The sequence below is a fragment of the Providencia sp. genome, assembly GCF_040396775.1.
Taxonomy (GTDB): Bacteria; Pseudomonadota; Gammaproteobacteria; order Enterobacterales; family Enterobacteriaceae; genus Providencia.
Genome location: NZ_JBEBNT010000002.1, coordinates 230,687 through 346,029, shown reverse-complemented (window position 1 = coordinate 346,029; position 115,343 = coordinate 230,687). Strand labels below are relative to the sequence as shown.

The window sequence follows — 115,343 nt, the reverse complement described above, 5'->3', positions numbered from 1 at the left end:
TTATATTATCGAGTAATGTAATTAATCATTATGATAATTATTATTAGCATAATATTTTCATCTGTTATTTCATCTATCATCTCCACTGACTTACTCTTTAATGCTGATATGGTAGAAATTTATTCTCTTCTACTGTTTCACTATTTCTCTTGCAACCTAATCTGCTATCTACGTCTATCAATGACCAACTAAAAAATTACGGACAAAAAACACACACTACTATCTATATTCATAGTTAAAATGATTAATAGTATGAATGCACACAAAACAATCTGTTCAATACTTGTACAATTTGTATATTAAAAACCATAAAGTTTATTGTGTTTATTAAATTCAAAATTAACCTTTGAATTAAAATTTTGGTTTATTTACACCCAGAATTATATTTTATATAGAAAAATTGAATCAAATCAAACAAAAAAACCATCTATGTAAAACAAAAAACTAAAATAAAAAAAACCTTAATTATTTATATTAAAGGATTAGATTTATTTAATATTTTAAAGATTACCTTTCTATTTCAATACTTAAGGTGAATACCAAACAATCACTTGTATCTAAATTATTGAATATGGTAGAGTCGAAAAATACCTACAAATATAGGTATTCTGCATATTAAACTTTCACACTACAGTGAAGTTATATATTGAATCATTAAATTCGGTTAAGTTAACTTGAGACATAAGAAAATAATGAAGAGGATAAAAAATACTTACAAAAATTATTAATTTATTTCAATTAGATAATTACAGTTAAGTTTTTTATCTAGCACTGCACATATTTATTTCATTTAAAGAAAAATGAAGTTTTTTATATTGCACTTATTCTGACCTGTATTTTCAGATGTAATAACTCACGTAGAACACAATAAAAATACTCACATTAACGACAAACACAATATTAGGAACCCATTATGACTAATCATTTTTTAGTGCACGAACCTGCCATGCTAAAACTGCTGGAACAGGTCGTCAATATCGAATCAGGCTCTTATGACAAGGCTGGCGTCGATAACCATGCCGCTGTGTGGCGTGAAAAATACCAAGCAATGGGGTTCGAAGTTGAAATCATTGAAAATGAGTCATTAGGCAACAACTACCGCATTTATTACCCATCCGTTAAGGCCGATATCTTAATTTTACTACACTTAGATACTGTTTTCCCTAAAGGCACTGTTGCAGAGCGCCCATTTAGCATTGAAGGTGACAGAGCTTACGGCCCTGGTGTGATTGACATGAAAGGCAGTCATGTCATGGTGTACCAAGTCATCAAGCAACTGTATGACAACCAAGACGCACGCTATAAAAATATCGAAATCCTACTCAATTGCGATGAAGAAATTGGTTCTATTTCATCCCGTGGCGTGATTGAAAAGTGCGCATTAGGTAAGCGTTATGCCCTTGTCATGGAACCTGCTCGTGCCAATGGAGCCATTGTCAGCGCACGCCGTGGTGTGGGTACTTATCTGCTAAACATCGAAGGGAAGGCTTCTCACTCGGGTATTGCCCCTGAAGCAGGCATCAGTGCTATTCAAGAATTATCCCACAAAATTCAAAGCTTACATGCACTCAGCGCCCATGACCAAGGCTTATCCGTTAACGTTGGCCTTATTTCAGGTGGGACATCCGTCAATACAGTTGCACCTAATGCACGAGCAGAAATCGATGTGCGAATTTCTTCTGAAGAACAAGGTGTAGAGATCGACAAAAAAGTCAGAGAAGTGTGCAGCAAACCTGTATTAGAAGGTATCAAACTAACCTTAACTGGCGGCATTAATCGCCCTCCAATGGCGAAAACAGATGAAAGTACCGTACTTATCGACATCATCAAGCAAGAAGCAGCGAACTTAAATATCGAGTTAATCGATGTTTCAACTGGTGGTGGTTCTGACGCATCCTTTACTGCGGGTGTAGGCACAGCCACTGTCGATGGTTTGGGCCCAATTGGTGGCTACCAACACAGCGATAAAGAATATTTAGAAATTCCATCTTTAACTGAGCGAGCACAGTTATTTTTCAATGTATTACAACGTATTACACAATAAATAATAATCCAACAGGATAATAATATGGCAACAACCTCAACAACCACACCAACACCAACAAAAAAACGATCGGAAGGTTTGAACCCTTACGTTTTATTGTTTTTCATTTTAGTGATCGCAGGAATTGCGACATGGATCGTTCCCGCAGGGCAATATGCATCAGAAACCAAAGTCATTACTATGGTTAAAGATGGTATTGAAACAAAAGTGTCTAGCTCTTACACCATACCGGGCAGTTATGAGCGTTTGCCGGAACAACACGGTATTTTACCGGGGCAAATTTTCACCTCTATTGCCGATGGTTTAGTTAAAGCTGCGCCAATTATCTTTTTAATTATTTTTACGGGTGGTGCGTTACACCTTCTTGAAGAAACGGGCGCTATCAAAAAAGTACTGAATAATATTTCGCGCAGTAAGAAGCTCAATGATTTCCTGTTAATTACGATTTTCTTTGTAGTGTTTTCTATTTTAGGCACCACAGGTATCGTCGTTAACTCAATCATTGCATTTGTTCCTATCGGGTTGCTCGTCGCAAAATCAGTCGGGATGGATGATAAGTTTGGTGCGGCATTGGTTTATGTTGCGGCCTACGCTGGCTTTAACGCCTCAATTATGGCACCGATGACCGTTGGTTTATCCCAAGGCTTAGCTGACGTTCCACTGCTATCTGGCCTTGGTTTTCGTATGGTAATTTATATCGCCTTCGTCATCGCGGGTATCTTGTTTTTAACCTTCTACACCAAAAAATGCCGTAAACAAGGCATGGTACGCCCAGAAATTGCTGCCGATGATGCTGATCACCAAACGTCAAAAATTTCGGCGCTGCACATCATCACCCTGTCATATAGTGCATTCTGCTTAGTTGCCTTTATTTTTGGTGCTGTCGAGTGGGGTTGGGGTGAAAAAGAGATGATGGCCATGTTTATCATCTTAGGCGTGGGTGTCGGTGTACTTAACCGCATGTCACCAAATAGCATTGCAACAGGCTTTTTAAAAGGCTGTGCGGGCATGGTTGGTGGTGCATTTATCGTTGGTATGGCACGCGCCATTGCGATTGTGTTATCTGATGGCATGATCTTAGACACCATCGTCAATGCCATTATTTCGATGATGGATGGCTTGCCAAAAACCCTTTCTGCACTCTCGATGTTTGCAACCGCTGCCATCATGCACTTCTTTATTTCTTCTGGTTCAGGTGAGGCCGCTGTATTAGTGCCAATCTTTACCCCGATGGGCGACCTATTAGAAATTACCCGCCAAACAACAGTACAAACGGTCCTGTTAGGTGAAGGTGTAGTGAACTGTATAAACCCTACATCTGGCATTTTAATGGCCGTACTGGCCACAGCAAAAATCCCGTATACCACGTGGGTTAAATTTATTTGGCCATTGGTATTCACATGGATTGTCATTTCTATTGTGGCTCTAGTTTATGCCGTCATGACCAATTTAGGGCCGATCTAACCCCTAAAGTTATTACCCAATAAACGGACTTAACACCACCCTTTGCGGTGGTGTTATTTTTTCAACATAACAAGGAGAAACGTACGATTACCATTAGGGTGTGATGCGCTAATATGATAGAACCCTCCATCATTTCTTAACCTTCCTGATGACCTCTTTCAAAAACACTAATTTAATTTTCTTTTTATTATCATCTAATTAGAAAATATTATTGTTGGTTAATAAACAAACAAATCAATAAAGAAAGCAGTTTAATTAAAGTAACACTTGTGCCATTTTGTGAATAAAGTGATAAACATCACAAATTTTTTCACATTTAAATGTGAAGTCATAAAATAAAAAAATAAAATATAACTAAATTAAAAACAATTAGTTAAAAAAACAAACCTGATTCATAAAAATAAAATTTATGTGATTGCCATCATTCGAATGTGAATTTTATCGTGTAATCATGTATCACAATAACAAAGATTCACAACATCAGGAGAGTACGATGAAATCGATTAATCATGTTGCCGTTATTGGACTCGGTTCAATGGGGATGGGTATTGCAAAGTCCCTGATTAGAAATAACGTACCAACCTACGGTTTTGACATTAACACCGCCGCATGCGACGAATTAAAAGCCTGCGGTGCAAAACAAGTCGGTAAAAACGCGGCTGAGTATGCCAATGAGATAGATGCTATTTTACTCGTGGTTGTTAATGGAAAACAAGTTGAGCAAATTTTATTTAATGGGGAAACCCCATTAGCCGCGGCGCTACGTCCGGGAACGATTGTGGTTTTACACAGCACACTCGCCGCCGAACAAGCCAAGCAAATTGAGAAAAAACTCGAACAATATCAAATTCAAATGCTGGATGCGCCAATCTCTGGCGGTGCAATTAAGGCCAACGACGGCAAGCTTACCGTGATGGCATCTGGAAAACCTGCGTTATTTACTGCGCTCAAGCCTGTTTTCGATGCAACTACAGAGCGCTTATACCAAGTTGGTGAAGACATCGGCATGGGCTCAACCGTGAAAACCATCCACCAGCTATTAGCCGGTGTTCACATTGCCGTTGCCGCTGAAAGTATGGCGCTCGCCGCAAAAGCGGGTATTGATTTAAACCTCATGTACGACGTTGTCACCCACGCAGCAGGCAATTCATGGATGTTTGAAAACCGCATGCAGCACGTGCTAGATGGCGACTATTCACCAAAATCCTCCGTGAATATTTTCGTTAAAGACCTTGGCCTTGTAATGGAAACAGCAAAAGCGTTGAATTTCCCACTTCCACTGGCCTCAACGGCACTGCAAATGTTTACCGCAGCAAGCAATGAAGGTTTTGGTGGTGAAGATGATAGCGCGGTGATCAAAACCTTTAAAGGCATTCAATTACCTGAAAAGGGGGATAAATGAGTATTCAACTCGGTGTAATTGCAGATGATTTTACAGGCGCAACAGACATCGCGGGGTTTATGGTGCAAAGCGGTTGGAAAGTAGTGCAATTACTCAATGAACCTGACGCAAATACCGTGATCCCGCAAGATGTTGACGCTATTGTCGTCAGCCTAAAAAGTCGTTCATGCCCTGTAGATGAAGCAATTAGCGCTTCACTAAACACCTGCCAGTGGCTCAAAAACCAAGCGGGTTGCCGTCAAATATTTTTTAAATATTGCTCAACCTTTGATTCGACAGAAAAAGGCAATATTGGCCCAGTGACCGATGCCCTTATGCAGGCACTTAAAGCGGAGATCACGGTAGTCACCCCTGCTCTACCTGTAAATGGCCGCACAGTCGTCCATGGCCACTTATTTGTGAATGGCAAATTGCTTAACGAAAGTGGAATGCAAGACCACCCTGTCACACCAATGACTGATGCCAATTTGTTGCGCGTGATGGAAAAGCAATCCCAAGGGCAAGCAGGGTTAGTCGATTTAGTCACGGTTTTGCAGGGCGCTGATGCGATTAAATCGCAGTTAAACACATTGCAAAACCAAGGCGTACGCTATGCCATTACCGATGCCATCACCATGGAAAACCTATTACCGATTGCCCAAGCTGCAAAAGATTTGCCGTTATTAACGGGGGGCTCTGGCCTAGGCGCCGCTATCGCAACCGTGCAAACAGGCATCGCTTGGCAGCGTGATACCGCATTAGGGGAAAAACCAGCAGCAACGCAGCGTAAGGCCGTTATTTTATCAGGTAGCTGTTCGCAAATGACTAATGCGCAAGTTAACACTTACGCTGCCATTGCACCAAGCCGTCAAGTAGATGTAGGCGAGTGTTTATCAAATCCAGATTACGCCAAAACGTTATCTGCATGGGTGGCTGAACACCAATCTAACCCGCTAGCACCTATGCTGTATGCCACATTGCCTGCGGACAAACTGAAACAAGTTCAGCAAAAGTACGGTATGCAACAATCCAGTGAAAGTGTAGAAAAACTGTTCGGTGAAGTTGTTTCACTGTTAAAACAGCAAGGCTTTAATACCTTCATTATTGCAGGGGGTGAAACCTCGGGAAAAGTCGTCCAAAGCCTTGGTACACAACAGCTTAGTATTGGTGCCCCAATTGTTCCCGGTGTGCCATGGGTAAAAGACCGTCTAAGTGGTGATTGGTTAGCGCTGAAATCAGGTAATTTTGGTCAAGAAAACTTCTTCCAAGAAGCGCAGGAGATGTATTTATGAGTGCAGAACAAGCACTGCGTGTTGAATTATGCGAATGGGCAAAATCGATGTTCATGCGGGGCTACAGCAGCGGCGGCGCAGGTAATATCAGCGCAAAACTGCCTGACGGCACAATCATTGTGACACCGACTAACTCCAGTTTCGGCGACCTTGTCCCTGAGCGTTTAAGCAAATTAGATGCAAAAGGCAATTGGATTGATGGCGACAAACCGACCAAAGAAGTCTCCATGCACATGGCAATGTATGAACAGCGCCCTGATTGCCAAGCGGTCGTTCATTTACATTCACCGTGGCTAACAGCGTTGTCTTGCTTAGAAAATGTAGATAAAACTAATTGCTTACCCCCTATCACCCCCTATTACGTGATGCGAGTTGGGCAGTTACCTTTAGTGGAATATTTACCGCCGGGCGACCCGAAAATTGGGGAAGAAATCGCCAAATTAGCCAAAACACACTCTGCCGTTTTGTTATCAAACCACGGCCCTGTTGTTGGCGGGAAGACCCTAAGACAAGCATTTTTTAATGCCGAAGAACTCGAAGATACGGCGCGTTTATATCTCACCCTATTACCACTTGGGTTTAAAACGCTGACCAATGCCGATGTACAAGAACTCAAAGACCGTTATCCACAAAAATAACGTTATAACGAGGAACATAGAATGGCAAAGTTTGCAGCAAATCTCAGTATGATGTTTAACGAAGTTCCGTTTATTGAACGTTTTGGACGTGCAGCCAACGCGGGGTTTCAAGGCGTCGAATATTTATTTCCCTATGAAGAACAACCCTCAGCGATTGTTGAGCAGCTCACTAAACATAACTTAACGCAAGTGCTGTTTAACATGCCAGCCGGTAATTGGGCTGAAGGCGAACGCGGTATGGCGTCAATACCAGGGCGCGAAAATGAGTTTCAACAAGGTGTTCACAAGGCGTTGGAATATGCCCTCGCACTGAACTGTAAACAAGTTCATGCGATGGCAGGAAAAACCAATAGCCAATTCACCCCTGAGCAACAAAAAGCGTGCTTTATTCAGAACATTCAGTACGCGGCGGATGTGATGGCAGAACATGGCATTAAAGTATTGATTGAACCTATCAATACTCGCGATATGCCAGGCTACTTTCTGACAACACAAAAACAAGCCGAAGCGCTGCTCCCAGAAATAAATCGTGATAATGTATTCATTCAGTTAGATCTCTATCACTGCCAAATCATGGAAGGTGATTTACTGAAAACGATTGAGCGGCTATGGGGTAAATTCAACCACATTCAAATTGCTTCTGTGCCATTTCGCCATGAACCCGATACTGGGGAAGTCAATTATCCATGGATTTTCGACAAGTTAGACGAAATGGGCTATCCGGGCTGGTTAGGGTGCGAATACATCCCCGCAGGAAAAACAGAAGATGGGCTGGCTTGGTTTAAGAAAATACAGGTTAAATAGGAATTAAGATGATCCCATCAGAGCGCAGAGACTTTATTTATCGTTATCTTCATGAATATCAAACTGTTTCCATAAGCAGTTTGGTGGAGCTAATGAACGTCTCACATATGACGGTTCGCCGTGATATCAGCGCTCTGGAGGAAGAAGGAAAAGTCGTCAGTATCAGTGGTGGCGTGAGGTTAAACAATGCCTTACACCAAGAATTACCGTGGAATGAAAAAGCGCGTCTTCATTACCAAAGTAAACGTGAAATTGGCCGTTTTGCTGCGTCTCTCGTGGAAGATGGCCAAGTTGTTTACCTTGATGCAGGCACGACAACATTCGAAATTGCCCGCGTGCTTGGGGAACGGTTTAATTTAACCATCGTGACCAATGATTTTTCTATCGTCCAGTATTTGATTAATAAGCCTCAATTGAATTTATTCCACACTGGAGGAAAAGTTGATAAGCGCAACCACTCCAGCGCCGGCAATATCGCCGTTATGATGCTAAAAAGTCTTAATATTGATGTAGCGTTTATCAGTACCAGTTCATGGGATTTCGAGCACGGTGTCTCTACCCCTCATGAAGAAAAAGTTCTGTTAAAACAAACATTATTAGAGATATCTCGCCGGAGTGTTTTAGTTTCAGACAGCAGTAAATTTGGTAAATATGGCATGTTTCGCGTATGTGCTTTGGAACAATTGGATGACATTATTTGTGACAACCATTTGCCAGAAAACATCATTAAAAAATTAGAAGAAACAAATATAAATTTCTATCCGATTGACGTGTAGAAAAATAAAATAGACCCTAGATAGAGAACACAATATGACAACTTTTTCTTTATTAATGATAGCATTAATAGGGATTCTTATACTCCTATTAATGATAATTAAATTTAAAATCCACCCTTTTGTTGCTTTATTAATTGTCAGTTTATTTGTTGCCATTGCGACCGGTATTCCATTAGATAGCGTTGTTAAAGCCGTAACTGATGGTCTCGGTGGTGTCCTTGGTTCTGTCGCTATTATTATTGGTCTGGGGGCGATGCTCGGGCAATTAATTGAACGCTCTGGCGGCGCAGAAAACTTAGCCATTAAAACTGGTAAATCCCTAGGGGCGAAAAAAACTATTGCCGCCTTAACGATTGCAGGTTTTATTTTAGGTATTCCCGTTTTCTTTGATGTTGGCTTTATTATTTTAGCGCCAATTATTTATGGCTTTGCAAAAGTCGCTAAAATATCACCATTAAAATACGGTTTACCTATTGCTGGAGTGATGTTAACCGTGCACGTGGCATTGCCACCACACCCAGGCCCTGTGGCCGCCGCGGGTATTTTGCACGCAGACGTGGGTTTATTAACATTAATTGGTTTTGTTATTTGTATTCCTGTTGCCATTATTGGTTATTATATTGCGAAATATATTAATAGAAAAAATTACCATTTATCTGTTGAGGTATTAGAGCAATTACAATTAGCCAAAGATGAACCAAGTAAAGGGGATATTGTTTATACGGATAGAGCTAATCCGCCAAAACCAAGTACTGTTATTGCGATGATTGTTATCCCAATTCTCATTATTATGTTGGGAACCGTTTCATCGACATTATTAGAAAAAGGCGATCCAATAAGAACGTTCTTTACCTTCATTGGTTCCCCAATTATTGCCTTATTAATTGCATTAATTCTGGCAGTCTATTTCTTAGCATTACGACGTAATTGGACCTTACAACATACTAACAATATTATTGGTGATGCTATTCCTGCGGCAGCTGTCGTTATTATGATCACTGGTGCGGGGGGCGTATTTGGTAAGGTCTTGGTAGAATCAGGCGTAGGAAAAGCCCTCTCCGATGCTTTAGCCATGATTGATATGCCAATTATTGTCGCTGCATTTATTATTTCACTGGTTTTACGTGCTTCGCAAGGCTCAGCAACCGTTGCCATTCTGACCACGGGTGGGTTATTAAGTGAAGCCGTTATGGGGTTAAGTGGCACACAGCTGGTATTAGTCACCCTCGCCTCCTGTTTCGGTGGCTTAGGTTTATCCCACGTGAATGACTCTGGCTTCTGGATTGTCACTCGCTACTTAGGGTTATCTGTTAGTGATGGCTTAAAAACATGGACCGTATTAACCACACTCTTAGGGTTACTCGGGTTCTTGTTTACAGGGTTAATTTGGATGATGGTGTAATCATTCAAACTCAAAGCTTCCTTTATCATAAAGGAAGCTTTTTATGACTCATTTTTCTATTTTTTCAATAAAACACATCACTTCATCCATCAATGGGAACAGCTGTTTCTCTATTTCAATAAATAAGGCATTTTTTTGGGTGAAATCAGGGTGAGAAATTAATTCGCTAGCCAGCACGCTATATTGTGGCATTTGCGTTAAATGTTTATTCCATTGACTATGTTGTAGTTTTTGCCAATAGGCTTTTTGAATCGTCACATTTTGCCCCATTAACCATAACTCTAAACAGAGTTTTTGGTGGTTAAGCACAATGCCAAACCGAAGCTTTCGCTTTTTCAAAAAGTTATTCACAATAGGGAAATAAGAGTAATCAAGATAACCAGGTGCAACGTTACCATATTCAAAACCGCGTTCTGGTTGTCTTACAAGGTATTGCTTTGTTTGCATCAACGTTTTAATTAAATATTCATAAACAACGTTGAGTTCACCCTCTTGTACTTGTCGTTGGTAATGATTGAGTCGCTGTTGTAAATTATCCATTTTATTGCTCTCCAGTATTGTTTGCATAAAATACTACCCGAAGCCTGCCTTTCTCACCTTAACTACGAATTAAAAACAGACAGCGCCATGTAGGGATAGTATCATTGGCGCCATTAGCTCCTTTTTATTATTTGAGATTTTATTGTGACTTCATTTGCTGACCTTAACGCGCTGAGCGCTGAACAACTGTCTAACCTACAAGAGTTAGGTTACCTCAGTATGACCCCGATCCAAGCAGCCGCCCTTCCTGCTATCCTTGCCGGGAAAGATGTTCGTGCGCAAGCCAAAACAGGCAGTGGCAAAACAGCTGCATTCGGTTTGGGTTTATTACAACGTATTGATGCCAAATTATTTAAAACCCAATCACTGGTTTTATGCCCGACTCGCGAACTCGCAGAGCAAGTCGCCAACGAATTGCGCCGCTTAGCCCGAGCAATTCCGAACCTTAAAATTCTCACCTTATGTGGTGGTGTGCCTTTTAGCGTGCAACGTGATTCCCTTGCTCACGCCGCCCATATTATTGTCGCAACGCCGGGTCGCTTACTTGACCACTTAAACCGTGAAACCGTTCAACTTGATGAGTTGCAAACGCTAGTGCTGGATGAAGCGGACAGAATGTTAGACATGGGCTTTATGCCTGACATTGAAACCGTAATGAATTATGCACCGATGAGCCGACAAACTTTACTGTTTTCCGCGACTTGGCCAGATGAAATCGCCCGTATTAGCCTGCAAATTCAGCACGAGCCGCAAACAATTGAAATCAATAGTGTTGATGAGTTACCTGCGGTTGAGCAGCAGTTTTATGAAGTTTCACGCCACGGTAAAATCGAATTATTACAAAAATTATTAAGCCGTGAACAACCCGCGTCTTGCGTGGTTTTCTGTAACACCAAAAAAGATTGCCAAGCGGTGTATGACGCACTGAGTGACAGCAAGCAAAGCGTTTTAGTATTGCATGGTGACTTAGAGCAACGTGACCGAGACCAAACCTTAGTGCGTTTTGCAAATGGTAGCAGCCGCGTGTTGGTTGCAACCGATGTCGCTTCACGCGGGTTAGATATTAAAGCCCTCGAAATGGTCATTAACTATGAATTATCATGGGATCCTGAAGTTCACGTGCACCGTATCGGCCGTACAGCTCGCGCAGGTGAAAGTGGTTTAGCCATTAGCTTATGCGCACCAGAAGAGGCACAACGCGCAAATGCCCTCGAAGAAATGCTGAACATGAAACTAAACTGGCAACCTGAGCCCGTAGGCCTTCGTATTACACCACTTGAAGCCACAATGGTGACGTTATGCCTTGATGGCGGCAAAAAAGCCAAAATACGCCCAGGTGATATTTTAGGGGCACTTACAGGGGATGTCGGCCTTAATGGAGCAGACATAGGTAAAATTGCTATTCACCCAACTCACGCTTATGTGGCAGTAAAACGCTCCGTCGCTCAACAAGCATGGAAACACCTGCAACAAGGTAAAATCAAAGGTAAATCCGTAAAAGCGCGATTACTGAAATAAAAACTTTGTTTTATTCCCTTTATTTTTCGATAAAGGGAATCTTTCCTAAAATTCAATTCCCCACTATTTTGAATATATAAATTATATATACATTTCATATATAAAGTTAGTTTCATTAAAAATAAAACAGAATATTATCACAATTTAATGGATTTCATTAAATTACCCTTTTTAATTAGAAAAATAAAAACTAACATAATGCAACTTAAGTAAAATAAAACTGAGAGGCAATATGGAAATCAAGTTTAATACAAAAATAGAAAACCCTGATGAGCTCGCTAACATTATCGGATGTGATACATCTGAATTAGGCGTGGAATTAGAAAAAATATGCTCTGCTAGCTTTAACGAATATATTGATATGTTTCAAGGAACTAAAGCATTCAAGCGTGGCAGTGATATTTTAGAATATCGATTATTCCTATTAATTAAATATTATTTTAATGGCCAAATTCCTGATGAACAGTCTATTAGCCGTTTATTTCAATCAACAGCATCAGAAAGCCGAGGATATCTAAGATCTATTATCTCAAAATATCAATACCAATTAAAATCAGCAATAAATGACACCATTAGAAATATTCTTTCAGAAGCTAAAATCACGCAAGACACAGGCCCTTATACAATCACATTAAATAACACCAACATCATCGAAGAGCTAAACAGGAAATTAGTGGATATTGATGGTACTTTAACATCTGTCGCTAAAAAACGTGGTAGTGTTTCTACATACGAAGTAACGAAATCTTCATATTTAAAACTCTGCGAAGATTTAAGCGTTACCCCCGTGGAATATGTAAAAAAATGAGTGATGAAATCGCAATCGCGAGTTTATTGATGGCCATATTAGCTATCATATATGGCACTTGGTACCCAGAAATCATGAAAGCAATAAATTTAAATGTTCCTGACCATGACAAAATGGAAAATTATAATATCGCAAAACAAACATTTCGCGGAAAATGTTTGCCCTTAACGGTAATATCCATTTTAGTTGTCATCATCTTCCTACCCACTATCATTCCTATCATTTCGCATTCTGTGAGTGTATTCATGCGAGATGGGATAAGCGCCTATAAAGGCTACAACACTGTAAAAATGGGAATTTTATTTGTCATAATAGTCAGTGTAATGATTTCTATTCAAATGCTACAACTCAGTTACGCCTTACGGAAAAAATGTAAAGCGCTAGAAACTGAAGAATAAATATTTTTCATCTATCGACTGTTTTTATCTTCACGTTAGAAGCTCTCTCTATCTAGGAGAGCTTCTTTATCTGTCATAAAGCACCTACCCAACTAGCTTCACATCAGAATAATTAAAAGTATTTAACAGTACACGAAAACGTTTGCTTTTTATTTTGATGGCTATAAAATGCGTCGGATTTTTTTGGTCTGAGAAAAATAACTGGAGACAATCGTGCCTGAAGATAAAAATTACAGCCATGGCCCCGTGCCCATATCCGCGCGAAAAGGCGGACTAGCATTAACCTTTGTGATGCTAGGTTTAACGTTCTTTTCAGCCAGTATGTGGACCGGAGGTGCTCTCGGTACCGGTCTTAGTTTTCATGATTTCTTCCTCGCAGTTCTTATTGGTAATCTTCTTCTTGGTATCTACACCGCATTTCTTGGTTTTATCGGTTCGAAAACTGGCTTAACAACTCACCTCCTCGCGCGTTACTCCTTCGGTATTAAAGGCTCATGGCTCCCTTCATTTTTACTTGGCGGCACACAAGTCGGCTGGTTTGGTGTGGGTGTAGCAATGTTTGCTATTCCCGTTGGTAAAGCCACAGGCTGGGACATTAACTGGTTGATTGGGATTTCAGGTATTTTAATGACCGTCACCGTATTTTTTGGTATTTCTGCGTTAACCGTCCTTTCTATCGTCGCCGTCCCTGCTATTGCCATATTAGGGAGTTACTCAGTCTACCTCGCGATCACCGATATGGGGGGTATGAGTGCGCTGCAAGCTGTTGTCCCAGCAAAACCGATTGATTTTAATTTGGCGCTTGCCATGGTGGTCGGCTCATTCGTCAGCGCGGGCACCTTAACCGCGGATTTTGTTCGCTTTGGCCGCAAACCAAAAGTCGCCGTTTTAGTCGCACTAGTGGCTTTTTTCCTTGGTAACTCACTGATGTTTATCTTTGGTGCCGCAGGCGCTGCTTCACTGGGAATGGCCGATATTTCAGATGTCATGATTGCTCAAGGTTTGTTATTACCTGCAATTATCGTTTTAGGCCTAAATATTTGGACGACTAATGACAATGCCCTTTACGCTTCTGGTTTAGGTTTTGCTAACATCACTGGGTTATCCAGCAAAACCTTATCCATTGTAAACGGGTTAGTCGGTACATTGTGTGCATTATGGCTGTACAACAACTTTGTCGGCTGGCTAACCTTCTTATCTGCCGCCATTCCACCGATAGGTGGGATAATCATTGCTGACTATTTGATGTATCGCCATCGTTATGAAACATTTGATCGCAGCAAAATGCGTGATGTGAATGTCAGTGCGTTAATCGCTGTTGCAGCGGGCGTGATTGCGGGGAATTGGTTACCTGGAATTGTCCCAGTTAATGCCGTCCTTGGTGGCGCTTTGTGTTACGCTGTCCTTAACCCTTTATTCAATCGCCGCCGTGCCACGGATTCGGAGCTAACTCGTGCATAATCAAACTATTAAACATATCCATAATGTCCGCTTACCTGAGCGTGATGGCTTATGGCGCATCGATATCGACAACCAAAAAATCACTGCAATTACCCCGCAAGTGGATGGCGAAATCTTGCCAGAAAGCTTAAACGGTGAAGGTGGGTTAGTTTCAGCGCCTTTTGTTGAACCGCACATTCATTTAGATACCACCCAAACTGCGGGACAACCTAGCTGGAATCAGTCTGGTACCTTATTCGAAGGGATTGAACGTTGGGCTGAGCGCAAAGCCATGCTCACGCACGATGATGTGAAAAACCGCGCATGGAAGACCTTGAAATGGCAAATTGCTAACGGAATTCAACACGTTCGTACCCATGTTGATGTGTCTGACCCCACGTTAACAGCATTGAAAGCGATGCTTGAAGTTAAGCAAGAAGTGGCACCATGGGTTGATTTGCAAATTGTCGCCTTTCCACAAGAAGGCATTATGTCTTACCCAAATGGTGAAGAACTCCTTGAAGAAGCACTGCGCCTTGGTGCTGACGTCGTTGGTGCAATCCCTCACTTTGAATTTACCCGTGAATACGGAGTGGAATCGCTCCATAAAACCTTTGCTCTAGCCGAAAAGTATGACCGCTTAATTGATGTTCACTGCGATGAAATTGATGACGAGCAATCGCGTTTTGTGGAAACCGTCGCTGCGTTAGCACACGCAAAAGGCATGGGCTCCCGTGTAACCGCAAGCCATACCACGGCGATGCACTCTTATAACGGTGCGTATACGTCCCGTTTGTTCCGCTTACTGAAAATGTCGAAAATTAACTTTGTCGCCAACCCGTTAGTGAACATTCACTTACAAGGCCGCTTCGATACCTATCCAAAGCGCCGTGGGATCACGCGTGTGAAAGAGATGCTGGCTGCGGATATTAATGTGTGCTTTGGGCACGATGACGTTTTCGACCCGTGGTACCCATTAGGTACAGCCAATATGCTGCAAGTCCTGCATATGGGGTTACATGTTTGCCAATTAATGGGTTATCAGCAAATCAACGATGGGCTGAAACTGATTAGCGAATACAGCGCACGTACCTTGAACTTGCAAGACTACGGTGTCAGCGAAGGTAAACGTGCAAGCCTGTTAATTTTGCCCGCAGAAAATGGTTTCGATGCAGTACGCCGTCAAGTGCCAGTGCGTTATTCTATTCGTGATGGTCGAGTGATTGCCAATACCCAGCCTGCGGTAACCCAAATTCACCTCGAAGAAACTGAAACTGTTCGTTACGGATATTCCCCGCTAGTTTAATTATCGATAATTAAACTGATTAATAGCGCTCAATAAATAACTGAGCGCTTTTTATCTATCATCGGAAACAGGTTATTCCCCATTTAACTCGAAACATCCGCAATCATCACATCAATGCCCAGTTTTTCTAGACCAGTTCGCATTACATCCGTAATTTGACTATCCGTGATCAGTACATCCACTTTTTCAGTGTCGATAATACGATGCAAGCTAACTTGGTTAAATTTGCTAGAATCCGCAACTGCAATAATTTTCTTCGAAACTTCACACATTCGGCGGTTCATACGCGCTTCATTTTCATGATGCGTCGTAATTCCTTGGGTTAAACTAAAACCATCTACACCGAGAAATACCATATCAAAATGGTAGTTTTCTAATGAAAGCTCAGCTTGAGAACCGTAAAATGACAATGAGCTGCGGCGTAAATGCCCCCCTGTTACAAGTAACTCAATTTGATTAGCACCCACTAATGCATTCGCCACATTCATCCCATTAGTCATGATAGTAATATCTTTCATTTCCTTGAGCTGTAAGGCAATTTCATACGTTGTGGTTCCTGAATCCAAAATAATCGTATTACCTGGTTTTATTAATGTGACAGCTAATTGCGCTATTTTTTGCTTAACTGCTAAATGCTCAGTTTGCTTCGTTTCAATGGTTCTTTCCGTTGTCATACTGGGAAAATCACTGAGTAATGCCCCACCGTATGTTCGGGTTGCAATACCCATTTTCTCGATAAATGTTAGATCACCTCGAATTGTCACTGTTGATACATTGAATAATTCAGCAAGATCAGTGACCTGAACAGCGCCTTGTTGTTTAAGCAACGAGATCGTTTTTTCTCGCCTCTCACTTGTACTACGAACACTTTTTTTCATTAACGTATCCACATAACCAACAATCAACGAGAAACACAAAAACCACATTGTGACTTTCACTTGAGTTTCAACGAATTTTTGCCTTTCATTTCCTTTATTCTAACAGTTTACTTTCGTTTCGATTTTTATTCACCTATCAACTTGCTTATTTTTAGCAAAAAACAGATCCGTTGTCACAAAATAAACCCTAACAACCTTTCGTTTTCTTTATTTCATTGATCTTATTTTTTCTTTCGATTAACGTAAAAAGGCGTTAATCAAACAAAGAAAGAAACAAAACGAAACAAAAGAGGTTACAATGAACGGTATATCAAAGCTTATTGAAAGACATAAGCAAGGTGAGCAAGTTGGGATTACGTCGGTTTGTTCCGCTCATCCTTTGGTATTGGAAGCCGCCATCAAACATGCCAAGGATAATGGAAGTTTGCTATTGGTCGAAGCAACCTCAAATCAGGTTGATCATGAAGGGGGTTATACAGGAATGACCCCGCAAGATTTTCGTAAATACGTTGATAACCTTGCGAACAATTTAGGTTTAAGCTTAGACAAATTAATCTTAGGGGGCGATCACTTAGGACCAAATCGTTGGCAGCATTTGCCTGCTGAATATGCGATGCAACAAGCAGAAACCGTTGTCATGCATTATGTTGCGGCAGGTTTTAGCAAAATTCATATTGATTGCAGCATGTCTTGTGCTGATGACCCTGCGATACTGTCCGATGAAGTGATCGCTAAACGAGCAGCAAGACTAGCCAAAGTTTGCGAAGAAACACGTCAAAAATATCATCCAGAACACGAAATTGTCTACATCATAGGAACGGAAGTCCCTGTGCCTGGCGGAGCAAATGAGTCCCTTGATGAGCTTGAAGTCACGTCTGAAAACGCAGCACAGAAGACCATTACCGCCCATAAAGAAGCCTTTGCCGCACAAGGTTTAACACCTATTTGGCCATTCGTTGTTGGGTTAGTGGTGCAACCTGGCGTCGAGTTTTCTCATGATAGTGTGGTCGACTACCAAGCTAAAAAAGCCATTTCATTAAGCAAATTTATTGAAAACTACCCAAATATGGTTTTTGAAGCGCATTCCACCGACTACCAACCTGCAATTGCCTACCATGAGCTTGTCCGCGACCACTTCGCTATTTTAAAAGTCGGTCCTGCTTTGACCTTCGCTCTACGTGAGGCGCTATACGCTTTGGAATTAATTGAAAAAGAGTTAGTTCCCACAGAAAAACTGAGTCAATTACGCCAAGTTTTAGAAGCGCAAATGTTAGCACATCCTGAAAGTTGGCAGCGTTATTACCATGGTGATACGCAGCAACAGCACCTTGCTCGTCACTTTAGTTACTCTGACAGACTACGCTATTACTGGCCAAATCAACAAGTTCAGCAAGCTGTTGAGCAATTATTTATCAACTTAGCGCAAGTGACTATCCCGCTTACATTAGTTAGTCAGTACTTACCTGCTCAGTACGATTTCGCACGCAATAGTGCACACAAAGTTTCTGCCCATGACTTCGCTATTGAGCACATTATTGATGTTTTACGTATCTACAATGCAGCTTGCCAGCCTGCGTCACTATAAGGAAATAGATTATGACTATGACACAAGCAATAACCGAATGTTGGACCGAAAAAGAAATTAGACAACAACCTGAGATGTGGCGGCAAACCCAAGCGTCAGTGAGCGCTTACCAAGCGAAAATAACAGCTTTTCTGCAACCGTTGCTTGCCCTCCCTGACCTGCGTATTTTACTCACAGGTGCAGGCTCTTCGGCCTTTATTGGTGATACAATCGCCCCCATACTCGCGAAAAAACTACAAGTTCCAATACTCTCTGTTTCAACGACAGACATGGTCAGCGACCCGGCAGGCTACTTACCAGAACACTGCCCGTTGTTGATTGTTTCTTTTGCTCGTTCAGGTTCAAGCCCCGAAAGCTTGGCTGCACTTACCATTGCTGAACAACGTAACCCTCGTTGTTTCCATTTAATAGTGACTTGCAACCCGCAAGGCGCACTATACCAACGCTATCATAACGAGGAAAACGCCCTAATTTTACCCATCCCAGCACAAACCTGTGACCGTGGATTCGCTATGACTAGCAGTATGAGTAGCATGATGCTTGGCTGTATAGCAGCTTTTGAATGTGAAGGAACCAACCGTGTTGCTGTCGATGATCTCGCTAACAGCGTTTCGTTACTCCTTGAGCAGCAAAAAGACATGCAATCATCACCTCTGCAAATTGCGGGTATTAAACGCATTATTTGGCTTGGAAGTGGCTGCTTGCAAGGTATTGCTCACGAAAGTGCCTTAAAGATTTTAGAATTAACAGCGGGGAAAACAGCCACGTTTTATGAATCACCAGTTGGTTTCCGTCATGGCCCTAAATCGTTGATTGATAATGAAACCCAAGTGATTATTTTGGTATCCAATCATCCTTACACCCGTGCTTATGACCTTGATTTATTAGCTGAATTACGTAATGACGCAATTGCCCGTAATGTCACTGCAATATCAGGGCAACAAGATACCACTATTGAGCAAGGCAATTATTTTTACTTGCCTAATGCTCAACATTTTTCAGACAGCCAGCTCGTTCTCGGCTTTTTAGTTTTTGCCCAAGTTTATGCGGTTGCCCAGTCGATTCATTTCTCTTTTGAACCCGATAACCCTTCACCACAGGGTTTTGTTAACCGCGTCGTTAAAGGTGTCAATATTTACCCTTGGCATACTGAACAATAGAGGTAAAAAATATGTCAATTATATCAACAAAATACTTATTACAACGTGCACGCCAACAAGGCTGGGCAGTACCTGCGTTTAATATCCACAACGCAGAAACTATTCAGGCGGTACTAGAGGTGTGTGCTGAGCGCCAGTCTCCTGCAATTTTAGCTGGTACACCAGGAACCTATAAACATATTGCATGTGAAGAAATGCTGGCACTGTGCCGAGCCTATTCCAAAAGCTACAACATGCCAACGATTTTACACCTTGACCATCACGAGCAGTTTGATGACATCGTTCATAAAGTCAATGCGGGTGTACGCAGTGCCATGATCGATGCTAGCCACTTTCCGTTTGAACAAAATGTTGATTTAGTGAGGCAAGTCGTCAATTTTTGCCATCGTTCGGATTGTAGTGTGGAAGCGGAATTAGGACAATTAGGCGGTCAAGAAGATGATAAAAATGTAGATGCTCAAAATGCCTTTTTAACAGACCCTCAGCAAGCCGTTGAGTTTGTACACCGTACAGGAATTGACAGTCTTGCCGTCGCAATTGGTACGGCTCACGGCATGTATACACAACCACCAAAAATTGATTTTGACCGTCTAGCTGTCATTGGAAAATTAGTTGATATCCCCCTGGTGTTACATGGAGGAAGTGGTGTACCCAACGATGATGTGACCCATGCCATTCGTTTAGGTGTTGCGAAGGTCAACGTAGGGACAGAATTAAAAATTGCCTTTGCAAATGCCGTAAAAGTGTATTTTGCAGAAAATCCGAATGCCAATGATCCTCGCTTTTACATGCGTACTGGTATGGATGCGATGAAACAAGTGGTCCATGAGAAGATCACGCTGTGTGGCTCTGAAGGTCGCCTATAACGAGGAGAATCACATGATTTTTTTGGGAGTCGATGGGGGCGGAACCAAAACAGCATTTGTTCTAATAACAGATACTGGAGAAGTGCTGGCACGTCATGAGTCAGCCACCAGCTACTACTTAAGTGTTGGGATGGATTCTGCCCGCAATGTTGTCATTAACGGTATCAATGAAATCTGTCGCCGCGCAAGCGTTCAACCTCACGAGATTGATTATACCTTCTTAGGGCTGCCCGCTTACGGTGAAATTTCAGCAGATATTGCCCAGCTCAATGCCCTTCCATCTTCATTACTCAACAGCGATAAATATCGCTGCGATAACGATATGGTTTGTGCATGGGCTGCAAGCTTAGGCTGCCAAGATGGTATCAATATCGTTTCGGGCACAGGCTCAATCGCTTATGGCGAGCACAACGGCATAACAGCTCGCTGTGGCGGATGGGGTGAACTATTTAGCGATGAAGGAAGTGCCTATTGGATAGGTAACCAATCTCTAAATTTGTTCTCTCGTATGGCTGATGGCCGTTTACAAAAAGATATTTTTTATGACCTACTACGAGAAACCTATCCTGTTGCCAACGACTTAGATATTTGTGACTTGGTTTTTAACCAATGGAAAGGCGACCGCGGAAAAATTGCATCAATTGCCCCTATTGCGTGTGAAGCCGCTATTGCAGGTGATAAACAAAGTCGAGCAATTTTCTTTCAAGCAGCAAAAGAACTGTCTTTGATGGTTGATTCTTTACGTGGACTTTTAAATTATCAATCAGATGAACGTGTTCGAGTATCTTATTCTGGGGGGGTATTTAAGTGTGGCGATATTATCCTTGAAGCATTTGCCTATGAGTTGGCAAAGCTCAATGGTAATTACCATATTTCATTACCTGAATATCACCCTAGCCTTGGTGCTGCCATTTATGCTGCAAAACTTAACAGTACGCCACTCAACGAGCAAGCATTAAAAAAACTGACACTTGGAGGCTAAGATGAAGAATAACTCTTGGATTATTTATACTTTTTTAGTAGTCATTACATGGGGCGTTTGGGGAGCATTTAGTGCTTGGCCAACGCAAGAATATGGCTATCCCGACCAATGGATTTATATTATTTGGTCATTCACAATGTTAATTCCCTGCTATTTTTCATTACGCGGGAAAAAATTTGATACCTCTGGTAAAGCCATTTTTTATGGTTGCTTAGTGGGCTTTACAGGTGCAGGTGGTCAATTACTATTATTTAAAACTCTTGCAATGGGAGCGCCCGCTTATTTAGTCTTTCCAATTATTTCTATTTCCCCCGCTATTACCGTTATTATGTCGCTGGGAATATTAAAAGAAAGAATTGCTAAATTAGGTTTTGTTGGTGTTGCTCTCGCTTTATTATCTATCATCATGTTTAGCATAAGCAGTAATAATGGAGAACAAAGTGATGGCATAACGTGGTTAGTTTATTCCGTAATCATCTGTGCTGCATGGGGAATTCAAGCCTTTTTTATGAAAAGAGCATCTAATGAAGGTGTGCAAGATAGTTCAATTTTCGGTTATATGACAATTACAGGAATTATTCTTGCCCCAATAGCTTGGTTAATGTTACCTGATGCATCAATAAGTTATCCATGGACTGCCATTGTTTCAACGGCATTTATCCAAGTCCTTAATGCCATCGGTGCCCTTTGCTTAGTCATGGCTCTAGCCAGAGGTAAAGCCACAATTATCGCGCCTTGTACCAATGCACTGGCACCTGTATTAACTGCTGTCATTTCACTCATTATATACCAAACAGTTCCAGGAACATGGTCATTAATTGGTATCGTACTTGCAGTAACAGGCTCAACAATTATGGTTTATTCAGAGGAAAAAAAGCAAATATTAAATATTACACCAAGTGAAAATAATAATTAAATATAGAATTTGAAATAGTCTTAAATTTAAATAAAATTCAAAAAATAACTGTATATAATACGGAGAATATACTCATGAATAAATATCATGTTGTTATTTTTGCCGCTCTATTTAGTTTTATTGCTAAAGCCGATATAAATAAAGAAACAATTAAATCACCCGAAAATAAAATATCATTCAGTGCTAATCTTGCCAAGACTCCACCAATGGGATGGTCCAGTTGGAATAATTATGGCGATAGAATTAATGAAAAAATAATCATGGATACTATTGATAAAATGGTTTCAAGTGGATTAAGGGATGCGGGTTATATTTATGTCAATATTGATGATGGTTGGCAAAAACATAAAGGCTCTCGCGCTGAACATCCATTAACATTTGATGAGAAAAAATTTCCGAGAGGAATTAAATACATTGCAGATTACGCACATAAAAATGGTATGAAGCTTGGTATTTATAGCGGCCCAGGTAATGAAACATGTGCAGGCTATACTGGCTCTGAAGGGCATGAGCAAGAGGATGCAAAACTCTTTGCATCTTGGGGAATTGACCACTTGAAATATGATTCCTGCTGTAGCCATCAGCAAGCATCAAAAGAAGCTCTCGTGACAGCTTTTGGTGAGATGTCTAAACAGCTCGATAGCGCAGGTCGCCCGATGGTATATCATGCTTGCCATTGTGGCTGGCAAAATATTTGGGAGTGGGCTGCTGACTTAGGTGCCAATCAATGGCGCATTGGCCAAGATATCAGTGATGATTTCAACTACCCTGGTAACCGTGAAGGTTATTATTTTGATGTCCTCGATATGATAGACAGAGGGGTTGGGCTTGAACAATATAGTGGTAAAGGCCACTGGAACGATTACGACATGCTAATCATCGGGTTACATGGAAAATCTCAAGAACTTGTTGGTACAGGTGCATCGAATACGGAATATCGTACACACTTTGCCATGTGGTCTATGCTCAGCTCACCACTCTTGATAGGCGCCGATTTAGATAATTTAACTACTGATGATTTAACCACATTAAAGAATAAAGAAATTATTGCATTGAACCAAGATTCTTTGGGGATCCAAGCTAAACGTTATGTCAATAATGGTGACCTACAAATTTTTGCAAAACCTTTAGCCGACGGATCCTGGGCTGTCGCCCTTTTGAACCGCTCAGGGCAAACTGCAAACATGACGCTGAATATTCATCAAGATTTAGACCTTCCGTGGAAACAAACAAAAGTCCGTGATTTATGGGAACATAAAGATTTAGGAACTTTTGAAGAAAGTTATACCACTGAAGTTCAATCTCATGAGGCCAAAATATTACTCATTCGTAGCGGTTGGTAATTAGCAACCTCCTTGTGGCTATGGTTTATATTTCGTAGCCACGATATTTAATAATAATTATAAATAAAGGCTATTAGAATGGAAAATAAAAAAATATTATTTTTTTGTACATTTATATTATTAATCTCAAATAAAACATGGGCTGATGATCTAATTTTTGACAATAACTCTGAGAACATTTTAATCCAAAACCCCTCTCAAATTAATAATGATGAATATAATTTCAAAGCGGGCATGTTATTTGAGAATGAAAACACACAATCCAACAGTGACAAAAAAGGGATATTTGAACAAACCTATTATTTAGAATATGAAAAAGATAACTGGCATTTTTATGGCGGGTTCTACCAAGAGAATTATAATGTCTCCAGCTATTATAAAACAAAAGGTAGAGATAGTTGGTTTGACCGATACGAAACTAACCTTCGTTATCAAAGCCGTATCATTGATAATATTGAACTGGGTTTATTAGGTGGGTTTCGATATTACCGTTGGCATCACCGTAGTCCAGAAAACCAAGAACACATTTACAACACACTACGTTATGACATTCAACCCGATTGGAAAGTCACGCTAACCGACAACCTTAATTTTGCAGGTTGGCTTGGACTATTTAATTACTATAATCACATTAAAAAAAACGAGTTAACAGACAAAGAAATTGAAGGCGAAACAGGATTTAACTATGCATTCAATGAAACATTCAGTACTAGCCTCAATTATTATATTAATCAAGGTTGGAATAAGGGAAATCGCCCATCCTCAGAATTTGCTCAACAAGAAATCCGCCTATATTTTCCTATAAGCCTCCCTTTAGTTGCTGATCAGTCAACTACCTTGACCCCCTATTACCGTCACACTTTAGATACTCATCATTTTGATGATGAGCGCAATAAGAAAAAACATGAAAGGGACCGCCGATATGGCTTGCTACTTGAACAGAATATTACTGACCGACTGTTTATCTCTTTGGAATATGCCTTAGAAACACAAAAACAAAGCTACGCAAATGAAGGTGAAAAACGACATTACCATTTTCACTATTCAGGTTTGAACCTCAGTTCTCGCTTTTAAGATTAACTGCAAATAATATACATCTGGCTGCTTCACAGCTTCAAGCAGCCATCTACACATCTGTAATTCTCTAAACTTTTCTTATAAAAATATCTTTCATCATTTTGTCACTCACCTATGCCATACTAAAATCTAATGATATAAAGGCAATATTCCCTTCTTTTACCTTATTTTTTGGTGATAAGTGCCTTTTATGTTATTTAGTTGTGATTTTGATTGAAATTCACACTGAAGGTTTTATATTTTTTAGAGAGTTATCTGAAACCGGATTTGAGCTTTATTTATAGCAACAATAACGCTAATACACTGTCTGCCATGCAGTGGTGGTCAATATTCCTGTTTTGCTGTACCGCGAATACGTCACAAATAAAGTTCTCTGAATCCCACTTTGCTAAAAATTGGAGATCAGATGAGTACCGAACATGCTGTTAATCAAAAAACCTCTGTCGACTCTTGGAAGCGCATTGTTAGCGAGCTATTAAGCGAGGCTGGCATTGAAATTAATGGCTCCCAGCCTTTCGATATTCACGTCCGCAATGACCAATTTTACAAACGAGTTTTACAGCAGGGCTCTCTTGGGCTCGGCGAAAGCTATATAGATGGTTGGTGGGATTGCGAGCGTTTAGATATCTTTTTCCACCATGCACTCCGCCATGGGCTCGATAAAAAACTGCCACATAATTTCAGTGACACCCTGAAAATTGCCATTGCGCGTATCCGTAATTTACAAACACCAAAACGTGCGCGCATGGTTGGGGAAGAACATTACGACCTTGGCAATGATTTATTTTCACGGATGCTTGACCCTTATATGCAATATTCCTGCGGTTATTGGAAGGGGTTAGAGAATACTCCTGAAAACTTACCTTTGGCGCAAGAGCAAAAATTAAAACTGATTTGCGAAAAACTGCAATTAAAACCAGGTATGCGTTTACTTGATATCGGTTGCGGTTGGGGAGGACTTGCGGCTTTTGCTGCAAAATATTATTCAGTGTCGGTAACGGGTGTAACGATTTCCGCTGAGCAGCAAAAATATGCACAAACGCGGTGTGCTGAACTTGATGTGCAAATTTTATTAGATGATTACCGTAATCTTAATGACCAATTTGACCGCATTGTTTCCGTTGGTATGTTTGAACATGTCGGGCCAAAAAACTATGCAACCTATTTTGATGTGGTGAAACGCAATTTAAAACCCAATGGGCTATTTTTATTGCACACCATTGGTTCTAATCGAAATAAGGTCAATGTCGATGCATGGATCAATAAATATATATTTCCAAATGGTTGTCTACCTTCACTGCAAAATATTGGTGAAAGTAGTGAAAATAAATTAGTGATGGAAGATTGGCATAACTTTGGCGCTGACTACGATAAAACGCTGATGGCGTGGTATTCACGTTTCCAAGTCGCTTGGCCTGAACTAGAAGCAAACTATACACCGCGTTTTAAACGAATGTTTTCTTATTACTTAAATGCCTGCGCGGGGGCTTTTCGAGCCCGAGACATCCAGTTATGGCAAATTTTATGGAGCCCGCAAGGTGTCGAGGGTGGCCTACGAGTTGCAAGGTAAATCTTGGTGCAGTGAAGTGACGATGAGATCAAGCCGATTGATTATCTAACCATCGCTCAATCACCTGTAACCCAATTTCGATTTCTTTTCTTAACTCTTTGGGTTGTAAAGGTTTTTTTTCTAAAATAGCACACGTCGCCATCGCCGTTTGCATGCCTAAACTCGCACAGCTGCTTTTTAATTGATGCGCCAACCGTTTAATCCGTTCAGCATCATGTTGTTGATAAGCAGCTTCAATATCGGCCAATAATGGGAAAGAATGCTGCTTAAAGATAGTTATCCACTCTTGAATTTTAGGATACCCCATCAATTGTGCATCATTTTCCAGTTGAGATAAATTGACCTGTTGTGGACTCTCTGAAGTGGTAGGAGCAAGGTATTCACCACCTGAAATATATTTAGTAATTAATTGATTGAGCGTATCCCGTGGAACGGGTTTTTGAATGATCCCGCGGAAAATTTTATTGGTACGCTGTCGCAACGTTTCATCAATCACATGGGCACTAAAACCTATTAGGATCAACAGAGGATATTGCTCTGATAACTGTTTTGCCAGTGTAATACCATCAATATCAGGCAAGCCAAAATCCACCAGCGCAGCGGTAAAGGAAGGTTGTTGTGAGAGTATCGCTAACGCTTCTGCGGCTGAGCCCGCTATCGTCACTTTCGCCCCACTTGAGATGAGCATTTCGCTGCTAATTTTTTGTGTCAGCGGGTTATCTTCTATCAGCAATAAATTCACGCCGTTCATGTTAATTGGTAATCCAGAGGGCTTATCAATTGGTTTAGATGCAAGGCAAAGGGGCAAGGTTAAGCGAAAACAGCTTCCCATACCCAACTCGCTATTGACTGTCAGTTCCCCGCCCATGGCCTCAGCCAAACTGGCACTGATGGTTAGCCCAAGACCAGTTCCTCCGCGCTGACTATCAACTTGCACAAACGGTTTAAAAATATCCGCTAGGCGCGAGCTTTCAATACCGCACCCGGTGTCTTCGACTTCAATAAACCAATATTTACCAAAACGGCAACTGCGCAGAGTAATTTGCCCTGTCTGTGTAAAACGCAGCGCATTACTCAATAAGTTAGTAATAATCTGCCGAATGCGTAACGGATCGCCCTGTAGTGCCGCAGGTAAGTCATCCGCAATATCTGCCACCATCTTGATAGAACAATTTTTATTGCTCGCATTCATTAAATATAATGTGCTTTCTAATAACGGTTTCGGCTCAAAAGGTTCATCGCTAATAGAAACATTCTGGCCACCTGCTTCGATAGCTGAGTAATCTAAAATATCATTGAGAATAGCCAGTAAAGACTCACCGGAATCTGTTATCGCATGTAAATCTTCACGATATTGCTTGAGTGGCGGCTTTTCTAATAACAACTGCGCCGTACCTAAAATGCCATATAATGGCGTACGAATTTCATGGCTCATCGCAGCCAAAAAGGCGGATTTGGCTTGGTTGGCTTTCTCCGCTTCTGCGCGTGCTTTTCGGTGTTCTACCACCAACACCCTTAATTCCGCCGTTCGTGCTTTGACTTGGTCGGCGAGCTGTTCACGCTGACTATTCAGCGCATGAACGCTTGAACGAAATGCATCCATTAAACGCCCAATTGTGTCTAACTCTTTCACGCCTGCGGTTTCGGGAAATGCGGAATCAATATCCCCCTCCAATAACCGTTGAAGTGCTTGAGTTTGCTGTTCTAATGGCTTGGTCACTAACCGATAGACCACGCGCCATAAAATCAAAATAAATGAAAAAAGTGACACGATACTGAGTAACAATAACCAGTTTTGGCCTCTTTCACTGGCTTGTTTGATCTCAACCAGTGCGGTTTGGTTACGTTGTTCAATAGTATCAACCAGTTGAGTAACTTCACTGCTAAAACGAGCAAATTGGTCAATGTTATTTTGCGATAAAATCTGTAAACGCGTGGTGATATCGTTTTCTTGGCGATACAGCGCAATCAACTCCACATAACGGCTAACAACCTCCAATGCACTCTCCACTTGGTTACGCACAGCGGGATCTTCAATATATTTTTGCCGACGTTGGAGGATTTTCACTGCCTGATGGAGTTGGTTATCTAATTCTGAGGCATTGGGGTTGAATGGCAAGGTACTTAAATTTAATACCATCTGTTGAACACGCATCGCACTAAGGCGTAACTCATTCATTTGACTAACATATTCAAGGTCAATATCAATCAAGCGATCAAGTGCGGCCTGTGCTTGTGAAGTGCGTTTCTCTTCAATTAAATCATATAAACTAACTTGCGTTGCCCCCGCAGAGGTCGCGGCATTGTTTGCCTGCCCATGGGCTAGCTGTGCAATTTCCCCTGCCGCTGAGATAATACTCTGCCGCAGTTGTCGTTGTGTGTTACGCAATGTGAGCCGTTGACCAACTAACTCCCCCTGTTGGCTTAACGATTGGGCGATTTCTTTTTCTTGTTGCTCAATAGCGGAAGTATCAAAGCCTTGTTGGCGAAGAGTTTTCAATAAGTTAGTAATTTTTAAGCTTTGTGCGGTTAACATTCGCCCTTGTGCAAGCCAGCTGTTTTCATTATCGGCATTGGTCAGGTTTTGCGCAGAAAAAAGCTCCCATGCGCTGGCTTCACTTAATTGACGCGCCATATTCATGGTTGGGATCAAGGCTTGGGTATTATCTTGCTCAACCTGACTCACAAAACGGAGATTATACCACCCAACTAGGGTACTTATGAACGTCAATGCGGCCATTAAGGCAAAGCCCATCCATAATCGTCGAGTCAGTGATAAGTTCACGGTTTACGTACCTAGCGGTTAATAAAGGTTGAGTTCATCTTACGAAAGCATTTAGGATAAAGGTTTATGACCAGTGAGGCTATCATGCGCGCATTTATTTTACTGTTCGTCACGTTTTACGCAGTGCTGGGTTATGCTGCGGATAAAAATGAAGCGCTATTACGTTGGCAAGATAACTTATCTTTTGGTCATCAAAAGCACCAAGCTCCCCATGCTACCAAGGTCTGGAAGTTATGTGCCCTTTACCCAAGCTTAAAAGATTCCTATTGGTTATCCATCAATTACGGTATGCAAAAAGCAGCTCAAACTTATGGCGTCGATTTAAAAGTTTTAGAAGCCGGCGGCTATAATCAACTCGCCACTCAGCAAAAACAAATCACCCAATGCCAACACTGGGGAGCCGATGCATTGTTGCTCGGGAGCAGCACAACATCATTTCCTAACTTACGCCAACAAGTGGGTAATTTACCTGTGATTGAAGTGGTTAATGCCACGCACGATAACATGATAAAAACTCGCGTTGGTGTGCCATGGTTCCAAATGGGCTATCAACCTGGTCGTTACCTTGTTCAATGGAGCAAAGGCAACCCATTGAAAGTTTTGTTAATGCCCGGCCCTCGTGATGCAGGCGGCAGCCAAGAAATGGAAGATGGTTTTCAACAAGCCATAACAGGAAGCAATGTGACGATTGTTGATATTGCTCATGGTGATAACGACCTTGAAATCCAACGTAATTTATTGCATGAAATGTTAGAGCGCCACCCAGATACCGATGTCGTAGTTGGTACCGCCATTGCGGCAGAAGCTGCAATGGGAGAAAAACGTAACCTTGCAAAACCGCTCAATATTGTGTCTTTTTACTTATCTCACCAAGTCTATCGAGGCTTAAAACGCGGCCGAATTATCATGGCAGCCAGTGACCAAATGGTTTGGCAAGGGGAACTTGTTATTGAGCAAGCAATTAATGTACTTGAAGGTCGTGGCGTACCGGATAACATCAGCCCACCGATTTTAGTTTTAACCCAGCAAAATGCGGATAGTGAGCACTTACGTTGTTCACTTTCTCCGGGGGGGTTTCGCCCTGTTTATCAATATACATCCGCCGCTAAAAAGTAACCTTCCCCGTGCTGAGTGACCAGTAAATCCGCCTTTAATTTGTGGCGCAAACGGCGGATTAGCACATCGACGGTACGCAAATCGGGGTTATCCACACGGCGGGCTGATAACATGCGTAATAACCGCTCACGGCTTAGAATTTCCCTTGGGTTCGTCACAAAGGCGACTAGCATTTCATATTCAGCACGCGTTAATTTGATGGTTTCTTGGTTAAATTCTAATGTGTGCATGGAAACATTGAGGCAATAACCTGCAAATTGGTAGCAATTATCTTGGGAAATAGGTTGCGAGTGTGCTTGGTTTGCTAAGTCGATGCGCCATAACAGGTTTTTCACACGCACGACGAGCTCCCGCAATTCCAGCGGCTTCGTCACATAATCATCCGCGCCCATTTCTAAGCCAACAATGCGGTCAATTTGGTCGCTCCGTCCTGTGACTAAAATAATCCCGACGGTGAAACGCTCTCGCAGAGCCCTTGTGAGCATTAAACCGTTTTCATCGGGTAAGTTAATATCCAATAAAATCAGGTCAACAGGCTGAAGCTCCATAATTTCGCGTAACCCCGCACCACTGCCCGTAACTGAAACCCGATACCCTTCTTGCTCAAAATAGGCTTGTAGCCTTGCTTGAGTAACGGGCTCGTCTTCAACAACCACAATGTGATGTGATGTCATCGATTTCTTCTCTTCTGTTCATATCTGTTCATATTTGTTCACATCTTGCCGTAAGTTGTTCATCCTGACCAGTACCGCTATTCATATTTACTGAATAAGATCCTCTGTATTAAACCATATTATTTTAGGGGATATTATGCGGAAACTCTGGAGAGCGTTATTAAGGCCAAGTGCGCGTTGGTCAATGCTCACACTACTTATCGTCGGTATTGTTGTCGGCGTTGCACTCATCGTTGTTCCACATGTGGGAATGAAAGTCACCAGCACAACGGAATTCTGTGTTAGCTGCCACAGCATGGAAACCGTTTACGAAGAATATAAACAATCTGTTCATTTCCAAAACGCTTCTGGTGTTCGTGCTGAGTGCCACGACTGCCATATTCCTAACGACCTCCCCGGCATGATTAAACGTAAACTCGAAGCGAGCAATGATATTTATCAAACATTTATCGCTCACTCGATCGACACCCCAGAAAAATTTGAAGCGAAACGCGCTGAACTTGCAGAACGCGAGTGGGCTCGCATGAAAGAAAATAACTCCGCGACATGCCGCTCCTGCCATGATTACGATTCGATGGATCACGCAAAACAAAACCCAGAAGCCGCGCGCCAAATGCAAATTGCGGCGAAAGACAACCAATCTTGTATCGATTGCCACAAAGGCATTGCCCACCAATTACCGGATATGAGTAGTGGTTTCCGTAAGCAATTTGACGAATTACGTGCCAAAGCAAATGACGATGGCGATACGTTATATTCCCTTGATATCAAACCGCTTTACGCTCAAAAAGGCGATAAAGACCCAGCGGGTTCATTGCTGCCAGCGTCTGAAGTCAAAGTGTTAAAGCGCGATGGGGATTGGCTACAAGTGGAAATCACGGGGTGGACAGAAACCGATGGCCGCCGCCGTGTACTTTCTGAGTTACCAGGTAAACGTATTTTCGTCGCCTCTATTCGTGGTGATGTTCAAGAAAACGTAAAAAACCTCGAAAGCACCACCGTTGAGGCAACAGATACCTCATGGAGCAAATTGCAAGCCACTGCGTGGATGCAACAAGGAGATATGGTCAACGATATCAAACCAATTTGGGCTTATGCAGACTCTTTATATAACGGTTCATGCAATCAGTGCCACGGGGCACCTGATATCGCCCACTTCGACGCTAACGGCTGGATAGGCACCTTAAATGGCATGATTGGCTTTACCAGTTTAGATAAACGCGAAGAACGTACCTTATTGAAATACCTGCAAATGAATGCATCTGATACCGGTGGTGCTGCACACGGTGACAACGGAGAAAAATAATGAAAAATAATCCGACATTTCAAGCTTCTCGTCGACGTTTTCTTGCCCAACTAGGTGGTCTAACGGTGGCGGGGATGCTAGGCCCCTCATTACTAACCCCACGAAAAGCCAGTGCAGCAACGGCGGCCGAGCAAACCGCCGTGGTACAAGAAGGCATTTTAACGGGGTCGCACTGGGGTGCTATTCGTGCCACCGTTGTCGATGGCCGATTTATCGAAGCCAAAGCCTTTGAGCGTGATAAATTCCCATCCAAAATGATCGCAGGTTTACCTGACCACGTACATGGCACTGCACGCATTCGTTACCCCATGGTACGCGTTGATTGGCTGCGCAAACGCCATTTAAGCGATACTACCCAACGGGGAGATAACCGTTTTGTGCGTGTTTCGTGGGATGAAGCTTTAGATTTATTCTATCAAGAGCTTGAACGCATTCAGACAACTTATGGCCCAAGTGGCTTATTAACGGCAAGCGGCTGGCAATCAACAGGCATGTTCCATAATGCTTCTGGGATGCTTGCCCGTGCCATCGCCCTGCACGGTAACAGCGTCAGTACGGGGGGTGACTACTCCACAGGGGCTGCGCAGGTTATTTTACCCCGCGTCGTGGGTTCGATGGAGGTCTACGAGCAGCAGACCTCATGGCCTTTGGTATTAAAAAACAGTAAAACCATCGTGTTATGGGGCTCTGACCTAATTAAAAACCAGCAAGCTAACTGGTGGTGCCCAGACCATGATGTGTACGCCTATTACGAGCAGCTCAAAGAAAAAGCGGCAAGCGGCGAGATAAACGTTATCAGTATTGACCCCATCATCACCTCCACCCATGATTATCTTGGGCGTGATAATGTTCAACATATAGCCATTAACCCGCAAGCTGACGTACCATTGCAACTTGCTTTAGCCCATACGCTGTATACGGAAGGATTACACGATAAAAACTTCCTCAAAGATTACTGTGTTGGTTTTGACCTATTTGTTCCCTATTTACTTGGGGAAAAAGATGGGCAAGTTAAAGATGCACAATGGGCAGCCAAAATTTGCGGTATTGATGCCGAAACCATCCGCACGCTTGCACGTCAAATGGCAGCCAACCGCACGCAAATTATTGCAGGCTGGTGCGTACAGCGCATGCAACATGGCGAGCAATGGTCGTGGATGATAGTCGTCTTAGCGGCAATGTTAGGGCAAATTGGTTTGCCAGGAGGCGGGTTTGGCTTCGGTTGGCACTACAACGGCGCAGGCACACCTAGCCGCCAAGGAATTATTTTAAGTGGTTTTTCTGGCTCAACCAAAGTCCCTCCAATTCACGACAGCAATGATTACAAGGGCTATAGCAGCACTATTCCAATCGCGCGTTTTATCGATGCAATTTTAGAGCCGGGTAAAACCATTAATTGGAACGGTAAATCCGTCAAACTACCGCCATTAAAAATGTGCGTGTTTGCGGGGACTAACCCATTCCATCGCCACCAGCAAATTAACCGTATTATTGAAGGTTGGCGTAAACTTGAAACTGTGGTGTCGATTGATAACCAATGGACATCTACCTGCCGTTTTGCCGATATTGTCTTGCCTGCTACAACGCAATTTGAGCGTAATGACCTCGACCAATACGGTAACCACTCCAATCGCGGCATTATTGCGATGAAACAGTTAGTTGAGCCGCAGTTTGAATCGCGCAACGATTTTGATATTTTCCGTGATTTATGCCGCCGTTTTGGACGTGAAGACGCATTCACCGAAGGCTTAGACCAAATGGGCTGGCTCAAACGGATTTGGCAAGAAGGCAGCCAGCAAGGAAAAGGCCGTGGGATCCATTTACCTGCTTTTGATGCATTTTGGGAAAAAGACGGTTATGTGGAATTTGAACATCCGCAAATGTTTGTTCGCCACCAAGCCTTTAGAGAAGATCCTGATTTAGAACCACTGGGTACGCCAAGCGGCTTGATTGAGATATACTCAAAAACTATCGCAGATATGCAATATGATGACTGCCAAGGTCACCCAATGTGGTTTGAAAAAGTTGAACGCTCCCACGGCGGTCCTGGGTCCAAGCAATGGCCTCTGCATTTGCAATCTGCCCACCCTGATTTTCGCTTGCACTCACAATTATGTGAATCGCCAGCGCTACGCCAATATTATTCCGTAAGTGGTAAAGAACCCGTATTCATCAGCCCTCAAGATGCCAACGCTCGTGGCATTCATAACGGTGATGTCGTTCGGGTCTTTAATGACCGAGGACAAGTATTAGCGGGTGCCGTGGTTTCGGACTTATATACTCAAGGTGTTGCCCGTATTCACGAAGGTGCTTGGTATGACCCCACTAAAGGCGGTGAAATCAATGCGCTGTGTAAATATGGTAACCCTAACGTATTAACATTAGATATTGGTACATCACAATTAGCCCAAGCTACCAGCGCGCACACCACCTTAGTGGAGATCGAGAAATTCACGGGGCAAATCGATAGCGTTAGTGCATTTGATGGGCCAATTGAAATGGTGGCGCAATGTGAATATGTGCCTGCATCACAGGTGAACAAATGACCAAGAACAACATGTTAACCGCGGAACAGATAGCCTGTGCTTATGCATGGCTAGCACAGCTATTCTCACGTGAATTAGATAGCAGCCAATTGGCACAACTTCAGTCCACCGATATGGTGGGCTGGTTTGCCATTCTTGAGCAAGAACCGTCATTAAGTGCGGCAACGTATGAATTAAAGGCAAAGATTGATGCCCTTGTAAATCGACCTGATGCCCGATTAGAACTGGCTGCGGATTTTTGCAGCCTGTTTTTAATGTCGGACAAACAATCCGCCTTACCTTATGCCTCGGTTTACCCAAGTAGTGGGCAAGATAACACACAAATTGCATGTTTATTATTCGAAGCAGGAATGGAAACCAGTGATGTATTTAATGAACCTTCAGACCATCTTTCCATCTTTTTGGAATTACTCAGTCATCTGCATTTTTCATTAAATGAACCCAATATTGATCATGAAAAAGTCAGGCAATTACGCCAGCAAACCTTATCGATTTTATTGTCGTGGCTCCCCAAATTTAGCCACAATTGCCTACGTTATGATGAATTCGGTTTTTATGGTGCATTAAGCCAACTGTTACTTGTATTAGTTCAGTTAGATGAACAAAATCAATAAATAATGTTATTAGCATTACCTCTCGGGTCGCGTGTATTCGCACGCCACCCGATTTAACATCAACTAAATTCGACTTTGAATTAAACTGGATTCTATTAAGTTTTCAAATAATGCTTGCTGTCCCGTTGGTAAAACATGACTCAGCGTTTCTTTGCGTTTTTGTTGATCAAATAGCGACTCAATAAGCCAACCGACAAGATATAACGAAGATAAACATCCCCCTGCTGTTGCCACTTTTCCATGGCAAACAAGAGGCTGGTCAATCGGCTCTACTCGCCTTAATTGTAATGCGTTTCTGGCATCAGGGTGGGTCGTTGCTTTCCGTTCAGGTAATAAGCCAAGGGCATCTAAAATAAACGCACCTGCACAAATCGAGCCAATATATTGACGGCTTGAATCTAGCTGTAGTGCAGATAAAAAATTCGGATTCGCCAATATTTCTGGTACCCCTTTTTTACCACTGCTAAACAACACAGCATCTGCTTGATTCGCATCAGATATTGAACCATGCACGGGAATTTCCAAACCATGAGCAGAATGAATTGTGGGTGTGATGGCCAAAATGCGAACTCGCCAATCTTGTTGATTACGCCCCAAAATATCCCACATGAAAAATAGGTCAATATCCGTAAAATTATCAAATGCAATAATGGCTATTTCTTTCATATCAGTTCCTTTATGCTCTCGTTAATGGCAAATTAAGGGCATAAAGTAACAGTGGTATTTCCACCATACACAGCCTGTATTGAACAATGAAAAAATTGACCAAAGCGTGTTGGATTAAAGCGGGGTTCGATGTATTAGACACAGAAGGACACACCCGTTTTTCCAGTGAGCACATTGCACGAAAGCTCAATGTGACCCGGGGTTCTTTTTACCACCATTTTAAAAACCGCGAAGAATATGTTCGCTCTTTACTGAAATGTTGGGAGTTAGAATACACTGAGCAGATGCTAGCTCAGGCAGGTTCAGCCTATACTCTTGATGATATTTTGAAGAAATATCTTGATGTTGCATCACAAAAACACCCATCAAGAGAAGTCGCCATTCGAGCATGGGCGCTCAACGACCCTATTGTTGCAGAATACCAGCAAAGGGTCGATGAAACCCGATTAGCGTTTGTGACTGAAAAGCTCAATCGCTTATTTATTCCTAGTCACTATACCGATATACTCGGCAAATTGATCCATTTATGTTTTATTGGTGGCCAAATGTCAGGCGATAGGCATAACAACCAAGAATTCAACCAATTAATCCTTGATGCGCTTCGCTTAAAGACGCGTTTTTTTAATTTTTGATGATGCTTATCTAGCACGCAAAACACCACTCATTCCTCTTAAATTCCCTACAATCTGGATAACTTAGAGAAATATATTTAGGTATTTTATGACTATTCAATACAGGCAATGCCACACTTCACAGCTAACTGATGACGAAAAAGACGCTTTATTCGATATGTTATTTATCGGGTTTGAAGGGGATTTCACTCGAGATGATTTTGAGCACACCTTGGGTGGTATGCACGTTTTTGCCTATGACCAACATCGTATCGTGGGTCACGTGGCGATTATCCAGCGCCATATGGCCATTAATGATAAACCGATTTCAGTGGGGTATGTCGAAGCGATGGCGGTACTGGAAAGTTATCGCCGTCAAGGTATTGGGCGTGAATTGATGTCTATAACAAATACCATCATCGGCAATTGCTACCAACTTGGCTTACTGTCAGCCTCTGACGAAGGATTCCACCTGTATAAATCCCTCGGTTGGAAAGTATGGAAAGGCGCTTTGTTTGAATTACGCCAAGGCGCTTATGTTCGCTCTGAAGGCGAAGAAGGCGGCGTGATGGGCTGGTCTAGAGATAATTCGGTTAAATTTACTGAATCCCTATACTGCGACTTTCGCGGTGGCGATCAGTGGTAACGGCCTGAATATCAGGCCAGTAACGATAACCTAGCCTTATTTGCTGATAGTTAGGCCTGGCTGAATAAGGCTATAAATTTGCTTTTTCAATTCAGGTTGTCTCGCAAGTTGGTAAACCTGCTCTGCAACATCTGCACGCATCACTAACCCATGCGCTTCAATATTTTGCTGCAAAATAGACTTTCCTGTCGCTTCCCCATGGAGTAACCCGCCTGGCCGTACAATGGTAAAATCAAGGGAGCTAGTTTGTAACCATGATTCAGCCAGTGATTTTTCCCTTACGGCTTGGCCGAAAGCGGCTTTTGACCGTAAGGAGAGATACTGCCATGAATCCCCACACCCTAGGGAGGTCACGAATACCATACGGGAGATCCCCGCTTGCTCTGCACAATCAATGACGGTACGATTCGCCAAATAATCTTGCGATCCCCCCATGGTGGAAATCACCGTTGCACCAGCACCTGCCGCTTGGCACGCGGCAGTCACAATCGCCTCATCGCAAGCATCCCCTACAAATACACGCACACCCTGCAATGACAACTTTTCGGCGGTTTCGGTATTGCGTACCACTGCCACCACCTGCTGCTGATTATCAATCGCGAGTTGGGCTATCATATTACCTACCCCTTTCCCACCTGCACCAAAAAGTAGCCACTGAGCCATACATTCACCTTAGTTATTCACGGAAATTACACACTACGCTACCAAACTAATTGAAATATAAAAACCATTCATTGCAGGAATACCTCCAATCCTGTTGAAGTTCGGTAATTTTTATGTAAGCAGGAGCACAGCTGGCGCAATAACCACACTCGTTAAAAACAAATAAACATCAGTAACTCTAATAATTAACTCAAACAAATGATTCATTTTAAAATTATTAAAATGTGATTGATTTAACCTTTTCATTAAAAAAACTTTAGCTTAACCATAATCATCATTAACAAAAGACAATAAAAAACCAACTTAATATCAACAACTAACGCGTCAAATCAAAACACTATCTCATTGATACCCCTAGTTATATTAGTGTTAATACGAATAATTATCATTTGCTTTTATGTTTTTATTTGGTTTAATGATTTGCGAAATGTATAGCCATCATGATGATTTCAAAAACCGTAACATCATTATTTCCTTTAATAAAAATGGAGTATTTAGATGAAAAAGTTAAATGTTATCGCTCTAGCCTTCGTTACCTGCGGAATGTCTTTTGGTGCTTTTGCTGCGCTAGGTTCTGATCAAAGCCAGCCGTTCAAGCCCAATGCGCCTTCCATTAAAGTTGGGCCAACTGAAGGCACCGCAGGCGGTCATGGTGGCGCAGTAGGCGACCCAGGAATCGGTGTCCAATCGGTATACAGTGGAAAAATCATTTCATTCTCAGGCTTGACCAGAATGGCGCCAAAACAACCTGGCAATGAAGCTTATGTTATCTCCATGCCCAATACATCAACCTCACATGACAAAATGGGCGTGTTTAATTTTGCCCAAGTCGCTGATGCTGAAGTCTATTTTGGCGAGTGGTCATCAACAGGCGCGGCAACTGACACAACACATACCACCTATTACTCTGGTAAAGATGTCACCACAAACATGCCAACAGCAGGTACTGCGGAGTATTCGGTTAAAGGAATTAGCCAATACAACGGTGGTGCAATGGCGGCGGGTACCCTTACGGCAAACTTTGGCACCAAATCATTAGCTGGGAACATTGGTGCAACCAACATTGATGCCACAATTAAAAATAATGCCACCTTTGCTGGTGAAGCCACACTGAATGAAGCGGTAGGTAAAACTCGTGGTCACTTCTTTGGCGACCAAGCCAAAAATATTGCGGGTGTGACCGAGTTTAGCGATCACAGTAAAGATATGGCGTTTGGCGGAAGCCGTGGGAATATCGCGCAATAATCCATAATTCACACCCTGCTATCAACGGCGAAATGGATTTGGCTGTTGATAGCAAACTTTCAACATAGAAACTGACCTATGCGATATTCTTTTTTATTACCGTTCGCTCTCGTAGCGGCCTCTTTATCCGCATTCTCTGCTAACCCTGATACTGATCGCGAACAATTATTGTGGCAAAAAGATAGGCAGAGTTATCGTGATAAAAGCGCAGCGGCCCCCGATGACAGTCAGCCTATGTTACTTGATGGCATGTCCATCAACCTTAATGGGCAAACTTACTCCCTCAAAAATAATGCCCAAGATCTTGGACAAGCCATTTACCTTGCGATAAATCATCGCCAATTTCAGGACGTGCAACGTTTATTACCGCGTTATCAAACTTTACCTGATGCGGATCCATTATTGGTGCTGTTTGCTAAAGCTGAACTCGCAAAATCACAAAAAAAATACACGCAAGCGATTGATTATTACCAGAAAATACTCGAACGTTCCCCACATTTTTTACGTATTAAATTGGAACTGGCTCGCGCCTATTACGAAGATAACCAAAACAGTGAGTCTTTGGCTCTATTTAATAACCTAATTAATGATGAAAATTTAGCATTACCTACAAGTGTCCAGCAAACAATTCAACAGTTTATTGCTGCCATTGAAAACCGAACTTCATGGACAGGAAGTTTATCCCTTGGTTATAAATACAATAGTAATATCAACCAAGTACCCGATAAAAATAAAGTGTGGGAAACGCCCGGAGGCACATGGAAAATGGCCGATCCCATTTCGGCTTCAGGCTTATCCCTTGATGCTAGCTTGAGTAAAATTGTCCCTATCGCAGGCCACCATTCCCTACAAATCAAAGGTACCGCTTACGGGGACCGCTATCCTCATGAAGGGGAATTTAGTGAAAATACAACTTCATTCGCTACCTTATATCGATTTAATAATGCCAATAGCACCTTTTCTGTAGGCCCACAACTTGAGCTTAAAACCGTGGACGGGAAACGCCGATACCTTGGTACAGGAGGGCGAATCGACGGCGACTACCAATTTACCCCCCAAGTTATTCTCACCGCATCGGCTGATTACCAAAAACTTCATTACCAAAAGCCCTATGACAGCGCAGATGGGAGCCGTTCAAGTTTACATCTCACGGGAATTTATGGCGTAACCGCAGAAACCTCCTTGTTTTTAGGCGCTGATGCAACTCGCGTTAGAACAGAAGTTCGTAGCGATGATTATGATCAGTTAGGCGTTCGTGCAGGCTTTTTCAGCATGTTAACCCCTGATATCCACTTATTAGGTTTAGCCACCTATCGGGAAAGCCAATTCCAAGATTTTAACGCCATGTTGAATGTGAAACGCCACGACCGCGAAGCCATGTACTTTGCGCGGCTCAACTTCCCTAACTATTCGCTTTTTGCATTTACCCCTTATACCAGTTACCGCTTTCGCGATAACCGCAGTTCGGCTGATGGGATCTACTCCTATCGCCAGCATGAAATTTCTGTCGGAGTTGAAACCCGATTTTAAGTGTTATGGCATAGAGAAACTAAAATGTATAAATTTCCATTAAACCCAGTGGCAGCAGCAATCATCGCAACACTTGCCCTCCCGGCAACCGCCTTTGCAGAAAAGCAAGAACACCTTGGTACGATCACCGTCGAAGATGCAGCAAAAACCATCAAAGAACGAGATAGACAAGGCTATGACGACCAATATGATGCCAAAGGCTCTAAAGTTTATTTAGGCAAAGATCTTGTCGAACGCTATAAGGGCACCAGTACTGCCGATGTCTTAAATAGCGCCATTGGTGTCTACAGCGGAGATGCCCGTAATAGCGGCGCGTTAGACCCTAATGTTCGCGGAATTCAAGGGCAAGAACGCGTGCCCGTCACCGTCGATGGTACCGAGCAATCTTTAACTGTCTGGCGAGGTTATAGTGGGGCAAATAACCGTAACTATGTTGACCCCAATTTAATCAGCAGCATTGAGATTGAGAAAAGTGGTTCTTTAACGGGCGATATTAAAACCTCTGTCGGCGGTGGTATTGCTATCCGTACTCTAGGTATTGATGATGTCGTCGCCCCGGATGAAAAATTTGGTGTGAGTTTAAAATTAGAAACCAGCAGCAACTCCACGAGAGAACGTATCTCACACTTTGCTTATGGCGAAGATTACCGTGATCATCCCGAAATTTATAAAAAAAATAACTATGTTTTCTCAGATCCTGCCGTCAATATCATCCCTAAATCCCGTGGTAATGCGCAGTTTTTTAACTTTAAAGATAACGGGGGACGAATTGCCGTTGGAACACGGCAAGAAAAATTTGATGTCATGGCTGCTTATGCATATCGGCGCCAAGGTAATTATTTTGCAGGTAAAAATGGCGCGCACCGTTACAAAGAGTCCGTCCAGCTAAATGAACAACAAACCTTACAACAACAACTTGGACCAGACCCTTACATGCCCTTTGCTGCAAATATCTATCGTCCCGGTAAAGAGGTCACCAATACCTCAAATGAGTTGGAATCGTACTTAATTAAAACCAATTTGTACCTTACTGAAAACCAAACATTGCACGTTGGTTTTCGCCGTAGTGAAAGTACTTACGGTGAAATTATGCCGTCGCGTATTGGTTTTCAAGAACTTGAGGGCAAACACCTTGTTCCTCAATGGCCTTTAGCGCACTTTACTGTAAATGCCTACAATGCAGAATATGCGTGGCAACCTGATGATAACCCTTGGATTGACTTCAATGCTAACCTCTGGATGACTCACTCCGTTGGCGACACCAATACATCGGGCGGCTACCCTAGAGAACCGAAAGAACGAGATTGGGGATTTGAAGGTGGCTATGGGCCAGGAAAAGACCCGAAAATTGATGGTTCCTTGATCAATACCGCCGCAACGAACTCGGAAAATGACCGTATTGGCTTTAACTTAAGCAATACGATGTCATTAACATCGAACCTTGATTTAACCCTACGGGGATCAATGCTAAAGGAAAAATTAGACTCTAATGACGTGGTTCCCTCACAAACTGCCAGCCCATTTATTGCCCTTCCCCGCAAGGGGCACCGTCAAGAAACCAGTGTTGCCTTTAACCTTAACTACCGCCCAACGAGTTGGTTAGAACTGGATGCCGGTGCAAAATACATTGATGGTTGGACTGAGGATGATTACTTAAAAGAGCAAATGCGAAAGCGTGTTAAAGGCTTCCAAAACCCCGATCAACGCCTAGCCCGAAATATCAATTATAAGCGGATATTAACACAAAGTGAGTATGACCAAGCCATTGCAAAAGGTTATAAACCCTTTGCTGGGGGCTATCGTAACGACCTAATTTTAACTTCTGTACTTGGGTTAGATGATGCTAACTATACGGTTTACATTACCAAGAGAGAAAATGGCTCATCGCCTGATGAAAATGGCGTTTTAGACGTTAACTTCCAAACAAAATGGAAATCGGATAGCGATGGCCGCTATACCACAAAAACCAATCCTTTCCACAACGGCACATTTGACTCACAAGCGAGGGCAATTGACCCAGCAACAGGCAAAGAAGTGTTTGTCTATAACGATGCCTATGAGCACCCTGCTGATGAAATAACACGGGAGCTAACAGAAGAAGAAAAATGGAAATTTACGGGGAAACAAAAAAGCCATGGCTGGGCACCTGCCTTTGGTGCCAATATCTACCTCACCGATAACGACCGTATTTATGCACGTTATATCGAAACTATCCGTCTACCTAGCATCTTCGAAAATAGCATTGGTTTTGCAGGGGAAAGTGAAGCTCGAAAAGAAAAAATGACCTTTAAGCCCGAGCGCGGTAAAACTATGGAATTTGGTTACTCTCGTAATCTGCAAGATTTACTCGGCGCCGAGCGTTTTGCTGATGTCAAAATTGGCTATTACCATACCGTCATTGAGAATGCCTTTGACCGTGATGGACGACTAAATTTCATTCAAGTAAAAGAACATAAAACGGCGGGGATTGAACTTCAAGCTCGTTACGATAATGGCAATGCCTTTATGGATGTTGGCGTGGATTATCGCTTAAAAAATGAAGTTTGTGATGATGCCGAACCTGCCAAATTAGATATCGGTAACCGATACAATGTCTCTCATTGTACCACTGCGGGTTTCCCAGGTGGATTCTTGCGCACGCAACTTCAACCAAAGTATGCCATTAACTCGAACCTTGGCATGCGTTTTATGGATGAAACACTCGAGGTCGGCACTCGCTTACGTTACACCAGCAGTGTACAAAACAATGACGAAAAGAAACTAATCCAGCGTTATCCAGGTAAGTATTCGATGGCGAATAACAGCCCAATGCATTGGGCACCTAATTTCACCGCGGATGCCTATGCAAGCTATCAGATTGATAAACACGTTAATGTTGAATTTTTAGTGACTAACCTCACCGACCGCTACTATATTGACCCATTAACTCGCAGCATGATGCCAGCCCCAGGAAGAACTTTCCGCCTAGGGCTTAATGCACAATTTTAGCTCTTAACTACGACTAGCCTTACATAACCGTAGAGCTGGTCGTTTTTAATCATGTTTTTTCTCTTACGGCTAAACCTAGCACCTCTCATCGAACATTTATTAAATCACCCCCTATTCTTGCTTTTCAATTAACAAATGTTCAATTTTGAGATCTTGATCAAAAACCCCTATCAATGTAGGTATATTTTAATTTATAAAATTTATTTGAATAAAATAAATAAAATAATCACTAGCCAATTATTCCAAGAATAACACTATCACCAGATTAAAATAAAAACCAAAACACCAATCATTTATAATTAACGCTATTTAAAATTCAATTATCACCATTATATAAATAAAATAAAAATGATTATTTTCTCAGGATGAATAGAAAAATAAGAACAAAATCACATTATTCCGTGAATTAACGATTTTTTACTGAAATTACGCAAGTAATCAAAATCATTTATGAAACAATATGTTAAAAAATTAAAATGGTTTTGTATCTTAATGAAAAATAAAAGAATATTGCGATTATTTTAATTGAGAATAATTCTCTTTATTTCAATTTATTAATAAATATTAATTTATGAATTTTAACCATGCCTTTTAGGCATGGCTGAGACTTTTTCGGAATATTGTCAGGAAAATAGTTTCATGGATAGTATGAATACGCAAATAATGCTTTTTAATTATAAATATATACGAATTACTCTTAAAAACATTTCCAATGAAAGGTAACACTATGGGTATATTAAAAGATAGTAAGTTGCTTTTGGTTAGCTTACTGATCATTCTTCTTTCGGAAGCAATAGGGCAAATTAAAATCAGTCTTGTGATGGTTTTTCCAATGCTTTATTCCATGTTGATGGGTGGTATTGTCAGTTTTCCAAAATTCAAAATTCTTAATGAACAAAACATGGCACGTGCTAGCTCAATTATGAGTGTCGCGTTAGTTATCTTAATTGCAAAATTAAGCACCTCTGTTGGTGCATCTTGGGAAAAAATTATTCAAGCAGGTGGCGCGCTGATCCTTCAGGAAGTTGGCCATTTTATCGGAACTATTTTGCTCGGTTTACCATTGGCCATCATGTTAGGTATGGGACGTGAAGCCGTTGGGGCAACCTACTCTATTGGTCGTGAACCTAACATTGCCATCATCGAAGCGAAATACGGTTTAAGCTCACCAGAAGGCCGTGGCGTCATGGCAATGTACATCTGCGGTACGTTATACGGTGCTGTTTGGATGGGGATTATTGCCAGCGTTATTGCGGGACTCGATATTATGAGCCCACTGGCGTTAGCCATGGGTGCTGGTGTGGGTAGTGGGTCGATGTTAGCCGCGTCTGTTGCGCCGTTATTGGAACTTTATCCTCAACATGCAGCGGATATCCAAGCATTCTCGTCATCCGCAAACTTGATGTCTTCCGTTTTAGGTCTGTACATCTACATTTTCTTCTCCTTACCTTTTGCCTCTTTCTTGTACAACAAACTGAAAAGAAAACGTGCAACAGCATCAGCGGATACAGAATAAGGATACGAAATCATGAAAAAGATGGCAGAAATTGCAATAATCATCGTATTAGTTATCATCTTCACTTCACTGGGTGATGCACTGGGTGGCTCAATTTATGGTCGCGGTAGCTTTGGCGCAGTCTTTAGTGACTCGCTGATTGCGATGGCACTGTTAGGCGGTATGTCATTTGCAGCATACTTAATCGCACAAATACCACCATTAGGTAAATTACCGGTTATTTTCTGGGTATCCTTAATTGCAGCGGGCCTGTGTTCACCGTTATTCCCTTACGATAAAGAAATGATCGCAATGACAGGCAAAATTTCACTGGCCGTCATCAGTACCACAGTACTGGCATTCGCGGGTCTTTCACTCGGTAAAGATATCGAAAAATTTAAAGCCATCTCTTGGCGAATTATTCCAGTTTCACTGGCGGTATTTACGGGAACATTCTTATTCGCTGCACTTATTGGTCAAGTGACTCTTTCATGGAGTGGCGTTATCTAAATAAAGGAAAAAATTAACCATGACAATGACCAAAGACCAATTGAAAGCCAAAGTTTGCGAAGCTATCGCGTCAAACAAAGACGTTATCAAAAAGCTGGCAGATGATATTTGGGCAGAGCCTGAACTGGGTTACAAAGAAACCAAAACGGCAAAAAAAGTTGAAGCTGCGTTTTCAGCGTTAGGTGTCAACTACCGTAATCAACTGGCCTTGACGGGTGTCAAAGCACGCTTGAAAGGTGGTAAAGGGAGCAAGCACAGTATTGCCGTGATTGGTGAACTCGATGCCATCATTTGTGCAGAACACCCAGATGCCGATGACCTGACAGGTGCGGCTCACTGCTGCGGTCACAATGCGCAAATTGCCAATATGATGGCAGTGACAATTGGTCTGGTTAAGTCAGGTGCGATGGAATACCTCGCGGGGGACGTGGTTCCCTTCGCGGTTCCCGCAGAGGAGTATGTCGAGCTTGCTTACCGTAATAAATTGATTGAGCAAGGAAAAATCAATTATATCGGTGGCAAGCCCGAGTTAATTTCCCTCGGTGAGTTTGATGATGTGGATATGGCAATGCAAATCCACTTAACCAGTGTTAAGCCTGAGCGTGATATCGGTTTTATCGAGATGTCGACAACCACCAACGGGTTTATTGGCAAACTGATTAACTACAAGGGTAAATCTTCCCATGCCGCAGCTGCGCCACATTTAGGTGTGAATGCACTCAATGCTGCCATGATGGGGATTATGGGGGTGAATGCAATTCGCGAAACCTTCCAAGAAAAAGATTATATTCGTTTCCACCCAATCATTACCCAAGGTGGTGATTTAGTGAATGTCACCCCAAGTGATGTACGTATGGAAAGTTATGTCAGAGCCTCAAATGTCCCAGCGATGATTGATGCTAATGAAAGAATTACTCGTGCGCTGGTTGCAGGGGCAATGTCTGTTGGTGCAGAAGTGGAGGTAAAAGATTTACCGGGTTACTTACCTCTTTATAACAACGACACACTCAATGACTTACTGCAACACAATGCGCATGACTTAATTGGTGAAGACAACGTTTGGGTTGCTGAACATATGACAGGCAGCACAGACACTGGCGACCTTTCTCACATCATGCCAGTGAGCCACCCGTGGATTGGTGCAATACGTGGTGGGTTACATGGTAAAGATTACGTGGTATTTGATGATGATATGGCGTATATCCGCCCAGCTCAAATGATGGCAATGACCATTATTGACCTATTGTTTGATGATGCGGCTGGCGCTGATGCCCTTATGGATAATTACAAACCACTGATGAGTAAAGAGGAATATCTCGAATTTATTAGCTCCTTTAAAAATTAATTCCCGCCCCTAAATATGCTGTTTTTAGCATCATATTTAGGGGGATTTCTTATATACATCCCCTAGCCTCTTTTTTATTTCTATTTATTACTGCTTATTTTTAATATATATTTAATCTTATTGCACATTTCTTATTTTCCAAATCAATTAATTTATTTAAATAACGTGTTTAAACTCTAAACCTTTAATACAAAAAACTTTAATGACGATAAAAAACGCTAATGTCTTTTATGTGATGAAATTAACAACAAGCTGATTTTTAACAGTTTTTAAATAAATTTATTCTCCTGTGTTTATTTTACTTTGTCGCCATCCCTATTCTTCATGAGCCATGAAATACTGATATGATATAAATACGATCCCCGTCACGCATACTTTTCGAGTATTAACGTTAAAATCTAGCTAACCAATAATAATCAACAATAACCACCACAGATATTTTTCTGATAGTCGGCTTATTTTGAAAATAAAATGCAGTTATGTTACGTCAGTGCGATATCGAATCGAACGCGCTTACATCAGGGACCCTTTTAACAGCATGAAAATTGCTTTCTGTATACGGGAAATAATGTAATGACCAATAAGTACAATATTAGCGAAAAGCTCTTTGCGCTTGAGACATTCAGCAAAAAAACGCGCCAAGACTTACATAAAATCCCTGAATTATCAGGTCAAGAATTCAAAACATCGCAATACTGCCGCGAGCTGATGCAAAGTTTTGGCTACAACATTCGCCTATTTGAAGGTTATACCGGTTTTACCGCAGATCTCATTATTGACCCTGCTAAGCGTTTAATTGCCTATCGTACCGATATCGATGGCCTTGAAATGCCGGATTTAACCTGCAACGAACACAGTTCTGTTCATGAAGGTTGTGCCCACAACTGTGGCCACGATACCCACATGACAATCGCGCTGACTGCGGCAAAATACCTCAGTGAAAACCGTGATGAACTAACCCATAACGTCCGTTTTATCTTCCAAATGGCGGAAGAAGACATGCGTGTACCCGGTGCCAATAAAATGGTTGAAATGGGCTGCATGGACGGCGTTGATGAAGTTTATGGCTTACACAATGATGCGGCATTTGAAACGGGCAATATCAAGTTTAACGCTGGTGTCATGTCCTCTTATGGCTCCGCTTGGACACTAGATGTACACGGTATTTCTGCACACGGCTCAACACCGCATAAAGGGTTAGATGCCATTCGCGAAGCCACTCGTATTATCGATTATATGGATTACATCGTTGCAAAAAAAACCGACCCTTTCAGCCCTGCGGTCTTTGGTTGCGGCATGATCAACGGTGGAACCATTCCAAACGCATTAGCTGATCACGTCCAAGCACGTGGAACCATTCGTTCAATGGATGAGGAAACCGACAAAATCTTAAAAGCGAGCTTTAAAGAGATTGTTGAGCGCAGTGAAGCAGGTGGTTTTAAAACCACACTGGAGTGCAGTGGCTATCCAGCAGTGGTTAACCACCCACAAGCGGCTAAAGTCATTTATGATGCAGCAGCGGCATTCTTACCCGTTGAAAACATTGAGCCTAATGGCAAACCGATGACAGGAAGCGAAGACTTCAGTTTTATGGTCAATGCCACAAAAGATAAACTTGGGGCAATGTACTTTTTAGGCAGCGGTAGCCAAGCGAAAGGGATTAATAACTACTTACATGCTAACCCTTATTTTGTCGATGATGACTGCCTATTAATTGGCGCTCAGATTTTTATTAATATCGCGACACGTTAAAACGAAAATAATACACACCGCAATCTAAAGCCGAATAACCTAAATTATTCGGCTTTTTTCTTAGAGTTCAGGTAATGAACGATAGAGCTCATCACGCTCGTTTTTATCTGTTGGAACCCATTGCGCGGATTGGTGAATATAATTTAAATCAAGGTGGGGAGCATAGCTGGAAATAAAGTCATACATATAATCTTTCAAGTGCATATGTCGACTAATACAAACATGGGTATAGCTTGGCTTCACTAGATTACTAATATCAATACAGCGTAGTGTCTCGCTATCTTCTTCAGGGTCAAAGGCGACTGTCGAAATAATGCCAACCCCTGCCCCACGCTTCACATAGTATTTAATGATTTCTGTATCAACTGCCGTTAATACGACATTTGGCGTTAATTTATTTTGATAGAAAACTTGGTCGAGCTTTGATTGCCCCGTAAACCCAAATACATAAGTAATGAGCGGGTACTGAGCCAGCGCCTCAATGGTTAATTTTTCACACTGAGCAAGTGGGTGGTCATGCGGAACGATAACGCTGCGCGACCACTGATAGCAAGGCAATGCGAGTAGGTCATCATAAAGGTGCATTGATTCTGTTGCGATAGCAAAATCCACATCGCCATTGTTCACCATTTCCGCTAGCTGCGCTGGCGCACCTTGATGAAAATGCAGGGAAATATTGGGATGACGTGCGTTAAAACGCTCAATCACTTTGGGTAATTTATAGCGGATTTGGGTATGTGTTGTGGCAATATGCAGGTTTTGTTTAATCGTCGTATCTTCGTGAGACACGATATTTTTGATTTTATCAAATTGCGCCAAAATATCGCATGCGACTTGGTGAACTTGTTCTCCAATCGGGCTTAATGAAAGTAAGTTATTATTTTTCCGATTAAATAAAGAAACATTCAGCTCATCTTCCAATAGTTTAAGCTGCTTACTCACTGTAGGTTGTGAGGTATACATTTTTTCAGCGGCATTGGTGATATTAAAATCACTCCTTACCACCTCAACAAAACTTTTTAGCTGACTAATGTTCATTGCTGATTTATCCAGTTTGAATGGATCAAAATAAGAATTAAAAAGAGACAATTTTTATACAACATGCACCCTGTTGTGCGCAATAATTGTATCACAAAAAGATAAGCCCACTAAATTAATGGCTATTATTAAGCCCTTTCTAATGATAAAACTCGATCAACCTTGGCATAGGTTATGCATTTATTTTGCAATTACCTCTATCCATAGCACTATCCAAGGAGCATCTCATGAAAGACAGTAATATCTTTGACTTACGTCTCCCAGCGGAAATGGCTAAAGTCGCAGAGCAAGCAGGCCTTTATAAAGTCAGCAAAAAAAAGGATATTAGCTTTTTTTTGGCGATTATGGCCGGTATCTTTATTTCTATCGCATTTACGTTCTATATCACGGTCACAACAGGCGCGGTTCCCGCGAATTCCCTCACTAAATTAGCAGGGGGACTTTGCTTCTCATTAGGGCTGATTTTAGTGGTGGTATGTGGTGCCGATCTTTTTACCTCAACAGTCCTGACCGTCATGGCAAAAGCCAGCCATTTAATTACGTATAAACAATTGATTGGTAATTGGATATTGGTTTACCTTGGCAATTTTGTTGGGGCAATTTTTTTTGTTGCGCTTATCTGGTTTTCAGGGCAATTGATGAACAGCAATGGGTTGTGGGGACTAAATGTTTTACAAACAGCCGACCATAAAATGCACCATACGTTTATTGAAGCGGTTTGCCTTGGCACACTGTGTAACTTGATGGTCTGCCTTGCAGTTTGGTTAAGTTACTCTGGTCACTCTTTGACCGACAAAATTGTCGCTTTGACGCTGCCGATCGGCATGTTTGTCGCTAGTGGCTTTGAGCATAGCATCGCCAATATGTTTCTTATTCCCTTAGCCATTATCATACGCAACTTTGCCCCCGACACATTTTGGGATGCCATCCACAGTTCCGCTGATAGTTTCCCTGCACTCACCGTCAGTAACTTTATTACCGACAACCTGATCCCCGTTACCATCGGCAATATTATCGGCGGTGGTGTATTAGTCGGTATAACCTACTGGTGGATTTATTTGAAAAATCAAAAAGGTGAGCATTAATAAAATTAAAAATAACACCAACACACATTCACAATCTATGGCTGGATTAATACAGAGAGTTAATTTTCTATTATGACCCATTAACTCTCTGTTGATTATGCCGTTAGGCCGCCATCAAGCACCAAGGTTTGCCCTGTCAAATATTGGCTATTATCACCAATTAGAAACTCTACCATTTTGGCAACTTCTAGTGGCTGGCCTAAGCGACGTAACGGAATGTTTTTACACATCGATTTTAATTTCGCCTCAGGCATCGCTCGTGTCATATCACTCTCAATCAAGCCAGGCGCAAGACAATTTACCCGTAAACCAAATCGCCCAACTTCATGCGCTAAAGAGCGAGCCATTCCCATCATCGCTGCCTTGCTTGCCCCATAAGCCGTTTGTCCAACATTCCCTTTTAAGCCCGTAACCGATGACATTAATACAATAGAACCCGAATTTGTCATTAACATCGCAGGTATCAATTTGCGGTTCCAATTCACAATGGAAATCAAATTATTGCCTAGAACATCTCGCCAAATATCCGCATTTTGGTGAATATGTAATGCATCTCGAGTAATACCTGCGTTATGTATAATAGCGGCTGGGGCGCCAAACTTATCTAATAAAGATTGAGACAATACCTCGACTTGTTGTTCATCTTTACCATCACATTGAAACCCTTTTATCCATCTATTTGGACGTCTATTTTCGAGTGAAGAAAGTGTACTCGCTATGCTTTCGGTACTACGCCCAGTGAAGATAACATTCCAGTTATGTGATAATTCAGCGACTAATGCCTGACCAATTCCCCGGCTTCCACCAGTGACTAACACCCACTTATGGTTTTCCATTTAGGATTCAGACTCCTTATCTACATGTTCACAAAGTTCTTTAATTGAAAGATTTGGATGCTGAATGAAAAAATCAGCGTCTAACGTAACATTAAAATCACGTTTCACTAGCACCATTAATTCAACATAATCTAAGCTATCAAACTCTAACTGGACTAATGTCAGATCCTCATTGACCTCTTCACTTTCTAAATCTTTTGCATCACAAATCATTTCACTAATTTTGTTATAAATTGTTTGATATTGGCTCATTTTGTTATCCTTTCACGGTTATCGATTTAACGCATTCACTTTTAAAGTGATTGAATTACTGATTAATTTATTTTCATAACTACCAACAATATTGATGCTAATTAATAGCCCACTAGCCAAATCCCCCATCACTAGTGCTGGTAAAATTTGAATTTTCATCGAGTTAGGTTTACTCATCGGAGACCATTTTTTCAGTAGATCGCTATCAAAAATTACTTCCTGATGTGTTTGTACGATGGGGTAGCGAGAAAAAATATCTTTTAGGGTTGCGCCTTCTGGCAGCCATTTCGAGATATCTTTTTGTTTTAATAATGAATTATCGTGTATCAAATATTGAAATAAAATTGCATCCATAAATTGCCACTCATACATCTCCATTGGATAAAGTGGAAAAGACAGCTGTAATTTGGCCATATCCGCCGAAGAAATACTGCCCTCCCAATCCATCACATTAATATTTAAACTATCGAGCGGAGATAATTGACAAGTTAGGCAATTTTGTTGTTCTTCTGTGGATAAAATGGCAACTGAACCCGCTTTATTGCGCGCGACTAGATCATAGAATTTATCATTCCATAATGGGTTTCGTAGCCGTACGACACATTTAATGAACGCTGATTTTGTTCTCTGTTGAGCATCTTGCGATCTGTGAAGAAATCGCTCACTCGCAAATTGTTTCGCATCAAGCAATGCGCGCATTCCATGAACACTTAATTGTTCTCCACCAGCCGCTTGCACCCACTTAAGGTCAAAATGAATCGGGTTATAGTCTCCAGAAAATTTGGCCCATCCAGCCGCATCGGCTAATGTGTAATGCAGCGTTATCATTTCGCGCTCTCCAATATCAACGCCGCATTTGCTCCGCCGAAACCAAAACTGAGATTCAACGCTCTTTCTACTTTTTTGAAACGGTGGTCATTCGGAATATAGTCAAGGTCACATTGTGGATCAGAGTTATAAAGATTTGCGGTTGCAGGCATCACGCCATGTTCCATCGCTTGTAAGCAAATGATGGTTTCAAAACTCCCCGCTGCCGCAATTAAATGCCCGCTATATGATTTCGTGCTGGAGATTGGAATACCGTAAGCGGCTGCCCCTAAGGCTTTTTTAAGCGATTTTGTTTCATTCAAATCATTCAACGCCGTCGAGGTACCATGGGCGTTGATATAATCTAACGAAGCCGGTGCTAGCCCCGCTTGCTGTAACGCCGTTTCAATCGTTTTAACGCGGGCAACGCAGTCCTCTGCGGGTGAAGTAAAATCAAATGCATCTGAATAATTTGCATACCCAGTAATTTCACCCAATATCACCGCTCCTCGGGCAATTGCACTGTCACGCTCTTCTAAACATACGACCGCAGCACCTTCAGATAATACGAACCCACTGCGATCCGCACTAAATGGGCAACTAGCACGTGTTGGGTCAGTTTTTTCACGAGTTAAAGCACCTAATACGTCAATATTCCACACAGCACAATCTGTACGTAATGATTCGCCCGCCCCCGCTAACATCATAGAAGCCCTGCCATTGCGGATAACCTCAAACGCATCCCCAATTGCGATGGTCCCTGTGGCACATGCAGCTATTGTCGTGTTTTGGTATCCTCGTAAATTCCAAAATTGGCTACATGCTGCTGTTGTGACATTTGGCATTGCATAAAAACAGTTGAATGGCGATGTCATACCTGTTGCATCAAACTCACTTACAGACATATAGCTCTCGTCTAAACCCGCCCATCCTGTCCCCATAATTGCGCCGCACATAAGAGGGTCATAAAACTCAGATGGCGAGCGCCCAGAAAACGCCATTTCCATAGCTTCTCGAGCTGCCCCTAACGTTAGGCGAGTATGCCTTGGTAACCGACGGCGAATTGCGGCAGGTACACCTTTTAAATTGGGTTCATCATCAATTAACCCCAAAAAATGGCTGTGGATGTTTTTATCCGTTTTATCAACGTAACGGTACCCTAATTGCTTATCCATGATTGCTTGCCAACATGCCTGCGCGGTTCCGCCAAGGGGAGTGACAGCGCCATATCCTGTCACAACAACGCGTTTTAATTGGGTCTTTTGGTTCATGATTGGTTGTCCTCGTGATGAACGCTACCACCACCTTGTGCTAGCCAAAGTTGCAACGTTGCATAAAGATAATCGTATTGGTTTTGCGCTAATGAGTTTTCGATGGATAACAAATCATCCTGCGCATTAAGTAGTGTTTGATAGTCAACAGCGCCAGCGCGATAACGATTTCCCGTGAGTTTTAATCGTTGCTGGCTAAGGGATAATGACTGCTGTAACTGTGTCCGTATTTCATCCGCAGTAAAACGCGCCTCCATGGCATTATCAATTTCAGCGAGTGCACTATAGGCTGTGCTTCGAAATGACACAGCCGCTTGTTGTACCTGCAAATCTGACTGTTCAATAGTCAGTTTTACGGTATTCCATTGAATAAAAGGGAGTGAGATGCTGCTGCCAATAACACGAGTAGGATCACTAAACCATTGAGTGAATAACTGACTTCCTGCATTAAGCGCACCTTGAAGAGACAGCGTAGGATAAAAGCTCAACTTCGCAGCGTCTGAACCAGCAAGCGCTGAGCGCAAACGTGACTCTGCGGCTTGAATATCTGGTCGTTGAGCTAAAACCGCCAAAGGTGTCATCTCTTGGATTTCCACTCGGTGTTCGCTATTAAGAAAAGCAAGTTCACTCGCATGTAATTCAGCTGGGCGATTAAGTAATAACGCCAAGGCATTACGAGAACTTTCTCTTTCCTTGATAAGCCGACGCAATTCATTCTTACGGCTAATTATCGTTTGTTCGGATTGCAATAAATCTAATTGGCTCACTTTTCCGGCTAGGTACCAAGACTGAATGAGTTGCTGACTTTTTTGGGCAATTTCCTGACTTACCGTTAGATTCTTTATCTGTTGGTTTAATAGGGCAATATTCCAATACAACTGTGCCGTTGTGTTGATTATCACAAGCGTCGTTGCATGGTAATCTTGCTCAGTGGCGACAGCCTCCCACGTATTTTTTTCACGAACGCGGGCCAATTTTCCCCATAAATCAATTTCATAACTTAATGTTAAGTCTGCGCTATAACTTTCTTGTGATGAATTTCCATGGCGAATTGATTTTGTGTTACTCGCAGATCCCCCTAATGAAAAGTCAGGAGTTATATTGGTATTTGCTAAACCTGCCGTATTGCGGGCCTGCTTTAATTTAATTGCGGCTAATGCTAAGTCATTGTTATTTTCTAGAACCTGATTAATCAGTTGGAATAACTTGGGATCATTAAAATTTTCCCACCAACGTCCTACGGTATTCCTCTGCTGGTCAGATGACATAACATCATTCGCACTCGATGAGCGCTGAATTTTATCATCCCATTGCTGAGGTAAAATAAGATCAGGACGTTGGTACTCGGTGCGGGTAAAGCTCCCACATCCACTGAGTAAACAGATAAAAAGTACCACTGAGCCAAAATAAGGCGATTTTATTTTCATTCCCGTGCTAATGCCTCCGTTGGGTTAAGCTTGGCTGCCCTACGTGCAGGGAAATAACCAAAAACTAAGCCAATTAACGCAGAGAAACCACAAGCCAATAACACAGGTAACAGTGTGAATACCATGGTAAATTCAGTCGTGATATACGCAAAAATGCCGCCTGCTAACCACGAGCCTATAATCCCAATGAGCCCCCCTAACGAACAGATCATGACGGCTTCAATTAGAAATTGGTTCATGATATCCGCAGGCCTCGCCCCCACTGAAAGGCGGATACCTATTTCGTGGGTTCGCTCCGTGACTGAAACCAACATAATATTCATAACACCCACCCCACCGACTAATAAGGAGATGGCTGCAATCGACGTGATCAGTAATGACATAGAATCAGAGGTTTTTTGTAGCGCACTAGCAAGTTGGTCATCAGACTGAATAAAAAAGTCTTTTTTCCCATGTTCACGCAGTAAATGCTTTTCGACCTGCATTTCTACTTGTTTAGCGGCTAACGTTTCGGGAAAACGTAATGTGATATATTCAATTGGTTTATCACCGAGAACTCGCTGCTGAAGAGCTGAATAAGGTGCCCACCCCATAACATATCCGCTGGACATTTTCGGGCCTGGTTTGCGCGCAATCCCAATGATCCGCCAAGGTGAACTGCCAATTTGAACAATTTGGCCTAAGGGCTCTTCATCGGGTGCAAATAAAATATCCCGACTGGCATCATCCAGCACAATAACAGGCTCACTGTCATTCACATCTAACACACTGAATTGATTTCCAGACAAAATTTGAATACCTTGAGCAGCAAAGTATTCATCAGAAACACCATTTAGCATGATGGAGTAATCGAGCCCTTTATTGACGGCTACTGTCATGCTGCTAACAACTGGCGAAATAGACTCAATCCATGAGAGCTGTTTTAGGCTTTTAATATCATTTAATGATAATGCGCGTTCCATATCTGGCCGCTTTGCTCCCCATCCAGTGCCTGGACGGATTTCAAGCGTTGTGCTGCCTAACTTACCGATTTCATCCATAATGGCACGTCTTGCGCCTTCACCCACCGCCATTGATGACACAACAGAAGAGATGCCAATAATAATGCCCAACATTGATAAAAAAGCGCGCATTCGGTGCCCTAATAATGCCCGCCAAGCCATACGAATAGACTCATAAATACCGTGCCAAAGTGATGCCCGACCATTATCTTTAACAGAAGGAAGATTATGCTGAGTACGCGCTTGCGCTTGTGAAAGGTTTTGATTATCGGCGATAATTTGCCCATCACTGATTTCGATAATACGTTGAGTTTGCTCAGCAATATTTCTATCGTGGGTCACAATCACCACGGTATGGCCGTCTTGATGAAGTTGATGCAAAATATTCATTAATGCATGGCCACTCGAGCTATCCAAAGCGCCCGTTGGTTCATCCGCTAAAATGACTTGCGCGCCATTAATTAATGCGCGGCACACACTGACCCGCTGTTGTTGCCCACCAGATAATTGATACGGCTTATGATTCAAGCGAGCTTGTAATCCGAGCTTATCAGCCAAAAGCTGAATTCGGTCCGTACGCTCGTTTTTGGACATTGCTGTGTACAGCGCTGGAATGGCAATATTTTCTTCCGCACTGAGATAGGGCATTAAATGATAGCGCTGAAAAATAAAACCAAGGTATTGGCTACGCAGCTCAGCAAGCTGCTCACTGCTCGCCTCATGAACAGGAATACCATTGATAAAAACTTCGCCACGAGACGGTTTATCTAAACAGCCGATAATATTCATCAACGTTGATTTACCAGAGCCGGAAGCGCCAATAATGGCAACCATTTCCCCTTGATTTATCGATAGTGTTATATCATTCAATACAGGGATGATTTGCGTTCCAGCCGAAAACTCACGACAAACATGGTGAAGTTCAATGAGAGGGTGAGATGAAGATAACGTTGGTGTTATTATCTTCATGATTAACTCGCTATTTTCTCTTGTTGAACAACAACTTGCTCACCTTCAGTGATACCCTCCAGAATCTCAACAAAATGGCGATCATTGATGCCTACCTTGACGGTTCGAGCTTCTGTTATTTCATTTTTGATAACAATAACTTCATATTGATTAAGACCCAGAGAACGCCCTAACGCACTGACAGGTAAACGCAGCGCGTTTTTAGCTTGGGCTACACGAATAAAAACCTGTGCCGTCATCGACGTTTTTAATGCACGATCGGTGTTATCAACCTCAAATGTTCCATTGTAATAAATCGCGCTATTTTGTTGACCAGCTGAATTATTATTACGCTCATCAAGGGCTTCGGGTGGGATAGGTTGCACGTAGCCCATGGTGCTTTCGTATTGTTTTTCAGGATTTGCAATTACATAGAATGTCAGTAGCTGGCCAGGCTGAATTTTTTGAATATCAGCCTCTGAAATGCGGGTTTGCACTTGCATTTTATCTAAATTAGCCAGCACCAATATCGTAGGTGCCGTTTGTGAGGAAACGATTGTTTGTCCCTCATTTGCAACAATACCCAGTACTTCACCACTAATTGGGGCCACAATACGGGTAAAATTCAAGTTAGCCTGAGCCGTTTGCACATCCATTTCTGATTGTGTGATTAATGCTTCATTAACGCTAACTTGCTGTAATTGCGCTTCATATTGTGCTTGTGCTTGCTCATATTCACTGCGAATACCCGAACCATCGCGCTGCATGATTATCTGGCGTTGATAGGCTTTAATGTATTGAATGAGTGTTGCTTCTGCTGCGCGCTTTTGTGCTTGTGCGCTCAATAAGCGTGCCGTCGCATTTTTAAGCTCAGACTGCTGAATTGTCGGGTCTATTTCAGCTAATAATTGTCCTTTACTGACCCTATCTCCTTGCTTTACAAATAATTCTCTAATTTGTCCATTAACCTGAGCTCCCACATTCACTTGAATAGACGGTTTTAATGTACCAGTCACCATGACCACTTTTTCAATATCACCCCGCTCAACCGAAAGAATAACTCTATTTTGTGCGTTTTCTGTCGGTGCTTGCCACACAAGACTCGTCAACACAACGACAAGCAACAACGCGATAAGGCCAATCCAAACACGAGCTCGCAAAAATAAGTGTAAAAATGTCGGTTTAATGCGGGGAGACGTCATAATCAAAACTCTCCTGCGCTGGCAAGCAAAGGCGTTGTAGGCTGAGGTTCATCATCACGATTACCACCATCATTTCTGATTAGTCCTTTTTTATGTAATTCCCCCGCAGCTATTCGATACGTTGAATCAAATCTTGTCGTGATTTCCTCACTGTGTGTCACAACAATGAGAGTTTTTCCTGTTTTTAGGCAATGTTCCTGAATTGTTTCTATAACGATTTTTGCCGTTTCTTCATCTAAGTTTGCGGTAGGCTCATCCAATAAAATAATTGGGCGAGAACTGTAAAGTGAACGAGCCAACAACACACGTTGCCGCTGCCCAAGAGAAAGTGCGGAATGGCTTTCCCTAATCAACGCATTTAAACCACCAGGTAACTGGCTCACCACTGGGCCTAACGCCAATTTATTGAGTAAATTTTCGACTATTTTTCGGTCTTTTTCGCGGAAGTTAGGGTCAAACAATGTGATGTTATCTAACACTGTTGCATTGAATAAAATATCTTCTTGGCTTTGAAGGCAAACAAGCTGAGTAAGTTGCTGAGCACTGACAAGCTCTTCATTTGAATAGCATTCACCATGCTGTGCACTGAATAGCCCTGCAATAATTCTCAACAAGGTACTTTTACCCGCGCCAGATTCACCCACAATGGCAACCTGAGCACCTGACGGCAAATCTAGCGAGATATCATTTAATATTGGCTTCGATGGGTCATAGCTAAAATGAATGTTTTCGAATCTAAGGTTCGGGGCTCTACCTGCTGGTGATATTTTTTGAGGTGAGACCGTGCTTTCCTCACTTTTTTGAGGAAATAAAGAGTGAGCGCGTGTATCAATAATATGTAGCTGAGATTTATGGATAATCGCATAAAAAATTCGAGTGACATAGGTAGTAAAAATTTGGCGTAAAAAGCTATAAGCAAAAAAATCGCCTAAGGAAATCATATCATTAGCAACCATTGGCAGCACAACCAGCATAAAAATAACCATTTCGAGGCTACCTGTTAGCTGGTAAATACCATCTTTAATTTGCTGGTACACATTTCGACGCTGCATACAGGTAAATAATTCACGGCTTAGCCACGCGAATTGCGCCTTACGTTGATCCTCTATGCCTGCTGTTTTTATGGTCAGAATGCCCTGTAAGGTTTCCATAAAAAAATCATTCAGCTCAGCGGCTTTAAGCTGTAATTGCTGGGTGTACCAACGGTCGCGGATTATTGCCCATACACTAATGAGCCCCATCACTGTCACCCCTGCTGCTGAAATAACAGCAAGAACAGGCGCAATCCAAAACATCACACCCAATGCAATGGCGCAAATAACCCAATCGGTTCTAAGCCCATTATCAAGCTCAATTTTCTCAGTTAACGCGCCCTGCCAAGCAACAAAACGACTAAAAATATCCCCTGGTGCACGTTTTTCAAAAAAACGCAGAGGGTTACTCATTAACCGCGAAAAACCCACACCACTGTTAATTAACACAAAGTGTTTAACAAACCGTTCGCTTATCATACGAACACCTAGTGCGAGTAGCGTGGCAACAACAAATGCGACAATAAACCAACCATAAGGAAACACTGCATTTTTAGCATCTGAAAAGGCTTGGTTGATTGCATTACTCACCATTGCAGGCATTAAAAACAGGGTTAGCGAAACGAGGAAAACAAAGGTCATCAACCAATAAATACCTCGCACCTTAGCGGTTTCTTTCAAACTCATCGCATGAGGTACTTTCTGTGTGGAGGCCTTATTTGTACTATGTCCGGAGGAAAGTGATTCGACTTTTTCCAATGCCGTATCCGGATCTAAAATCAGTGCATAACCGCTAATTTCGGCTTTTAGTGCAGAAAATGGTAGCCACTGCTGCCCTATCGCAGGGTTCATTACACAAACATTGTTTCCTTTGCGATAAGCAAGTACGACAAAATGATTTGCGCCATAATGCAAAATCGCAGGAAGCGGCAAGCTATTTAATTCATCATGCTCAAATAAGACAGGCGTAGTTGAGATGCCATAGTTTGCTAAAATTGAGGAAAGGTCGATCAATGAAGTTCCATGATCGGAAGCTGGGTGAACTTCCCTCAATGCATTAAGGGAAAGCGAAAGGCCTTGAGTTTGGGCTAACATCGCAATGCATGCCAAACCACATTCATTCGTTTCTTCTTGAGCGACAAAATTTGGAATAGTATTTTTCATTATTATTAGTGACTAATAAAATAAAGTGAATGGCTATGCCATAAAAGCCAGTCATTGGGATATTCGCGAATTGAATTTTCGATAATAACGGGCATTTGCGCTGCAACATCTTTTGCAGCAACAGGTGGATGTATCTTGATTTTTAAGCCATTTTGATAATACAGATGATAAAAAACGACCTGCGCTGAAATCGCATTAGATAAACGTACAACCCCATTATGTAATTTCGCTGCTCGACCAAATAACTGGCACGATAATTTACTCGACATCCCTTCTTCAGTTTGAATGGTGTAATCTGGCGTGATATCTGGAAATACAATCATATTTTTCTGGCCCGTCGCAGTTTCTGCCATTAAAGTCATTAACTGAGTCGCTAATGACTTATTGTCTTGATGAATTGAGCAATACGACAAATTCACTTGGCCTAATTCACGGGCAGAGGCGTTGTATTTTTGTTGCTCCGCACTGGATGAAATGACTACCGTAGCGTTGCCTGGAGTAACCCCAGCGCCAACTACCGTAGCCAGAACATCAGAAACCATATGTAATGGCGCCAAAATAATCGGTTTTTTTTGCTGATGCAAAGGTGCGACAACACTATCAAGGGCAAGAATACAAGCTTGTAATTGCGCCATAATTTGGCGGTTTTGCCCCCATGTAGCCGCTTCTTCCAAAATAAAACGCTGTACTGCAATCCATCTCGCATCGACGTTGCCATTTGTCTCCACTAAACTGCGGTAATTTTGCGTTGCAACGTTGTTTTGATTACGGTATTTACGACCGAATACTCCGATTCGGCAACCTAATTTAGCCATTAGCAAAACGGGGGTAATATCACCGCGACGCAAAAGAAAGCGAAAAGAAGAGATCCCATAGTGACTGAGATTTTCATATCCCTTTGTAAGTGGTATTAAGCAACTTTTTGCACTGAACACCGTCCAAACAATTAAAAACCGGATCACTGTGGCGCCTTATTGCTTTTTTCCAATAATTCCAACATATAAGCTGAAAATTCAGGGAAATCACGATCCTGATAAACGACATATCGTTTATTAATAATAAATGCGGGAGTGCCTGTAATTTGATAATACTGGGTAACTTCAGCCATATATTTAATACGGTCTTTAACTGCGCTGGATTGGCTAACTTCAAAGTATTTAACTGGGTCAATATCGTGCTGCTTTAACCATGTATCTAAAATATCTTTCTTGGTTAAGTCCAATTTCTCATTAATGACTGAGTTATACAGTTCCTGGCGCAATTTAGCTTCTACACCCATTTCTTCAAGAGTTGCAAAAATCGGCGCGTATGCCGCAAGCCCTAAGTTATTATCCATTGCTAAATGAATGGCTTTAAACGTAACCCCCTCTGGAAGCTCCTTTTCAAATTTGGCCATGTTGTCATGGCTTAACGCACAATAATGACAACCATAAGAAAATATTTCTATGATGCTATTATCTTCCTTTATTGGACTTGATAAAACTTGTGCGGTATTAAACTCGACAAAAGAAGAATCATCTACGTTACTGTTTGAAAAACTATTAAAAATAAAAATATGGTAGAACAAAACCGTCATGAGTGAAGAAATCACAGCAACGAATATTGTATAAATTGTGATGGTTATTGGTTTAAAATGCATATTCATAACAGCCGTTCCTATTTAAAGTAAAAATATACATGGGGGTCCATCCCCATGTATTAATTAAAGGTAGTTAAATTAAACCTTATGGTTTAACAGCACCTGAACAGTTTGCAGCGTCAACATTTTTAGCTTTGTATGTTTTATTTCCATGCTTGTCAGTACAAGTCGTAATTAATTTACAAGATGAAACACCACCAACAATGATACTTTCATAAGAATCAGTACAAACTTGTTTAGTTCCACCAACTACAGCAGCAGCTTCGATAGCATTTAATGTTTTCATGTTATTTCCTTTTAAGATAAATATTAATTAATAAAACACATATCTGTTGATAATTTTTTATCAACAAATTCTTTAGAATTTTTTATTTTTAGAAAAGAAGAACAATAATAACCAACTAAAAAATCAATTGATTTAACCTTTCATTTTCGCCAAACAAATAACTCGCCTTATATCTAACATCTCTTGCTTTATCCTTTTCACCTAGCTCATTTAGAACTAGAATCCAAGAAATATAAATATTAATGTCAGGAGATGAACTTGATGCTTTCATAGCCCAATCATTAAATAAGTTAAGGTACTTAACATCTTGCGTTTCGTTATAGCGCAATAAATACCCCATATTCAAATCGAATTGATAACGGTCATACATCAATAAATAGTTCCAATTATGATAAAGAGGCTTTTCTATTGATAACAACACTTGCTGCCCCGTTTTTTCTATATAGGTTAAATATTGTTGTACTTGTAATGTCATGTATAAAAAAACGACTGAAAAAGCTAAGCCAAATATAATAATTCCTTTTGAAAAGTAGTTTACCATTTTATTTAGTTTGTGTTTTTTATTTGGTGAATCAGCACAGCGTAATAATAAGATTAAAACTATCCCATGAGGCATAGATAGCCATAAAGGGAACTCAGTCATCATGTGAAACAAAATAGGTAAAGCGACAATCAAGTAAATATAATTATCACTCTTTCTTTTAAATATAGATAATAGTAAAACCACACCACCTATAATCATCAATATTATTGCAATAAGGCCAACAAATCCACCCTCAACTATCCAGCGTAATATTTCATTATGTGGATGCGACATTATTCTTTCATTAGTTTCTAGTAAGCCACCGCCAAATCGTTCTAGAAATATAGACTCAAAACTTCCAACACCCCATCCCAACAATGGCTTCTCGCTGAAAAGATATAAACTTTGTTGCCATAAAACCCATCGAATACGGGATGTGTTTAATTTACTTTCAGTTGCATCTATTATATCAAGGCCATTTTTTATTCCATACCCAATAATTAAACCCAGAATAACAAATACAGAAATAAATAAAATTTTATTGCGATGATACTTTGCAAATAAATAAAAAACAATAAAAATAATAAATAAATTTAAATAACCCGTTAATGATTGAGATAAAGGTAACGTTGCACTCATCAAAACCAAAGCAGCAGTAATAAAGCCTACTAAAGGCCATTTAATATTCTTTATTTTAATCAATAAACCCACTGCACTTGCAATTCCCACACAAATGAAGCTAGAAAAAACATTAACCTGTTGAAATACTCCATATGGCCTATCTCCATTTAATGGCGGATAAGGTAGCCCTATTAATGGCAATAGATTAAAAACTTGAAGCATCGCCAATATACTTTCTATAATGGCAGCGACGAGTATTCCATAAAGTATAATTTCACGACCTATATCTGAAATATTAAACTGAGCTAAAACTTGATAAAATATTAATATCCCTAATACCCAATAAGCTGTTAAGTAAGCATTGTAACGATAGTTCTCTGGCGAAAAAAAACACAAAACCATTAAGATAATTAACCCTAATGAAATAAAATTACTAGCTAGCGAATAAATTACACTCATTATTTTAATTTGAAAAAAAACAACCACCAACAAAAATAAAGCCAAAAAAAAGGCACTAACGATATTTAATGGCAGTGAAAAGCCAGCCCCACCTAAATTAGGTAGATAGATATGAAATATAATACCAAAGTATACAACTACACTACCGAAAACGGCCCAATTACTCCGGTTATATAAATATGAACTATTTAATTTTTTTATTACACTCATCGTATTTATTTTACTTATCACTGATAATTTAATGTGTAATATGCGGTACTATAAAATAGCCCATATGTAATAGTCTGATTAGTTCGAGCTTCTGGTTCGGCTTCAACATAAGCTTTAAATTGAAGCTCCGTATCATTATCCGCTAAATTTTGCGCCAATGATGGAACATTTAACGCTATCGGTGTTTCATTTAAATTTAATAGCCCAATCCCGATTCCATTTGCTTCACTTTTGTCACTAATCGCTAAATGATCAGGGAGATTTTTATTTTCTATTCCATTAAATGTTACTGTTGCCGCATTAAATACAGACGTATTACAGTTTGTTAAATGAATCGAAAATAGTAAAGGTTTCGATTTCCCAGCTGAATAAAGCTCTTTTACTGAAATTTCTTTAAAATCTACGGGTACCTTTTCACTACCTGGTGCAATTTGGCAAGGTGTAACCATCACATTACCCTTAAAAGAATAACTCCCCATATTAGTATGAGTAATATCAGCAATAGCCTGACTCGAAGCAAATAAAAAAAGGCAACATACTGATAAATAAATTGTGTTTAACATTTGATTATTATTTTGCATTGTTAACCTCATTGGAATTCAGCGAGGATCGTGCCTGTCGCTGTAAACTCTCCATCGTCTACCGTGCTACCTGGTGCTGCAATTGGTGCCGCAGTTAAATTCCAAGTACCTTGGTTATTAAAAAAATTAGGTACAGTATAAGCTTGGTTAGGTTTAACTAATGCCCCCGTCAAATTATCTTTAATAACAATGCCAAGATTTGTTCGCTTCACACTATTTTTTAATGTTCCGTAATAATCCGCATTAAAGTCGGCTTGACCCGAAGCTCCTGGAAGTAAAGATAACTTGATGTTAAGATCTCCCGTAGTAAAGCTTCCACCTCTACATTTTACTGGGATATTAAAAGGTTCTGCATAATTAATTCCATTTAATTGTTCACTTGTATTTGCAACATCTTTAAAGTCAATATTAATTGGATTCCCGTCATTTATCGTACATTCATCAGCGACTGTAATAATTCCCGCAGCCAGTACAACACGTGTTGATGGAATTGGCGGATAAGACGTTAATCCGTTAGTCGCGGTTCCTTTTTTAGCAAATACTTGAACTAATTCTGCTTGGTTTATGGTAATTCCATTAATAATCGGTTTTTTTAACCTAAACGTTATTGTCCCGCTTGAGCCCGTTCGAAGCGTTGTTGCATAAGGGCGGCTATTTGTACTCGTCGGCCTACACTCCATTGGATCAGACCCCCCATTCCACAAGTTCGATGCAGGAACAGCCACTTTCCTAGGCTGTGTTCCGCCGAGTTGGATTTCAACTTTCACATCGAAATACTCATTTAAGGTCAGATAACCCGGATTTTGCATTGATTGGGGTATGGTTGACATTAAATCAAAGGTCATTCCAGAATCGGGATTGTTGTTACCTGGCCCACCGGGCTGCATATAAGTTTGACAATAAATATCAAAATAAGGCCAGTCTGTAACATCAAAATTAAATACCGTCTCTGCATCTTTTTCATTTATCAAAAGCTGGTTATTCATTCTTGCTTCGAATGTATAGGTTCCCCCATCGGGTATTACAGCCCCATGTGGATACCCAAATACTGACAGAGGTAACAATGTCGCTATCGCCAAACTAGTCGCGATCGCTATATCTTTTAATCTTTTATTGTTGGATATAGACATTGTTATAAATACTCCAGTTTTAACCTAACTAGTCCGCTAAAATTACCTGCTGAAACAACTTGGCTTGTCGCTTCTAAAGATGCGTTTAAGGTAATGTTATTATCCCCAGGTTTAAGCACCCATGAGCCTTTAGGTTGGTTAAGCATTAAATTCTCATGGTCTTGGCTAAAAATACGCAATCCCGCACCTTTAACACCACCACTAACTCGCACTAAATCTGGGTTATAAAAATCAGAATCCCCTGCAATACTCAACGAAACCGCGCTTTCACCTGTTAGGTAATAACGCTTACCATTTTGCGTTGCTTCCCCCGCCGAATTTACAAAGGATTTAGATGCACCACGCTGGCAATCTTTAAGTCTGACGCTAAAAGTCACTGGTGTACTTCTATCGCCAATACGATGAAATGACCGCGCACTTACTTCGCCTAAATCAACATATTGTTCCTGCGTATTTAATTCGAGAACGCAAGGTGATGCATATACACTCCCTTGAAAATGTACAGTACTGTGTACATCCAATAAGGTTTGGCGCGAGGTTTTATCATCAGCCATTTCCGCAAGCGCAGAAAAACTGCCGAACCCAAGTAACACGAACCCTAAGTATTTAATTTTCATGCGAATACTCCTAGCGTGGCTGTTGCTCCGGTGGTAGTGCTTTACAGATATTTCCATTACAACTGTATTTCAGTTCTGGATGACCGCCATAGTCATTCACATACATCATGGTAAAGCTTTCACCAGCTCCATTGACCTTGATATCTAGATGAGATTTAGGCGCTACCATTACCCCTGGAAAGTCCGTTAATTTTTTCCCGCCCTCTGTAATCAACTTATTATTTAAACTAATAATAGTGACAAAATAAGGTGTCGGGTTTTCAGCTCGCCAGTTATTTCCTTGCTTATAAAATGTCACTTGGTCTTGCCAAATTGCACTTTTTGACGTGGGAATAATTGCCGTTGGTCGATAAAATAATTTGATGCGCGATTGCATTGCTAATTGTAAGACATTTGGTTTATCTGGCTTTGGTGGCACTTCCCTAACATTTAAATAAAATAAACTTTCGCGATCTTGAGGAAGTTTATCTATTTCCGCTGTTTTAGAGACTCGAGCAACACCTTTTTGCCCACCATTAATTCTTTGTAATGGAGGTAATACCACTAATGGAGATGTAATTTTCTTCCCATTTGCATCTTCAACCCAAGATTGCGCTAAAAAGGGAATACTTGAACTGGTGTTTGATAAATTAGCACTCGAAGAGGTTTCCGCGCCGGTAATAATCAACCGAGTTCTATCTAGTGATATTCCTGCATATGATTGGCTTACTCCAGCCATAATTACCAGTAAACCACCCACCCATTTTTTTATACAAATCGCCATTTTTTATACCTTATTTAAAAACTTGTTCTGATTGTCATTTCATTATTGGCAAGGCAGTAAAACTGACATACCAGGATTAATTTTTTCAGGTAATTGAATTTTACATTGCGCTTTTCCACCCCAAGAGACCGTTAATGTTTCTTTAGGATTTACCGCCATCAAATACGCCAATCCATCTTCCATCAACATTGCAACATTAATACCGTCAGCGTTGGTCACATCCGCCCCAAACGGAGGAACGGTATTATTAAAGCGAATTGTGGCAATCAGTTTTTCACCTTGGGCAACAGCAAATCGTTGATAACCAATCGCCCCTTCCGTCAGTGTTGACGTTGCGATCGCTTTATTGGTATCAACATCACTATTTAGCTTATCGACATCAATACGGGTATCGAAGCTGTAATAACTCACGATATCTGGTACGACTGAAATACCCGCCCAGTTTGTTCGTGTTTTTTCATGGTTAAATGGCACACCACTAATCCCATTTGTGTCCACCATGATCCGTGCAGTATCTGTTGTCGCGCTACTATTATGCAGTGCGGCTCCATAGGCTGTTGCAGTAAAGCCGCCTCGCAATGTCCCATTGATGGATGCAGTTTGTCTTTCTTGATAGCTGACGTTGGTATTTACATCCGCAAGTTGAGTGCGCTTTTGATAATAACCGTCAAATTGCACACGATCATCACCACTACGCCCAGCCCTTACTCGCCATAAGTTATTGAAATCTCTATTATCGCTATACGACAGCATATGACTTGTTTTACTTCCGCTATTTTGTAAGTCATATCCTGCCCAACGGCTATCACCAACAGGCACAGATACAGAAAGGGAGACACTATCGTCACGTCTTCCTCGATAATCTGAACGATAGGCGGCAATATTCGTGGAGACCCCATCGATCCCCATTAATCGGAATGTTCGACCAACAGACAAGCCATATCTATCTTGAGATGTTTGATCCCAAAAAGTTTGATGGGTGTAAGTTAAAAATAGTGTTGTTCGCCAATCAGGTTCATCCGCCCAAAACGTTTTATTTGCGGTAATGGTGTACATCTCTTTTTGGCGACCTATACCTAAATAACGGTTTTCACGTTCATCTAAATATTGTGATAGTGTGCGGAACTTATCTTGTGAGAAGCGATATCCCGCAAATGTGATCGTACTATTTATTTCATCAAAAGATTTTGAATAACTTAGACGAAAGGAAGACCCTGTTTCTGTATTTTCACCAGGAATTCGGCTAACCGATTGTGTTACATCCGCAGACAAAGCCCCAAATACTGACAAGTCACGTCCTAACCCTGCTGAAAGTGCGGTATAATCCCTGCCCGCAAACAAAATCCCGCCAATTAATGACCAGTTATTACTCAGCCCCCAAGAGAAATCTCCTGTCGCAAACATTGGCCCTTCCGGCTTATGGTTAAAGCGAGAAGGCTTCCCCATTGAGACGTTATAACGAACATAACCAGGTCGAGTTAAATAAGGGATATTGGCGGTATCAACTTGAAAAGTGGATACATCACCGTCATCACCTTCAACTCTAACATCCAAAGTTCCTCGAACTGAGCTTTGCAAGTCTTGAATACTGAATGGCCCCGCAGGCACTGTCGTTTCATAAACAACACGCCCTGCTTGGCTCACTATCACCTTTGAATTACTTTTAGCAATACCGTTGATTTGTGGTGCATATCCCCTTAAATTTGGCGGTAACATGCGCTCATCACTGGCTAAGTTAAGTCCTGTATATCGAATAGTATCGAAAATTTGCGAATTTAAATAAATTTCACCCAGTGTTAATTTAGCCGCTATATGAATTAAAGGGCGATATGCATAAAACTGATTCCAATCGAATTTTCTGTCACCACGTTCGTTGTAATTTGCTTGGTAATCAGCTCTAAAACGCCATGCACCTAAATTAAATCCAGCTTGGCCATAAGCAGATAAAGAATGTCTACTTGTATGCCTAACTAAAGAGCGTGAAATCGAACCGTTCAGGTTATAATCGAACAATAAACCTGAAACCCCCGTATCCCAACGCTCAGGCGGTACCCAGCTTGGATCCGAATACTTCATCCATGCTTGCGGCATTGTAATATCAAGCTTACCTTCAAAATTGTTAATTTTGACGCCTGATATAGGTAAAATATTCAAGCATTCTGGCGAGATCATTTGAATTTTCTTTAATGCATCTTCTTTAAGTGCCAGCATCTCAATTTGTTCAGGCGTAAAACAAACGAGCGTTTTTTCACTATCCTGAGGGTCAATGATATAGGTAACTTTTTGCTGCGATAATGATTGCCCATTAATATAAACATCTAATAGGTAAGTACCAGGAAATACAAAGTTGTCTTTTGAAAAGCGAGTTAAGTCAATATTATTACGATCCCCGACATCTAATACATCCGTATTAAATTCGACAATATCGTTAGCTAACATATTAGGTGAGTAACAAAGCATTGCAATATATATCGCAAATATTTTTTTTATATTCCCACTAAAAATAATCATTTTAATTCACTCTGAATTCACAAAGACCAATCCGATTCTTAATAAAATCGCAAATATTTTTTATATTTATTCAAAAATAATCCATTCTAAATCTCAATACACCTGCAAATTCACCCGCTTTAATGTATTTTTGATAAGCGACTAAAGTTGCAGTAAACTCCAAACTGTTTCTTCCTTCGAGTAATGTATAATCAGGTAGTTTTGTATTAAATTTTAGTATTTCACCATGAGAATTTTTTAATTGAATACCAAAACCTTCTGAATCGCCATTAACTTGAAGTAACTGACCACGGTCCACTGTGCTTCCCATCATTGTTATTTGAGCTCTTGATGCACTACCTTTATCTTCTGAAGGAAGCGTACAACCGACTAGCTTTATATTAAAATTTTTACTTAAAAGTAAATTAGCATCAGGCGTGATTTCACGTGCACTCACTTCCCCGAAATTAATCCAAAGCTCTCGGCTATCAGGATCGATATTACAAGAAGCCTCAATTAATTCGCCTTGCATAACAATATCACCAGGGGTGTTATTTACAGCACCTCCCCAGCTCAATAAGGGCCATAATAAAATAGAGCTTAATGCTATTTTTTTAACTCGAATTATCATGGGTAACACCGCTTTAATTATATTTTTAGATTCAGTATTGCGGAGTATCTACTACTCCGCATACAATCACTAAATTAATTCCAAATTATTGGTAATCGATTTGGAAGTTAATTGTAGAATCGAAGTTACCTGGAGTAACGGCATTAGATGCATTATCTGATTTCAAGTACGCAACAAATGGAATTGTTGTTTTACCATTAGTTAAGTTAACCGCTGTAGAAGCCTGGCCCCATACAACATCTTGATTTCCATTATCTCTTAAACCAATACCAGCACCGCTTGCAGTTCCTGAAGTAAATGCAGCTAATGCGCTATCATTCGGGTTTACTGTAGATGGTGTGTAAGTAACAGTTGCCGTTTGAGCTACTGTGGTATCACAACCTTGCAGAACGATATCTTTTTTAACATTACCTGCACGCTCACCATTTTTTAAATTTGATACAGGGATTTGGTAAAAATTAACTTTAACAGGGCTTGACTCTTCGCTTAAACCACAAGCAGAGTTAACAAGCTCACCTGTAATTTCAATTGTACCGTTAGTTGGGGTACCTGTATAAGCGGCCATAGCTGCAAATGAAGCAAAACCTGATGCGAATACTGCGCCGACTACAAATTTATTCAATTTCATATTAATTTAATCCTGTATAATTTATATTTTGCCATAATAGTTGTTCATAACAACTTTAGATAAAAATAATCATTAATCCATATAATGATTATTTTTAATAAAGTTATCACCTTGACAAGTTAAATTTTATTTATTTGTATTATCTATTTGTCATGTCTTGTTCTTAATTGTCATGAGCAAAAATTATCGCCACATTTTTTTTGTATCTTTATCTAAGATCGAATAATAGTTTTTTTCATTCATTACAATGCATTTTAATCTTTCGTTATCATGCTTATCTATTACATGATTAAAAAAATCTCGCCATGACTTATTAAATAATGCTAAGATGGTGTCCATCATTTCAAACGTTAACTTTGTTTTCCCCGTTTCATAGCGAGAAATTTGTTGTTGACTCACATTTAACTTTTTTGCCAGTTCGCTTCCTGTTAAGTTCTGCTCTTTCCTTATCCCTCGCAAATACTGTCCTATTTCTATATTTATCCCATTAGAAAAATAAGCCATCTTTATTTAACCTTTATATTAAATAATAAATCTTAGACACTTTGTTAAATTTAGAATGATTATATGTCTGAATATTTAGTTTGTATAATTGATAGTGCGAATCTATTTTTATTAAAAAAAACCGCTGCCCTATTAAAATAAGTATTTGTTACAGTAAAATGCAACTTAAAGCAAATAACCCTTAAATAACAATGTGTTATTTTTTAAATAGGGAAAATACTTAGTTAAATATTTACAAATTGATACAATTGAAAATATTGATATATACTTTTAACCCGTCTTATGTTTATTTGGGTTAAAATTCAACCAAAAAAGTTAATGAAAAAAAAATTTCCCACTCGTATTTTGGGTTTAATTTTATCTTAAATATTTTTTTAAGACTTATCTTAGCCTGTTAAACAATGAAGAGTTTAGCTCACTGAGCATAAAGGGGAGTTTTTAGAATCCTATTTATATAGTTTTAAAATCATAGTGATAGGATTTATCAGCGAGGAAGGAGTTGAAGTTCGAAATCCCCCTTCTAGCTGAGCCCTTCCCATAAATACTGTTTCAGCTTTATCTTATCATTTGAATCAAAAAGAATACCTTCGCTGATAAGTGCTTTTTTATGTCGCGTATAACTCTCCCCTTTCACCGACAATTTCCCTTGCCCATTTATAATGCGGTGGCACGGCAAAGTACTGTCTGCGGGGATCGTGCGGATCACTTGGCATACTTGTCGTACATAAGTAGAGTAACCCGCCATCTTAGCGAGAGTACCGTAAGTCACTACTCGACCTTCAGGAATACTCCCGATTAAATGATAAATTATGTCTTGAAAAGAGGGTGCATTATTCATAATTAATTGTTTATATTCAATATTTTATATTTTCAGAAACGTTATTAAGTAGGCCTATATTTAATATAGAAAGTCCATGATACGTCTAAAATCAGAGCCGACAATGGAATATATTATCACTCTAAATCGCCTTCACAGCCACCATCCTGTGATTTTTAATTGTTAAATACGCCTAAGTTTCTTTAATATAAAATAAAGTCAAATTGAGGCCACCGTTCGAATTTCATGAAAATACTCTTAATCGAAGATCATATAAAAACCCAATATTGGGTTAAAAATGGCTTAGAAGAAGCCGGTTTTCTTGTGGATACCGCCAAAGATGGCCGTGATGGCCTCTACTTTGCCTTAGAGAATAACTACCAGTTAGTTATTCTCGATATTATGCTCCCTGGCATGGATGGCTGGGACATTTTGAAAATTTTAAGGACATCTAAAAATATTCCTGTAATTTGCCTCACCGCTCGTGATGCAGTAGACGACCGAATTAAAGGATTAGAGCTCGGTGCAAATGACTATCTCGTTAAACCATTTTCATTCTCAGAATTACTCGCTCGGGTTAAAAATCTCTTAAAAGTTCATCAACCCACATTAACAAATATGGCAGTTGCGGATTTAAAAATAGACCTTACTCGCCATGAAGTTGAGCGCGGTGGCATAAAAATCACCTTAACCCGTCAAGAATTTTCTCTTTTACTATTTTTTGTGCTGCATTGTGATGAAATCTTGCCGAGAACATTAATTGCCAGTGAAGTTTGGGGGATTGATTTTGACAGCGATACCAATGTTATTGATGTCGCTATTCGCCGGTTAAGAAAGAAAATTGATGATAATTTTGGCGTTAAGCTCATTGAAACAATTCGTGGCATGGGATATCGCTTCAATAGGCCAGAAGAATGAAAAAAAAATCGCTACGCTTTAAGCTTATTTCATTATTTGTTGCTTTGATGGTTGTCAATGCAGGTATGGTAACGTGGGTTTTGTATCACTCACTCAAAAATGAGCTTATTGAACAAGATAACAACCTACTCATTAATCGCGCTCACCAACTTGCCAAATTAATTTCTAGTGGTATTGATATCAAAACGCTTCCCATGTATTTCCAAAGTATGATGGACATGCGCCAAGATATCATCCAAATCTCGGATGAAGCTGGGCGCGTATTAGTTTCGACAAATAATGTGCAGCTTGATACCCAACAACAATTCGTTTCTCAAAAACAGTTAAGTATCAATGTGATCAGCCATGGGAAAACAGCGCAGGGAGTCCCTATTTCTTCTGTATATTTCGTGACGAGCTCCCCACAAGGGCCATTACACGTTGTCCTCGGCAAAGTTTCGGTCGACCGCAGTGGCATCTTAGCCCAATATTTAACCCAAAGTATGCTGGTTTCAGCCTTTTCAATATTGCTAATGGGGATACTCAGTATATGGCTCTTGAAAAAAGGACTTTCAGATATTCAATCACTCAGCAAAATCACGGCAAAAACGGATATTTATACATTAAAGAACCCTATCGATATTGAGCAGTTGCCGCAAGAGCTTAAAGAGCTGGGTAAATCAATGAATACCATGCGACAACGATTAAAGCATGATTTTGTCAAACTCACCCAATTGGCTGATGATTTAGCCCATGAGTTAAGAACCCCAATTAACGCTATTCGTGTGCAGAATGAAGTTACATTACAACGGCCTCGTCGTATTGCCGAATATGAAGCGATGATCATCAGTAATATAGAAGAATTGGATAAACTGGCGAAAATGATCCAAAACACCCTATTTATTGCCCGTGCCGAAAATAAGAACATTACGTTAAATCGCGAAAGTATCGTTTTATTTCAAGTTATTGATGAGGTGTATGAGCTATTTTCCGCCTACGCACAAGAAAAACAAATCGAGCTATCATGTGTGCCATCATCATTAACCCTCTATGCTGACCCTACACTACTCACTCGAGTTTTCGTTAACATTATCTCAAATGCAATTAAATTTGCTCACGCACAAACTCGCGTACTCACTGAAATCACTACATATCCCAACCACCAAGAAATTAAAGTCACGAACCAAGGCGCTCTACTGCAAGATAGTGAGGAAATTTTCACTCGTTTTTGGCGGGGGGATAATGCTCGTTCAACAGAAGGCTCTGGTTTAGGATTGGCAATTGTTAAAGCGATTGTTGAATTGCACGGTGGGTCAGTGAGCTTTGAACACTGCTCAGGTACCAGTACAGTTATCCTCCGATTCCCTACAATTAAGTAAGATGACAAATTTGTCATCTTACTGTCAGCTATATTTTTTGCGCATTTGATATAACAGATTTAATTCGCCTTATTACTCTGGAGCGCACAATGAAAAAATCATCAAAAATTCCGACGTCTCAAATCACAGATGAATCAATTTTTTTTATGAAACGCAGGCAACTTCTTAAAGCCTTGGGTATCGGGGCGGCTGGTATAACCCTCGCTTCCACAGCAAATGCAGGTTTATTTTCTTGGTTTAGTGACGATACTCCCGCGACCCCAGCCCTGCCTAGAAAATCGCTGACATTTATTCAACCTGAGGAATACCAATCATCACTTGTTTTGACGCCAGAAGATAAAGTGACTGGGTATAATAACTTTTATGAGTTTGGACTCGGTAAGTCAGATCCCGCCGATAATGCTCATACATTAGTCACTGACGAATGGACTATCACGATTGAGGGTGAAGTTAACCATCCAATGACTCTCAATTTAGATGACATCAACACTAAGTTTCCCTTAGAAGAACGTATATATCGGATGCGCTGCGTAGAAGCATGGTCGATGGTTGTTCCATGGGTTGGTTTTTCACTCGCTAAGCTATTAGCTCTCGTAGAACCTACGAGCAAAGCTAAATATGTCGCCTTTGAAACACGTTACGCCCCCGAACAAATGCCTGGGCAAAAAAGTCGCTATATTGGCGGCGGGTTAGCCTACCCCTATGTTGAAGGATTACGCTTAGATGAAGCAATGAACCCTCTGACTTTATTGGCCACTGGCGTATATGGAAAAAGTTTACCCAACCAAAATGGCGCACCTATCCGATTAGTCGTGCCATGGAAATACGGCTTTAAAGGTATTAAATCCATCGTAAAAATTCGCCTGACAGAGCACATGCCTGAAACAACATGGAACCTTTCTGCACCGAGTGAATATGGTTTTTTTGCCAATGTGAATCCTCATGTTAACCATCCCCGCTGGTCACAAGCAACTGAACGTTTTATAGGTGCAGGCGGCTTAGGTCAAGTAACTCGACAACCCACATTGCTCTTTAATGGATATGCCGACCAAGTGGCAAGCTTATACCAAGGAATGGACTTGCGGAGATACTATTAATGTCCCAACAAAATAAACTAACAGTATGGTTAACCAAAGGGAGTATTCATCTTATTGCTCTACTACCTTTGTTGTGGTTAGTTTTTTTAATAGATACCCAGCAACTTGGCGCCGATCCAGCTAAAGATATACAACATTTTACAGGGATCGCTGCATTACGTTTATTAGTTCTGACTGCGTGCATCCCGCTTATTGCTCAGTTATTACGATTTACCACGTTGTTTCAAGTACGCAAAGCACTTGGGCTCTGGTGTTTTCTCTGGGCCGCGCTACATTTAAGCAGCTATCTGTTACTTGAAATCGGTATCAATAATTTGGGGTTGTTTTTTGAAGAAATTTTTTCACGAATTTATTTAGTTTTCGGTACTATTGCTTGGCTATGTTTATTTCTAATGGCTATTAGCTCATTAAACTGTATTCGCAATTGGTTAGGTATATGGTGGAAAAGAGTTCATATGCTACTTTACCCTACCCTCTTACTTGTACTTTGCCATTACATATTGTCACTTAAAACACTCACGCCTGAACCTTTTATCTATTTAGGGCTAGTTGGATGTGTGTTTTTTAATCGCATAAGGAATCAATGGAAAATATCCATTAAATCATGAATAGAAAATATAAATTAAAATGAATTAAACCTACCATTTATATTTGTATATCTTTTTATGATATATTTATACATAATTCGGCCTCATTGACATCCCCTAAAAGATATATAACCAAAAAATAATTTTATATTTTTAATATACACACCGAGTTATAATACACTAAAACAACTCTTTAACTTACGATATAATTCGACTAAGATAGATGGTGAAAATAACTAAAAAAGACAAAGTGAGAAGTCAAAATGAAAGGTATTAGTAAAGAAAACAAATATATTAGCTTTAGAAATAATGGAGCTTTTTTGATTACTGCAATAGTCAATTCAACCATTTGTTTTTCTTTATTTGGTTTCATAGGTGGGACATTTGGTCTTTTAACAACACTATTCTCTAATATCGTTTATGACACAAAGCCTGATAGTAGTAATATTTTTTATGTGTTTTTTTTATTATGCTTAGTTATCGTTGGTGGGGGCATTGGTTTTATACTAAAACTAACAATTTATTTTCATATTTACTTATTTATCCTATCATATTGCTATTACCTATTTTACAAAAAAGATGATTACTTAGATCGTACCTTTCCATTTTTGATTATCTTTTCTTGTATGGGAACAACACTTGACTCGATTAGCCTTGACCTACCGATGGCCTATATCTTAGGGGTTGCCATTAGTCTACTTACTTTTAGCTTACTAAGACATAAAAACTTTGAAAGTCATGCATTTAAAAATGGATTATTCTCAAAGGAAATATATCATAGTGACGAAAAGGTATATATACGCGCTTTCTTGTTCAGCTTTTTCCTATTTTTAAGTCTTTCAATACCTGACTATCTAAATTTATATAAACCTTATTGGGCACCTCTAACATTCATTATGTTGCTTCACCCAAAAGAAATGCACATAATAAAGGTCACATTACTTAGATTTTTAGGAAGTCTATTGGCAGCCATTTTTGTTATTGCTATGTTTAGTATGACAAAATCAAATGAAACTTATATTTACTTAGCAGTTTTAGTTTTAATCATATTCTTCATGCCAACACTTTTCCGTTTAAATTATCTACTAAAAACATTTTCTATTACTGTTTTTGTTCTACTTCTTCTTGAGGAAACTCAATTTTTACATAACCCGAGTTACTTACTACCGATATCAAGGGCATATGAGACCTTTATCGGCGGCGCTGCTGCAATTATTGCGAGCTTAGTTTTAAATATTTTTAGGATTATAAAAAAAGAAAAATCATAAATTAGCAACCGTAGTAATAAAAATAAGGAAGTCTTCTTTAAGTGAACATTGAAGCTTCCTCTATAATTAGACTACAACTGAAGAAAACCATAACAAAAGACAAATGTAGTCTTATAAAAAACATTTCATACACATCATCAGTTTTTACTTCTATTACAATACCAGTGGCTAAACCAACGTGTAATGTAAATATAAATTAAAATAATTAATGTAATAATAAAAATATCCATATTTAATGTTTCTGTGTCAAAACCAATTATACTTATAAATATCACAGGTGATAATACCAAAAGTATTGCATCAAAAAATAATTGTAATCTATAAGGCTTTGAAGTAATTTCATGCCATATTGTTTTACCTATTTTCATTTCAAAACCCCTTATTCTATTATAAACATCAAAACATCAGTGTCATATTTAACTATATTGCTTATTACCCACTGAGTACCCAATATAAATAGCAGCAAACCCGATAATGATACTTAAAACCAAGTAACTAACTGCCACTAAGAAAAACCCTGGATACTTCATTATTTCAACGGCACCATAAACAAAACTGGAAAATGTTGATAATCCCCCCATGACACCTGTGGCAAAAAATGCATTCATCCCTTGACCTATTTTCTTCCTCATTAATAGTCCTGCGACAATACCCAATAATAATGATGCGATAATATTTGCTATGAATATATCAAGGGGAAAGTGATCATTCATGGTAGGAACAGACACCATCAGTAATTCTCTGGAAATTGCGCCAATTGCACCACCAATAAAAACCAAGATCATAATATTCATTTTTAGCCCCTGTTAGTTTGCTAACCAAGCACCAATAAATGCCGCAGTTACCCCAAATAAAACCGAAAGTAACAAGTAAAATAGTGCGAGTAATTTTTGTTTAGTTTGAGTCAACTTCAAAGCATCAAGCTGCATGCTACTGAATGTTGTATAACCCCCCAGTAACCCTGTTAGAATGGCTGATTGTAGAAATGTTCCATAGCGGTCATCCCAATCGATGGCAAAATAACGGCTTAAAAAACCAATAACAAATGCACCAGAAATATTAATGATGAACGTTGATAATGGAAATTTCCCGTGATAACGCTCCCCCACCAGACGACCAATCCACCAACGTAGTAGTGAACCAATACCTCCGCCAGAGCCAACTAACAAAATATCAATAGCTACCATTGCAGCATCCTCTATTTGATATCATAGATATAAAAACATCGTTTCTAGAATTTAAATTAAATACACTAAATGAATATCAAAAAATAACAGTCATTAAATGAACATCATTAAATAGCCAGTGAATATTTTTGGTAATTTAAAATAGTTCACTCTGATATTGTCATATTCCAAATCGAGGTACACACCTTTTCCAATAGGAATTTATTGTGGCTAAAAACAATCATCGATAATGGTCTTTCTTCAGAAAGTTGAATTAAAAATTTCCATATATCTTTCTGTAAGTGAGCATCTAATTGTGCAGTGATTTCATCTGCAATTAAGGTTTTTGTTCTTAGGTCTAATGCTCTTAATAAGGCAATTCGAGCAAGCTCACCACCTGAAAGTTCACTAGGCCTTCTCGCCAACCACTCTGATTTAATAAACAAACGTTCAAGATAATATGGGGCAGGCTCCCAGGCATCCTTCACACTTTCACCGACTGTCCGATAAGGGTTAAAACATTTTTCAGGATGCTGAGGAACGAGCTGAATAGGGCAATATTCGTTTTGGGATAATTTTTTCCCATTAAATAGCACATCTCCTTGCGCAGGTATTTGCCATTGGGCCAATACACGGCCTAATGTTGTTTTACCAAAACCACTCGGTGCTGAAATCCCTAGACGCTCATTTTTATTCAGTGAAAATGACAGTGAATCCCATAATGTACGGTTATCTTGCTTTATACATAAGTTTTTGACTTCTAACATACTCAAACTCTCTATAAACTAATAGATGGATAACCAAACAACAGCAATAAAAATACAAATAATGGAAATAATACCGCCTGATTTTGTAAATTCTAAAAACGATATTTTAATACCATGCGCAGAGGATTGCTCAACAGCAATAATCCCTGCAATACTACCAAATATAAATATATTACCCGCAAAACAAGCCCCTAAAATTAACGCAGCACCTAACAAATCAACATTGCCATGGGGGTAAACAAACTGGATCAATAAAATCACCGTTGGTGTCGTCCCTACAAAAATACTCATCACAATGGTGACCAAAAATAATGTAATAGGGCTATTTAGATCGATACCTTTACCCAATAGGTAATGCAATACCTCCTGAGGGATACCTGTGTTGGAAAATGCGGTATTAATAATAAATAGCCCCATCATTAGTAGGATTAAGTCACCGTCAACATGCTTTAACATGTCACTGGAGGCTATTTTTCTGTTTAACAATAAAAAACAGGCTGCCGATAATGCAACAAGCTCACGCGGTAAATCACTAAATAAAAAAGCTAAAATAACCGCTAATAAAACCGTAGCAGCTTTTATCGTTTCCCACCAATTGAATTCAATAACCGAAGGATCAGCATTAGACATTAATGACTTTTTATCTTCAGATAGATACCAACGATTACGATAAAGCAAAGTGATTACACACCATACAATCGGGACTGAAAATAAAACTGGAATAGCCGTAATATTGAGTATTCCAATAAAAGATAAATCCAATCCTTGTGCAACAACCATATTTTTAGGGCTACCAATTAAAGAACCTGCGGCACCGTTATTGGCCGCAAAGCAAAAACCAAGTAAAAATGGAATAGGGTTAAGGCCTCGAGATAACGTGACGGAAACCAATAAAGGCGTCATCGCCACCACAACAATATCGTTTGTAAGTACCGAGGCAAGAAGTGCCCCAACAATGATAAAAACGGCCATTAATTTAGGTGGGCTAATATTTAAGCTCGCCACTTTTTGTGCTGCTTGGTGATAAAAACCTGATACTGTAAATGATGCAGATACCACCATTAAGCCAAATAATAATCCAATTGCACTGTAATCAATTGCATCCCAAGACAATTTTGGCGAGATAATCCCAAACCCTATCATGGCTAATGCACCTGCCACAGATGCACCAGTACGGTCAATTTTAATCCCTGGAAAAGTCCCAAAAGCCATTGCGACATACACTAAAATAAAAATAATCACGGTTAGATCCATAATAAACTCTCTATCTCTTATCTATATTTTTATTTCTTCGTATAAATAATAAAACTGTAGGCACTTCACAGCAGCAATTTTCAATTGGGACTCCAGCATATTACGAATCTAATATGTTGTTTGAAAAAATAATATTTTCCATAACTTGGTTATTAATGTTTTCACCAAAAATCATTTTAATCAGTACTTCACTTCCTAAAGATGAAAGCGAAATGAGTAAATCCGCATGTAATAGCTGCATATTTTCGTAATTTTTATCATCATTTACAGCAATAACGCTTTTAATATTCCCACCGACAATTTCTTTCGCAGCTAACATAGAGATGGTATTTTCAGAATCAGAAGCACCTAAAATAAATAACGCTTTTGCTTGGTCTAAGTTAGCGCTATTTAATGTATTTTTATTAATTTGCTCCGTGACAATAACTTGCGCATTATCTGGATAGCTCTTTTTTTGTTCTTCATGACAAAGTACCATGACGTCTAAGTCGCGTTTTCTTAATCCGTGGTAAGTGTTTAAAGCTAGGGGGCTTGCGCCAACAATAATATAGTGGTTTTTCATACGAAATAATCTCTTCTTAACAATTTCTTGTGTGCTTTTTGCAAATACCCCTAGAAAATACACAATAGAGGTTGTAAAAATTGTAATACCTAAAATAACAATCGAAATTGTAAATAACCTTGCCTCAACACTAATCGGAATAATGTCACCAAAGCCTACTGTCGTCATACATACCAAAGCAAAGTAGAATGCAGATGAAATGTCAGTAACATGTGGTTGGAATTGCTCGCCTAAATACAGAGTTCCAAATACAGAATAACCCAATAGTACGCTTAAGCTCATAAAAGCAACAAAACCTGCACCAGATAGGCTATGGCGATTAAATGCTTTCCAATTTGCGATGGCAATAATCAGTACTACCAGTGAAAGCGTTCCAGTCAGAACATTTTCCCTTGCTAATACCAAGTTAATTAACATAATAATGAACAACATAAAGCAGCTAAATAACCAACCGATACGTAGGCCTAAATAAACAGGAATAGCAAGGATAATGAGCACAACGCCAATCGCAAACCTTGGAATATCTAATAGTTTAACCAACCCTAAAGATTGTAGCCAATCAACAAAGCCTAGATGTTGAGGGTATAAATGAAGATCATAAGTTGAGATGATGGGAAAAATAATCAACATCCCATCTGCAAATATTAATAATGCGAGCACTAAGCGTAGCATTCTCATATTTTGAATATATTTATATATTGCATTTTTTTTCATAATTGAATACCAAAAAGTTTTAGTGCAAATATTATTGTCGATGTTTAGGCATAATATCTTGGTTCGGTACTAGAAATAACCATGACGCCAGAACAAATGGCATCGTTAAAGTCGGGATACCAAATGGTTCAAGAATAATATCGAGAGCCCCTTGGACAAATACAGTAAATATCACGCCAACGATGGCATAAACGACCACTCGATAGCTCGGCTTATTAAAGGTAGAACCTAAAGCAATCGCAGTTAATACTGCGCTAAATGAATATAAGCCCGTATGAATACTCGCAAAGTCACCTTTTAAAAGGGTTGCAACGATAAAAGCAAGAAGAGAACCAAATACGGCAAATATCGCCGCCCATATAGAGCTAACCGCTAGACCAATAACAAAGATAATACCGACAATCATGCTACTGAGTAAAAATACTTCAGAAACACCACGGAAAACATCAGCAACTAAGTCACTATGCGGAATTAATCCAATAGGTTCAATAAGTTGTTTAGGTAATGCTGGCGTCGGTAATGCAACGCCTTCAATGCCTAAGAAGTTGTAACTCGCGAGTAAAATAATCCATGATACTAAAACAAAAGGGGCGGTTAATGCTGCGACTTTCCAGTTTTTTAGAAAATCCATTAAAGAGATAGTTGCTATAACCGAAACGATACTTCCTAATACAATCGTTACCCAGACAAAGGGGGTATTTTCTAAGAAAGTCGGTAGTGCAACCCCAACTAAGCAGCCATTATAGCCATAAAGCCCTGAACGCAATGATTCAGTATCTAATTTACTAATATAAGCGGTCAGTGTAGCGACAACGGTACCTAACACACAACCTAAAGCGACTTGCGGCATTCCTTCTAAAAATGCACCGATGAAAATTGCAATAAAAAAGAGAAGTCCGGTTAGTGCGTTATTTTGAAACATAACTTGAGCACAGCCACGCAAGACGACATCAATAAACTGTATCGTTATATTTTCGCTGGCCAACTTATTCCAAGCGTTCTGATTTATTATTTTTTCCATCGTGAAATTCCTTGATAGGAATATCAGTAGAGAAATCATAAAAATCACTCTACTGATAGTATATTAATAAATTACCTTGATAACCTAGCTGGTTATTTCAGTCACTTTATGACAACCATTACAGAGTTGTATTAAATGCAATGATATACATTTAATACAACGGACCATATTTAACGCCATAAAAAAGGTTCTTGTAACGAAATACCTAATATTTCTTCTCTCGCTATTTGCCAAAAATACCTGACAGCTTCCTTCACTTTTGGACTATCAACCCCCAATGCCTTAAATATTAATCCACAGTCATTCGGTAATTGCGTTGCGCCAAAAGCAATTTCATTTTTTGGGTCATATATTGCATCTAGACGTTCTAAAATACGCTCATGGTGAATTTTAGGTGTCAGTAAAATCACATTGCCAAAAGTATCGAAGCTATCCATAACCGCTGTAATATTTAGCGGTGATTTTTTTGGCTCCAAAATGTATTTCTCAACAAACAATTCTTTATTGAAAGATGACTCAGCTCGAATATGAGATGAAAAAACATCAAACCCAAACTGTTCATCTGGATGGTGATATTTTCGACCCGACATCAGTATTTCGGAGTAAATCATCGTGGCACTAGGATGGATATTAATCCGCGTGTCAGTAATAAACCGAGAATTACGGTGAGGAATGATAGGGTCAGGTAAATATTCTAAATACCCATCCTCCTCAACAATAATGTTTTGGTACTGAGTGGCGTAGTTTGCTTCCATCATATGAACTTTGGTCGCAGATTGCGTTGTCACATGAGCACATGCACCCTTTTCAACTATAATATCAAGAGCTTGCCTATCACCTTGCAGTAAGCTACCAGAAGTCGAGATCATCGTAACGCAGGGCAACTGGGGCATCAATTCATCCCAATACAGCGCTTTTTGCACTAAAGAGGGAACACGGCGCTCCATTTCCACCAGCTCACTACGATATTCGCCTTGAGCAAACCTTAATTTTAAGTAACCACTTTTACCAACAGCACCACTTTGCATTTGCTTCGGTTCATCTTGATATGCGGCGAGTTCAGGTGCATTGCTGCCTAAAATATGAGCTTTAACACGCGTTGGAGTATTTGCTATATCTGCCCTGAAATTCGTCATCTTTACCCCCTTGGAACTTGGTGGGTAAAGAGGAATTTATCCATGATCATATCAACCAACTCAATAACCCCTTCCCCTGTTTTACAGTTGGTCAGTACATAAGGACGGTCGCCACGAACGATTTTGGTATCATGCTCCATCACTTCAAGGCTCGCACCAACATAAGGCGCTAAGTCAATTTTGTTGATGACTAGAATGTCGGCTTGTACTAAACCTGGGCCATTTTTACGTGGAATTTTTTCACCTTCAGCCACATCAATCACATAGATGTAGAAGTCTGCTAACGCTGGGCTAAAGGTTAACGTTAGATTATCACCGCCGCTTTCAATCATGATCACGTCGCTATCAGGGAAACGTTCTTCCATATCTTCAACCGCAGCAATGTTCATACTTGGGTCTTCACGTACGGCGGTATGAGGGCATGCGCCTGTTTCAACACCTAAAATTTTCTCTTCATCAAGAATGCCTTTTAATGTACGTTTTACTTGCTTTGCATCCTCGGTCGTCACGATGTCATTCGTGATGATTAGCGGTTTAATGCCTCTTTCAATGAGGATCGGAGTGATCACTTCAATAATCGCTGTTTTACCTGAACCAACTGGCCCACCAATTCCGATCCGAGTCATTTTTTTCATCATTTTTCCCCAAAATTTTTAGTTGTTTGTTAGTTCATAAACAAACGGACAAACGATTTAGTGTGTACCGCAGCTAAGACATCAATCACAGGAACATATGAGGACATTTGCTCTATGTCACCATTAGCTGCGATGTCACAAAAAACCTTAATTTCTTCATTTAATTCAAAAAGAATATGCTGTGTTTCATAGTGTGTGATGCGCATTAGCCGCATCGCCGCACTTAAAATTGTCATGGCAATACCATATTGGTGCATCACGACAACATCTCTTTCGGTGATCCCTTGTACAGCCATAACAATGGCTTGTGTTACTGGCTGGGTCCCTGGAACCTCATTGGCTTTGATTTTCGCAAGCCACCCACTCACTTGTGGGTCATCAAAAATATGAACTGAGATTTCAGCGAGTTTTTTCCCCATTCGAGTCGTCATTATGCGCGCTTCTTCATTCAGCTTGCGGTTATGCACTGCCCAATCAATCTTCGCTAATGCGTCGTTATCTTGTGCAAGAATGGCACGATGTGCCGCCACAATGGCAATGCAATCTGAATGTGCTGCAACCTTTAAAGACGTGTGAACAAAGGATTTCAGCGTTTCTTTGTCGTGGACAACACCTTTTTGAATGGCGGATTCAACCCCATTTGAAAATGTAAATGCACCAATTGGCAATGCTGAATCACCAAACTGCATAATTCTAATTAGGTCAGATGCTTCCATATCACTTTCCTTACCCATGAACACGAACGTTATTTGTGTGTATGAGTGTGCCCATGGTCATGATGATGATCATGATTGTGATCGTGCCCATGGCTGTGATCGTGGCTGTGTGCATGATCATGACTGTGGCCGAGCCCGTGGATCTGCCCTAATTCCACATGAACATGCGTATCCGTTTCCTCAGCGCCACCAAATAATAAACGTGCTTCAGAGTGGCTCAATTTAGGTAAAATGCTTTCACCCTTTACAAAGGCAAATGTTTCTTCACCAAAACCATGTGTGCGCATGACTGAACCCATCACTTTTTCACTTACCGTCAGTGGTACGTAAACAAGATCACCTTTTAAAACGGCTTTCCAGTGCTGGTTACCTAATGCATGCCCTAATTCGAAACTAATGCGAATATGCTCTTCAGTACTTAGGTTTTTCAGGTGGGATAAATTGACCATCATGACGTCACGTAAAGAGATCTGAACTATCGTCATTGTATTAGTGGTTTCATCAAATAGCAGAACGTCACCATCCGATAACAAGACTTTTCTGTCCAGCGCGATACCTAAGTCTTGGCCTTTTTCCGTATTTTTGCGACAGCGACTTTTCTGTGCTTCTCGTTGATCAAGAATTAACGTATCAACATCTGCACTTTTCTGACGTGCTTGCCACACTGGGTCTTTTTTAACATTGCCAAGAATATGTTCAATAATGATCATAATATTACCTTTTATGTTAATTCTGCCCGCCACCGGCAGGCAGATAATCCAAACATGTACTATTAGCTAAAGAAATAACGTTGGTTCATTGCGGCTTCGCTAATCGGCTGGCAAGTTGCATGTTCACCATTCACTTTTACAGCAAAGGTTTCAGGGTCAACTTCAATATTTGGTGTTTCACCGTTACGCACTAAATCGCGTTTCCCAATTGCTCGACAGTTATTCACCGCAATCACTTGCCGCTCAAGATCGGCTTTTTCTTTAATGCCATCATCTAAAGCGGCTTGTGAAACGAAAGTTACACAAGTGTCGTTAACGGTTTTGCCCATCGCACCAAACATTGGACGATAGAAGACTGGCTGCGGTGTTGGTAAGGAAGCATTTGGGTCGCCCATTGCTGCCCAGTTGATCATGCCACCTTTAATAACCAGTTTAGGTTTAGCACCAAACATACGTGGGTCCCATAATACGAGGTCAGCCATTTTGCCAACTTCAATAGAACCTAATATATGGCTGATCCCCTGAGCAATTGCTGGGTTAATGGTGATTTTTGCCACGTAACGTAGAACACGGAAGTTATCATTGCCCGGCGCATCTTCAGGCAGCTTGCCACGAGACGCTTTCATCGCGTTGGCTGTCTGAACAATACGTAACCAGTTTTCACCCACACGCCCCATCGCTTGTGAGTCACTTGAGAACATCGAAATAGCGCCCATATCATGCAGCACGTTTTCTGCTGCTATAGTTTCAGGGCGAACACGGCTCTCTGCGAATGAAACATCCGAAGGGATATTTGGGTTCAAGTTATGACATACCATGATCATGTCAAATAACTCTGACTGGCTGTTAACACCGAACGGTAACGTTGGGTTTGTTGAGCTTGGCAATACGTTAGGCTGGCTAACAACTTTAATAATATCAGGGGCATGTCCACCACCAGCACCTTCTGTATGATAGGTATGAATCGTTCTACCTTCAAAGGCTTCGATGGTATCTTCAACATAACCGCCTTCATTCAGGCTGTCTGTATGCACTGAGATTTGCACATCAAATTCATCAGCAATACGCAACGCATGGCGAATCGCATTTCCTGTTGCGCCCCAGTCTTCGTGAACTTTAAGCCCAGCCGCACCCGCAACCAATTGTTCTATCAGTGGTTCGCGAGTATAAGAGTTACCTTTCCCTAAAATACCCACGTTAATTGGTAAGCCTTCGATAGCACGTAGCATGGAGCGCATGTTCCAAGGACCCGCCGTTACTGTCGTACCGTTAGTTCCATCGGTTGGGCCAATACCACCACCAAAGAAGGTTGTCACACCGTTTGATAACGCCGCGTAAGCTTGTTGCGGAGAAATTAAGTGGATATGCGTATCAATACCCGCAGCCGTTAGGATTAAGTGTTCACCAGAGATAGCATCCGTTGACACCCCAACAACCATGCCTGGGGTGATATTGTCTTGGATATTTGGGTTACCACTTTTACCGACACCAACAATTTTGCCCGCTTTAATCCCCACGTCGGCTTTAATCACACCTAAACGCGCATCAACGATAGTGACGTTAGTAATCACTAAATCTAAAACGCCATTATCACTCGTGAAAGTATTATTCGCGCCCATACCGTCGCGTAAAGATTTACCACCACCGTAGACAGACTCTTCGCCATATCCACGTAAATCTTTTTCGATTTCAATATATAAATCGGTATCGCCTAAACGAATTTTATCGCCAACTGTTGGTCCGAATAAACCGTTGTATTCTTGTCTAGAAATTTTTGGCATGTTATTTACCTTTAACGTTAAGAAGGTGCATTGTTATTTATCATTACTGACATCTAACCCGCTTACTGTTCCTTATGCTTAAAACCACGAGCAATTGCTTTATTTAAGGCGATTGCTTTAGCAGGACGCTCAGTAGCGGCAACATTGTCACCCGCCCAACCATCAACAAGGTTATTAAACCCATACACACTTTGCTTTCCGCCGTAAGGGATCAGTGAAACTTCCACTTCATCACCTGGCTCAAAACGAATTGCCGTTGTAGAGGCAATATTTAAACGCTTACCGTAAGCCGCAGCACGGTCAAACTCTAATGCATGGTTAACTTCAAAAAAATGAAAGTGGGAACCGATTTGCACAGGCCTATCGCCCGTATTACGGACTTTAATTTTTGTTTCCGGCTTACCAACATTGAACTCAATAGGCTCATCTGCAAAAATAACACCACCTAAAGGAGTCGGGGCTTTAATACCTGTTTTTGAATCACTCATATTTCACCTCATCCTTCACTTATTTAATTGGATTGTGGACAGTTACTAAGCGAGTACCATCAGTAAAAATTGCTTCAACTTGAACATTAGGAATTAAGTCGTCCACACCATCCATAACGTCTTTCTTCGTTAAGACAGTTGCCGCTTCTTTCATCACATCTTCAACAGTTTTACCATCACGAGCACCTTCAAGTGCGGTAACCGTAATAATGGCAACAGCTTCTGGATAATTTAATTTCACACCACGCGCACGACGTTTTTCAGCTACATCGGCAAGTGTGTAAACCATCAATTTTTCAATTTCTCTTGGGGTTAACTGCATAACGCCTCCTCAATTGATAAAGCTTAGTATTGTTAGTACTGATAAATAATCATTTTATGAGCTAATAACTCGTTTTATTTGTAAAATATAAATTGAGTTAAATATCCAATAACGACGAGTTAAATAAATAAAATTCATACCAATAAATATTCCAATTTAATTAATCAAAATAAGACTGGATATAAATTGGTTTTTACTCACATTAAAATTTTTAAATAATATTTATTCACTGAGTCCAATTCATAAATTGTTGTTCAGGCAAAGAATTCCATAGTGATTGAAACCACTTTCCTCCTCCGCCTTGCTTTAGTCTTTCACTACTGAGTACTTCTTCTAAAACACCATTACGCAATAACGCAATGCGATCAGCAAAACGCACAGCCATTGCAAGGTCGTGAGTCACCCACAAAACACCTTTTCCATCAAAGCAAAGAGATTTGATATGTTGTAGAAGTTGCATTGCATGTTCATCGTCTAGCCAAGATGAAATTTCATCCGCAAGAATATATTCGGCTTGGGAGAGTGTCGCGCTACACGCGAGTACACGTTTTGCCATTCCCCCAGAAAGCTTATTGGGATAACTGTGAATTAAATCTGCTTGTAAATTATATTGTTGTAAGTGCAACGCGACGTCGTGCATTTTAATATGCTGCCCACTTAATACAGCGGCACGTTCAAGTTGAGGGCCTATCTTAATGAGAGGGTTTAATGCGCTAACCCCTTGAGGGATATAGCACAATAAATTACCACGATATTGCTGTTTTGACTTTTCTGTTAACTGATTTCCATTTAACACAATATCACCACGACAACGCATATTTTCAGGTAACAAACCTAAACTGCTTTGCAGGAGTAAACTTTTCCCTTCCCCGCTTCCTCCTACTAGTGCAACCATTTCACCTGGCGCTACATCCAATGAAATACCTTGTAAAAGCGGAGACCACTGTTTTTTGCCTAGCCAGCGAAATTTCGCAACATCAATCGTAAGGTTATCAAAACTTAGCATCAATCGCTCCTCAACCATAATTGTTGTACCGCTTTAGCAAACTGATCGAATAACAGCACTAACCCAACTAATGCAATGCCTGGAAACATGGCTAACCACCATGCTCCTGTGCTCAAGTAACGCAATGCATCGGAAAGCAAAATACCTAACGATGCTTCATGTGGCGATAAACCAAAACCCAAAAAACTCAATGCTGCACTGTGTAATATCGCATGTGGGAACATCAATAGTGTCCCCACTAGCCATTGTGAAAGGATCATCGGTAAATAGTCATATCGGCATCGGTAGAGCGCACTATTTCCAATCCGTTTCGATAACATGATGTAATCTGTTTGTTGCACTCGAAGCAACTCGGAACGTAAAATTAACGTCAGTTTGGGCCAGTGTGTCAACGCAACCGCCCAAATCACACCCACTTTGCCACCACCTAATGTGAAGCAAATCAATATCAACAATAACAAGTGTGGCAACGCTAATAACGAATCTATACATCCACGAATAACATAATCCATCGTCTTACTAAACGAGGATAAACTTGCCATCACCAGTGCTATCACTCCGCTCGATAATGCCGCAATGGTACCAATTTGTAAGCTGGTCGCTATTCCTTGGAATACTCTGTCCCACAAGTCTCGGCCTAAGTTATCAGTACCAAATAAATGTGCCCACGATGGCGCTTGCCGACGGTCGAGTAAATTAACATCTACATCCGTTTGAGAAAGCCATGCCGCATAAGCCCCTAAAGCAAATAAGCACAACAAGGAAATAACTAACTTAATTAAGGCTCTATTAGGGTTATAAGTCATGGCGCTCTGAGTACCCCCTTATTTACGCTCTTGAGCATCATGTCAGAGATACTGTTACTAAAGAAAATCACCACTGCACATAACATCACGATCCCCATTAATAACGGGATATCACCCCGTAAACCCGCATCAATGGTTGCTTGTCCTAAACCTGGGTAGGCAAACACTTTTTCTGCTAGCAATGCGCCACTGAGCAACTCACCCATTGAGGCAAACTGTAAACATATTGCGGGTGTAACCGCATGTTTTACTACATGAAAACTGATCATCGGCCACCCTTTATCCCCTTGCGCTTTCGCATAGTGGATAAACTCACTATTCATCACCTCAGCAACTTTTGAACGCGTATGCAAGGCTATATTACCAATGCCTAACATCCCTAAAGCCACTACAGGTAACACAAGATGATGCACTTTTTGTGACAGTGTTGATGTTTGTTCATCTAAGCCTATCGGCCAAGCGCAACAAATTGGCGCCCACTGCAATGAAACAGCAAAAAGTGACAATAAAAGTAAGCCAACCCAAAAAACAGGAATCGAAGCCAATAAATAAGATAGCGTTGAAATGATTTTATCTGGCCATCTATTTAGGTAACGCCCTGCTACCAATCCCAAACCAAAACCCATCGCCCCAGAAAATAGCCATGCCGATAATAACAACGCTAGTGAAGGCGCGAGCCTATCAGCAATCACCTGTGAAACAGGGGTGTTATAGAGCATGGAATACCCCATATCACCTTGTAATAACTGAGAAAACCAATGCCAAAATTGCATCCATAATGGCTGATCAAGCCCCCAACGAGCTGCAATCAATGAATATTGCTCGGGGGGAACATGCATTAAATCATTGCCAATATAGGCTTTAATTGGGTCTATTGGTGAATAGCTTAGGAGAATAAAAACCCCAAATGCTATCACCAATAATAAACAGATAAACCGCAATAAAAGCCCGATGGTTGTCCGCATTATTTGCAGGTCCAAGCCCAGTCATCCACATTATTCAATACTGACCATGAACCGTGAATTTCAGGTGCGCCCTTTCCTAGCTCGACACAGTTATTCAATAAATAAAGGTGTTGTACGTTCATTAACCAAGCCCAAGCCGCATCACCTTGGATACCCGTTCCTGTTTTGCCATCCCAATCCACTTTCTGCCAAAATGGAATAGCCGCATCTTGATCTGGCTGACGAAGTGCTTCTTCTATTACCTTATCGACTGCTGGATTTTTATAGTAGCCCGCGTTATAGAACCCGACACCAGCAGCTTTGCTGCTGTAGTTATGAACCAGTTCCATCGGGTCAAGGCTACCCCAACCAAACAATGTTGGGTTAGCATGCATATATTTTTCAACGGTTTCCCAGCTACCTGATTTTAAATCCATCTCAATGCCAATCGGCTTTAAGCTGGCCCTCACAGCCTGAGCTAAATCACGACGAGTGCTGTCGCCACTGGCGTACCAAAGCGTCAGCTTTGCGACTTTACCGTCTTTTTCCCTTAAGCCGTCTTGATTCAATTTCCAGCCGGCATCTTCAAGTATAGTTTTCGCTTTTTCTACATCCCCATCTTTAAATGAAGATTGAGGGTTATTCCAAGGTAAGCCTTCAACACCTGTATATGCAGGGATAGCAAAACCTTCTAACACCGCATCCGCTAATAATTTACGGTCAATGGCATAATTGATTGCTTTACGAATAGCCACATCCGAAGTGATGTCGTTACCAATTGGGTCACCTGCCGCATTTTTTTCTCCCGCAGGTGGAATTGGGAAGGAAATCCCTCTATTTTCAACGCTGTGGCGCTCAATCAACTTCATGCTTTTGACATCTTTTGCATTATTCGCGACGGCAGCAGGAATACGGACAATATCTAATTCACCACTTTGAGCGGCGGCAAAAGCGCCATCTTCATTCAAGAACACGAAAACCATTTTATCGAAATCGTTTTTAGGGCCTGCATAAAATGGGTTTCTTTCAACAATTAATTGCTGACCTGGTTGGAAGTTCACTAAGCGATAAGACCCTGCTCCAATAGGGTTATGTGCGTATTTTTTCGCATCATATTTATCCGCAGAAACAATCCCTAAAGAACCTAATACGTTAATGAAGGTACTTTGCGGCGCAGATAGGGTTATTTTAACGGTAGATGGGTTGATTTCCTCTGCTTTAGCAAAGTTCCCCATATCGACTTTTCCACCACTTGCTGCTGCATTGTTATAGGTAAAAACAACATCTTTTGCGGTTAATGGGGAACCATCGGAGAATTTAAGCCCATCTTTTAATTTTAACGTCCACGCTTTACCATCGTCAGAATGCTCATATTTTTCAATCATGTAGCTGTGCCATGATAAATCAGCTTTTTGCTTTAGTAATGGACTATGCAAAAGTAAATAGCTGCCGTGGCTCCAACCTAACATTGGGTCGAACCCTTCGGTTGGCTCAGAACCAATCGCTAGACGCAATGTTTGCGGTTTCTGAATATCAGTCACAGCATTTGCGCTTATTGATAGCCCCATAAAACAAATAGCCTGAATAGCTATTGCTACTTTCTTTTTCATATACCCATCCTAGATTACCAGCTGTATTTAGCAGTTATCCCAACCAGTGGATTTAAATGAATCTTCCAGTTGGGATAAACTGCAAGAAATAATATATTTGATAACTAATCTGCTTTTTCTCGATATGCATCTTCGTCAAATTCAACGACATCTAAATTGTCACCAACTGTACTTTGGTCAACTCTAACTGGTGTAAATTTATTGATTATCCAAAGGATTAAGATTGTAAAGACAAAGGACCAAATACTGGTAAAGACAACGGCCACTGTTTGCTTCACAATTTGCATCCCGTTACCTTCAATTAACCCAGCTGGACCTTTCGCGTTCCAAACCGTTGATGCAAATACACCGACTAAAATCGAGCCAGTAATACCACCGACACCGTGTACACCGAATACATCTAATGCATCATCTAAATGACGTCGGACTAAGAAAACACAGGTGTAACAAACGATACTCGCGATAATCCCGATAATTGCCGCAGAACCAATTGAAACATAGCCTGAAGCAGGTGTGATAGTGGCTAAGCCCGCCACTGCCCCCGTTAAGAAACCGACAAGTTTAGGCTTGCCTGTATGGAAACGTTCGATAATAAACCAAGTGATTGCCGCGAACGCAGCCGCAATATCGGTAGTAATAAATGCGGAAACGGTGACGGTATTGACTTGCAGTTCAGAACCCGCATTAAAGCCATACCAACCAAACCACAATAAGGCCGCACCAAGCGCAATATAAGGAATATTATGAGTACCATCTGACTTAACGACTCTTTTACCTACATATAATGCCGAAGCAATTGCAGCAAACCCTGCTGTTGCATGAACGACAATACCACCCGCAAAATCAACAACCCCCCATTTAGCAAAAATACCATCTGGGCTCCAAACCATATGAACGAAGGGTGCATAAACAAATAATGTCCATAAGGTTAAAAAGATGAGATAAGCAGGGAAATTAACTCTATTTGCGAAAGCCCCTGTAATTAAGGCTGGGGTAATAATCGCAAACATCATTTGATATCCAAAATGAACCAGTATTGGCAAACCGCCGTCATTACCGGTATACATCGTCTGAGGATCAATGTTATTTAGGAATGCATAATAAAGTGGGTCGCCGACAATCCCATTAATCGATGGACCGAACGATAATGAATACCCAACCGCAAACCAAATAATGGCCACCCACCCCATAGAAAAGAAACTCTGGGACATAATGGTAATAACACTTTTACGCGAAACTAACCCACCATAGAAAAAAGCAAGCCCAGGAGTCATTAGCATAACAAGGCTGGTACAGAGCAGCATAAATGCTGTATTTGGGACATCCAAAATTGACAATACATTTTCCATGGACACTCCTAAATTAACATAATGATATTTAAAATTTAGAGATAATTACTTCTTCATTAAATGAGCAGAATGATTATCACAAATTGAAATTACATTCATAATAGAGCGATTAGTCAGATAATCAATGAAAAACTTAAATTATATAATAAAAAATAGTTTACGCGTTTTTTAATAATCAATAAATGACTAACGATAAAAGACTAATTGACAACGCTAAAGGAAAGATACAAAAAAAACAAATTAATCAATAAGATAAAATAAATTTTTATTAATAAAGAAACAATAAAACAACTTAATCAAGGTTAATAACATTAAAGTAATGATATATTTAAATTAACATTAGATTAAAAACCAAGTGTTTAATTACACAATCACAATTAAAAAATAATTTAATTTCACAAAATACAAAAACAATGAATTTTCAATGACAACTTCCCCGTTTAAATAAGTTAACGATTACTTTATTAACATTTTTAAGGATGCAAGAAAATTTTTTCATGCTCCAAAAGTGACCATCAAAAAAACAATTAATAAAAAATATCTTGGCGACTAAAACTTAGCCAGATTAACACAATGGCTAATCAAGCCCTTCCCACAAATACTGTTTGGACTTTGTTTTATCGTTTAAATCAAAACAATACTTTCGTTGATAAGTGATGTTTGACGTTGTGTATAGCTCTTCCCCCTTTCACAAGCAATTTCCCTTGCCCATTTATAGCGGCTGCACGGCAAAGTTCTGTGCATGAGGATCATGCGGATCACTTGGCATACTTGGTATACATATATAGAGCAGAGAAACATCTTCGCTAGTGTGTCATAAATAACCAAGCCACCTACCCAATTAGATAGTAAATAATATCCTGAAAGAATGGTGTGTTACCAAGCAACTTATCCAATTGATTTTATTTTCTTTTTTTACTCAGGACCATTAAAAATTTGATTAATTAAATGAAATTTACCAGTTTAATCGATAAATTAAACCGATTATTTCGTTTTTCTAAATACTCTTTTTAAGTGTATTATGATTTTATGAAACAAAGCAGATATTATTTTGAGATTTTCACATTAGTTTATAACCATTCAAAAGTTGAAAAAGAGGAGGCTATATTTAAATAGCTATTAAATAACTAGTCATAAAATGACCCATTTTTATTAGAGTTACAATTCCTTACAATATTTAACTTAAATAAAACAAGCGATATTTATTAACAATAATATCACATTCATATTTGTATATTGTTGTTTGATAATTATTTTTTTATGTCTCATTTATTCTTAACAACTTTAATTGGTAAAAAAATACTTATTAACTTTGTAACTGTTTTTTTTAAATAGTTAATTTCTTTTTTTTGTTTTGGTTTAACTCGGATTTTTTGTATCCTATATGGAGTTAAACGATTGGTGTCTTATTCCATTTAATACGTCAACGTCAATGGTACTTTAATGAAAAATAAAATTTTCAATTCAATTTCTATTTTAAGTGATAGAAATAATATAGTTAATGTTGTATCAAAAAATATTGGAAAAAAAATAAAGAAACTCAGACTTAAATATAATTTGAGCGGTTCAGCATTAGCTGAAGTTATTGGGATATCACAACAGCAACTGTCTCGGTATGAAAATGGTCAAAGTGATATATCAACATCAAAAATAATAATTATTTCAATTTATTTTAATGTTGATGTTAGCTACTTTTTCGATGAATAAAAATCGCACAACATCATGTTTTTAAAGATTAATAAAGTGGATACTATTACCATGAAAATTAAAAACTCTTTACGAAAAGACATCGGTTTATTTTTGAGAGAATCGCGTAAAAAAAAATCATTATCTGCTAATCAACTTGGTAGTCTAGTTCATTTAAGCCAGCAACAAGTTTCTCGCTATGAATTAGGTATTACAACGATCAGTATTGAAATGTTAAATGTTTTTCTTATTGCATTGGATAAAAATTGGTCAGATTTCTTTTTCAGCGTAATGGCTGACTATTCCGATGAAATAAAAGAATTAAAAACAGGTTACTACTAAAACAGCCTGAAATTAACCAAATTAATTTAGAAGGTAAATCTTCTATTTATTAATAGCCTTTTCTTTACGTTTAGGCAAGGGATACTATTCCCATTATATATCTTTGTCATTTTTGTACTTTTATCCATAGGTTATTAATAAATACATTTTAATTTTGAATGTTTTATTAAATCTATTTAATATTAAGGAAAGAATAATGAAATTATCTAAATTAGCCGTTGCTTCCGTATTTGCTGCTTCAGTCATTCCATTTGCATCAATGGCAGATAACACAGGAACAATTGACTTTGTCGGTTCTGTTGTTAATACGCCGTGTAACATCGAGCAATCATCATTAAAACAAACCGTTGATTTCGGTCAGTTATCACGCAAAGCCTTGCAAAGTGGTAAAGCGGCCGAAGCAAATTTTGATATTAAATTAACCGGTTGTGATTTTGCTAATTTCGGCGAAGTTGATAGTGAAAGCGGTAAGCCTGCTGGTGTTAAAGCCATGGACTTAGTTTTCACTGGCCAAAACTATGTGAATGGCGGGGAAATGCTTTCTACATCAACGGGTAACGCAAATAACTTAGGTATTGCGATTGATGGCTTCAAATTTGGTGTAGCAAAGGATGTATTACCTACAGGTAACACCGATGGCGAAGTAACTTTATCTTTCAAAGCATTAGCTAAAGCAATTGATAAAACTCAAGATGTTGCAGAAGGTAAATTTACAGCCGTTTCAAACTTCCGTATTACTTATCAGTAAGCACTTTGAATAGCCGTCAATTTTGGCGGCTACTTAATGTATATAGAGGAAAACAAAGTGCTGACTTATCTATTTGGTATCCGAAAATTTGTGCCCATCCTACTTATCTACTTTTGTGGAAGCTTTTCGACATTTGGAGAAAAAGAGATTGGTGTAAGGCACGAAGGCACGACTCAGATGATTGGCAGCGTTATCGCGACACCTTGTTCGATTATGATGAAAGATCGTTTTCAAACGGTAAATTTTTCATCATTAGCGTTGAATTTATTATCAACAAAGGTCTCTCGAGAAGAACACAACCAGCCTTTTGAGATTGAATTAAACAACTGCGGTAGCCTGTTTTCCTCTCTTGATAGTAAAACATGGATGATCCGTTTTGATGGCAATCGCGCAAGCCAGATAAATGCGTTTGTTTTACAAGGCCCCTCAGAAGGGCTTGGTATTTCTGTTCTCGATAATACGATGCAAACCTTAACCCCAGGAGAAAGCTATTCGCTATTCGGCAACGTGTTAAGACAAGGTAAATCAGGACAAACGCTAGTACTTCGTTATTTTTTACAACTTGAACTAACGGGAAAACCGCTTCAAGCAGGCCGCTACCAAGGGTTAATTCGTTTTTTCATTGATTATCAATAAAACACAGATAAAAACAGTCAATCCTATTGTATTGGCTCGGTTTTTTGTTGTTCTCGGAGTGGTATACGCATGAAGTTCACATATTGTAAAGTTAGGCTGGCCATTTTAGTGGCATTAAACTTTAGCACGTTGACCGCTCATGCCTCGGAATTTAATACGGATGTATTAGATGCTGAAGATCTCCAAAATGTCGATATGAGCCAATTTGCTGTCGCAGGTTATGTCCCCCCAGGTAATTATGCCTTAACAATTTTTGTCAATGGGCAGCGTTTAGGCGCACCACGGGATATCCAAGTTTTAGAGCAGACCCGTTCCGAGCAAACTTCACTCCAAACAACATGCCTACCTATTGATTTACTTGACCTCATCGGGCTTAAAGAGACAGCAAAAGAAAAAGTTCATTTTTCAAATGATGACCAGTGCTTAGATTTATCAGCTCTGACTGGGGTTCAGATAAAGATTGAGCTTGCAACATTATCATTAAAAATCACCATCCCTCAGTTTTGGATGGAATATCGAGACCCTGACTGGATCCCCCCCGCATTATGGGAGGAAGGTATTAACGGTGTCCTAGTCGATTACAGCGCGAATATTTCTGTCACAAAAGAAAATGTGGGAAGTAAACGCACTTACGCGTCGACGAGTGGTACCGCTGGCATAAACTTAGGCGCTTGGCGTTTTCGCGGTGACTACAACGGGACTTACCAGAAGCAACAAGGAAATCGTCAATCCCAAGAAACGCAACAATTTGATTTTAGTCGGTTATACGCATTTACCTCGATTAAGTCGTTATCCGCTATTTTGACGTTAGGGGAAAACTATTTTTATTCCAATGTCTTTGAGTCATGGCAATACACAGGGCTTTCATTAGAAAGTGATGACCGTATGTTGCCCCCGAAACTTGTGGGATACGCCCCCGAAATCATTGGTGTTGCAAATACCAATGCGACGGTCATTGTTCGCAGCAAAGAGCGCGTACTCTTAGAAACAACCGTGCCGCCAGGGCCATTTCGGATTCAAACGCTAGATAGCGGTGTTCGAGGCGTCTTGGATGTCACTATTCGTGAGGAGAATGGGGAAGAGAAAAAATTCAGCCTAAATACCGCATCTCTACCTTATTTAACGCGACCAGGACGACTCATTTATAAATTGGTTGCGGGCAAAACACGCCGTAACGGTCATCAGCTAGCAGGAGATCCCGTTGCCGGCGGGGAGTTATCCTACGGTTTATCAAATGAATGGTCACTGTATGGTGGGTCCCAACTTAATACTGATTACCAAACCGTCGCGGTTGGTATTGGACGAGACTTATTCGCCTTTGGCGCATTATCATTCGATGTGACACAGTCAGTCGTACGTTTTACGCAAGAAACGCTACAAGGTCGCTCATATCGATTAAATTATTCAAAATCTTTTGATGCATTACGCACAGATATTACTTTTGCAGGTTATCGCTTCGCAGATAAAAACTATCGAACGCTCAGTCAATTTATGGATGAAGCAAATTCAGGTTATGTCTCTCGTGCGCCAAAAGAAAACTACCAAATTTATCTGAATAAATATTTTGATAACTTCAATTTTTCGCTTAATTATCAATATAGTACATATTGGTATGATAAGTCACAAATGCAATATGGCTTATATGCAAGCACCAATATCAGTCTTCCTGCGCTTTCCCAGCAAGATGCAACGATATCGTTATCTGCGATCCGCACAGAGCGAGACAGTGGGTATAAAGATGATGCAGTGAATCTTTATTTAAGCATTCCACTTTATAACGGCCACAGTGTCTCATTGTCTGAATCTTATACTAAGGCAGGAGAATATAACCAATATAACCATAGTGCTGGTTATAGCGGATATAACGACCGTGATAGCTACAATGTCACTGTAGGTTATAACCATGGGCAATTATATGACAGCGAATCGAGCATCAGCGGTTATTACTCCCGAGATCTCTCCCAAGCGAATATTTCAGCAAATGCAAGCTATGTCCCTCAACAATATCGCAGTGTTGGCCTGTCTATTAATAGTGGGATAACCGCGACTTCATATGGTGTTGCCCTGCACCGAGGTTCAAGTGGAGATACTCGATTAATGATTGAAACTCCCGGTGTTGGTGATGTGCCACTCGACAATGGCACGATAAAAACAAATCGATTCGGTTTGGCTGTTATCCCGAATATTAGCAGTTACCGTAAAGCTAACGCATCAATTAATACCAGTAAATTGCCCGATAATTTAGAAACGTTGGGAGCATCAACGGACATCACTCTCACAAAAGGTGCGATTGGCTACCGGAGTTTATCCGTCATGAAGGGCGAAAAACTCTTTGCCATTTTATCTTTGGGTAATGATAAAACGCCGCCATTTGGTGCCAGTGTTCGCAACCACAATAACCTTGAATTAGGCATTGTCGGGGAAGATGGTGTGACTTGGTTAGTGGGAATATCGCCTCAGGAAAATTTACGTGTTTACTGGGGAGGCCAAGCACAGTGCCAATTGTCGCTTCCTGAAAGTTTAGATACATCAACCAATATGCTGTTACTACCCTGTGTATCAATAAAGAAATAATTATCCGAATCTATTTAAAACTATTCGGATTAGCTGCACACATTTAATTTATTTATGAGGTTTATTATGTTGAATTTATTTTTACGTTCGCGCGTACTTGCACCTTTTTTACTTGCGACTGTATTTTTATCCATCAGCGCACACAGCGCTGTAACATTAGATAGAACACGAATTATTTTTCCTGCATCTGAAAAATCAATTAATGTCACTATTTCAAATGATAATCCAGAGGAAGCTTATCTCGCACAAAGCTGGATTGAAGATATTGAAGGAAATAAATTAACCAAAGGCGCTATTTTAGCCACGCCACCACTCCAACGCATTGAGCCGACAAGCCATAGTTTAGTCCGTTTAAGTACAACGCCTGAGCTAAGCAAATTACCACAAGATAGAGAATCTGTTTTTTACTTTAACCTGCGTGAAGTCCCACCGAAATCGAATGACGGAAATACATTGCAAATCGCACTGCAGTCCCGTGTGAAATTATTTTATCGCCCAAAAAGCATCCTGTCTGAATCCGAGACTAAGTGGGCACATAAAGTCACTTTGACAAAAATTGCCAATGGCTATCGTTTAAATAATACCACCCCATTCAACTTAACGGTGATTGGCTTCGGTGGTAACAAAAATCAAGCAGAAAAGAATGCGTTTAATGTCGTCATGGTGCCACCAAAATCTAACTACGACATAATATCTCCAGCATTATCAAAACCGTACATGACTTATATTAATGATTTTGGCGGTAAACCTACGCTGGTATTTAAATGTGAAGGTACCGTCTGTACGGTTTCTACAGAGGAGTAGTATTGAGTGAAAGCTCGCATATTAATAAGGAAAATAAGCATGAGTAGTCAACTAAAAATGCCCATAGGGCTGTTTATTACCATGATAATACTGTGTTTTTTTTCTAGCATAAAACATACCGCTGCTAGCTTGCCAGCAAATACAATCTTTTACGGTCAGGTTCAAGTATACGTAAATTTGTTGAGTACCGCGTGTAACCTAAGCATACACAGTACAAAAGAGATCACGCTGACAAATTGTGGGGCTGGTATGGCGTTTGGTGATCTTAATATATTCAACTCAGCGGCATATACCCCTGTCACTTTGCAATTTTACGATACCAAAAAATCGCTATTCTACCCAAGCTACCTCACTTATTTAACCAACGGTGATAATAAAATCGATTTGCCACCACAAATTGATTACCACAGCACATTGAGGTTTGAGGTGAGCTATGAATAAAAAAAGCCTATTGAATTGGGCGCCTTATCTTTTGCTATTCGCTTTACCTCCATTATCTTATAGCGAAGAAGGACTTGATATGACGTTTAGCGGGGAGCTTGTCAATACCGCTTGCCAAGTCACCGCTGAGTCCTTAAATCAAAAAATCAAAATTTATAACCTACGCTTAAAAACAATAAATGAAGGGATACCGAGTGCAACAAAACATTTTTCAATTTTTATTGAAAAATGTAGCGAAACCGATCTAAAAAAAATGATCAAGCTAACGTGGAAGAGTAATCAATTAACCAATATTAATGGTGATTCCTTTTTAAATACACAAGGTGATAGCGGCATTTTATTGGGCGTAACAAATAAAGAAGATGCTTTAATTGCTTGGAATCAACAAATTAATCTTGGCTCAGTACCTGAAGTCGGAAACACACAAGAACTTATTTTTGGTGTTTTTGTGCGTAAACCTAAAGTCGGAGATGCAAATATCGGTGATTTTTTAGCCTCAGTAACCTTTACTGTGGAGTATGAGTAATGAATGTCATAAAAAAGCATTTTAAGTTTTGGGTCGGAATACTTTATTGCTACAGCGCCTATTCTTTTGCTGTCGATGTTCCTATAAATATATCGGGCACAGTTAAAGCTCCACCTTGCGTGATTAATAAAAATGAAAAAATTATTTTTAACTTTAAAACTGTACAAATAGATAAAGTTAATAATTATGATAATTCAATAACTAAAGATATCGCTATTGATTGCCAATATTATCTAGGAAAGCCTTATATTAATGTTGTCGGCGATAAATTAGCCGGTGCACCTAATAATGTATTACACACGAAGGGAAATACAGGGTTAGGGATTGCTTTATATCAAGGGAGCGCGGTTAATAACACCTACCCACTTGTTATAGGGAACAATATAAACAGCCTAGGAAATGAAATTATTAATGGATTAAGTGGAAAAGGACAAGCCAATGGGATCTTTTCTATTACTGCGGTTCCCTACGCCTTAAATGCCAGTAATTTAACACCTGGAAAATTTGAATCCACAGCTAAGATAGTCATCACCTACAATTAATAATGACTAGGAATTGATATGATAATTAAACCTCACCTTTTTATTTTAATGTTATTAAATATATTACTTTTCCCTGTAACAAGTCTCGCCGGGGATTATCGCCATTTTATTTGGACAATGGCAAGTTCAGTAACAACCAACGATATCTTAATAAATTATAATGATACAACTATCTCTGCATCATCAATCATGTCTGGGGGGCTGAATGGCATTTATAATGCAAAAAATGTCTATACAAAATGCAAAGGGACTAGCGATAAGTTAAGTGCAACCCAAGAAAAAACCGCTTGGCTTATTATGCAAAATAAAGTGTACGCAAATGGTGTCCCTATTTCATTGAGTATCGATTCATACAACGGTTGGAACTACCCAGGGCAATCGCAACTTTCAGGGTATACTTCCAAGGTAAATCAAATCTCGGTGAGTACTGAAGTTGGAATCTGCTGGAACCTTGGTTCAACGATACCTGTAGACTTCCATTGGCGTAGCGCAAGAATAACGGCAACGTTATCACAAGGTAACCTTGCGCCAGGTACCTATAGGGTCCCTGTTGCCTATTATTACGCATTTGAAGAGAATAAGTTTACAGACTCTAATGATAAAGGACCCTCCGCGAATGTCCCGAGTTTAATCGTAGGAGGCCTTGGCCGACGTGACACATTCACACTAATTATTGATGTAAAGTCGAAGTGTGACTTCAACAGTAACCCTCTGCAATTAACTCACGATATCACATTAGGCGATGAGTCCAGCTATAAAAGTAACTTAACAAATTATAGTATTTCTTGCGGTTTCTCAACACCGGTAAAAATGGAATTAATCGGGACAAATAAGCCGACAGGGAAAGGGGCTAACTTCACTAAATGTGGCGAAGGTGATTGTGAATTGCAATTTAGCGATGGAAAATCAATAAGTGAAGAAAAAATCACGAGGAAAAAAGACTACCTGATTAATTCAATATTTCACCCCGACGATAAAACCAAAACAGGCTCATTTCAAGGGGCTGGGGTTTTAAGAGTCACAATACAATAAAAAGGAGTTTAAATATCAATAAGCCCTGTTTTGTTAGGCTTTCTAGTACTTACTTTTCTATTCATGAGTAGTCGCTAGGCACTTTCATGGATTTGTGTTGTAAAACTTTATGGGTAACATTCCTATTGCATCATAAAAATTCCGAGAGAAGTACAAAGAATCACTGTTACCAACTGGCCATGTAATATGGTTAATGATTTCTTATTTATTCATAAGCAAGCGCCTTGCCAGTGCGAGGCGATAATTTTTAAACGACCTTAATGGACTCCGCTTAGTGATCGAATTAACGAACTGAAATAAGCTAGATAAAGCTATTTACTTAAAGGCTATATTCATCTTTGTATTTATATAATCTCATCATTTCAAAAATGCATTATGCATAAAATTAATAAAAACCCTTAGTTTTGGTAACATCGCATAATTTGATGGCCATAAGATATGAAATTCGCTTTTCATTCCAACCCATTCATCTAACAAGATAATTAATTCACCTTTTTTGACTTTTTCTGCAATAGAGAAGTCAGGTAAATAGGCTATTCCATGACCATTAACTGCCATAAATAACAAACTATCAAGGTGGTTACTTACCATAGCCTTAGAAACAGGTGTTATATCAACATAAGCCGGTATATCCGCCGCATACTTCATCCACCATTTTTCAATTAACCCTGTCGAGGGGAAACGGTGTACAAGGCATAAATGATTTTCTAATTCTTTTGGCTCTTGAGGAATGCCATGTTCTGAACAATATTTCGGTGAAGCAACACAAAAAAACTGGCTGATGCCAATACTTTTGCTCACTAATCTGGAATCTTTTAACTCCCCCGTCCTAATCACTGCATCAAAACCTTCATTCGTCACATCAACTAATCTGTCACTAAAATCAATATCGAGTTCAATCTGAGGGTACAACTTAGAAAAATCAGATAATAATGGCAACATCAATGTACTTATCAAGGGTAAACTAATTTTTAAACGACCTTGAGGGAGTCGTTTGGCTTCATGAAGTTCACGCTCTGCTTGAGTTAACTCCCCCATAATTTTTAAACATCTTGCAAGAAAAATCTCCCCCTCTGCCGTTAAGCTCACACTACGCGTGCTACGTTGTAATAAACGTACTCCTAATCTTTCCTCTAACCTTGATACCCCCTTACTGACTGCAGAAGGCGATATGTGTAGCTGTTTTGCTGCTTCTGCAAAGCTATGCAATTGTGCAGTATGAATAAAATGTGTAACGCCGATGAGCTTATCCACTTACACCTCCAATTGATGACATTTTTGTCACTTTCAAAATGAATATATCACTATTTTTCTTTTAAGAATCTTTAAATAAACTCGCTGAATCAATTAATTATTAATGAGTAAACGTCATGAATAGTAATAATAAAAGCGAACAGTCTCCTATTATTCTTCTTGTAGCGGCATGCCTCACGGCAGCGGTTATCCCCCTTAGTATTGCAGCGCCAGCCGTGATTATTCCAGAAATAAGTCGAGAACTAAAAAGTACATCAATTGAGCTTATTTGGGTAATCAATGCTTATATATTAACTTACGGAAGCTGTACACTTGTTGCGGGCAACCTAGCAGACAAATATGGTCGCAAGCTAGTATGGCTTATTGGTTTATTTTTCTTTTCACTATTTAGTGTGCTCATTTCATTTTCCACAAGTGTTTTTATTCTTGATCTTTTGAGACTACTTCAAGGCGTAAGTGCCGCTGCCGCATTTTCTGGGGCAATCTCATATCTGGCTCAAAAATACGATGGAAATGAGCGCTTACGTGCATTTAGTTTAATCGGTACAACTTTTGGCTCTGGTGCTGCATTCGGCCCCTTTATTGCGGGGTTATTATCAGATTATCTAGGCTGGCGTGCCGTTTTTTGGTTACCAACAAGTTTATCCTTATTGTCTTTATTGCTTGTCTTAAAATACGCAAAAGAGAGCAAAAACATTAACAATAAGAAAAATGACTGGTGGGGAGCAATAACCTTCACCATTTCCGTAGGGTTAATAACATATGGTATTACCCTCGCCCCGATCGATGGCTGGCTTTCTTACACAACTGTATTGGTTCTCTTCACAGGGGGGGTTCTGTTAATTATTTTTATTTTTATCGAATTACAGCACGATGAGCCCATGTTAAATCTAACCTTATTCAAATCACCAAAATTTATTGGTGTACAGTGCTTAGCTATTGCACCTGCTTTCTCGTATATTGTTTTGTTAATAATCCTACCCGCGAAATTTATTGGTATGGAAGGCATGAGTTCTAATCAAGCAGGACAATGCTTATTCATTTTATCTATTCCACTCTTAATAATTCCTATTTTTTCAGCAAAACTAACCTATTGGATTACGCCTGCAATAATTTCAGCTACTGGTTTTTTTATTGCTTCAATAGGCTTATTTCTCTTAGCTTATGAAATCAACAATACGGGTTCTTACCAGCGTTTAATATACCTGTTGATCATCGGTATCGGAGTGGGACTACCTTGGGGGCTTATGGATGGGCTATCGGTGAGTGTTGTTGATAAAAGTCAGGCTGGAATGGCAACTGGAATATTCAATGCTATTAGATTATCAGGGGATGGAATTGCATTAGCGACTGTTAGCGCATTATTATCAGAATATCTATATTCTAATATTCATGCAGTTGAAAATAATTTGCCTTCTTCACAAATCAAAGCACTTACAAATCAATTATCAACCAGTAACTTTAGCAATTTGAATAGCTATTTTCCTTATATCAGTAAGGACGAAATAATATCCGTTTATGACTCTGCATTTCACGCAACCATTTTCACTTTAGGCTTGATTACCCTATTCATTTCTTTAGTTGTATTTATGCTATTAAGAATTAAAAATTAAGTCAAATGTAAAAATAGTGTATCTACTTACCTCTTATTAGATCTATATCTTGAATGGGGTAAGTGTGTGAAAAGATTCTTTTTCATGATAAACTTACATTGATAATATTAGGTTTATTCCGACTTAATACAAAACAAGCTCAAAACTGGATTTTAGTCATGAAAGAAATCAAAAAAATGTCAGATAAAGACTTTGTTGATACATTAATACAAGAATGGCTGGAAACCGTCCCTACATTGGATTTAAGTGGTTTACCAATTATCGCCCGTATCGTACGTATGAGTCATTATATCTCTCAATTTATTGATGCCAATTTGGCCCGCTACAATCTTAATGTAGGTGAGTTTGAAGTACTCGCAGCACTTGCTAGAAATCCTGATCGTCAACTTTCGCCCAAAGAACTGCAAAAGAAAATTCTTATTTCCTCTGGTGGGTTATCTAACCGAATTAACCGATTAGAAGAAAAAAAATTTATTGTTAGAATTCCAGATCCTGCGGATAGACGTGGAGTCATTGTAAAAATAACCCCTGAAGGACGGAAGTTAACCCTTGAAGCAGTGGAAACCCACGTAGCGATTGAAAAATCCTTAGTTCAAGGATTAGATGCCGAAAATAAAGATCAACTCGCCATGCTACTGAAGAAACTTATACAATCACAAAAATCTGAACTCAACGAAAAAAATGGGGCTAAATAAAAAACACCCCAAAGTTGGAGTAAACCTCAGGGTGCAGCTCACATTGAGCTGTCTTCATTTTGACTTAATCACTTAAGTTAAGCTGTTTGCTGGCCTTCAGACTTTAAAACTAACCATAAACCCGCCAAAATCAAACACAATCCTATGACAGCTAACATATTAACGTTTTCATGAGCAACAACGATCGCAAGGAAAAACGCCACAATCGGTTCAATTAAGCCCAGTGCCACACCTGTAGGTGCACTAATATGTTTCAAAGCTTGGGTATATAAAAGGTAAGCCACTCCAGTCGTTAATAATCCAAGATAAAATATAACTGCAATACTTACCCAACTGACGGTTGGCGCTCCAGCTAGTACCCAAGCTATTGGAACAGCAATTAATATAGCAATACTAAATGTATGCTTAGTAATGGTTAGTGGAGAATCAATACTGACCAGTTTTTTACTCATCAGCGTATAAAGTGCATAGCAAAAACCCGCACTCAAACAAATAATCAACCCCCCTGTATTAATTTGCCAACTACTGCTTTGAGAAAGAACCATCCATGTCCCCCCTGCCGTTGCACAAAAAGTGCCGAGCCACCAAAGCAAAGACGGTGATTTTTTTAAAAGGAGCGCCTGCATTAAACCCGCCCAGATAGGCGCACTACCAATTGTTGTAGCCGTTCCAATTGCGATCCCTGTCGCCTTAATTCCTGCAAAAAAAGTTAAGTTATATAACCCCATACAGATACCCGCGATAATGGTATATCGCCAATATGCCATTGACCTCTTGGCAGAATTATCTGTTTGTTGTTGCTCATTCACTTTTAGCGCTTGGCGGCTTGTCATTCGATAAAAAAATAACAAATGAAAGAATAAACACGCAACAAGCAACCTAAATGCACCAATCCAGTAAGGTGCTGTTGCTCCTTGCACAAAACTTTGAGCTGTCCCCGCCGTTCCCCATAGAAAAGCCGCACAAAGCGCCAACAAGCTCCCAACTAAAGATACTTTTTTCATCGTCATTGAATTTTTACCACCATTTCAATAAAAATATATCTTCACATTAAGATACTCACCATGAAGATACAAGCCGATAGAAATCAAAGAAGACGAAATAGTAAACATTCATGATAAATGTCAATAATTGTACGTTTTATGATTGATATTAAAACACCGGTTATTAATATTGATATATCTTCTCGTGAAGATACTTCCTACAAAGAAATAATAATGAGAGGCAGCTATGACTGTTATAATTATCAGTGTAATAGTGTTGATACTAGCGGGTTATGCAATTGCGAAGAACTTCGAAGCAAAAATTGTATTATTCACCGCAGGTATTGCGCTGATGCTCAGCGCAGCGATGTTGGGGATGCCTATTTTAGATATAAAACAAAGTACAGGGAATATTTGGCTTGATCCACTAAAACAGATACAGCTAGGGTTTATCAAACAGTTTGGTGGCGCAGGGATCATAATCATGGTCCTATTCGGTTTTTCTTCTTATATGTCACGCATTGGTGCAAACGATGCCGCGGTTCATTTAGTTGCAAAACCTATTTCAAAAATCCGATCTCCTTATATCTTAGTTCCAATCGTTTTTTGGCTAGGAAACTTACTGTCGTTAGTGATCCCCAGCGCTGCTTCATTAGCCGTTATTTTAATGGCAACCTTGTACCCTATATTAAGGGCTGCCAAAATGTCCTCAATGACAGCGGCTGGTATTATTGCGACCACAGCAACAATTATGCCAACGCCATTAGGGGGAGATAATGTTGTTGCAGCTCGCTTACTCGGTTTTGAGCATGTTGTCGACTACGTCACTTTACACCATGCCGTTATCTCTCTCCCTGTTTTATTATTAATGGGTTTTGCCCATTATTTTTGGCAAAAATATATGGATAAGCGCCAAGGCGCATCGGCATTTACTGAAGTTGATGAAAGTAAACTCGAAGGAAACAAAGAGCTGCCTCCTGCCTATTACGCCTTATTTCCACTTGTTCCGCTTATTTTGATTATCGTTTTAGGGTTATGCTTTCGAGAAATCAAAGTAGGACTTGTTGAAATCACGTTATTCTCATTTGTTCTCGCATTTGTCACAGAACTCATTCGTAAAGGCAATCCAAAAGAACAAATGGTTCAAGCAGGACTATTTTTTAAAGGTATGGGCGAAGGGTTTTCACAAGTCGTTGTCTTGATTGTTGCCGCAGGTACATTGGTCGCAGGTCTTAATGCTATTGGCATCATTGATATGATTTCAGGTGTTGTTAAGAACGTTAATAATGCTGGTGTTGGATTAATGTTCATTTTCTCTGGTTTAACGGCATTAATCACCTTTATTAGCGGTAGTGGTAACGCTGTGTTCTATTCTTTTATTGAATTAATTCCATCGATTGCTAACCAAGCCCATGTTGATCCGATTATGGTTGCTCTTCCAATGCAATTTACGTCTAACTTAGTCCGAGCCATCTCTCCAGTTTCTGCTGTCGTCATTATTGTCGCATCGGTTATCAAAGTGAGCCCTGTTGAAGTAGTAAAAAGAACCTCAGTACCTTTAGCGGTAGGCACGATAGCAACGTTAATTTATGCATATTTTCTGTATGCGTAGAATAGGTTATTAAAAGGAAAATCAAAATGACTACAATAAATAATGCCTCACTAGTTGCATGGCGACGTGAATTTCACCGTTACCCAGAAACGGGTTGGGGGGAATTTTATACCACAGCGACGTTGATTAAACTGCTGGAAGAAATGGGACACCACGTATTGACAGGAGAACATATTATCAACCCTGATTTTATTCGTGGTCGTAATCCCTCAATAGTGGAAACAGCCAGACGCGCAGCCAAAGAGCGTGGTATTGATGATTCATTACTCGCAAGGATCGGAGACTACACTGGTTGCGCCGTGATCTTTGATACAGGGCACCCTGGCCCAACAGTCGCATTTCGTTTTGATATTGATTGCGTCAATGTACAAGAAACTGATACGACGGAGCATATTCCAAACCAAGAAGGCTTTAATTCTACAAACCCAGGTTATATGCACGCTTGCGGCCACGATGGGCACATGGCTATCGGTCTCGGAGTCGCAAAATGGTTGATAGAAAACAAAGATAGCCCACTGAAGGGAGTGATTAAACTTATTTTTCAACCCGCCGAAGAAGGTGTCCGTGGGGCAAAACCTATCGCCGAAAGTGGTATTTTAGATGATGTTGATTACTTTGCCTGTGGCCATCTGGGCTGCGATATCCCAAGTGGAGTGGTTGTAGCTGCACCTGAGCGTTATCTTTCTACATTAAAAATGGATCTGCGTTTTAAAGGTAAAGCCGCGCACGCAGGAATGGAGCCCCATGCAGGGAAAAATGCCTTACTGGCTGCCTGTAATGCCACTATCCAGATCTTAAGCTTGCCAACCCACGGTGAGGGAATGACACGAGCCAACGTCGGGGTCTTAAATGCAGGTGAAGGCCGTAACGTGATCCCTTCATACGCACAGATGCAAATTGAAGTGCGTGGCGAAAACGAAAAAATTAACAATTACATGACCGAAGAAGCCTTAAGACGTGCACGCGGTGTAGCACTCAGTTTTGATGTTGAACTCGAAACTGAAGTGATGGGTGAAGCTGTCGATTTTATTCCTGATGATGAAATGACTGACTATATCATTGATGTTGCACAAACGATCCCTGCGGTACAAAAAGTTCAGCGAACTATGAATTTTAATGGCAGTGATGATGCCACGCTGTTGATTAAACGTGTACAAGCCCATGGCGGAAAGGCCGCTTATTTTGTGATTGGCTCTGACATCAAAGCGGGCCACCATCAAGCCAAATTTGATATCGATGAAGAACAGCTATTCACTGGTTTTTCAATCTTTACAGGGTTACTACAACGTTTATCCATATAAAAACAGCAAATCAATATAAACCAATTATGAAACCTTATAACGGATAATGTTATAAGGTTTTTTTAAGGACATATAATGAAAAAGACATTATTAAATACGCTACTTTCTAGCCTTATTTTATATACCTCTGTTTCACTCTCAGCCGATGCCATTAAACCCAACGTAACCATTTTAGCCACTGGGGGCACCATCGCAGGAAGCTCCAAGTCCAACCTTGATACCACCGATTATAAAGCGGGCTCACTGGGCATTGATGTATTAATCAATGCCGTGCCAGAAATCAACGATGTTGCTATCGTCAAAGGCGAACAGATTTCTAACACCATCAGCGGCAATATCAGCAGCGAGATCCTCTTAAACCTCAGTAAGCGTGTTAACTATTTACTGAATGAAGGTAATCAACAGGGTGTAGTTATCACTCATGGTACTGATACAATTGAAGAAACAGCATTTTTTTTAGAATTAACAACAAACAATAAAAAACCGACCGTTATTGTCGGAGCAATGAGACCCGCAACGGCTATCAGTGCAGATGGCCCAATGAACCTGCTGGAAGGCGTAGTACTTGCCTCAGACAAAAAAGCAGAAAACCGTGGGATTATGGTGGTATTAAACGACCGCATTGGTTCTGCATTTTATACCACCAAATCAAACTCAACCACTCCTGATGCATTTAAATCCTATGAACCAGGCTATCTTGGCGTCTTTGTCAGTGGAAAACCCAAGTTCTACTATACCCCTGCACAACCTGTTGATCGTACTTTTTTCGATGTTAGTAAGATAGATAAACTCCCTAGTGTCGAAATTATTTATGCTTACCAAGACCAGACCCCAGCGATGCTAGATGCCGCTATCAGTAATGGAGCCAAAGGAATTATTGTTGCGGGAAGTGGTAATGGAAATGTCTCGAGTAACATGGAGGAGGCAATTAAGCAGCTCAGTGGCAAAGGTATTCCTGTTGTGATGGCAACTCGAACAGGCTCTGGCTATGTGAGCAGTAAATCATTTGCGATAGGGTCTGGCTTTTTAAACCCACAAAAGTCTCGTATTCTCTTACAACTCGCCCTTGCAACCGGCGCTGACCTCAAGCAAATATCGAATTACTTTGATAGCCAACGTTAATTAAATACAGTCATTATTAAAGGCGTCTAGAATATAGACGCCTTTTTAATATTAATCATGCTTATTTCTAGTATAATAAATAAATTATAAAAATCAGTTTAAGATTTATTATATAGATACCCAAATTCAGATAGCGTTAGTACCCCATTGAGTTAAATGGTTAATATTTGAATTATTAAAAATCAGCTTTACTTTATTACTATTTTTAAATATTGGCTTTCTTTGCGAGTAGATAATAAATAATTGCTGTAATCGGAAATGCAATAAAGAATGCAAAATTATAGCCTATCATACCCGAGACCAACCCAATCACTAGCGCCGTAATACCGGGTTTCCGCCAGTTTGGAATATCATCACTGTACAGATTCTCTAAATTAAGATGACATTTACGGATAAGATAATAATGTACTAACATAATCGCCAATATGGGAGCGAGTATTGCAGAGAAAATCATTTGTACATAATCAAGGTAGCTTAATAATAACCATGGCATCATTAAAATACTAATCAACCCAACTAGCCATGTCGCTTTTGCAAAAGTTAATTTAGGGAAGAAACTAAGCATAATTAATGTTGCGGGGAAAATATTTGCACAAGTATTGACTGTCCATTGTGCAAATACAATGATGATACAGCTAATAATTAATATGGTTGCGTTATCAGCAAAAGCAATTTGTAGCATTCCAATAGGGTTATCGCTTTTCGTCAGGTAAGCACTAATCAATCCTGCAAGAGTGAGCAATAAGCCAGTACCAACAAACCCAAGCCCAAAACAAAAGATAGTGCGTTTATTACGGGCAAAGAAGCTACTTGATGCACTGTTTTCAGGTAATTTTAGCTTTCTGGTTAAGTCACTGCCATTTAGTGCTTCAGATAGCCACCCCCCACTAAATATAGCGATAACAGTAATAAAGCTGAATCCAGTTCCTTCTAGTGGAGAAGCCGTCACAATATCCGGTAAAGAAATTTGGTGTTCTTGTAATAACCAAGCAACCAATGACACCAATCCGCATGCCAAAATAGGGACTGCCAATGTGCCAAACTTACTCATACTGTCTACGTTACGGCTTGCATTGAATAACTGTAAAGATGCATAAGTGATAAATATCACCCAAAACATGGAAACCCCTGTAACAATTTCAATAATCGCATTAATCGCCTGTGTCCCTAAAAATAAAATCACACCACACCATGTTAAGCAGACGATGGCCCGACATATCGCCCCAATTTTCGCCCCTTGTTTTCCTAAACAATCGCGAATAAAAATGGTGAATGGAACACCGTAACGTGTACCGATATCACCAGTTAAAGTAATTAACACGGTGACTAATAAAAAACCGAAAAAACAAGCAACTAACACTTCAATCGGTGAATATCCTCCTCTTAAAAGTACTTGAGCGGGTATCACCAACCCCACAACGTTGATCACCATCGATGAACATAGCACCAGTAAGTCGCGCGTCTTTAACGTTCTGTCTTTTTCCTGTGTAGGTAGCAATTCCTGATTGGCTTTAGCAAGCAATTCCTGTGAAATATTTTGTCCATTATTCATGAGTCTAGCCTCATCTTTATTGTCGTTTTAGTTTAATTTCAAAGTACGTTTAATAAATTTCCCTTGCCCTTTACTTCCCATAAAGGTGTTGTTATCCATGATAATTTCGCCACGTAAAAGGGTTGTTTTTACTTTTCCTTTCGTTTTATATCCTTCATGTAGGCTATAGCCAGCACCACTGTGTAAGTTATTAGCTGAAATAACCCATTCCTCATTCGGATCGAAAATAACAATGTCAGCATCCGCTCCAGGTAATAGTGTCCCTTTTTGTGGATAACATCCCATAGTTTTCGCAATGTTAGTGCTACATAGTGCAACCACTTGGTTCATGGTGATTTTTCCACTTTCCACACCTTCGTTTACCATCAAATTAAAACGAATCTCTAAACCCGATAACCCATTCACCACCTTAGTAAAATCGGGAATAATTTTGCCACTGGCATCACGCTGTAAAGCCTTTTCTTTTTCCTCACGAGTGAAAGTACAATCATCGGAACCAATCAAGGTGATCGTACCGTTCTTAATACCGTCCCAAAGTTCATCCCGCTCTTTACGAGTGCGCAGTGGAGGCGAACAAATCGCTAGATGCCCACTTTCAACGTCATCATAGAGTTCATCAAAAAGCGTCAGATAATGAGGACCGGTTTCGATATACAGTCTTTGACCGCGCTCTTGCGCTTGCTTTGCAATATCTAGACAAGGGCCATTCGTGGTGTGAACAATAAGGAGAGGAACACCAACTGATTCAGCGAGTTTAGTCACTCGGCCAAAAGCTTCTATTTCACAAATAACGGGTTTACTCTTGGCAAAATCACGCCAAGTTAGTGCGTTATTTTTGATGCACTCATCCACCGCCGTTTCTGCTATCGCATTACTTTCCGCATGGATCAGCGGCATACAATTATTTTCTTTAGCCCGTTTAAAGACTTGCATCAGCGTCATATCATCTGCCATCACCCCTTCTTTGCGGTAAGTCATAAACAATTTAAATGTTGGGCATCCTTTTTCTGCAAGAAGCGGAATT

Annotated in this window: 106 protein-coding genes (1 of these 106 cut by a window edge); 55 read left to right on the top strand and 51 right to left on the bottom strand. The window is 40.2% G+C overall.

The annotated features are described in order from the left end of the window. The first annotated feature begins 913 nt into the window (after positions 1–913). The 8 genes from ABWP91_RS04055 (at position 914) to ABWP91_RS04020 (ending at position 9,801) form a co-directional block, all read left to right on the top strand. Positions 914–2,044: a M20 family metallopeptidase gene (locus ABWP91_RS04055; RefSeq protein WP_353242149.1), complete on the top strand. Its 1,131-nt coding sequence runs from the start codon at positions 914–916 to the stop codon at positions 2,042–2,044. 24 nt (positions 2,045–2,068) lie between these two features. Further along, entirely contained in the window at positions 2,069–3,508 is a 1,440-nt protein-coding gene (locus tag ABWP91_RS04050) for a YfcC family protein (protein WP_353242148.1), read from the top strand. 493 nt (positions 3,509–4,001) lie between these two features. Beyond that, entirely contained in the window at positions 4,002–4,910 is a 909-nt protein-coding gene (ltnD, locus tag ABWP91_RS04045) for an L-threonate dehydrogenase (RefSeq protein ID WP_353242147.1), read from the top strand. Next, entirely contained in the window at positions 4,907–6,181 is a 1,275-nt protein-coding gene (gene otnK / locus ABWP91_RS04040) for a 3-oxo-tetronate kinase (protein WP_353242146.1), read from the top strand. Before ltnD ends, otnK begins: the two co-directional genes overlap by 4 nt. Next, positions 6,178–6,819: a 3-oxo-tetronate 4-phosphate decarboxylase gene (otnC, locus tag ABWP91_RS04035; RefSeq protein WP_353242145.1), complete on the top strand. Its 642-nt coding sequence runs from the start codon at positions 6,178–6,180 to the stop codon at positions 6,817–6,819. The genes otnK and otnC overlap by 4 nt, the downstream gene beginning before the upstream one ends. Before the next feature lie 21 nt (positions 6,820–6,840). Continuing rightward, on the top strand, positions 6,841–7,623 hold the full coding sequence (gene otnI / locus ABWP91_RS04030) for a 2-oxo-tetronate isomerase (protein WP_353242144.1): 783 nt from the start codon (positions 6,841–6,843) through the stop codon (positions 7,621–7,623). A gap of 8 nt (positions 7,624–7,631) precedes the next feature. Next, entirely contained in the window at positions 7,632–8,399 is a 768-nt protein-coding gene (locus ABWP91_RS04025) for a DeoR/GlpR family DNA-binding transcription regulator (RefSeq protein WP_219246275.1), read from the top strand. Between the two features lie 34 nt (positions 8,400–8,433). Further along, complete coding sequence (locus ABWP91_RS04020) at positions 8,434–9,801, top strand: GntP family transporter (RefSeq protein ID WP_353242143.1); 1,368 nt, start codon at positions 8,434–8,436, stop codon at positions 9,799–9,801. 48 nt (positions 9,802–9,849) lie between these two features. Here ABWP91_RS04020 and ABWP91_RS04015 read toward each other — a convergent pair whose 3' ends face one another. Then, entirely contained in the window at positions 9,850–10,368 is a 519-nt protein-coding gene (locus ABWP91_RS04015) for a DUF7000 family protein (protein WP_353242142.1), read from the bottom strand. A gap of 117 nt (positions 10,369–10,485) precedes the next feature. Here ABWP91_RS04015 and dbpA point away from each other — a divergent pair, with 117 nt between their 5' ends. The 5 genes from dbpA (at position 10,486) to ABWP91_RS03990 (ending at position 15,811) form a co-directional block, all read left to right on the top strand. Continuing rightward, on the top strand, positions 10,486–11,859 hold the full coding sequence (gene dbpA / locus ABWP91_RS04010) for an ATP-dependent RNA helicase DbpA (protein WP_353242141.1): 1,374 nt from the start codon (positions 10,486–10,488) through the stop codon (positions 11,857–11,859). 232 nt (positions 11,860–12,091) lie between these two features. Next, positions 12,092–12,667, top strand: coding sequence for a hypothetical protein (locus ABWP91_RS04005; protein ID WP_353242140.1), 576 nt, complete (start codon positions 12,092–12,094; stop codon positions 12,665–12,667). Beyond that, positions 12,664–13,065: a hypothetical protein gene (locus ABWP91_RS04000; protein ID WP_353242139.1), complete on the top strand. Its 402-nt coding sequence runs from the start codon at positions 12,664–12,666 to the stop codon at positions 13,063–13,065. Before ABWP91_RS04005 ends, ABWP91_RS04000 begins: the two co-directional genes overlap by 4 nt. Before the next feature lie 213 nt (positions 13,066–13,278). Beyond that, positions 13,279–14,526 carry a cytosine permease gene (codB, locus tag ABWP91_RS03995; protein ID WP_353242138.1) on the top strand — a complete coding sequence of 416 codons (1,248 nt, stop codon included), beginning with the start codon at positions 13,279–13,281 and terminating at the stop codon, positions 14,524–14,526. Then, a complete protein-coding gene (locus ABWP91_RS03990; protein ID WP_353242137.1) occupies positions 14,519–15,811 on the top strand; it encodes a cytosine deaminase in 1,293 nt (430 codons plus the stop codon). Before codB ends, ABWP91_RS03990 begins: the two co-directional genes overlap by 8 nt. Before the next feature lie 83 nt (positions 15,812–15,894). Here ABWP91_RS03990 and agaR read toward each other — a convergent pair whose 3' ends face one another. Next, positions 15,895–16,689: a transcriptional repressor AgaR gene (gene agaR / locus ABWP91_RS03985; protein WP_353242136.1), complete on the bottom strand. Its 795-nt coding sequence runs from the start codon at positions 16,687–16,689 to the stop codon at positions 15,895–15,897. A 298-nt stretch (positions 16,690–16,987) separates the two neighbouring features. Between agaR and ABWP91_RS03980 the strand changes: the two genes are divergently transcribed. The 8 genes from ABWP91_RS03980 to cfa all read left to right on the top strand — a co-directional run bounded on the left by ABWP91_RS03980 (position 16,988) and on the right by cfa (position 26,188). Further along, a complete protein-coding gene (locus ABWP91_RS03980) occupies positions 16,988–18,274 on the top strand; it encodes a D-tagatose-bisphosphate aldolase, class II, non-catalytic subunit (RefSeq protein WP_353242135.1) in 1,287 nt (428 codons plus the stop codon). An 11-nt stretch (positions 18,275–18,285) separates the two neighbouring features. After that, positions 18,286–19,434: an SIS domain-containing protein gene (locus ABWP91_RS03975; protein WP_353242134.1), complete on the top strand. Its 1,149-nt coding sequence runs from the start codon at positions 18,286–18,288 to the stop codon at positions 19,432–19,434. 11 nt (positions 19,435–19,445) lie between these two features. Next, the gene (locus ABWP91_RS03970; RefSeq protein ID WP_353242133.1) at positions 19,446–20,300 is read left to right on the top strand and encodes a tagatose bisphosphate family class II aldolase; all 855 of its coding nucleotides are present in this window, start codon (positions 19,446–19,448) and stop codon (positions 20,298–20,300) included. 13 nt (positions 20,301–20,313) lie between these two features. Next, positions 20,314–21,282 carry an N-acetylglucosamine kinase gene (locus ABWP91_RS03965; protein WP_353242132.1) on the top strand — a complete coding sequence of 323 codons (969 nt, stop codon included), beginning with the start codon at positions 20,314–20,316 and terminating at the stop codon, positions 21,280–21,282. Position 21,283: 1 nt separating this feature from the next. Then, complete coding sequence (locus ABWP91_RS03960; RefSeq protein ID WP_353242131.1) at positions 21,284–22,198, top strand: DMT family transporter; 915 nt, start codon at positions 21,284–21,286, stop codon at positions 22,196–22,198. A 74-nt stretch (positions 22,199–22,272) separates the two neighbouring features. Further along, positions 22,273–23,541 carry a glycoside hydrolase family 27 protein gene (locus ABWP91_RS03955; protein ID WP_353242130.1) on the top strand — a complete coding sequence of 423 codons (1,269 nt, stop codon included), beginning with the start codon at positions 22,273–22,275 and terminating at the stop codon, positions 23,539–23,541. A 78-nt stretch (positions 23,542–23,619) separates the two neighbouring features. Beyond that, a complete protein-coding gene (locus ABWP91_RS03950) occupies positions 23,620–24,615 on the top strand; it encodes an OmpG family monomeric porin (RefSeq protein WP_353242129.1) in 996 nt (331 codons plus the stop codon). Between the two features lie 409 nt (positions 24,616–25,024). Beyond that, complete coding sequence (gene cfa, locus ABWP91_RS03945; protein ID WP_353242128.1) at positions 25,025–26,188, top strand: cyclopropane fatty acyl phospholipid synthase; 1,164 nt, start codon at positions 25,025–25,027, stop codon at positions 26,186–26,188. 28 nt (positions 26,189–26,216) lie between these two features. On the opposite strand, the gene torS is transcribed toward cfa, so the two are convergent. Continuing rightward, the gene (gene torS, locus ABWP91_RS03940; protein WP_353242127.1) at positions 26,217–28,973 is read right to left on the bottom strand and encodes a TMAO reductase system sensor histidine kinase/response regulator TorS; all 2,757 of its coding nucleotides are present in this window, start codon (positions 28,971–28,973) and stop codon (positions 26,217–26,219) included. A gap of 84 nt (positions 28,974–29,057) precedes the next feature. Here torS and torT point away from each other — a divergent pair, with 84 nt between their 5' ends. Beyond that, entirely contained in the window at positions 29,058–30,089 is a 1,032-nt protein-coding gene (gene torT, locus ABWP91_RS03935; RefSeq protein ID WP_353242220.1) for a TMAO reductase system periplasmic protein TorT, read from the top strand. Here the strand turns inward: torT and torR are convergent. After that, positions 30,062–30,763 carry a two-component system response regulator TorR gene (gene torR, locus ABWP91_RS03930; protein WP_353242126.1) on the bottom strand — a complete coding sequence of 234 codons (702 nt, stop codon included), beginning with the start codon at positions 30,761–30,763 and terminating at the stop codon, positions 30,062–30,064. The two genes, torT and torR, sit on opposite strands and share 28 nt — an antisense overlap. Before the next feature lie 136 nt (positions 30,764–30,899). Here torR and torC point away from each other — a divergent pair, with 136 nt between their 5' ends. Genes torC through torD form a run of 3 tightly spaced genes read left to right on the top strand, consistent with a single transcriptional unit; the run spans position 30,900 to position 35,229 of the window. Then, positions 30,900–32,069: a pentaheme c-type cytochrome TorC gene (gene torC / locus ABWP91_RS03925; protein WP_353242125.1), complete on the top strand. Its 1,170-nt coding sequence runs from the start codon at positions 30,900–30,902 to the stop codon at positions 32,067–32,069. After that, positions 32,069–34,615: a trimethylamine-N-oxide reductase TorA gene (torA, locus tag ABWP91_RS03920; protein WP_353242124.1), complete on the top strand. Its 2,547-nt coding sequence runs from the start codon at positions 32,069–32,071 to the stop codon at positions 34,613–34,615. Before torC ends, torA begins: the two co-directional genes overlap by 1 nt. After that, a complete protein-coding gene (gene torD, locus ABWP91_RS03915) occupies positions 34,612–35,229 on the top strand; it encodes a molecular chaperone TorD (RefSeq protein ID WP_502935787.1) in 618 nt (205 codons plus the stop codon). Before torA ends, torD begins: the two co-directional genes overlap by 4 nt. A gap of 63 nt (positions 35,230–35,292) precedes the next feature. Here torD and ABWP91_RS03910 read toward each other — a convergent pair whose 3' ends face one another. Then, a complete protein-coding gene (locus ABWP91_RS03910; protein ID WP_353242123.1) occupies positions 35,293–35,895 on the bottom strand; it encodes a DJ-1/PfpI family protein in 603 nt (200 codons plus the stop codon). A gap of 86 nt (positions 35,896–35,981) precedes the next feature. Between ABWP91_RS03910 and ABWP91_RS03905 the strand changes: the two genes are divergently transcribed. Then, on the top strand, positions 35,982–36,527 hold the full coding sequence (locus tag ABWP91_RS03905; RefSeq protein ID WP_353242122.1) for a TetR/AcrR family transcriptional regulator: 546 nt from the start codon (positions 35,982–35,984) through the stop codon (positions 36,525–36,527). 88 nt (positions 36,528–36,615) lie between these two features. Further along, entirely contained in the window at positions 36,616–37,152 is a 537-nt protein-coding gene (locus ABWP91_RS03900) for a GNAT family N-acetyltransferase (protein WP_353242121.1), read from the top strand. Positions 37,153–37,188: 36 nt separating this feature from the next. Here ABWP91_RS03900 and ABWP91_RS03895 read toward each other — a convergent pair whose 3' ends face one another. Beyond that, complete coding sequence (locus ABWP91_RS03895; protein WP_353242120.1) at positions 37,189–37,815, bottom strand: SDR family oxidoreductase; 627 nt, start codon at positions 37,813–37,815, stop codon at positions 37,189–37,191. A gap of 498 nt (positions 37,816–38,313) precedes the next feature. On the opposite strand from ABWP91_RS03895, the gene ABWP91_RS03890 reads away from it, so the two are divergent. From ABWP91_RS03890 to ABWP91_RS03860, 7 genes are all read left to right on the top strand, one after another. Continuing rightward, positions 38,314–39,060 carry a Slam-dependent surface lipoprotein gene (locus tag ABWP91_RS03890; protein ID WP_353242119.1) on the top strand — a complete coding sequence of 249 codons (747 nt, stop codon included), beginning with the start codon at positions 38,314–38,316 and terminating at the stop codon, positions 39,058–39,060. Positions 39,061–39,138: 78 nt separating this feature from the next. Continuing rightward, positions 39,139–40,590, top strand: coding sequence for a surface lipoprotein assembly modifier (locus ABWP91_RS03885; RefSeq protein ID WP_353242118.1), 1,452 nt, complete (start codon positions 39,139–39,141; stop codon positions 40,588–40,590). Between the two features lie 24 nt (positions 40,591–40,614). Beyond that, positions 40,615–43,578 (top strand): TonB-dependent receptor domain-containing protein, encoded by a 2,964-nt coding sequence (locus ABWP91_RS03880; RefSeq protein ID WP_353242117.1) that lies wholly within the window; start codon positions 40,615–40,617, stop codon positions 43,576–43,578. 727 nt (positions 43,579–44,305) lie between these two features. Beyond that, positions 44,306–45,094: a DUF3100 domain-containing protein gene (locus ABWP91_RS03875; RefSeq protein WP_353242116.1), complete on the top strand. Its 789-nt coding sequence runs from the start codon at positions 44,306–44,308 to the stop codon at positions 45,092–45,094. 12 nt (positions 45,095–45,106) lie between these two features. Next, entirely contained in the window at positions 45,107–45,583 is a 477-nt protein-coding gene (locus ABWP91_RS03870; RefSeq protein WP_353242115.1) for a hypothetical protein, read from the top strand. Positions 45,584–45,602: 19 nt separating this feature from the next. Continuing rightward, positions 45,603–46,928 (top strand): amidohydrolase, encoded by a 1,326-nt coding sequence (locus ABWP91_RS03865; protein WP_353242114.1) that lies wholly within the window; start codon positions 45,603–45,605, stop codon positions 46,926–46,928. A 573-nt stretch (positions 46,929–47,501) separates the two neighbouring features. Continuing rightward, a complete protein-coding gene (locus ABWP91_RS03860) occupies positions 47,502–48,680 on the top strand; it encodes a M20 metallopeptidase family protein (RefSeq protein WP_353242113.1) in 1,179 nt (392 codons plus the stop codon). Between the two features lie 60 nt (positions 48,681–48,740). Here ABWP91_RS03860 and ABWP91_RS03855 read toward each other — a convergent pair whose 3' ends face one another. Further along, the gene (locus ABWP91_RS03855; RefSeq protein WP_353242112.1) at positions 48,741–49,718 is read right to left on the bottom strand and encodes a LysR substrate-binding domain-containing protein; all 978 of its coding nucleotides are present in this window, start codon (positions 49,716–49,718) and stop codon (positions 48,741–48,743) included. A 227-nt stretch (positions 49,719–49,945) separates the two neighbouring features. On the opposite strand from ABWP91_RS03855, the gene focA reads away from it, so the two are divergent. Beyond that, positions 49,946–50,803: a formate transporter FocA gene (focA, locus tag ABWP91_RS03850; RefSeq protein ID WP_353242111.1), complete on the top strand. Its 858-nt coding sequence runs from the start codon at positions 49,946–49,948 to the stop codon at positions 50,801–50,803. A gap of 95 nt (positions 50,804–50,898) precedes the next feature. Here the strand turns inward: focA and ABWP91_RS03845 are convergent, their stop codons facing one another. The 21 genes from ABWP91_RS03845 to ABWP91_RS03745 form a co-directional block, all read right to left on the bottom strand. Next, positions 50,899–51,639: an SDR family oxidoreductase gene (locus tag ABWP91_RS03845; protein WP_353242110.1), complete on the bottom strand. Its 741-nt coding sequence runs from the start codon at positions 51,637–51,639 to the stop codon at positions 50,899–50,901. Continuing rightward, positions 51,640–51,891, bottom strand: coding sequence for an acyl carrier protein (locus tag ABWP91_RS03840; RefSeq protein ID WP_353242109.1), 252 nt, complete (start codon positions 51,889–51,891; stop codon positions 51,640–51,642). Positions 51,892–51,909: 18 nt separating this feature from the next. After that, positions 51,910–52,719 carry a MaoC family dehydratase gene (locus ABWP91_RS03835; protein WP_353242108.1) on the bottom strand — a complete coding sequence of 270 codons (810 nt, stop codon included), beginning with the start codon at positions 52,717–52,719 and terminating at the stop codon, positions 51,910–51,912. After that, positions 52,716–53,969: a beta-ketoacyl-[acyl-carrier-protein] synthase family protein gene (locus ABWP91_RS03830; RefSeq protein WP_353242107.1), complete on the bottom strand. Its 1,254-nt coding sequence runs from the start codon at positions 53,967–53,969 to the stop codon at positions 52,716–52,718. Before ABWP91_RS03830 ends, ABWP91_RS03835 begins: the two co-directional genes overlap by 4 nt. Next, complete coding sequence (locus ABWP91_RS03825; protein WP_353242106.1) at positions 53,966–55,396, bottom strand: efflux transporter outer membrane subunit; 1,431 nt, start codon at positions 55,394–55,396, stop codon at positions 53,966–53,968. The genes ABWP91_RS03830 and ABWP91_RS03825 overlap by 4 nt, the downstream gene beginning before the upstream one ends. Then, a complete protein-coding gene (locus tag ABWP91_RS03820; protein WP_353242105.1) occupies positions 55,393–57,366 on the bottom strand; it encodes an ABC transporter permease in 1,974 nt (657 codons plus the stop codon). Before ABWP91_RS03820 ends, ABWP91_RS03825 begins: the two co-directional genes overlap by 4 nt. A gap of 2 nt (positions 57,367–57,368) precedes the next feature. Further along, positions 57,369–58,547 carry an efflux RND transporter periplasmic adaptor subunit gene (locus ABWP91_RS03815; protein WP_353242104.1) on the bottom strand — a complete coding sequence of 393 codons (1,179 nt, stop codon included), beginning with the start codon at positions 58,545–58,547 and terminating at the stop codon, positions 57,369–57,371. Between the two features lie 2 nt (positions 58,548–58,549). Then, a complete protein-coding gene (locus tag ABWP91_RS03810) occupies positions 58,550–60,742 on the bottom strand; it encodes a peptidase domain-containing ABC transporter (protein WP_353242103.1) in 2,193 nt (730 codons plus the stop codon). A 5-nt stretch (positions 60,743–60,747) separates the two neighbouring features. After that, positions 60,748–61,704, bottom strand: coding sequence for a lysophospholipid acyltransferase family protein (locus ABWP91_RS03805; RefSeq protein ID WP_353242102.1), 957 nt, complete (start codon positions 61,702–61,704; stop codon positions 60,748–60,750). After that, entirely contained in the window at positions 61,701–62,387 is a 687-nt protein-coding gene (locus ABWP91_RS03800) for a DsbA family protein (RefSeq protein ID WP_353242101.1), read from the bottom strand. Before ABWP91_RS03800 ends, ABWP91_RS03805 begins: the two co-directional genes overlap by 4 nt. Before the next feature lie 79 nt (positions 62,388–62,466). Further along, positions 62,467–62,667 carry a DUF4762 family protein gene (locus ABWP91_RS03795; protein WP_206082834.1) on the bottom strand — a complete coding sequence of 67 codons (201 nt, stop codon included), beginning with the start codon at positions 62,665–62,667 and terminating at the stop codon, positions 62,467–62,469. Between the two features lie 115 nt (positions 62,668–62,782). Next, complete coding sequence (locus ABWP91_RS03790; protein ID WP_353242100.1) at positions 62,783–64,480, bottom strand: PglL family O-oligosaccharyltransferase; 1,698 nt, start codon at positions 64,478–64,480, stop codon at positions 62,783–62,785. 17 nt (positions 64,481–64,497) lie between these two features. Continuing rightward, the gene (locus tag ABWP91_RS03785) at positions 64,498–65,061 is read right to left on the bottom strand and encodes a fimbrial protein (RefSeq protein WP_353242099.1); all 564 of its coding nucleotides are present in this window, start codon (positions 65,059–65,061) and stop codon (positions 64,498–64,500) included. An 8-nt stretch (positions 65,062–65,069) separates the two neighbouring features. Continuing rightward, positions 65,070–66,047, bottom strand: coding sequence for a fimbrial protein (locus ABWP91_RS03780; protein ID WP_353242098.1), 978 nt, complete (start codon positions 66,045–66,047; stop codon positions 65,070–65,072). Positions 66,048–66,193: 146 nt separating this feature from the next. Continuing rightward, positions 66,194–66,808: a fimbrial protein gene (locus tag ABWP91_RS03775; RefSeq protein WP_353242097.1), complete on the bottom strand. Its 615-nt coding sequence runs from the start codon at positions 66,806–66,808 to the stop codon at positions 66,194–66,196. 10 nt (positions 66,809–66,818) lie between these two features. Beyond that, entirely contained in the window at positions 66,819–67,526 is a 708-nt protein-coding gene (locus ABWP91_RS03770) for a fimbrial biogenesis chaperone (RefSeq protein ID WP_404462930.1), read from the bottom strand. A gap of 87 nt (positions 67,527–67,613) precedes the next feature. Further along, positions 67,614–70,082, bottom strand: coding sequence for a fimbria/pilus outer membrane usher protein (locus ABWP91_RS03765; RefSeq protein WP_502935786.1), 2,469 nt, complete (start codon positions 70,080–70,082; stop codon positions 67,614–67,616). A gap of 70 nt (positions 70,083–70,152) precedes the next feature. After that, positions 70,153–70,692, bottom strand: a complete 540-nt coding sequence (locus tag ABWP91_RS03760) for a fimbrial protein (protein ID WP_353242096.1) — start codon at positions 70,690–70,692, stop codon at positions 70,153–70,155. Positions 70,693–70,777: 85 nt separating this feature from the next. Continuing rightward, positions 70,778–71,320 (bottom strand): fimbrial protein, encoded by a 543-nt coding sequence (locus ABWP91_RS03755; protein WP_353242095.1) that lies wholly within the window; start codon positions 71,318–71,320, stop codon positions 70,778–70,780. Positions 71,321–71,503: 183 nt separating this feature from the next. After that, complete coding sequence (locus ABWP91_RS03750; protein WP_353242094.1) at positions 71,504–71,824, bottom strand: helix-turn-helix domain-containing protein; 321 nt, start codon at positions 71,822–71,824, stop codon at positions 71,504–71,506. Positions 71,825–72,344: 520 nt separating this feature from the next. Next, the gene (locus tag ABWP91_RS03745; RefSeq protein WP_353242093.1) at positions 72,345–72,662 is read right to left on the bottom strand and encodes an MGMT family protein; all 318 of its coding nucleotides are present in this window, start codon (positions 72,660–72,662) and stop codon (positions 72,345–72,347) included. 225 nt (positions 72,663–72,887) lie between these two features. Between ABWP91_RS03745 and ABWP91_RS03740 the strand changes: the two genes are divergently transcribed. The 5 genes from ABWP91_RS03740 to ABWP91_RS03720 all read left to right on the top strand — a co-directional run bounded on the left by ABWP91_RS03740 (position 72,888) and on the right by ABWP91_RS03720 (position 77,869). After that, complete coding sequence (locus ABWP91_RS03740) at positions 72,888–73,559, top strand: heavy metal response regulator transcription factor (protein WP_353242092.1); 672 nt, start codon at positions 72,888–72,890, stop codon at positions 73,557–73,559. Further along, positions 73,556–74,917: a heavy metal sensor histidine kinase gene (locus tag ABWP91_RS03735; protein WP_353242091.1), complete on the top strand. Its 1,362-nt coding sequence runs from the start codon at positions 73,556–73,558 to the stop codon at positions 74,915–74,917. The genes ABWP91_RS03740 and ABWP91_RS03735 overlap by 4 nt, the downstream gene beginning before the upstream one ends. Positions 74,918–75,006: 89 nt before the next feature. Then, positions 75,007–76,014, top strand: coding sequence for a protein-methionine-sulfoxide reductase catalytic subunit MsrP (gene msrP, locus ABWP91_RS03730; protein WP_353242090.1), 1,008 nt, complete (start codon positions 75,007–75,009; stop codon positions 76,012–76,014). Next, entirely contained in the window at positions 76,014–76,622 is a 609-nt protein-coding gene (msrQ, locus tag ABWP91_RS03725) for a protein-methionine-sulfoxide reductase heme-binding subunit MsrQ (protein WP_353242089.1), read from the top strand. The genes msrP and msrQ overlap by 1 nt, the downstream gene beginning before the upstream one ends. Positions 76,623–76,864: 242 nt before the next feature. Beyond that, the gene (locus ABWP91_RS03720; RefSeq protein ID WP_353242088.1) at positions 76,865–77,869 is read left to right on the top strand and encodes an FUSC family protein; all 1,005 of its coding nucleotides are present in this window, start codon (positions 76,865–76,867) and stop codon (positions 77,867–77,869) included. A 137-nt stretch (positions 77,870–78,006) separates the two neighbouring features. Here ABWP91_RS03720 and ABWP91_RS03715 read toward each other — a convergent pair whose 3' ends face one another. The 19 genes from ABWP91_RS03715 to ABWP91_RS03625 form a co-directional block, all read right to left on the bottom strand. Then, a complete protein-coding gene (locus ABWP91_RS03715) occupies positions 78,007–78,237 on the bottom strand; it encodes a hypothetical protein (RefSeq protein ID WP_353242087.1) in 231 nt (76 codons plus the stop codon). Positions 78,238–78,285: 48 nt separating this feature from the next. Continuing rightward, on the bottom strand, positions 78,286–78,663 hold the full coding sequence (locus ABWP91_RS03710) for a CrcB family protein (RefSeq protein ID WP_353242086.1): 378 nt from the start codon (positions 78,661–78,663) through the stop codon (positions 78,286–78,288). A gap of 12 nt (positions 78,664–78,675) precedes the next feature. After that, positions 78,676–79,056: a fluoride efflux transporter CrcB gene (crcB, locus tag ABWP91_RS03705; protein ID WP_353242085.1), complete on the bottom strand. Its 381-nt coding sequence runs from the start codon at positions 79,054–79,056 to the stop codon at positions 78,676–78,678. A 146-nt stretch (positions 79,057–79,202) separates the two neighbouring features. Beyond that, positions 79,203–79,802 carry an ATP-binding cassette domain-containing protein gene (locus ABWP91_RS03700; RefSeq protein WP_353242084.1) on the bottom strand — a complete coding sequence of 200 codons (600 nt, stop codon included), beginning with the start codon at positions 79,800–79,802 and terminating at the stop codon, positions 79,203–79,205. A gap of 18 nt (positions 79,803–79,820) precedes the next feature. Then, positions 79,821–81,056, bottom strand: a complete 1,236-nt coding sequence (locus ABWP91_RS03695; RefSeq protein ID WP_353242083.1) for an ArsB/NhaD family transporter — start codon at positions 81,054–81,056, stop codon at positions 79,821–79,823. 100 nt (positions 81,057–81,156) lie between these two features. Further along, positions 81,157–82,332, bottom strand: a complete 1,176-nt coding sequence (locus ABWP91_RS03690) for an ion channel (RefSeq protein WP_353242082.1) — start codon at positions 82,330–82,332, stop codon at positions 81,157–81,159. 31 nt (positions 82,333–82,363) lie between these two features. After that, entirely contained in the window at positions 82,364–83,353 is a 990-nt protein-coding gene (gene yut / locus ABWP91_RS03685; protein ID WP_353242081.1) for an urea transporter, read from the bottom strand. A gap of 170 nt (positions 83,354–83,523) precedes the next feature. Further along, positions 83,524–84,489 carry an urease accessory protein UreD gene (locus ABWP91_RS03680; RefSeq protein ID WP_353242080.1) on the bottom strand — a complete coding sequence of 322 codons (966 nt, stop codon included), beginning with the start codon at positions 84,487–84,489 and terminating at the stop codon, positions 83,524–83,526. Positions 84,490–84,491: 2 nt separating this feature from the next. Further along, entirely contained in the window at positions 84,492–85,124 is a 633-nt protein-coding gene (gene ureG / locus ABWP91_RS03675) for an urease accessory protein UreG (RefSeq protein ID WP_042848769.1), read from the bottom strand. Between the two features lie 29 nt (positions 85,125–85,153). Further along, positions 85,154–85,840, bottom strand: coding sequence for an urease accessory protein UreF (locus tag ABWP91_RS03670; RefSeq protein WP_353242079.1), 687 nt, complete (start codon positions 85,838–85,840; stop codon positions 85,154–85,156). A gap of 29 nt (positions 85,841–85,869) precedes the next feature. After that, a complete protein-coding gene (locus ABWP91_RS03665) occupies positions 85,870–86,550 on the bottom strand; it encodes an urease accessory protein UreE (RefSeq protein WP_353242078.1) in 681 nt (226 codons plus the stop codon). A 62-nt stretch (positions 86,551–86,612) separates the two neighbouring features. Next, positions 86,613–88,331, bottom strand: a complete 1,719-nt coding sequence (locus ABWP91_RS03660) for an urease subunit alpha (RefSeq protein ID WP_004256069.1) — start codon at positions 88,329–88,331, stop codon at positions 86,613–86,615. 62 nt (positions 88,332–88,393) lie between these two features. After that, on the bottom strand, positions 88,394–88,819 hold the full coding sequence (locus ABWP91_RS03655; RefSeq protein WP_353242077.1) for an urease subunit beta: 426 nt from the start codon (positions 88,817–88,819) through the stop codon (positions 88,394–88,396). A gap of 19 nt (positions 88,820–88,838) precedes the next feature. Further along, on the bottom strand, positions 88,839–89,141 hold the full coding sequence (locus ABWP91_RS03650) for an urease subunit gamma (RefSeq protein ID WP_206082862.1): 303 nt from the start codon (positions 89,139–89,141) through the stop codon (positions 88,839–88,841). A 226-nt stretch (positions 89,142–89,367) separates the two neighbouring features. Beyond that, complete coding sequence (locus ABWP91_RS03645; protein WP_353242076.1) at positions 89,368–90,147, bottom strand: ATP-binding cassette domain-containing protein; 780 nt, start codon at positions 90,145–90,147, stop codon at positions 89,368–89,370. Further along, entirely contained in the window at positions 90,147–90,953 is an 807-nt protein-coding gene (locus ABWP91_RS03640; RefSeq protein ID WP_353242075.1) for an ABC transporter permease, read from the bottom strand. Before ABWP91_RS03640 ends, ABWP91_RS03645 begins: the two co-directional genes overlap by 1 nt. After that, positions 90,950–91,918 carry an ABC transporter permease gene (locus tag ABWP91_RS03635; protein ID WP_353242074.1) on the bottom strand — a complete coding sequence of 323 codons (969 nt, stop codon included), beginning with the start codon at positions 91,916–91,918 and terminating at the stop codon, positions 90,950–90,952. Before ABWP91_RS03635 ends, ABWP91_RS03640 begins: the two co-directional genes overlap by 4 nt. After that, positions 91,918–93,465: an ABC transporter substrate-binding protein gene (locus ABWP91_RS03630; RefSeq protein ID WP_353242217.1), complete on the bottom strand. Its 1,548-nt coding sequence runs from the start codon at positions 93,463–93,465 to the stop codon at positions 91,918–91,920. Before ABWP91_RS03630 ends, ABWP91_RS03635 begins: the two co-directional genes overlap by 1 nt. Positions 93,466–93,611: 146 nt before the next feature. Continuing rightward, a complete protein-coding gene (locus ABWP91_RS03625; protein ID WP_353242073.1) occupies positions 93,612–94,856 on the bottom strand; it encodes an ammonium transporter in 1,245 nt (414 codons plus the stop codon). Positions 94,857–96,299: 1,443 nt separating this feature from the next. On the opposite strand from ABWP91_RS03625, the gene ABWP91_RS03620 reads away from it, so the two are divergent. From ABWP91_RS03620 to ABWP91_RS03575, 10 genes are all read left to right on the top strand, one after another. Further along, positions 96,300–96,563, top strand: coding sequence for a helix-turn-helix domain-containing protein (locus ABWP91_RS03620; RefSeq protein ID WP_353242072.1), 264 nt, complete (start codon positions 96,300–96,302; stop codon positions 96,561–96,563). Positions 96,564–96,614: 51 nt separating this feature from the next. Next, positions 96,615–96,884: a helix-turn-helix domain-containing protein gene (locus ABWP91_RS03615; protein ID WP_353242071.1), complete on the top strand. Its 270-nt coding sequence runs from the start codon at positions 96,615–96,617 to the stop codon at positions 96,882–96,884. A 196-nt stretch (positions 96,885–97,080) separates the two neighbouring features. Further along, on the top strand, positions 97,081–97,632 hold the full coding sequence (locus tag ABWP91_RS03610) for a fimbrial protein (protein WP_353242070.1): 552 nt from the start codon (positions 97,081–97,083) through the stop codon (positions 97,630–97,632). Positions 97,633–97,779: 147 nt separating this feature from the next. Further along, positions 97,780–98,268: a fimbrial protein gene (locus ABWP91_RS03605; RefSeq protein ID WP_502935789.1), complete on the top strand. Its 489-nt coding sequence runs from the start codon at positions 97,780–97,782 to the stop codon at positions 98,266–98,268. 69 nt (positions 98,269–98,337) lie between these two features. After that, the gene (locus tag ABWP91_RS03600; RefSeq protein ID WP_353242069.1) at positions 98,338–100,842 is read left to right on the top strand and encodes a fimbria/pilus outer membrane usher protein; all 2,505 of its coding nucleotides are present in this window, start codon (positions 98,338–98,340) and stop codon (positions 100,840–100,842) included. Between the two features lie 66 nt (positions 100,843–100,908). Then, the gene (locus tag ABWP91_RS03595; protein WP_353242068.1) at positions 100,909–101,646 is read left to right on the top strand and encodes a fimbrial biogenesis chaperone; all 738 of its coding nucleotides are present in this window, start codon (positions 100,909–100,911) and stop codon (positions 101,644–101,646) included. A gap of 249 nt (positions 101,647–101,895) precedes the next feature. Beyond that, positions 101,896–102,087 carry a hypothetical protein gene (locus ABWP91_RS03590; RefSeq protein WP_353242067.1) on the top strand — a complete coding sequence of 64 codons (192 nt, stop codon included), beginning with the start codon at positions 101,896–101,898 and terminating at the stop codon, positions 102,085–102,087. Continuing rightward, positions 102,080–102,613 (top strand): fimbrial protein, encoded by a 534-nt coding sequence (locus ABWP91_RS03585; RefSeq protein WP_353242066.1) that lies wholly within the window; start codon positions 102,080–102,082, stop codon positions 102,611–102,613. The genes ABWP91_RS03590 and ABWP91_RS03585 overlap by 8 nt, the downstream gene beginning before the upstream one ends. Continuing rightward, positions 102,613–103,155, top strand: a complete 543-nt coding sequence (locus ABWP91_RS03580) for a fimbrial protein (protein ID WP_353242065.1) — start codon at positions 102,613–102,615, stop codon at positions 103,153–103,155. Before ABWP91_RS03585 ends, ABWP91_RS03580 begins: the two co-directional genes overlap by 1 nt. Before the next feature lie 18 nt (positions 103,156–103,173). Beyond that, positions 103,174–104,187, top strand: coding sequence for a hypothetical protein (locus ABWP91_RS03575; RefSeq protein WP_353242064.1), 1,014 nt, complete (start codon positions 103,174–103,176; stop codon positions 104,185–104,187). Between the two features lie 357 nt (positions 104,188–104,544). On the opposite strand, the gene ABWP91_RS03570 is transcribed toward ABWP91_RS03575, so the two are convergent. Beyond that, a complete protein-coding gene (locus tag ABWP91_RS03570; RefSeq protein ID WP_353242063.1) occupies positions 104,545–105,441 on the bottom strand; it encodes a LysR family transcriptional regulator in 897 nt (298 codons plus the stop codon). A 116-nt stretch (positions 105,442–105,557) separates the two neighbouring features. Here ABWP91_RS03570 and ABWP91_RS03565 point away from each other — a divergent pair, with 116 nt between their 5' ends. Together ABWP91_RS03565 and ABWP91_RS03560 are read left to right on the top strand one after the other, a co-directional pair. Then, entirely contained in the window at positions 105,558–107,054 is a 1,497-nt protein-coding gene (locus ABWP91_RS03565; protein ID WP_353242062.1) for an MFS transporter, read from the top strand. 158 nt (positions 107,055–107,212) lie between these two features. After that, on the top strand, positions 107,213–107,749 hold the full coding sequence (locus ABWP91_RS03560; RefSeq protein ID WP_353242061.1) for a MarR family winged helix-turn-helix transcriptional regulator: 537 nt from the start codon (positions 107,213–107,215) through the stop codon (positions 107,747–107,749). A 77-nt stretch (positions 107,750–107,826) separates the two neighbouring features. On the opposite strand, the gene ABWP91_RS03555 is transcribed toward ABWP91_RS03560, so the two are convergent. Continuing rightward, a complete protein-coding gene (locus ABWP91_RS03555) occupies positions 107,827–108,759 on the bottom strand; it encodes a DMT family transporter (RefSeq protein WP_353242060.1) in 933 nt (310 codons plus the stop codon). 220 nt (positions 108,760–108,979) lie between these two features. Here ABWP91_RS03555 and dcuC point away from each other — a divergent pair, with 220 nt between their 5' ends. The 3 genes from dcuC to ABWP91_RS03540 all read left to right on the top strand — a co-directional run bounded on the left by dcuC (position 108,980) and on the right by ABWP91_RS03540 (position 112,767). Continuing rightward, the gene (dcuC, locus tag ABWP91_RS03550; protein WP_353242059.1) at positions 108,980–110,344 is read left to right on the top strand and encodes a C4-dicarboxylate transporter DcuC; all 1,365 of its coding nucleotides are present in this window, start codon (positions 108,980–108,982) and stop codon (positions 110,342–110,344) included. Positions 110,345–110,370: 26 nt separating this feature from the next. Beyond that, positions 110,371–111,645 (top strand): amidohydrolase, encoded by a 1,275-nt coding sequence (locus tag ABWP91_RS03545; protein ID WP_353242058.1) that lies wholly within the window; start codon positions 110,371–110,373, stop codon positions 111,643–111,645. A 75-nt stretch (positions 111,646–111,720) separates the two neighbouring features. Beyond that, on the top strand, positions 111,721–112,767 hold the full coding sequence (locus tag ABWP91_RS03540) for an asparaginase (RefSeq protein WP_353242057.1): 1,047 nt from the start codon (positions 111,721–111,723) through the stop codon (positions 112,765–112,767). 205 nt (positions 112,768–112,972) lie between these two features. Here ABWP91_RS03540 and ABWP91_RS03535 read toward each other — a convergent pair whose 3' ends face one another. Together ABWP91_RS03535 and hydA are read right to left on the bottom strand one after the other, a co-directional pair. Next, positions 112,973–114,319, bottom strand: a complete 1,347-nt coding sequence (locus ABWP91_RS03535) for a cytosine permease (protein ID WP_353242056.1) — start codon at positions 114,317–114,319, stop codon at positions 112,973–112,975. A gap of 27 nt (positions 114,320–114,346) precedes the next feature. Then, positions 114,347–115,343, bottom strand: the 3' portion of a protein-coding gene (hydA, locus tag ABWP91_RS03530) for a dihydropyrimidinase (RefSeq protein ID WP_353242055.1). The gene runs 410 nt beyond the window's last position; the window shows 997 of its 1,407 coding nt (coding positions 411–1,407); its start codon lies off the right edge, out of view; it ends in the stop codon at positions 114,347–114,349.

What these genes read in the sequence shown, in the direction of transcription:
- ABWP91_RS04055 (WP_353242149.1), top strand. Translation starts at nt 914, where the DNA reads ATGACTAATCATTTTTTAGTGCACGAACCTGCCATGCTAAAACTGCTG.
- ABWP91_RS04050 (WP_353242148.1), top strand. Translation starts at nt 2,069, where the DNA reads ATGGCAACAACCTCAACAACCACACCAACACCAACAAAAAAACGATCG.
- ltnD (WP_353242147.1), top strand. Translation starts at nt 4,002, where the DNA reads ATGAAATCGATTAATCATGTTGCCGTTATTGGACTCGGTTCAATGGGG.
- otnK (WP_353242146.1), top strand. Translation starts at nt 4,907, where the DNA reads ATGAGTATTCAACTCGGTGTAATTGCAGATGATTTTACAGGCGCAACA.
- otnC (WP_353242145.1), top strand. Translation starts at nt 6,178, where the DNA reads ATGAGTGCAGAACAAGCACTGCGTGTTGAATTATGCGAATGGGCAAAA.
- otnI (WP_353242144.1), top strand. Translation starts at nt 6,841, where the DNA reads ATGGCAAAGTTTGCAGCAAATCTCAGTATGATGTTTAACGAAGTTCCG.
- ABWP91_RS04025 (WP_219246275.1), top strand. Translation starts at nt 7,632, where the DNA reads ATGATCCCATCAGAGCGCAGAGACTTTATTTATCGTTATCTTCATGAA.
- ABWP91_RS04020 (WP_353242143.1), top strand. Translation starts at nt 8,434, where the DNA reads ATGACAACTTTTTCTTTATTAATGATAGCATTAATAGGGATTCTTATA.
- ABWP91_RS04015 (WP_353242142.1), bottom strand. Translation starts at nt 10,368, where the DNA reads ATGCAAACAATACTGGAGAGCAATAAAATGGATAATTTACAACAGCGA.
- ABWP91_RS04005 (WP_353242140.1), top strand. Translation starts at nt 12,092, where the DNA reads ATGGAAATCAAGTTTAATACAAAAATAGAAAACCCTGATGAGCTCGCT.
- ABWP91_RS04000 (WP_353242139.1), top strand. Translation starts at nt 12,664, where the DNA reads ATGAGTGATGAAATCGCAATCGCGAGTTTATTGATGGCCATATTAGCT.
- agaR (WP_353242136.1), bottom strand. Translation starts at nt 16,689, where the DNA reads ATGAAAAAAAGTGTTCGTAGTACAAGTGAGAGGCGAGAAAAAACGATC.
- ABWP91_RS03980 (WP_353242135.1), top strand. Translation starts at nt 16,988, where the DNA reads ATGAACGGTATATCAAAGCTTATTGAAAGACATAAGCAAGGTGAGCAA.
- ABWP91_RS03975 (WP_353242134.1), top strand. Translation starts at nt 18,286, where the DNA reads ATGACTATGACACAAGCAATAACCGAATGTTGGACCGAAAAAGAAATT.
- ABWP91_RS03970 (WP_353242133.1), top strand. Translation starts at nt 19,446, where the DNA reads ATGTCAATTATATCAACAAAATACTTATTACAACGTGCACGCCAACAA.
- ABWP91_RS03965 (WP_353242132.1), top strand. Translation starts at nt 20,314, where the DNA reads ATGATTTTTTTGGGAGTCGATGGGGGCGGAACCAAAACAGCATTTGTT.
- ABWP91_RS03960 (WP_353242131.1), top strand. Translation starts at nt 21,284, where the DNA reads ATGAAGAATAACTCTTGGATTATTTATACTTTTTTAGTAGTCATTACA.
- ABWP91_RS03955 (WP_353242130.1), top strand. Translation starts at nt 22,273, where the DNA reads ATGAATAAATATCATGTTGTTATTTTTGCCGCTCTATTTAGTTTTATT.
- ABWP91_RS03950 (WP_353242129.1), top strand. Translation starts at nt 23,620, where the DNA reads ATGGAAAATAAAAAAATATTATTTTTTTGTACATTTATATTATTAATC.
- cfa (WP_353242128.1), top strand. Translation starts at nt 25,025, where the DNA reads ATGAGTACCGAACATGCTGTTAATCAAAAAACCTCTGTCGACTCTTGG.
- torT (WP_353242220.1), top strand. Translation starts at nt 29,058, where the DNA reads ATGCGCGCATTTATTTTACTGTTCGTCACGTTTTACGCAGTGCTGGGT.
- torR (WP_353242126.1), bottom strand. Translation starts at nt 30,763, where the DNA reads ATGACATCACATCACATTGTGGTTGTTGAAGACGAGCCCGTTACTCAA.
- torC (WP_353242125.1), top strand. Translation starts at nt 30,900, where the DNA reads ATGCGGAAACTCTGGAGAGCGTTATTAAGGCCAAGTGCGCGTTGGTCA.
- torA (WP_353242124.1), top strand. Translation starts at nt 32,069, where the DNA reads ATGAAAAATAATCCGACATTTCAAGCTTCTCGTCGACGTTTTCTTGCC.
- torD (WP_502935787.1), top strand. Translation starts at nt 34,612, where the DNA reads ATGACCAAGAACAACATGTTAACCGCGGAACAGATAGCCTGTGCTTAT.
- ABWP91_RS03910 (WP_353242123.1), bottom strand. Translation starts at nt 35,895, where the DNA reads ATGAAAGAAATAGCCATTATTGCATTTGATAATTTTACGGATATTGAC.
- ABWP91_RS03905 (WP_353242122.1), top strand. Translation starts at nt 35,982, where the DNA reads ATGAAAAAATTGACCAAAGCGTGTTGGATTAAAGCGGGGTTCGATGTA.
- ABWP91_RS03900 (WP_353242121.1), top strand. Translation starts at nt 36,616, where the DNA reads ATGACTATTCAATACAGGCAATGCCACACTTCACAGCTAACTGATGAC.
- ABWP91_RS03895 (WP_353242120.1), bottom strand. Translation starts at nt 37,815, where the DNA reads ATGGCTCAGTGGCTACTTTTTGGTGCAGGTGGGAAAGGGGTAGGTAAT.
- ABWP91_RS03890 (WP_353242119.1), top strand. Translation starts at nt 38,314, where the DNA reads ATGAAAAAGTTAAATGTTATCGCTCTAGCCTTCGTTACCTGCGGAATG.
- ABWP91_RS03885 (WP_353242118.1), top strand. Translation starts at nt 39,139, where the DNA reads ATGCGATATTCTTTTTTATTACCGTTCGCTCTCGTAGCGGCCTCTTTA.
- ABWP91_RS03880 (WP_353242117.1), top strand. Translation starts at nt 40,615, where the DNA reads ATGTATAAATTTCCATTAAACCCAGTGGCAGCAGCAATCATCGCAACA.
- ABWP91_RS03875 (WP_353242116.1), top strand. Translation starts at nt 44,306, where the DNA reads ATGGGTATATTAAAAGATAGTAAGTTGCTTTTGGTTAGCTTACTGATC.
- ABWP91_RS03870 (WP_353242115.1), top strand. Translation starts at nt 45,107, where the DNA reads ATGAAAAAGATGGCAGAAATTGCAATAATCATCGTATTAGTTATCATC.
- ABWP91_RS03865 (WP_353242114.1), top strand. Translation starts at nt 45,603, where the DNA reads ATGACAATGACCAAAGACCAATTGAAAGCCAAAGTTTGCGAAGCTATC.
- ABWP91_RS03860 (WP_353242113.1), top strand. Translation starts at nt 47,502, where the DNA reads ATGACCAATAAGTACAATATTAGCGAAAAGCTCTTTGCGCTTGAGACA.
- ABWP91_RS03855 (WP_353242112.1), bottom strand. Translation starts at nt 49,718, where the DNA reads ATGAACATTAGTCAGCTAAAAAGTTTTGTTGAGGTGGTAAGGAGTGAT.
- focA (WP_353242111.1), top strand. Translation starts at nt 49,946, where the DNA reads ATGAAAGACAGTAATATCTTTGACTTACGTCTCCCAGCGGAAATGGCT.
- ABWP91_RS03845 (WP_353242110.1), bottom strand. Translation starts at nt 51,639, where the DNA reads ATGGAAAACCATAAGTGGGTGTTAGTCACTGGTGGAAGCCGGGGAATT.
- ABWP91_RS03840 (WP_353242109.1), bottom strand. Translation starts at nt 51,891, where the DNA reads ATGAGCCAATATCAAACAATTTATAACAAAATTAGTGAAATGATTTGT.
- ABWP91_RS03835 (WP_353242108.1), bottom strand. Translation starts at nt 52,719, where the DNA reads ATGATAACGCTGCATTACACATTAGCCGATGCGGCTGGATGGGCCAAA.
- ABWP91_RS03830 (WP_353242107.1), bottom strand. Translation starts at nt 53,969, where the DNA reads ATGAACCAAAAGACCCAATTAAAACGCGTTGTTGTGACAGGATATGGC.
- ABWP91_RS03825 (WP_353242106.1), bottom strand. Translation starts at nt 55,396, where the DNA reads ATGAAAATAAAATCGCCTTATTTTGGCTCAGTGGTACTTTTTATCTGT.
- ABWP91_RS03820 (WP_353242105.1), bottom strand. Translation starts at nt 57,366, where the DNA reads ATGAAGATAATAACACCAACGTTATCTTCATCTCACCCTCTCATTGAA.
- ABWP91_RS03815 (WP_353242104.1), bottom strand. Translation starts at nt 58,547, where the DNA reads ATGACGTCTCCCCGCATTAAACCGACATTTTTACACTTATTTTTGCGA.
- ABWP91_RS03810 (WP_353242103.1), bottom strand. Translation starts at nt 60,742, where the DNA reads ATGAAAAATACTATTCCAAATTTTGTCGCTCAAGAAGAAACGAATGAA.
- ABWP91_RS03800 (WP_353242101.1), bottom strand. Translation starts at nt 62,387, where the DNA reads ATGAATATGCATTTTAAACCAATAACCATCACAATTTATACAATATTC.
- ABWP91_RS03795 (WP_206082834.1), bottom strand. Translation starts at nt 62,667, where the DNA reads ATGAAAACATTAAATGCTATCGAAGCTGCTGCTGTAGTTGGTGGAACT.
- ABWP91_RS03790 (WP_353242100.1), bottom strand. Translation starts at nt 64,480, where the DNA reads ATGAGTGTAATAAAAAAATTAAATAGTTCATATTTATATAACCGGAGT.
- ABWP91_RS03785 (WP_353242099.1), bottom strand. Translation starts at nt 65,061, where the DNA reads ATGCAAAATAATAATCAAATGTTAAACACAATTTATTTATCAGTATGT.
- ABWP91_RS03780 (WP_353242098.1), bottom strand. Translation starts at nt 66,047, where the DNA reads ATGAATAACCAGCTTTTGATAAATGAAAAAGATGCAGAGACGGTATTT.
- ABWP91_RS03775 (WP_353242097.1), bottom strand. Translation starts at nt 66,808, where the DNA reads ATGAAAATTAAATACTTAGGGTTCGTGTTACTTGGGTTCGGCAGTTTT.
- ABWP91_RS03770 (WP_404462930.1), bottom strand. Translation starts at nt 67,526, where the DNA reads ATGGCTGGAGTAAGCCAATCATATGCAGGAATATCACTAGATAGAACT.
- ABWP91_RS03765 (WP_502935786.1), bottom strand. Translation starts at nt 70,082, where the DNA reads ATGATTATTTTTAGTGGGAATATAAAAAAAATATTTGCGATATATATT.
- ABWP91_RS03760 (WP_353242096.1), bottom strand. Translation starts at nt 70,692, where the DNA reads ATGATAATTCGAGTTAAAAAAATAGCATTAAGCTCTATTTTATTATGG.
- ABWP91_RS03755 (WP_353242095.1), bottom strand. Translation starts at nt 71,320, where the DNA reads ATGAAATTGAATAAATTTGTAGTCGGCGCAGTATTCGCATCAGGTTTT.
- ABWP91_RS03750 (WP_353242094.1), bottom strand. Translation starts at nt 71,824, where the DNA reads ATGGCTTATTTTTCTAATGGGATAAATATAGAAATAGGACAGTATTTG.
- ABWP91_RS03745 (WP_353242093.1), bottom strand. Translation starts at nt 72,662, where the DNA reads ATGAATAATGCACCCTCTTTTCAAGACATAATTTATCATTTAATCGGG.
- ABWP91_RS03740 (WP_353242092.1), top strand. Translation starts at nt 72,888, where the DNA reads ATGAAAATACTCTTAATCGAAGATCATATAAAAACCCAATATTGGGTT.
- ABWP91_RS03735 (WP_353242091.1), top strand. Translation starts at nt 73,556, where the DNA reads ATGAAAAAAAAATCGCTACGCTTTAAGCTTATTTCATTATTTGTTGCT.
- msrP (WP_353242090.1), top strand. Translation starts at nt 75,007, where the DNA reads ATGAAAAAATCATCAAAAATTCCGACGTCTCAAATCACAGATGAATCA.
- msrQ (WP_353242089.1), top strand. Translation starts at nt 76,014, where the DNA reads ATGTCCCAACAAAATAAACTAACAGTATGGTTAACCAAAGGGAGTATT.
- ABWP91_RS03720 (WP_353242088.1), top strand. Translation starts at nt 76,865, where the DNA reads ATGAAAGGTATTAGTAAAGAAAACAAATATATTAGCTTTAGAAATAAT.
- ABWP91_RS03715 (WP_353242087.1), bottom strand. Translation starts at nt 78,237, where the DNA reads ATGAAAATAGGTAAAACAATATGGCATGAAATTACTTCAAAGCCTTAT.
- ABWP91_RS03710 (WP_353242086.1), bottom strand. Translation starts at nt 78,663, where the DNA reads ATGAATATTATGATCTTGGTTTTTATTGGTGGTGCAATTGGCGCAATT.
- crcB (WP_353242085.1), bottom strand. Translation starts at nt 79,056, where the DNA reads ATGGTAGCTATTGATATTTTGTTAGTTGGCTCTGGCGGAGGTATTGGT.
- ABWP91_RS03700 (WP_353242084.1), bottom strand. Translation starts at nt 79,802, where the DNA reads ATGTTAGAAGTCAAAAACTTATGTATAAAGCAAGATAACCGTACATTA.
- ABWP91_RS03695 (WP_353242083.1), bottom strand. Translation starts at nt 81,056, where the DNA reads ATGGATCTAACCGTGATTATTTTTATTTTAGTGTATGTCGCAATGGCT.
- ABWP91_RS03690 (WP_353242082.1), bottom strand. Translation starts at nt 82,332, where the DNA reads ATGAAAAAAAATGCAATATATAAATATATTCAAAATATGAGAATGCTA.
- yut (WP_353242081.1), bottom strand. Translation starts at nt 83,353, where the DNA reads ATGGAAAAAATAATAAATCAGAACGCTTGGAATAAGTTGGCCAGCGAA.
- ABWP91_RS03680 (WP_353242080.1), bottom strand. Translation starts at nt 84,489, where the DNA reads ATGACGAATTTCAGGGCAGATATAGCAAATACTCCAACGCGTGTTAAA.
- ureG (WP_042848769.1), bottom strand. Translation starts at nt 85,124, where the DNA reads ATGAAAAAAATGACTCGGATCGGAATTGGTGGGCCAGTTGGTTCAGGT.
- ABWP91_RS03670 (WP_353242079.1), bottom strand. Translation starts at nt 85,840, where the DNA reads ATGGAAGCATCTGACCTAATTAGAATTATGCAGTTTGGTGATTCAGCA.
- ABWP91_RS03665 (WP_353242078.1), bottom strand. Translation starts at nt 86,550, where the DNA reads ATGATCATTATTGAACATATTCTTGGCAATGTTAAAAAAGACCCAGTG.
- ABWP91_RS03660 (WP_004256069.1), bottom strand. Translation starts at nt 88,331, where the DNA reads ATGCCAAAAATTTCTAGACAAGAATACAACGGTTTATTCGGACCAACA.
- ABWP91_RS03655 (WP_353242077.1), bottom strand. Translation starts at nt 88,819, where the DNA reads ATGAGTGATTCAAAAACAGGTATTAAAGCCCCGACTCCTTTAGGTGGT.
- ABWP91_RS03650 (WP_206082862.1), bottom strand. Translation starts at nt 89,141, where the DNA reads ATGCAGTTAACCCCAAGAGAAATTGAAAAATTGATGGTTTACACACTT.
- ABWP91_RS03645 (WP_353242076.1), bottom strand. Translation starts at nt 90,147, where the DNA reads ATGCTAAGTTTTGATAACCTTACGATTGATGTTGCGAAATTTCGCTGG.
- ABWP91_RS03640 (WP_353242075.1), bottom strand. Translation starts at nt 90,953, where the DNA reads ATGACTTATAACCCTAATAGAGCCTTAATTAAGTTAGTTATTTCCTTG.
- ABWP91_RS03635 (WP_353242074.1), bottom strand. Translation starts at nt 91,918, where the DNA reads ATGCGGACAACCATCGGGCTTTTATTGCGGTTTATCTGTTTATTATTG.
- ABWP91_RS03630 (WP_353242217.1), bottom strand. Translation starts at nt 93,465, where the DNA reads ATGGGGCTATCAATAAGCGCAAATGCTGTGACTGATATTCAGAAACCG.
- ABWP91_RS03625 (WP_353242073.1), bottom strand. Translation starts at nt 94,856, where the DNA reads ATGGAAAATGTATTGTCAATTTTGGATGTCCCAAATACAGCATTTATG.
- ABWP91_RS03620 (WP_353242072.1), top strand. Translation starts at nt 96,300, where the DNA reads ATGAAAAATAAAATTTTCAATTCAATTTCTATTTTAAGTGATAGAAAT.
- ABWP91_RS03615 (WP_353242071.1), top strand. Translation starts at nt 96,615, where the DNA reads ATGAAAATTAAAAACTCTTTACGAAAAGACATCGGTTTATTTTTGAGA.
- ABWP91_RS03610 (WP_353242070.1), top strand. Translation starts at nt 97,081, where the DNA reads ATGAAATTATCTAAATTAGCCGTTGCTTCCGTATTTGCTGCTTCAGTC.
- ABWP91_RS03600 (WP_353242069.1), top strand. Translation starts at nt 98,338, where the DNA reads ATGAAGTTCACATATTGTAAAGTTAGGCTGGCCATTTTAGTGGCATTA.
- ABWP91_RS03595 (WP_353242068.1), top strand. Translation starts at nt 100,909, where the DNA reads ATGTTGAATTTATTTTTACGTTCGCGCGTACTTGCACCTTTTTTACTT.
- ABWP91_RS03590 (WP_353242067.1), top strand. Translation starts at nt 101,896, where the DNA reads ATGGCGTTTGGTGATCTTAATATATTCAACTCAGCGGCATATACCCCT.
- ABWP91_RS03585 (WP_353242066.1), top strand. Translation starts at nt 102,080, where the DNA reads ATGAATAAAAAAAGCCTATTGAATTGGGCGCCTTATCTTTTGCTATTC.
- ABWP91_RS03580 (WP_353242065.1), top strand. Translation starts at nt 102,613, where the DNA reads ATGAATGTCATAAAAAAGCATTTTAAGTTTTGGGTCGGAATACTTTAT.
- ABWP91_RS03575 (WP_353242064.1), top strand. Translation starts at nt 103,174, where the DNA reads ATGATAATTAAACCTCACCTTTTTATTTTAATGTTATTAAATATATTA.
- ABWP91_RS03565 (WP_353242062.1), top strand. Translation starts at nt 105,558, where the DNA reads ATGAATAGTAATAATAAAAGCGAACAGTCTCCTATTATTCTTCTTGTA.
- ABWP91_RS03560 (WP_353242061.1), top strand. Translation starts at nt 107,213, where the DNA reads ATGAAAGAAATCAAAAAAATGTCAGATAAAGACTTTGTTGATACATTA.
- ABWP91_RS03555 (WP_353242060.1), bottom strand. Translation starts at nt 108,759, where the DNA reads ATGACGATGAAAAAAGTATCTTTAGTTGGGAGCTTGTTGGCGCTTTGT.
- dcuC (WP_353242059.1), top strand. Translation starts at nt 108,980, where the DNA reads ATGACTGTTATAATTATCAGTGTAATAGTGTTGATACTAGCGGGTTAT.
- ABWP91_RS03545 (WP_353242058.1), top strand. Translation starts at nt 110,371, where the DNA reads ATGACTACAATAAATAATGCCTCACTAGTTGCATGGCGACGTGAATTT.
- ABWP91_RS03540 (WP_353242057.1), top strand. Translation starts at nt 111,721, where the DNA reads ATGAAAAAGACATTATTAAATACGCTACTTTCTAGCCTTATTTTATAT.
- ABWP91_RS03535 (WP_353242056.1), bottom strand. Translation starts at nt 114,319, where the DNA reads ATGAATAATGGACAAAATATTTCACAGGAATTGCTTGCTAAAGCCAAT.